Genomic DNA, 106,654 nt, shown 5'->3' with positions numbered 1-106,654 from the left:
CCGGAGCCCTGGCCGGAGAGCCGACCTCCAGGTCGGCTCGCGATAGTGGTGCACGCCGCGCTGTCGGTGTTGACCTGGAGGTCAACACTCCAGTCAAGGCGCCCGGCCGGAGCCCGGCCTGGCCTGGCCTGGCCTGGCCGGAGAGCCGACCTCCAGGTCGGCTCGCGATATCGGTGCATGCCGCGCTGTCGGTGTTGACCTGGAGGTCAACACTCCAGTCAAACACTCCAGTCAAACACGCCAGTCAAACACGCCAGTCAAACACGCCAGTCAAACACTCCAGTCAAACACTCCAGTCAAACACGCCAGTCAAACACGCCAGTCAAACACGCCAGTCAAAACCTCGGTCAGAACTCCAACGAAACCCCGGTTCTCAGGATCTTTCGATAGCGATTTCGATTTCGATTTCGATCCCGACGCACTTGGCCTAGGGGCCAGGAGCCCCTGGCACCTAGCACCTAGTCGCTAGCACCTTCCTCAAGGATCAACGTATCCCGGTAGGCATGCCACGTGGCATAGCCGAGCCAGGGCACGACGACGATGAGGCCGATGAAGTAGAGCCCGATGCCGATGCTGGTGAGCAGGAACAAGAGCGCCGCCCACACCAGCATGCTCGGCCAGTTCTCGCCGACGGCCCGCCAGCTCGCGAAGATGGCGTTGAACACATCCACGCGCTGATCCACCAGCATCGGCAACGCCAGCGCCACCATGCGGAACAGCACCAGCGCGAGCACCAGCGCAATGCCGCCGTAGATGAGCGCGAAGGGCCAGCTCTTGCCGAACATCACCGGTAACGGCCGCACTTGGCCGTAGGTGGGCGTCACCTCGCCGAAGAAGCCGCCGAAGGTCAGGTTCGACAGCATGATCCAGTTCAGGAACACCATGACCAGCAAGAGCCCGAGCAGCGCCAGGCTCGATGCATTGAGCGACAGAATCTTGACCACCGACTGGTCGTTGTTGGGCTCCTCGCGGCGCTTCGCCATCGCAATGAGGCCGACGGACAGGATCGGCGCGATGCTGAGAAAGCCGCCGAACAGGAAGGGCACCAGCACGAAGCTGCTGGCGCCGAAGGTGAGATACACCATCAGGAAGGCCAGCGCCGCGACACCGGCGCCGTAGGCGGCACTGACCCGCGGCATCGCAACAAGGTCGGCGAATCCGCGCGACAGCCAGGTCAGCGGACGCAGCATGCTCAGATGCGGGATGTGGTAGGCACGGTGCGGGGTCTGCGCCGTGGAGAGGTGGTAAGTGGTCATGGGCAACCTCCGGGTCTGGTGCTGGCGCGGGTGGCGAGCGCAGCGGCGCGTCACCCGCCGGGTATCCGAAGGTGAAGCAAGCGTTGAGCCAGATGGGAAGGGGCGAGGGCCGAGGGCCAAGCGAACCCTCCTCGGCCCTTGGCCCTCGGGTGTTGACTGGAGTGTTGACTGGAGTGTTGACTGGAGTGTTGACCTCCAGGTCAACACGGCGACAGAGCGGGGTGCGCTGGTGTCGCGAGGAGGAGCCGACCGGGAGGTCGGCTCTCCGGCCAGGCCAGGCCAGGCCAGGCCAGGCCAGGCTCCGGCTCGGCTGCCGGCGGGCTTTCGATAGCGATGGGCACGACTCGTCGGTCTAAGCGAAGCCTCGTTAGCCCCTAGCCCCTTCCTCCTAGCTCCTAGCCCCTTCCTCCTGGCTCGCCGCAGCGAATGGCGTCGGGGCTCAGCTCTAGCAGGCAGGGGCTCCAGCGCCCGGCGACTCGGCACTGGAGCTCCAGGCACCAACCGTCCGCCAGGCGCCCTAGCGCGAGGTCGCGGGCGGGGATGTGCAGCTCGCCGAGCAGCGTGCCGATGACGGCGCGGGCGTGCTCCGTGCTTCCGCCGCCGGGGTAGTCAGACCGGCCTATGGTCAGCTCGCGTCCGGTGCGCTCGGTTCGGGCCGAGGCAGGGACTGTTGGTTCGCCATCGTCTCAATTCCTGTGGGTGGGCATGGGATGGAATCCAGCGTGACGCAGCCGCCATGCCAGCGGCCGGGCGGCGCGCGCAAGCGCAGCGACGGTTGCAGGCACCCGCGCCGGGTGCGCATGCAGCCGGTCGCGCTGCCGGCGGGTCGCGATCAGGCTCGCGCCGACTGCGGCTGTCGGCTCCGCCGCGCGTTGCCACCGCCGGGCGACGCCCGGCGCCCGGAATCTTGACCCATCGGCCCGTGCTGCCTAAGTTCAAGCGCGGAATGCGTCCGGACGCTGCGGTTCCTGCTGCTGCCGCCGACCCCGGCTCCGGTCCGTCGCTGACAGCAGCACGAGCCCCCAGCCTCAAGCAAAAAAGCCCTCCATAAGCCGCTCCATAAGCCCCTCCATAAGCCCCTCCATGAGCATCATCGCTGGAACGCTCGTCGTCGGCAGCGGCTTCGCAGATCGTCTGGCGGAGGCGGCCGACGGTGCTGCCGCGACCCCGGCCCCGACCCCGCCCCCGACCTTCGGCTTCGATTGGGACCTGGTCTGCGATGTCATCCGGCGCGATGACGCCGGCCGGCAACTGCTCGGCGTCGGCGCCCTGGTGGAGTCCGGGGCAGACTTTCTGGGGCGTGTGCATCCGGCCGATCGAGACGCGCTGCACGCTGCCCTCGCCGCCACCACGGCCGCGGCACCCACCTACCGCGTGCGCTACCGCCTGAGGGTTGATCCCGGCGGTGAGCGCGTTGTCGAGGACCACGGCCGCGCGCGCTTCGATGCCGCCGGCGGGCGCATCGGCGCCAGCGTGATCAGTGCCGACATCACGGCGCAGGTGTGCGCCGACGCGGACAACGCCCGCCGGCTCGATCTGCTCGCCGAGGTCATGGACCGGCTGCCGGCCATGGTCATGGTCTACGACAGCGATTTCGCCAACCTGCGCGTCAATCGCAGCATGACGCGCGTCCTCGGCTGGAGCCGAAGCGACCTCGCGGACGCCGCCGACCCCCTCGCGCTGTGGTGGCCGCAGGCGGGCGAGCGCGCCCACGCCCGCACCGCGCTGCTGCGCGCCGGCGGCGGCTGGACGGACCTGCCAATGACCGACTGCGACGGTGCCCGGGTGGATGTCGTCTGGGCCAGCGCCGCGCTGCTCGACGGCCGCCGCGTGGCGGTGGGCATCGACGTGCGCGAGCAGCGCCGCACCGAGCGTCGCCTGGCGGAGATCGAGCAGCGCTTTCGCACCATGGCCGAAACGGTGCCGGACATCCTGTTCATCGCTGACCCCAAGGCCCGCGCCGAGTACCTGAACGAGCGCTTCTACAGCGTCACGGGGATGGTGTCCGGGGCCGGCCTCGGCCACGGCTGGATGGCGGTCCTGCACCCGGATGACCGTGAGGGCGTCTGTGCCGCCTGGGATGCGGCGGTCGTCGCCGATGCACCGCTGCGCATCCGCTACCGGCTGCGCTGTGTGGACGGTGTCTACCGCTGGTGGGAGGCCCGCGCGCGGCTGATGGCGGTGCCGTCGGCCGATCCTGACGCTGCCCCGGCCTGGTTCGGGGCGGCATCGGACATCGACGAGCTGGTGCGCGCGCAGCAGGCGCTCACCGACGCGGACCGCCAAAAGGACGACTTTCTGGCCATCCTCGGTCACGAGCTGCGCAACCCCATGGCGCCGCTGCAGCACGCGGTGGACCTAATGCGCCTGCTCAGCCCCGCCGATGCGAAGCTGCGCTGGAGCATCGATATGGTGGAGCGCCAGGCGCGGCAAATGGACCGCCTGCTGGACGATTTGCTCGATATCTCCCGCGTCGTCCGCGGCAAGCTCCGGCTGGCGCGCCGCGTCGTCGCCCTGAACGAGATCATCGAGCAGGCCATCGACGCTTCCCAGCCGGAGCTGGAGGCGCGCGGGCATCGGTTCGATATCGAGCTGCCGGACACGCCGGTCTACCTGGACGCGGACCCGGCGCGCCTCGCCCAGGTGTTGACCAACCTGCTCAATAACGCCGCAAAGTACACCCCAGCGGGTGGTCATGTGCGGCTGTCCGCGGAGGCGCAGCCGGGCACCGTGGTGCTGCGGGTCGCGGACAACGGCGACGGCATCGACGCGGAGCTGCGCACCAACCTCTTCCAGATCTTCACCCAGGGCCGGCATCGGCTGGAGCGCACCGGAGGCAGCAGCAGGTCCGGGCTGGGTCTCGGGCTCGCCATTGCGGCGCGGCTCGCGGAGCTGCACGGCGGGCGTATCGAGGTGGACAGCGCCGGGCCGGGGCGCGGCTCCACCTTCAGCCTGTTCCTGCCCAGTGTCGCGGCCCCGGCGGCGACGCCCAGGCGACGCAAGGCCCCTGCCCAGACGCCGCACGGGCTGCGCGTGCTGGTGGTGGATGACAACGCCGATGCGGCGGACGGCATGGCCATGCTGCTGTCCGCGCTCGGCCACGAGGTCCAGGTCTGCCGCAGCGGGCCCGAGGCCCTGGCTGCCGCACCGCGTTTTCGCCCGCGCGTGGTGCTGCTCGATCTGGGCATGGACGGCATGGACGGGTTCGAAACGGCACGCCGCTTGCGTTCACTCGAAAGCGCCGGTTGGCGGGATGCCTCCGGCACTGATGCCGCCTCGTCGTGTGCGGGATCAACAGGCGCGGAAGGCGGTCCTGCTGTTGAGACCCGGGACGTGGGTCATGTAGAGTCCCCTGCGGTCGGGCCGGCAGCGCCCGATATGAGTGGCTCAGCCGTGGACACAGGGCCTATGGGCGCACCGATGCTCCTGGCGGCGGTGTCCGGCTATGGTGACGCCCGGGTCCGTGAGCGCGGTCGCGCCGCCGGCTTCGACCGGCATTTCACGAAACCCGTGGGTCGACAGGCGCTGATGGAGCTCTTCTGCGAGGCCGCGCGCGGCGACAGGCCAAAGGAGGGCACAGCCGGCAACTGAGCATGGCGCCGAGCGGGCGGCGACGACGTACACCGAAGATACCTTTAATGACCCAGCGCACAGCAGGCGACGGACAATACACCCACCCCGGCGGCAGCGCGGGTGCGGGCGCGCCGAGCCCGGTGATCGAGCGCCTCGTGGACTTGGAGCGGCGTTCTCTCCTCGCCGAGCAGGCCCGGCAGCAGGCGCACTTGCTACGCACGCCGCTCAGCGTCATCGACCTGATCGCCGAGACCCTGCAGCTCGAAACCGACGATGCCACGCGGGGCGAGCGCCTGGCGCGCATCCAGGGCGCGGCGACGACGCTGACCACCAAGCTCTCGGACATGGTCCACGCCAACCGCTTCGGCGATGGCCCGGTGCGTCGCTGCGACGTGAGCGCCCTGGCGGCGGACATCGTCCGCGCGTTTGGCGGTGATGTGGTGGTTGGCAGCGACCACGGCGATATGGTGCCGGTGGAGCGGGGGAGCTTTGAGGCGGCGGTGGTGCACGTGCTCCGGCTCATCGGCGTTGGCACCGACTGCAACGGCGCCTGCAACCAGCGCCCGCAACTGCGGGTGGAGGCGCGCGACGGCATGCTGCTGCTGTCGCTGGCGGCCGTCGGCGATGCGCCCCCGGACGTACCGCGGGAGCGCGCGGACTTCAAGCTCATGGCCCAGGCCGCGGAACGCACCGCGCAGGACCACGGCGGCAGGCTGAGCCTAAAGCCCGCGAGCGCCGTCATCGAGCTGCCGCAGGCCGAGGCCGCTGACTAGATTCCTTTACGGCAACAAAAGCTTGCAGATGAATCAGGTTTCATGGCGACAAGGCGCTTGAAGGGCCGAGGGCCGAGGGCCAAGGGCCAAGGGAGCCCTCCCTCGGCCCTCGGCCCTTTGCGTCGGACTGGCGAGGCGCGTCGGGATCGGGGTCGGGATCGCTATCGCTATCGAAATCGAACCGGGTGCTACTCGATCCCGAGACCGATCCCGATCCCGATCCCGATCCCGATTTCGATATCGATGAGCATGGCTCGTCGAGCCTCGTTTAGGCAGCAACCCACGCTTTCGGCCCTCATCCCTCGGTCCTTGGCCCTTCCGTCATGTATTCTTGCGCACGGTTCGGCCACCGCAGGGGTATCGCGTCGATGATCACGGTGATTGGGTCCCTTAAAGGGGGCTCCGGGAAAAGCACGCTCACGTTCAACCTGGGCGTCTGGCTGGCCATGGCTGACATGGACGTCCAGCTCATCGACGCCGATCCCCAGGCGACGCTGCTCGACGTGACCGAGGTGCGGGCCGAGGAGGGCTTCCAGCCCAAGCTGCTGGTGCGCGATCGCAGCGCGTTGACGGCCGAGGGGCTCGCCGAGCACGAGGAGACGCTCATCGATATCGGCACCGCCGACATGGACGCCATGCGCACGGCGCTGTCGTTTTGCCAGCGGGTCGTGCTGCCGGTGCCGCCGTCGCAGGCTGATATCTGGTCGGCTCAGCGCTTCGCGCGCTTGGTGCGCTCGGTGGAGGCGCAGGGCGCGGCGCCGGAGATCATTGGCTTCATCAATCGCGGCGACACCCATCACGCGGTGCGCGAGACCAACGAGGCGGCGGCGGCGCTGGTGTCGCTGCCGGACGTGCGCTTCATCAAGCCGCGGCTGTCGCAGCGCACGGTGTTTCGACGCTCCTTCAGCGAGGGGCTCGCGGTGTTCGAGCTGGAGCCACGCGGCAAGGGTGCGAAGGAGTTCTATGCGCTGGCCGCGACGCTGTTCCCGCACCTCCTCAGTTGAGGGCGGTCCAGACAATGCCCGCCGCCGATACCGGGTAATCAACCATGGCCCTTGGGTCTTGTCATGGGAATTCCGAGCGCTTGTGTTAGTCTCTCAACCCTTACGCCTGTCAAGCGCTGAGGCGGTGGGTTCGACGAGCCCGCCTTCCGGGCGCCGCTGACGCATAACGACATTCCACTGAGGCAGATAAGGCGATGGCGCATTCCAACTCCGATTCCCGGCAGGGCGGCCCCGGCGGGGCGGGGCCTGGTCAGCAGTTCGGCCCGGGCGGAAACGCCGACGAGCGCCGCGCCCCGGGCATGCCGCCGGCCGATGCGAGCGACCCTCAGACCAACGCGTACGCCATGGATCGGCTGTCCCAGGCCTTCGAGAACAGTGCGCGGCGCTGGGAGCTCATCGTCTATCCGTCGCTGTTCGCGTTCATCATCCTCGCGGCCTACGGCTTCTACCTGGTGTTCAGCCTCGCCAAGGACGTGCACTACCTGGCCATCAGCGTCGATTCCAACATGACCGTGATGGCGAGCAACATGCAGTCCATCTCCGACAACATGGGCCAGATGAGCTCCAACGTGCGCACGATGGCCGTGGGCGTGGACTCCATGGCGCGTGACGTGAGCGTGCTGGAGCCGATGCTGACGACCATGCAGGGCATGGACCATTCCATGCAGTCCATGACCGTCACCACGGCGACCATGCGCGACGACCTCGGCGGCATGAATCGCAGCATCGGCCGGCCGATGCACTTCATGAACTCCTTCATGCCGTGGTGAGCAGGCCCTCGTGAGCAGGCCCTCGTGAGCAGGCCCTCGTGAGCAGGCCCGATCTGCTGAATCCGCTGACGGCTCTCACCCCCGCGCCCGAGTCGCTCGCGTCGACGGAGCCCATCCGCCTCGTCGTCGCCATCTCCTCGCGCGCGCTATTCGATCTGGACGAGTCCCACCGCGTCTTCATGGAGGAGGGCGTGGAGGCATACCACGCCTACCAAGTCGCGCGCGAGAACGAGGTGCTGGAGCCGGGCGTCGCCTTCTCGCTGGTGCAGAAGCTGTTGGCGCTCAATGGGCGCTTGGGCGAGGGCGGGCGGGTGGAGGTCATCTTGCTGTCGCGCAACAGCTCCGACACGGGGCTTCGGGTGTTTAACTCCATCCGACACCATGGGCTCGACATCACCCGCGCGGCCTTCTCGGGCGGCGCGAGCCCGTATCGCTACGTGGGTGCCTTCGGTGCGCATCTGTTCTTGTCCGCCGACCCGGACGACGTGCGCTGTGCGCTCGCCGCGGACTGTGCGGCGGCGACCCTGGTGCCCGCCCCGGCGCATGCGCGCGGGGCCGAGGATGGGCCGGTGCGCATCGCCTTCGACGGCGACGCCGTGCTGTTCTCCGACGAAGCCGAGCGGGTCTACCGCAGTGCCGGGCTTGCGGCGTTCAATGCCCAGGAGGTCGCGAGTGCGTCGGTGCCGCTGTCCGCGGGGCCGTTCAAGGGTTTTCTCGCGGCGTTACAGCGTATCCAGGCGCTGTTTCCGCCGCGGGATGCGCCGCTGCGCACCGCGCTGATCACGGCGCGCGGTGCGCCGTCGCATGAGCGCGTGATCCGCACGCTCCGGGACTGGGGTATCCGCATCGACGAGGCCTTGTTCCTGGGCGGGCTGCCGAAGGCCGGGTTTCTGGAGGCCTTCGACGCGGACATTTTCTTCGACGACCAGGAGAGCCACTGCGCCGATGCGCGCGGGCGCATCGCCACAGGGCATGTCCCGCACGGCATCGCGAACGGCGGTTGAGCCTACCCCGGACGGCCGCTGTGCCTTGCTAGCCCCTAGCCCCTAGCCCCTAGAAGTTTCGACGGGCCGTCCGACCGGCCAGGCGCGTCGGGATCGAAATCGAACCGAGTGCCAAGCGATCCCGATCCCGATCCCGATTTCGATAGCGATTTCGATTTCGATTTCGATGAGGCGAGGGCTGGAGAGCCGACCTCCCGGTCGGCTCGGCAGTCGCGACTCAGTATCCCGCTCTGTGGCCGTGTTGACCTGGAGGTCAACACTCCAGTCAATACTCCGGTCAACACTCCGGTCAACACTCCGGTCAACGCTCCAGTCAACGCTCCGGTCAACGCCCGTCAACTCCGCGCACGTTCGATTACGACCACGCACGCTTACGACAATGGCAGCGACGAAATCACGGTCTCGGGAGTTCGGCAGCGAAGCACTGCCCCTAGCTCCTAGCCCCTAGCCTCTAGCTCCTAGCTCCTAGCTCCTATCCCCGATGCTGGTCTGCGGCAGCTCGAGGGTCGTCTCCGCGGCCTGAATGTAGTCGCCCTGCACGTACTCGACGCCCGCGTCCCATAGCAGGTTCAGCGCGCGGGCGTCCTCGACGCCGGTGATGATGGTGCGCACGTTGCGCGCCTTGGCCAGCCGGACCAACTCCAGCAGGCGCACCTGCTTGTCCTTGTCGTGCGACAGCCCGTCCACCAGCGACGGCGCGAACTTGACGAAGTCCGGCCTGCCGACGCTGCCGCTGTCGTCGGCGTCCACCAGCCCGTGCTGGTTGACGCAGATGCGGCACTGGATGTCCTTGAGCCCGGCGGCCAGCGTCCCCCAGGCGTCGGATTGTCGCAGGGTTTCGCGCTCCTGCATCTGGAAGGTGACCCAGCTACCACGCAGGTCGAACTCCCGCAGCGCATCGCAGATCCAGATCAGCAGGCCCTCGTCGGCCACGATGTCCGCGGACAGGCTGACGAAGAAAGCGGCCTTCTCGCCGCGGCGCCGGCGTTGGGAGAGCAGCGTGAAGGCCTTGCGCATGACCCAGCGGTCGATGTCCGCCAGCCGGCCGGTGCCGGCGGCGGAGCGGATGATGTCGGCCGCGTTGGTGAAGGTGCCGTCGGGCCGACGCAGGCGCACGAGCACGCTGTAGTGTTCGCGGCTGTCGCCCATCAGGCTGACGATGGGCTGGAAGGCGAGCACGAAGCCCTCGCCCTCCAGCGCGGCCTGGATGCGGGCCGTGAGCCCATCCTCGACGATGACCTCACCCGTGGCGCCGCTCGTGGCGGTCGATCGGAGCTGCGGCGGGCCGCCGCGCGCGTACGCCTCGACGCTCACATCCGGCTCCAGCAGATCGAGCCCTTCGCTGGCGTCGGCGATGCTGCTGTCGGGGGCGTCGGCGAGGGTCCAGGACGCTGCCTGGGACAGCGACTGTCCGGCCAGCGCCGAGGGCGGCGGGCCCGCATCCGCGAGCGTGCGGTCGAGCAGGTCAGCCGCCGCACCGGCACCGGGCGTGACCTTGCCGAGCCCGACGCTCAGGCGCACCGGCGCGGGCGCTGCCGCGGCGGCTTCGAGCAGGCGGCGGCGCAGCGGTTGGAGCCCAGCCGCGTTGATGTCCTCGCTCAGCACGGCCAGGGCATCGTCGGCGACACGGAAGACCCGGCTGTCCGCCGGCGCCGCCGCGCCGAGCTGGTCATGGAGCGTGTGCATCAGGCTTGCCGCCGCGGCGAATCCCTGCTCTCGCCGCAGCCGCGCATAGTCGTCAACCACCACCAGCGCGAGCGCCGCGGTGCGCTCCACCGGGCTTGCATCATCGGCGAGGACGGCGAGGCGCTGCAGCAGCAGGCCGCGCTCATCGGTGCGGGCGGCGCTGTCATCCATGAGCCCCTCCGCGCGCGCCGCGCCGCGGCCCGTGGGCGTGAGCGTCACCGTCAGGCCCTGGCCGCCCTGGAGCGGCAGCAGCGTGGCCGTCACCTCGGCCGCGAAGGCCGGACCCTCCGCCGGGATAAAGGTCATGCTCTCGCGCGTGCTGTCGTCGACATCGAGCAGCAGCGCCCGGCCGAGCAAGGCCCGCAGCGACTTGGCCGACTCCGGTGCGGCGAAGTCCGCGAAGGGTCGCGGCACGCTTGCTGCCTCCGGCGGCAGCGCGAGCAAGGCCCGCAGCGCCGCGTTCAGGTACAGCACGTTGCCGTCACAGAGCAGCGCCAGCGGCGCCTCGACCCGGTCGGCGATGGCGCAGAGGGCGTCGGGTGCGCCGCCGAGGGCGGTGGTGCTCGATGGGCGTTCGGACTCAAGGGACATTGCGCTGGGGCGGACTCGCGGAGGTTCCGGGATGAATCGTTGTCGTCCTCGTAATGTCGGACGACGTGGCGAAACGACAGCGCGCAGAGACTTGGGCTCCGCTGCCGGGCCGCGGCGCTGCCGGGCTAGATTGCTTGACGGCGCCGGATGTTTGCAGAAGAGTCAAGTTTCAACGGGGCGTCGGACTGGCGAGGCGCGTCGCGTCGGGATCGCTATCGAAATCGAAATCGAAATCGAAATCGAAATCGAACCGAGTGCCACCCGATCCCGATCCCGTTCCCGTTCCCGATCCCGTTCCCGATAGCGACGAGCACGCCTCGTCGGTCTGAGGCGAAGCCTCGTTAGGACATTCCCCGAGGATTATCTACGGTAACCACCCACCGCGGAAACTGCGCAACGGTGCGTCAGAGGAGCGGCAGCTTGCACGGGGCCGCCGGGGTCTCCCGCACCAGCAGCGGCGTCAGGTAGCCGGGCAGACGCGCGCGCAGCCCCGCGGCGAGGCGCCGCGCCTCGGCGTCGGCGACGGCGAAGTGCGCCGCCCCGGCGACGCGGTCGAGCTGGTGCAGGTAGTAGGGCAGCACGCCGCAGTCGAACAGCCGCTCGCTGAGCTCGGCCAGCGTATCCACGCAATCGTTGACGCCGGCGAGCAGCACGCTCTGGTTCAGCACCGGCAGCCCGGCCGCGCGCAGCGCCGCGAGCCCCCGCGCGGCGGCGTCGCCGAGCTCGTTGGCGTGATTTGCGTGGATGACGACCAGGGTGCGCTGCGGCTGGTCCTCGAGGAGCCTGCACAGCGCCGGTGTCACGCGGCTCGGCAGCACCACGGGCAGGCGGGTATGGATGCGGATGCGCTTGAGGTGCGCAATCCCGGCGAGCCGCGCGAACAGGGCGCCGAGCGCCGCGTCGTCGAGCAGGAGCGGATCACCGCCGCTTAGGATCAGCTCGTGCACGTCTGCTGCCGCCGCCAGCTCGGCGAGCACGCCGTCCCGGGCGCCGCGGGCGGGTCCATCGGTGTACGGGAAATGCCGGCGGAAGCAGTAGCGGCAGTGCACGGCGCAGCCGCCGGTGGCCACGAGCAGCGCCCGGCCGGGGTACTTGCGCAGCAGGCCGGCCTCGGTGCGGGCAGCCTGCTCGGCGAGCGGGTCTGGGCCGAAGCCGGCCACGTCGGCGAGCTCGGCGGTCAGCGGCAGCACTTGGCGCAGCAGCGGGTCCGCGAGCTCCCCGGGGCGCATCAGCGCCGCGAAGCCGCGCGGCACCAGGAGCGGGAAGTCCGCCGTGCCGCCGAGCACGCCGGCGCGTGCCGTGAGCGGGATGTCGAGATAATCCAGCAGCGCGTCGGCGCGCGTGAAGGCGTCCTTCAGCTCGCGCTGCCAGGTCGCGACGCCGCCGTCGGCCGCGTGCGGGGCGCCGCCGACGCCGGCGCGCTCAACCATGCTCGTCGGACACCTCGCGCAGCCCCAGGGCGTACGCCGCCACCAGCAGCGCGCCGATGCTGAGCACCAGGATCAGCGTCGCCGTGTCGTAGAGGTCCGCGAGCAACCCGATGAGCCCGCCGAGCAGCATCATGACGCCGATGATGGTGTTGGACACCGCCACCATCGCGGCGCGGTTGTCGTTGCTCGCCATGTCCACGAGGTAGACCTTGCGGCCGATGCGAACGCCCGCGTGGGCGACGTTGACGAGCAGAAACAGCCCCGCCAGCGCATAGGTCAGCACCAGCGGCCCCGGCTCCAGCCGGGCGACGACCCAGGTGGCAATGCCGGTGACGCCGCCCAAGGCGGCGGCGAGCACCAGCACGAGCCGCGCCGAGCGGTCGCTGAACCGGCCCCAGAGCGGTGCGCTGACGGCGCTTGCAAGCCCGCTCGCGATGATCAGGAGCCCGAGCCCGGACAGCGCCGAGTCGGACGCACGCTGCAGCAGCAGCACGTAGAACGGCGGCACCAGCGCGAGGGTCAGGAGGCCGATGCGGGTCAGCAGGTAGCGGCGGAAGTCCGGGTCGGTGCGCAGCAGGTCGAGGCTCGCCAGCGCTTCGGTGAGCGCGTTGCCGCCGCCCGCGGTGGCGCCCGGCTGCTCGCGGATGGCCCCGAACACGAGCGCGCCGAGCACGAACATCAGCGCGCCGGCGCCGAGCAGCACGGCGTAGACCAGCCGCTCCGCGTCCGCGTCGGTTACGAAGCCGAGCCCGAGGCCGAGCGCCAGCGTCGCACCGCCGGCGATGCCCGCCGACCAGCCCATGAGGCGCCCGCGCCGGGACTTCGACACGGTCTTGCCGAGCACGTCCTTGGCCGACACCGAGCAGAGCCCGCGGGCGAGGCTCAGCACCACCAGCAGCGCAATGATGGTCCAGCCCGCCGCGGCGCCGCTCTGCGTCAGCGCCGCCAGCGCGATGGCGCCCAGTCCGAGCGCGCTCAACAGCGCGCCCAAGATCCACACGGGCTTGCGCAGCGGCATGCGCCGGATGTAGGCCGCCACCGCGAGCTGCGGCAGCAGCACGCCGGCCTCGCGAATCGGCACCAGCAGGCCAACGAGCACGGCCGGCGCACCCAGGGCGCCGAGCAGCCAGGGCAGCACGAGCTTGGCGCTGGAGAGGTCATCGGCGACCTTGCTCAGCAGGTTCGCGACCAGATAGGCGAAGAAGTTCCGCGGTTGCTCGTGGCAGGACTCCGGCGGGATATCCTTGCACACGCGGGCGTCCTCGTCGCCGGTGACGAGGTCGTACAACTGGCCGAGGGTGCCGGGCGGCGCAACCCGGGCAGGGCCGTCGATCGGCAAGAGGGTCTGATTCATAATGCGTTCGGAACCGCTGTGGTCCGCAGGGGTCGCAAGACAAATCGGTTCGGCGACTTGTCCCGGGGCGACCAACCTGCCATGTTTCTCCCGGCACGGGCCGGATGCCCGATGATTCGTCACTGACGCCGATGCGTCACTGTCGCCAAGATGCGGCACATCGCGCAACGGGAGAACGCAACCACTCGTGCGTGCGCGGGCCAGGATCGGCTTGCGCGTCCGCTTCGACGAGGAGATTGCCGTGGTCAAAGCAGAAGCGAGTATCGAGATCGAGCGGCCGCAGGATGCGGTCTATGCCTTCATCGCGGAGGAGTTCGCGCGCAACTATCCGCGCTGGTCGCCCGAGGTGAAGGAGCTGCGCATAGTGTCCAACGGGCCCATGCGCGTCGGCAGCATCGCCCGGCAGGTGCGCGTGGACCAGGGCCGGCGCACGGAGTCCACGTTCAAGATCACGCAGATGGAGCCGCGCAGCCGACTCACCTTTCAGGGCACGAGCGTTCCGTTCCTCGTGGATTATCGCTTCGATGCGGCGTCGCAGCATACCCGGCTCACGTTCACGTTTGAGCTGCGCCGGCTGGATCTGATGATGCGCCCGTTCGAGAAGCTGATCCGCATGGCGGTGCAGGACGGCGCCGAGCGCACGGTGCGCAACCTGAAGCGGCTGATTGAGGCCGAGTGCGCGCCGCCGGAGCAGCAGAGCGCCTGAGCCGGTGCCGCGGCGACTGACGCGGCCTGAGCCGCCCGCGGACCTGCATACAAACGCGCCGCGTGCCCGCGCCGGGCGCGCTGCCCAGATTGGCGACCACCTTTGGCGACCACCTTTGGCGACCACCTTAGACGGAGACCGCAATGAACTTCGTCGTCGAAAAAGACCCCGGCATGATCCCCAGCGTGCTGGCGGACATCTTGGACAACTGCGTCAACGGCGTGACACTGTCGGACCCGGATCTGCCGGACAACCCCATCGTTTTCGCCAACGCCGTGTTCGAGCGCATGACGGGCTACGGGCAGGACGAGATCCTCGGGCGCAACTGCCGCTTCCTGCAGGGCGATGACCGCGAGCAGCCGGGCCTGCAGGAGATCCGCGCCGCACTCGCCGAGCAGCGCCCCGTCGAGGTGACGCTGCGCAACTATCGCAAGGACGGCACGCGTTTCTACAACCGCCTCAGCATCCGGCCCCTGAAGGACCCCGACGGGCGCGTGATCTACTACCTCGGCGTGCAGTACGACGTCACCGAGCAGGTGGCGGCGCAGCAGGAGATCGCGCGGCTGACGCAGCTCCTGGGCCAGGGCTGAGGCGGCACGCGCCGGCTCAAGTGGGGCCGGCCGCGCCGCCGCCTGCCGCGAGGTTGGCGACGCGCTTCGGCACCGGGCACGCCGCCCAGGCGGCATCGGCAGGGCCGTAGAAGGCCTTGTCGAGCAGCTTGATCTCATCCGTCAGCGGCGCATCGAGGCGCAGCATGAGCTGCGAGAGGTTGCGCGGCGGCTGCTGCGGCCAGGCCAGGGCCGCCCAAGCGAGCAGCGCGGCGCGCGCGGCGGTGGCGTCGGCGCCGGCATAGGCGCGGCGTAGCGCCTCCAGCGCTGCTGCCGTGGCCTGCGATGGGCCGGCGGCGGGCGGGTCATGCGTCGGCGTCCCGGCCGGCGCCGGCACGGCTGCCCGTGCGCGGCGGCGCAGCAGCAGCCAGCCCGCGAGCGTCAGCAGCAACAGGCCGGCAGCGCCGCCGAGCAGCGGTATCCAGGGGAACGCGCCGTCGCGGGCGTCGCGGCCGTCGGGAGCGTCATCGGCGTCGGCGGCACTGCTCGCCGGCGCGGCCGGCGCGTCGTCCGCGGGCACCGGATCGATTCGGTCGCGCTCCCAGCGCGCGGCGGGGCGGCGGTCCGCCGAGGCGAAGGGCGCCACCGTCAGCGTCCAGTCCGGCAGCGCTGCCGTGCGCGCTGCGCCGGTCTCGGTATCCCACCAGTCGATGGACGGCCCCGGCAGCACATAGGCACCGGGGTCTTCCGTGCTCACCAGCACGCGCTCGGCACGGTAGCCGACGACGCCGTCCGGCGTGCGCTCGTTCCACAGCCGCGGCGGGTCGTCGCGGATGCGCAGCGGAAACGGGATGTCGAGCGGGAGCGGCGGCAGGTCCTCGGCCATCAGGCCCTCGGCGCGCAGCGTCAGCAGGCGCTCCATGCCCTGGCCCGGTGCGATGCGGACCTCCGTGGGGCCGGCCTCGGTGAGCGTCAGCGCCCGCGCGGGCAGCCAGGTGCCCGTGCGCCGCTGCGCCGGTGGGGGCTCGACCTCGATGGCCAGCGCCGGCGCCCGCTCCCGCACCGGCGCGCCACCGCCGACGGCCCAGGCATCGAAGCCGAGCCGGTCGATGACGAGGCGTCCCGGCGCCTGCGGGAACAGTGCGAACCGCTGCTCGAATACGTGCCGACCGTCCGCGTCCACCAGCCGCTGCTCGCCGAGCGGCAGCACCCGTGTATTGGCCGCCGCGGGCGGCGGCAGCCGGCCCTGCGGCGGGCCATCCGCCGAGCGCGCGCGCACGCTGAGCAGAAACTGCTGGCCGACGACGCCGACGCGCGGCGTGACGTCCGCGCTGACGCTGACCTCGATGGGCTCGGCGGGCGCCGACGCCGGCGCCGGTGCCGCGGCGCTCGGCGCCGGCAGCAGTCGGCCGTTCGGGGTCGTGGTGGCGGCGACGGTGAGCGGTAGCTCCGGGGAGGGCGCAGCGCCCAGCGCGAGCGACGGCACGCGCAGCTCGCCCGTGCGCTGCGGCAGCAAGGTCAGGATCAGCTCGTGCCGCTGGTGGCGGCGCCCGTTCACCGTGGCCTGGGTCTCGGCCCGGCGCTGTTCCAGCACGCGGAAGTCCGCGTCCAACGGGGTCAGATCGATGCGTGGCGGCAGCGGCGCTGCGCTGGTCAGGGTCAAGGTGACCGGCTGCCCGGCGGCGACGTTGTCCGCCGATAGCTCGGCCTCGACGGCCGCGCGCGCCGCGGCGCTGCCGAGCCCGAGCAGCAGGACCAACAGGCCGCGGACGAGCAGCACGCGGACCTCGGCGGCGGTGCCGCGGCGACAGCGACGCGCGACGCCCGCGGCGACGCTCATGGCGCGCGGCCGGTGTCCGCGGGCGAGCGCTCGGCCGCGGGCGGCTCCGGGCGGACGCCGCGCCCGAAGGCGGCGCGGTGGGCGTCGTCGTAGTCGGCCAGCGCGCGGTACACGTAGTCCGGCACGATGCGCGGCTCGAAGCGCGCAAAGCGCGTGCGCACGTGGTGCAGGTTGCGCAACAGCTTCATCTCGATGATGGCGCGGGCGAACTCGAGCCCGCGCGGGCCGCGATGGCGTTGCAGCCAGGCGATGAGCCTGCGGATGGGCTTCGGCGGCTTGCCCGGCGGCTTCGCGAGCATGCCGATGTAGCGCGGCACGCCGCGGGTGCGGTCGCCGGCGCTGTCGAGGTTGCCGATCTCCAGATCATCGCGCAGCAGATCCAGCAGCTCGGCGCCGCGGTCGGTGCGCACCAGCACCCACTGCCAGCCGAGCCGCGCGCCCATGTAGCCGATGGTGAGGTCGGCCAGGGTGTTGGCGTAGTCGAAGCAGGACAGGCACGCGGACGGGAAGATGCCGTCGAGCTTGTCCATCGGGAAGTCGATGTAGTTCAGGCGCTCGACGCTGCCGTCCGCGTGGCGCATGTGCAGGCTGAAGTCCTGCATAAACTCGTAGTGGACGATGGTGCTGGGGGAGCGCGAGACCTGCTCCAAGAAGAACGTCAGGTCCGGATAGGTGACGTTGTCGGAGCAGGGGATGCCGATGACGTCGAGCCGATCGAGCCCCAGGCTGTCCTCGGCGGCGCGCAGCATGTGCACCTGGCAACTGGTGGCGACCACGGCGAGGCGCTGGACGCCGGCCGCGCGCACCTCATCGAGCAGGCTCAGGTTGGGCGACAGGCAGGGCTTGTTGCCGGCGCAGGCGAAGACCTCTTCCGGGGTGCGTGCGAGCACCGGCCGCGGCGCGAAGCGGGTGCCGGGCGCCGTGGCGGCCATGAGCACCGCCTCCACGTCGCCGCGGGCGAGCAGCCGCGCCGCGAGGCTCGTGACCATGCCGGACCACTGCGCGCCGGCCACCGGCCGGCGCATGCGCGCGGCGAGCATCTGCCGGAACACGCCGAAGCGCAGCTCATCGCCGTCGCGGCGGTTGCGCCCGAACAGCCGCCGCTCGAGCTCCTCCGCCCGGTTGCGCACGAAGACGCAGGCGCGCGCCATGTCCGGCTTGAGCCAGCTATCGCAGAGGCCGCAGTCGCTGCAGAGGTTGGGGCGCCCGGCGAGGCGCTCGTCGCGGCTCAGCAGCGTCGTCTCCCGCAGCCCCTTGGAGGGTCCGCCGAGGGTCTCGGGTGCGGGCGCGGCGGCCGCGGTGGCGGCAGTGACGGAATCCTGCATGGTGGGCGGCTCGGCTGCGGGAGGGATCGATGCATGGCGCCTGCGTGCTGATTAGCGCCCGCAAGCTGGGCGCAGAGGCTAGCGCCGCGACCGCAGCGCGGCAAGGCGCCCGCGGCGCTAAGGCGCCGCGCGTTGCCGGGCGTCAATGGATCGCCGCGTGCCGACCTGGGGCGGTATGATCCCGGCATGCAAAACTCTGACGACAACCAAGACGGCCATGGCCACGAATCTCATGGCCAACAAGCTCATGGCCAACAAGCTCATGGCCAACATGCTCATGGCCAACATGCTCATGGCCAACATGCTCATGGCAACCGGCGCGTCATCGCCGTCGGCACCGGCGGCATCTACCTGCTGGAGGTGCTGGGGCTGCTGCTGATCACCATTGCCACCATCGTCGCCGGTGCGCAGGAGGTGCAGAGGATGGTCGCCGAGGCGCAGGTGACGCTCGGCGACCTGCTGCTGCTGTTCATTTATCTGGAAGTGCTGACCATGGTCGGCATCTATCTCAGCTCCGGTGCCCTGCCGGTGCGCATGCCGCTCTACATCGCCATCGTCGCCCTCGCCCGGCACCTGATCCTGGACATGAAGTCCATGAGCCAATGGACGCTCATCGCCACCGCCAGTGCAGTGCTGATCCTGGCACTTGCGGTGCTGGTGCTGCGCTACGGCCACGCGCGCTTTCCTTACGGCGCGAGCGAGGATGGGCGGGATATGCGCGACGGCTGACCCGTCCTCGGGGGCCGCTCGCCGCAGGTGAACCAAGGGCCAAGGGCCGAGGATGGCTCCCTTGGCCCTCGGCCCTCGGCCCTCGGCCCTCGGCCCTCGAAAGCGGCGTGTCATCGTGAAACTCGACCTTCCTGCGCACCCAGCGCGCGCCATCTGCCGGAAAACGCCAACCTGGCAGTGGACAGCCGACCGGATCATGGGTCACCCTCCCGTCGTTGACTCTGTCCCCTCCGGCACTGGCCGATATTTGTACAAGCTGTAGCAATGAGCCGGTGATCCGGTCATCCCTGATGTACGAGCGATTCGCGTTTCCGTCGATTAACCGCCGTCTGGTGCCGCATCCGCGACGAATGGTCCGGGAGCGCGCGCCGGTTCGCGTGGCGTTGCCCCGGTTGCGACACTGACGCCATGCGCCTGCGCGCGAAACTGGCGTTGGCGCTGGTGCCGCTCGTCGTGGCGCCGGTGGTCGCGCTCGGCTGGCTCACCTGGGTGTCGCTGCAGGGCAAGCTGGAGGGGCAGGCCGAGCGGGGCATGGCCGTGGCGCTGATGCTCGCGGACCAGGGCTTGTCGGACCTGGCCGATGGTGCCGCGGCGAGCGCCGAGCTGCTGGCCTCGGCGCCCGCGGTGCGCTCCGCCACCGGACCCGGGGGCGACACCTCCGCCGCGGTGCGGCTCTTCGATCGTTACCGGACGACCTATCCGGACTACCTCTCCATTCGGCTGCTCGATGGCGCAGGCGGGGTGCTGGCGCAGGCCGCTGCCATCGGCTTCCACGGTGACTCGCCCCTGGCCGACCCCTATGCGGCGGAGGTCGCGGCGCGTGCCGGGCCGGCCCCCTGCTTCGACATGGACGCCAACGCCGACCTGCTGCGCGTCTATCGCGCTGTGCAGGACCCGGATGCCGCGGCCACCGGTGCGGCCAGCAACGGGCATGTCGTTGCCCTGAGCGTCGCCCTGACGCCGCTCTACGCGCGCCTCGTGACCGAGCACCTTGGCTGGAGCGGCGCGCTGCTGCTGGTGCAGGCGGACGGTGAGGTGCTCTACGACAGCGGCCGGGCGCCGCTTGCGCCGCCGCCGTCGGTGTTGCGCGAGACGCTTGGCCACTTGGGCACGACCCTGACACCGCGGCGGCTCGGTTGGGGTGGCGAGCCCAGCCTCGTCATGGCCCGCGCGTTGCGGGAAGGGCTCACCGCTGTGGCGGTGCAACCGCTGCGGGGGCTGTCGCATCCGCTCGACACGCTGGCGGTGCAGACCGTGGCCATCAGCTTTTTTAGCGCCCTGCTGCTGGTGGCGGTGCTGTTCATCTGGCTGCGGCGGCTGGTGCTGCGACCGCTCAAGTCGCTGCGCAGCGCCGCGCGGGCCATCGGCACCGGCCGGCGCGTGCCGCCGGTCACGGTGCGCGGCGACGACGAGCTCGGCCTGCTCGGCGCCGAGCTACGCGAGATGGCCGAGCGGCTCGGCCAGTACAACGAGCAGATCGAGCAGCTCGCCTTCTACGATCAGCTCACCGGCCTGCCGAACCGCAACCTGATCCGCGACCTGCTGACGCAGCGCATGGGCGCCCCGCGGCGCGCCGACGAGGTCTTGGCGCTGCTCTTCGTCGATCTCGACAACTTCAAGCAGATCAACGACAACCTGGGCCACGCCGTGGGCGACCGGGTGCTGCAGACGGTCGCGGACCGGCTGCAGGCGCTGCTCGACAACGAGGGCTTGGAGCAGGGCGCCTTTCTCGCCCGCTTCGGCGGCGACGAGCTGCTCGCGACCATGGACCGGCTGCCGGACGCCAACGCCGCGGCCGATCTCGCCGCCCGGGTGCTGGCCGCCGCCGCGGAGCCGGTGGAGCTGCAGGAGGGCCGCTACGTCGTCACCGCGAGCGCCGGCATCGCGCTCTACCCGCAGGACGCGCAGGACCCCGACGGGCTCGTGCGCTGCGCGGACCTCGCCATGTACCGGGCCAAATCCGAGGGCCGCAACCTCTACCGGTTCTTCACGCCGGAGCTGAACATGCGCGCCTCCGAGCGCCTGGTCATCGAGCACCGGCTCCGGCACGCCCTGCAGGCCGAGCGCTTGACGCTGCAATACCAGCCCATCGTCGCGCTGGACACCGGCCGGCTGGTCGCCTGCGAGGCGCTGCTGCGCTGGCGCGACGACGAGCTCGGCCCCGTGTCGCCGGCGCGCTTCATCCCCATCGCCGAGGAGAGCGGCCTGATCCAGGACATCGGCCGCTGGGTGCTGGAAGCGGTCTGTGCACAGGTCGCCGACTGGCGCCGGCAGGGGCTGGCCCCGCGACCGGTGGCGGTCAACGTCTCCGCGGCGCACGTGCAGCGGGAGGCACTCGCGGGGCCGGTGGCGGGGCTGCTGGAGCGCTACCGGCTGGAGCCCGACGCCCTGCAACTGGAGATCACCGAATCCGTGCTGATGGACCTCACTCCCGCCAACAGCGCCCGCGTGCAGGCGCTGAGCGACCTGGGGCTCGCGATCCACATCGACGACTTCGGCACCGGCTATTCGTCGCTGAATTATCTGCGCCGCTTCGCCATCGACTGCATCAAGATCGACCGCTCCTTCGTCGCCAACCTCTGCACCCGCGATGAGGACCGCGCGCTGGCTACCGCCATGATCGCGATGGCCAAGGCGCTCGGCCTCGCCGTCGTCGCCGAAGGCATCGAAGAAGACGCCCAGCTCGCCGTGCTGCGCGACCTAGGCTGCGACTTCGGCCAGGGCTACCTGTTCGCCAAGCCCATGGACCCCACCGACTTCGCCCTCGTCCTGGAGCGCGCTGCCATCGCGCCGCTGCGCGCGGTGCCCGCGGAGGCGGAGGGCGAGGCGGCTGGTTGAAGGGCGCCGCGATTGCCTGATGGTGCGCGCTGGAGCAGACGCGCCGCTCGCGCGAAGGGCCGAGGGCCTAGGGCCAAGGCAGCGGCGTAGGGTGGAACAAGCGCAGCGGTTCCACCGAGCAACTGCACCGTCGCCCAAGCTGTGTAGGGCGGAACAACCGCAGCGGTTCCACCGACCGCCCTGCACCGTTACCCAAGACCTGGGAAGGCCGCCATGTCCGACGCACCCAACCCGCACTACCGCAACGACCTCTGGTCGCTGGACGACGACTTTGGCTTAGGCGCCGCCGGCGATCAGGTCGCGCGCATGGCGCTCCAGGTGGACCCGCCCTTCACCATCGGCGTCAACGGCAAGTGGGGCTGCGGCAAGACCAGCGTCATGCGCCGCGCGTTCGCTACCCTGGGCGGGCGGCCGATCCAGCAGGCGCTGCCGTTCGGGGAGCTGTCGAAGGAGGCCCACGGCGATCATTGGGCGCGTTGGAAGTACGACCACGAAGGTCGAAACCCCCGGCTTCCGTCCTGGCCGAAAGCAACGGCCGAGCAGACTTTGGGCATCTGGTACTCCCCGTGGCAGCATCAGAACGAGGCCAATCCGCTCATTCCGCTCATCCACGAGATCCGCGAGCAGTTCACGGTCTGGCTTAGCTTCAAAGAAGGCGCCAAGCAGCTCAACCGCCAAGCCGGACTTGCCGCCGCCAAGCTGCTGGAGCATCTTGCCGATGCCGCGCTATCGTTGGTCATGGAGCGTCCGGCGAAGCTCGCTCGCGGTCTGACAGATGCGGTGCGCGGCGGCTGGAAGGAGGGCGAGGACCGACTCGCCGCCCTCAGCGACGGTCAGCGCTTTCATCTGCTCTTCGAGGACGCGATCAACCAGCTCCTCAAGGCGCGCACCGATGCAGACGAGCTCGGCAGCGACGCCCGCCTCGTCGTCTTCGTCGATGACCTGGATCGCTGCGAGGGCGAGGTCATCGTCCGGCTATTGGAGATCATCAAGCTCTACCTCGGTACCAGCCGCTGTGTTTTCGTGCTCGGCCTCGACGACGGCGCCGTGATGGCCGCCCTGAAGCGCCACCGCAGCGACTCCGAGGAGGCCAACCGCGAGTACCTGGAGAAGCTGTTTCAGGCGACGCTGAGCGTGCCGCTGCCCTCGGCCCGCGGCGTCTGCGACGGCATCGTGCGGCAGTTTCGCCTGCACGGCATTCCTCGCGGCGCCGCGCCGGATGAGTTGCAACAGGCCCCCATCGACGCCGCCCGCGTCCAAATGGCCAAGGACATCGAGCGACTGCTGGAGCCCAACCCGCGCAAGATCAAGAACTTTACCAACAGCCTCTGCGCCGCCTGGGCCATGCACGACTGCGGCGGCTGGATGGGCGACGACGCCGATTTCCCGGCCGAGGCGCGACGCTTCGTGCTGCTGCATTACCTGCGACACTTTCACCGGCCGGTGTGGCGACTGCTGGAGCGGCAGCCGGAGGCCATTGACGTTTTGCGCGCCGTGCTTTCCCGTCAGGGGGCCACCGAGCCTGGCGGCGACGCGGTGCTGGAAACCGGGCTGCTGAAGGAGGTTTTCACGCGCGCTTTCAGTCATATCCTCGGCAGCATTGACCGAGACAACCTGCGCCACGGGAACGAATCGCTCGACGACGCCGTCCGCATCGCCAACGAGCGGCGGGATCGACGTCGTTCCGACGTCAACTTTCAGTCGCTGTTTGAGGAGTTGTACGAGACCGGGCGTACCATCGACCCGCGTCACATCTTCCTGCGCGTCGACATCGAACCGGCGGGGGACCTTCCGGACGGAACACAGCCCTCAGATGTTGATGCGGACGCTGGCGCCGCACCGCCGGCCGAGCATATCGACGCCGCCGCCGACCCGACCACCGACCCGATTCCAGACCACGACGACTGATCCGACACCGCGAGAGCGCCCATGAGCGACATCGCCGAAAAGAATGCCCGTGTCACCGCCCGCGGGGACTATGTGCGCTGGCTCGCCAAGCGCTTCGGCGGTCTGGACCTGCTCTTGACCTTGCAGGGCGAGGACCGCGTCAGCCTGCGCAAGGTCTACGTGCCGCTGCGCCTGGACACCGAGGACCGCACCGACGAATCCATGCCCGGCCCGGCCGAGGCCAAGGACGAGCCGCTGCCCGGCCGCGACGCCCTGGAGGTCATCGCCGAGCAGCCCTTCGTCGCCATCTCCGGGCGCCCCGGCAGCGGCAAGACCACGCTCATCCAGGCCATCATCGACGAGCTCGCCAGCGACCGCCCGAGCGACTTCCGCCGCCGCATCGTCGGCAACCGCGGCATCCTGCCCATCCCGCTGATCCTGCGGGACTATCAGGATGAGCTGGAGAAGGTCAGAACGCTCGACGACTTGCTCAACCTCTGGTGGAAGCGGGCGGAGCAGGAGGCGCGGGATAAGGGGTATCGGCTGGATATCGCCCGGTTGCGGGCGAGTTATGCGCCGAGCGGTGACGGAATGCCGCTGTTGCTGCTGTTCGACGGCATCGATGAGGCCGGCGGCCCGAGCATTCGCGCGCAACTGGCGCTTTGCGCCCAGGCCGGCCTGAATGCGGGGCATCGGGTGGTCTTCGCCGGGCGTCCGCAGGGCTTCTCTGAGCTTCGCCTTGACGAGGCCACCTACCGGCAGTTTCAGAGAACGGAAGCGCAGCAACTCGGCGGCGGCGCGATCCCGGGCGCGTTCATCGGCGCAATGATCGGCGGACCGGCCCTGGGGTTGCTTGGTGCCTTGTTCGGCGGCGCCGCGACGCAGCAGACGCGCGTTCAGCTCACATCCCAGGCACAGCCCATCGACGCCACGCTCCGGCACTTGCAGCCGTTCGGGCTCGCGCAGATCAAGACCTTTGTCGACCGTTTCTATCGGCTGCGGGATGAATGGCGCCTGGAGCGCGAGCAATTCATCCGGGATTTCGAGACGGCGCTGACGGATGCGAACCGGGCACATCTGCTGACGCTCGCCCGCCGTCCGCATTTCCTGACCTTGATGGCGCTGGTCCACGCCAATGACCGACGCATGCCCCACGGCCGCGCGGACCTGTACCGGCGCATCATCGACCTCTACCTGATTCGCCAGACCCAGCAGCGGCGGCTCCAATTCACCACCCGCGGCGAGCCGATGCCGCATTGGGATGAGCGAGAGGTACGCCGGGCGCTGGGCTATCTCGCGTGGCGAAGCCAGTTGAAGGGCGCGGAAGTCAAGGATGCCGCGAGTGAGCGGGACAAGCGCCAAGTGATCTGGAGCCGCGCCGAACTGGAGCAAGAGGTTTGTGGGCTGCTGGGCGGCACCAATCCGGACCTCGGCCGTTTCAGCGATCTCAAGCCGGACGATGCTTCGCGGCTGCTGGACTACTTTCTGCACCCGACCGGCTTGCTCGTCGACCCTGCCGAGGATCGCTTACAGTTCGCACACCTGAGCTTCCAGGAATACCTCTGCGCGGAGTACATCCACGGCCGGGCCAAGTCCCGCGGCAGCCGCCGCTTTCTCGATGCCATCCGGGAACTGTTGTATACGAACCTTGGTCTGCCAGGATGGGATGAGGTCGGACTATTGCTACTGTGTATTCACGCCGCCGAAGGGGCGCAGACCGACCCGAATGCCCACCTGGAGCTGCTGGCGGAGTTAGATCCTGCCGATCTGCCGCAGGCGACGCTCCTCGTTGCCGCGCTAACAGGAGAAGAGCTGGATTTTGCCGAGTGCGAGCGTATGCGCTGGTTGCCAGTCGTCATCGCCGCGGCGCTGGTGCAGCCTGAGGCTGACTTGGCGGCCCGTTTCGGTTCAGTTCCCGCTTGGGCGCAATCGGGGCCGGTGCTTCTCTACAAGTTGTTCGAATGCGAAGACCCTTTTGGATTGCTCGGCTCAACGCTTGCCGAGGCCTCGACAGGCAGCTTCATGGAATTGCAGTCTCAACTCGATGATTCACTTTCGAGTTCCGGTGCGCGTTGGCGAAATCCCATAGACGACGCTGGCTGGATAGTCGATGCATATGAAACTGAAGCGCAGGCATATTCGCTACTGGCGTTAGCGAACGCGACGGAGTGGCTGTGGAGTGAGGGAAACTTCCGAACAGCCTTCGCTAGTGAGAAGCCAGGAGCCCAATCATTGGTTTCTGATTGGCTGCGCAACCAGGCGGAAACGAATGGAATTCATGCATATTGCAGAAGATGGCAGGCGAGTTTAGATGCGCAATTGCCAGTATTGACGTGTGTCGGATACGAGCTGGAAGCAGCGATGCCGACCGGAATCGAATTGATTCAGTGGACTTGTCGCGCAACTCCGCTTGACGCTTGGGTGTTGCATGGCGAAAGCATTGGTGACTCCGCATCGGTTGGAAGCCGGCCGTCAATGAATCTCGGCCTCAATTCGCCGGAGTCGACGAGATCGCGCCTTGGGGTAGGTTTGTATCAAACCATAATTGTTGCTGAAGCACTCGCGGGTGGAGACGATTTCGGATTGTTTACTCTGCTACGATTGGCATGCTGGCTGTTCGCATCAATGCCTTCCGAGCATCAACCATCTATTTCTGTTCACCGCTCGTGGGATCGGTTGCGCTATCTTCTGCGAGAGGCCCGCAGATCGCGGCAGCGGTCCAACTCCTTGCTTCCGGCAATATACACATCCATTCATCGCGACTTGGGTAGCCTTAGTGCTCACTACTTGCCCAAGATCAGCGACGCGACACTATGCGAGTTAAAGGAAGCCTGCCGAACTAGAACGAGCGATTGGAAGATGTTCCTGGCTCGGAAAGTTGAAGCCTATGCATTGCGCATCGCCGCATTAGACTGGTTCAACGAACAAGCCGAAGACCCCGACCTGATGCGCCGTCGCGGCCTTCGCCCCGGCCAGCCCTTGCCCCCGGAATTCGGCCTCTTCGACGACACCGGCCGGCCCAATCCGCAGATGCCGCGCGCGGGCGTCGTGCGGCTGCGGGAGTGGGTGGACGACGACGACGCGGTGCTCGGCTGGTTCTTCCCGGAGGGGCTGTCGGCGGAGGATGACAAGGACCTGCGCGAGCAGTTGCACATCCTGCACCACTACGAGCGCCCGGACGGCGAGCGCGGCCAGCCCTGGTCGCCGAAGGCGGCGCTGGATGCGGTGCTGGCGGATTGGCCGGAGGACGAGCCCTTCCGCGAGGTCACGCTGGAGGCGGCGGAGCGGGACTTGATCGCCGCGCTGGATGCGGCGTTGCCGCCGGAGGAGTGATTGCGGCGCCGTTGTGGGCGCGTTGGCGGGCGGTGTTGGGACAGACCACGGTTTCCCTGATTAGCGGTCCCTGATTAGCGCCCAGCAGATCTTTCAGAAGCCGACACCGAACGAGCCTCAGCCCGGTGTCGTCATGCGCGCCCGCAGCGCGCGCGCCTGTTCCGCCAGTGTGGCGACGGTAGCGTCCTGCCATTGGTCGCCTCTCCATCGGGTGTAATCGAACGGCTCCCGATGCAAGGCCACGATAAAACGTTCGGCATCCACTGGGCCGAGTGCGGCAATCAGCGCCCGTACCCCGGCCAGTTTCAGCTCAGACTCGGTTTTCATCGTCATCCCCTTGCCAGTACCGGATGAAGTCGATCGGATCGGCAACGACGATGCGATCATCGCCGTGCATTCTGCGGATAAGCCTTAGATCCGTGGTCAACAGCCAGGTTGCTCCGGCTGTGATGGCGCTCGCGACATGTAGCGCGTCCATCGCCTTGACGCCGCGTTCGGCGATGCCCTCGGCGATGGCTTCGACCGCCGGGGTCGTAGGGACATCGACCCGCGCAAGATCGCGCCAGAGCGTGATCGCCTCGGCCCGCTCCGCGTCGGGATTGCCGGCATTCTCCAAGTCCAGCACCGCCGACCACGCGAGCCTCAGGTGTCCCTCCCGCACGCCGTGCTGCACCGCCAGCTTTGCCTCAGTCTGCAAGCGCACCAGCGTTTGAGACTGCTGATCGAAGGGCCGGTTGAAGCAGCAGATGTCCAGATAAACCAGCAAGCCAACATGTCCCCGATGGTCGAATCGACAAGCCGGCAGCATACTACAAGGGGCGTGGGCCGACCCGGGCGTGCTCTGGGGACAGTATCTGATACCTCATAGCCACGGCGGGTGTCCGCTGCCCGCTCGACTGGGGACCCCGGCCCGCGAGGCACCGGTGTCGGCTCTGGGTCGTCAGCCGACATTTGCGCCGTGAATGGTGGGCGTCCGCTCTGGGACCATCAGTGGACCTTCGCGGGCCGGGGCCGGTCGGTCGTGACAATATCGCTGCGGGTCGCGCTAGCGCTCCTCGCTGCTATCGAAGATCTCGAGCTTGCAGCTCGGTGCGCATGTCCTCGGGCACATCGTCCAGCGATGGCACCACGCCGTCGAGCATCGCGGTCAGCACTTCTTCAAGCGGTCGGTGCACCGCACGCGCCGCGCCGCCGACGCGTTCGGCGAGGGCGTCGGGCAGGTTGATCGTGATGGTCGTCATCCGCGGCTCCCGTGGTCTGGCGCTCGCCAGAAGGTCATCGGTCCGATGATAGCGGAGCCGAACCCTGTCGTCGCACTGGTGCGCGGAACCGAGCCCGAGGTACCGAGCGTTTGCCCCGCGCGGTTACCTCCGGGATCGTCGGGCTGCTCCGGCGTCCGCCGCGCGGATAGCGGACCGGCACGGATAGCGCCACACCGCCCTGGTCTCCCGGCAGTCGTTGATGGCCCTGTGGCTGGCGCCGTCCCACGCGAAGCCGACGTGCGCGGCGGCAACGTGCCGCTTTTGCCAGCGCCAACAACCGTGGCGATGGCGCAATCGCGCGCTGGTGGATGCTCAGGCGCACGTCGCTGGGGCGGAAACATGGCTCGCGTCCGCCGCCCCCGCCGCCCGCACCAGCCCCGCCCGCAGCGCGAGCCGATACAGCGCCGGGGCGAGCACGAGGCCGAGCGGCATGGAGAGCCCGACGCCGCCGGCGATGACGACGGCGAGCGGCGGCCAGAACGCCCCGCCGGAGAGCAGGATCAGCGGCATGAAGCCGCCGACGGTGGTGAGCGTGGTGGCGACGATGTGCCGGGTGGCGCCGATGACGGCGGCGGTGATGGCCGGCACGTCGCCGGCCGCGGCACTCGCATCGGCGCGGATCGCGGCGAGCACGACGATGCTGGCGTTGATGGCGACGCCGACGAGCCCGGCGCTGCCGAGGATGGGGTTGAAGCCGAGCGGCCAGCCCGCGAGCCACAGCGACAGCAGGCCGAGCCCCACCGACAGCACGCCGATGAGCGTGACGATGCCCGCCAGCGTGAAGCTGCGAAACGCCAGCACCAGCGTCGCGAGCATCAGCGCCCCGAGCAGCGGCGCGTAGGCCAGCAACAGGCCGATGGCCTCGCCTTGTTCCTCGCTGTCGCCGCCGAGCTCCAGCCGATAGCCGGGGGGCGGCGCGAAGCCTTGTTCGTCCAGCAGCCGGCGCAGCTCGGCTGTCACCTCGATGGGCAGCGCGTCCGGCGTCAGCCAGGCCTCGATGATGTTGACGCGCTCGCCGTTGCGGCGGGTGATGGCGGCGGTCTCGGGCGCGAGCCGCAGCCCGCCGAGCGCCGCCGCCGGGATCCACTCGCCCGGCGCCCGCGGCGAGACCAGCGGCAGCGTCGCGAGCGCGGCCGGATCATCGCGGTGGTCCAAGGCGTAGCGCACGCGCACCGGCAGGTCTTCGATGTCCTCCAGCACGCGCCCGCCGACGGCGCCCTCCAGCGCGCTGCGGTACTGCGCGGCGATGGCGCCCAGGCTCAGGCCCGCGAGGCCCGCGTCGCGCTCGTCCGCGGCGACGGCGAGCGTCTTCGCGTCCGGGCCGATGCTCGCCAGGCTCTCGGTGACCTCGGGCAGGCGATGCAGCGTGCGGCGCAGGTCGTCGCCCAAGCGCTTGAGCTCCGCCACGTCGGGCCCCGCCAGCCGCAGCACGATGGGCGCCGGCACCGGCGGACCCTGGCCGAAGCTTCTCACCACGATGCGCAGCCCCGGAAAGCGCTCCGGCAGCTCGCGCTGCAGCACGGCCACGAGCCGGCGCGCCTCCGCAGGGCTTGCCGCCTGCACCGTGCCGCGGGCATAAGCCGCGTTGCGGTCTTGGTTGCGGAGCTGGTTGTAGTAGACCGGCGGCGAGCTGCCGCCGGCGACCCAGAACACGCGCTCAACGTCGCCGGCGGCGCGGATGGCGCCTTCGAGCCGCAGCACCGCGGCGGCGGTGCTCGGGACGGACGCTTCCTCCGCCGCCCAGACCTGGATCTCGAACTGGTCCCGGTCGGCCGGCGGAAAGAACTGCAGCCCGAGCTGCCCGGCGGCGACGAAGCCGCCCACGGGCAGCACCAGGCACAGGGCCGCCGCGAGCAGCGGATGCCGAAGCGTGGTGGTCAACAGCGCGCGGTAGGCGCGGCCGAGCCGCCGGCTCGACACCCCGTGCTGCCAGAAGCCCCGGCCCCGCGGCGCGGCGGCGAGCCCGGCCAGCGCCGGGATCAGTGTCAGCGACAGCACGAAGGACGCCGCGAGCGCCAGGATCACGGCGACGGCGATGGGGCCGATGAAGTCGCCGACGTTGCCGGGCAGCAGAAAGATCGGCATGAAGCCGAGGATGGTGGTCAGCGTCGAGGCGGCCAGCGGCACGGCGAGGTGCTGCACGGACTCGGCCACCGCGGCGTCGGGCGCCGCGCCCGCGGCACGGCGCGTGCGCACGGCATCGGTCATGACGATGGCGTTGTCGATGAGGAGCCCGATCGCGATGATCATGCCGAAGATGCTCATCTGGTGGATCTCGACCCCGGCGAGGTCGAGCCCGAACAGCGTCAGCGCCGCCGACAGCGGCAGCGCCGCGCCGACGATGAAGGCGGCGCGGAGCCCCATGGTCAGCAGCACCACCAGCATCACCACCGCGGCGCCGGCGACGAGATTGGTGCCGAGCTCCGCCAGGCGCGCGCCGGTGTAGCGGTTCTGATCGAACAGCACCGCCATGCCGAGCCCGCCGCCGAGCCCCGCCGCGGCATCGGCCACCAGCGCGCGGGCGGACGCCGCCCAGGCGTCCAGGTGCACCGCGTCGCGGGTGCGCACGCCGAGCAGCACGGCGCGGCGCCCGTCCGCCCAGGCGATCTCGTGCGGCGGCTCGCGCACGCCGCGGCTCACGGTGGCGATGTCGCCGACGGCCACCAGGCCGTCGGCGGCGGCGATCAGCGGCACGGCGGCGACGCGCTGCACGGCGTCCAGCTCGCCGTCCACGGTGAGCCTGAGCTGCTGCGTGTCCGAGTGCAGGGCACCGGCCGGGTCCTTCGCGTCCGCGCCCGCGAGGCGCGCCGCCACGTCGTCGATGGTGAGCCCGAGTGCGGCCAGCTCGGCCGGGTCCACGTCGATGCGGATCTCCTCATCCGCGGCGCCGAAGCGCACCACCTGCTCGGTGCCGGGGAGGCTCTGCAGGCGCTCGGCGAGGCCGTCGGAGAGCCGCTCCAGGATGCCGAGCGGCGCCGGGCCGGTGCCGTCCCAGTGCACCGACACCACCAGCGAGTAGGCGACGCCGCCGCGCTTGGTGTCGAGCACCGGGCGGCCCGTGCCGGCGGGCAGCAGCGCCTCGGCGGCGGCGAGCTGGTCGCGCAGCTCGGCGAAGATGCGCTCGTTGTCGGCGGCGGTGACGGCGTCGTCGAGCTCCACCGAGAGCACCGACATGCCGCCGCTGGAGGTGGACTCGATGGTCTTGACCTCGGCCACCTCGCGCAGCGCGTCCTCGAGCTTCTTAGTCACCAGCGCCTCGACGCGCTCCGCCGTCGCACCCGGCACCACGGTCAGCACCGCCGCGTTGCGGGGCGTGATATGCGGGTCCTCGATACGCGGCAGGCTGTGCCAAGCCGACACGCCGGCGAGCAGCGCCAGCGCGATGGCGAGCACCAGCAGGTGCGGGTTGTGTAGCAGGCGCAGCGCCGGCGTGGTCATGTCAGCGGGCCTCGAAGGCGATCTCGGCCGCGCGTGCCCCGGTAACGCGCACCAATTGCCCCGGGACGACGCGGTGCAGCCCGGCCGTGACCACGGACTCCGCCGGCGCGATGGCGCCGGCGACGAAGGCGCGCGTGTCTTGCAGCTCCAACACCTGCACGGCCCGCGGCTCCAGCCGGTAGCTTGCCGTTGACGCGCCGGTGCCGGTGTCCAGCGCCGCCGGCATCGCCACGAGCAGGCGCCAGAGCCCGCGCTCGCCGGCGGTGAGCGCCGTCAGCGGCACCCACAGCCCGGCGGCTTGGCGGTGCTCGGGCAGCGACAGGCTGACCAGCGTGCCGGGGCGGGGCAGGGCGGCAGCGTTCGGCCCGGCCGCGGGCAGGGGGTCGAACAGGGCGTCCACGGTGCGGCTGGTGGCGGAGCGGCGCGGCAGCAGGGTGCGCAGCCGCGCCTCGATGCGCGCGTCGCCGAGCGAGAGCGCATAGACCTCGCCCGGCACCAGGCGGGCGCTCAGCCGATCGGCGACGCCGATGCGGATCTCCGGCGCGGCGCCGTCTTGGAGCTCCAGCACCGGCGTGCCGGCGCCGAGCACCTGGCCCTCGTCTGCGAGCCGCGCCGTGATGACCCCGGCGTAGGGCGCGACCAGCCGGCCCTTTGCGAGATCCACGTCGACGGTCGCGATGCGCGCCTCGGCGAGCCGCAGATTGGCCGCGGCAGCCCGCGCGCCCTCCACCGCCTCATCGAGTGCCTGGCGGGTCACGGCACCGTCCTTGACCGAGTCGCGAAAGCGCGCCGCCGTGGCCTCTGCTAGCGCGAGGTCCGCCTCGGCGCTCGCCCGCGCGGCCGTCAGCTCCGCGCGGCGGGCGGCGAGCGCGGCCGTGTCGAGCCGCGCCAGCGTCTCGCCCGCGGCCACCGCGTCGCCCTCGCGCACCAGCACCGCGGCCAGCAGACCCGGCTGCTCGAAGCCGAGCCGGCTCAGGCGCCGAGCCTCGACGCGGCCGGTGAAGGTGAGCGCGGAATCAAAGCCGGTCTCGATCTGCGCCGGCTGTACCGGCACGGCGATGGTCGGCGCGGCCGGGCTGTGGTCGCCGGGCGGCTCGGCGGCGTTGCCGGCCATGGCCGCGGCAAGACAAAGACAGAGGGCAGGGAGGCGCCTTGACGGCCGGATGAGGGTAGCTGAATCGAGTTTCATAACGACTCTGCGTTTCGGGAGCAAAAGGGCCGAGGGCCGAGGGCCGAGGGAGCCATACTTCGTACTTTTCGTACTTCGTGCGATGTCCCGGGTAAGCGGCTAGACTGGACCGCGTAGTGTGATATTAGTCGTCAAAAACTGGACCGTCCAGTATGAGATTTGTGAGCGGCACGACCATGACCGAAGCTTTCCGACGGACGGCGGCGGCAGGCGAGGGCTCGTGCGCGCGGCGCGCCGGCGTGCATGGATCGGAGGTGCGGCGGTGAGCGCGCCGGCGCGGCGCGGCCGGCCGAAGAGCGAGCAGAAGCGCGCGGCCATCCTTAAGGCGGCGAGCGCGCTGTTTCTGGAGCAGGGGCTTCAAGGCACGAGCATGGATCAGGTGGCGCGGACGGCCGGCGTGTCGAAGCAGACGCTCTATTCGCACTTTGACGGCAAGGAGGACCTGTTCCGAAGCTGCATCCGCGGCAAGGTCGAGCGCTACGGCTTCGACGGCGTCAGTGTCGGCGCCGGGCGCGACGCCGGCGTCGACGCGTCGAAATCGGCCCCGCCGGGCGCGGACGCACGGGCGGTGCTGCTGCACGTCGCCCGGGGCTTCATGGAGCTGATCTTCGACCCCGAGGTGGTCGCGATGCACCGGGTGGTCATGGCGGAGGCCGCTGCCCATCCGCGCATCGCGGCGCTGTTTTTCGAGAACGGGCCGGCGGCGGCGCAGCGCACCGTCGCCGCGGTGCTCGCGCTGTTGGTGGAGCAGGGCCGGCTGCGCCCGCACGACACCGGCGAGGCCGCCTGGCAACTCATGAACCTGTGCTTCGGCAGTTTCCATGTCCGCCTCCTGCTGCACCTGATCGACGCCGTGCCGGCGGACGCGCTCGAGCGGCATCTTGTGAGCGCGGTGGACGACTTCGTCCGCCTGCACGGTGCGGAGCGCCCGGCGGAGGCCGTATCATCGCAGCCATGAACAGACAACGCTCACATCCATCCGCCCGCCCGCCGGTTCCGGCACCACAGACGCTGCCAGACCGCCCGCCCATCGGCACGCGCGTGCTGGGCTGGTTTCTGATGTCCATGACCCTCGGGCTCGTGTCCTGCCAGTCCCTGTACGTGCTATGACCGAGGAACCCGACAGCAAACGGCCGGCCGCCGCGCCGACCCGTGAGCGCGACCTGGGCGCCCTGCTCGGCAAGGTCGCGGACTTGGACCTCAGGCTCGACCTGCCGGCCGTGCGCCGGACGTCCACCGCGGCCGCGCCCGTCCGGCGCGATGCGCCTAGGCGCGCCGCCGTTACCACCGGGGCCGCGCGACGGCGCCGGGTCGGCGTGTTCGGGCTCTGGTTCCTGTCCGCGCCGCTGCTGTTTGGCGCGGTCTTCGCGCTTGCCGCCGGCAGCTTCGAGGGCTTCCTCGGCGATGCGCTGGGCTGGGGCCTCATCGCGCTCGGTGCCGTGCTGACCCGCCGCAGCGGCGCGGCCGACGCCGAGGGCGCGCTGGTGCGGCGCTTCTCGCGCCGGTTCCAGCTGCCGCTCAAGAACCTGGGCGGGATCGCGGTGGCCGCCGGCGTCGCGGTGGCGGCCGTGCTCGGGGTCGGCCACTCGCTGCCCATCGGCATCGCGTTCGGCGGGCTCGCGGCGCTCGCGTTTCATTTCATCTACCGCTTCGACCCGCTGCTCGAAGGCGAGCGGCTTACCGCCGACGACCGCGAGTCGCGCCAAGTCGCGGAGGCGCTGGCCGACGCCGAGGAGCGGCTCATCACCATCGAGGGTGCCGCCCGCGCCGTCGGCAATCCGGAGCTGGAAGCCCGGCTCGCGCGCATTGCCGCCGAGGGGCGCGGCATCCTCGCGCAGATCGCCGAGCGCCCGTCGGACCTGCGCCGGGCCCGGCGTTTCCTGACCGTGTTTCTGGAGGGCGCCGAGCAGGTGACGGACGGCTACGTGCGCACCCACCGCCACAGCGACCATCCCGAGCTGACGCAGAACTTCCGCAGCGTGCTCGTCACCATCGAGGAGCAGTTCCGCCGCCAGCGCGAGCGCCTGCAACGCGCCGACGTGCTGGACCTGGATGTGCAGATCGAGGTGCTGAAGAAGCAGTTGGAGCAGGAGGGGATTCGGTAACGGGTCGCGAGCCTGACGCCCATTTCCCGCTCATCTCTGACCAAGAATTGACCCTGGCCAAGAATTGACTGGAAGCCAGCTTGAGGCGTTTTCCCGGTTCCGCCCGATTTTCGGCGCGATGCCCAATCAATCGGAATCAAGGCGTTGACTCAGCTATCTTAATAGCGAAGCAGTAATTGACCGGTATCGCGACTCCGGCAGTACGTCCTCAAGCATTGCAATGCCGGTCTTCTTGATCCATGTCAAAAGCTTTCTTTTGCTTGGAATCTGCGTATCTTGTGCTGCTTGCTCGGCGATACCCTTGAGAGGTTCTATCGATGCGTCGCGGCCCTCTGCGTAGGTACCGAGGTCAGAAATAAACATCAGCCTAAGCATCAATAATGACCAGCCGGCCAGCTCTAGTTGCCTTTCCGAGCTGCCCGCGGTCGAATATCGAAAATCCGAGGGAGTCGGATCAAACACCTCGGCTTCGACCAGACGCCGCCGCGTCCACCACAACAGATGTATTCCGCTTGTCCAGCTCCCGCCTCGTTCTACACATCGATTGGTGTATGCTCGTCCAAGGCTGAGCATTGCAATCTCAGAGCGGTAGGTGCTGAGCGACCTTAGTTGCGCGAGCGACTCGATCTTCGAGTCGTACTCGCCGTAGTCGGCAACGACGTCGCCAACTGAATCGTGGCGAAGAAACGACGTACTCCGCTCGATGTAACTGCTATCGGCTTGATCAGCGCGGTTATGGAACGTCACGACCTTGTCGTGGGGGAAATGTTGCCCGTGGTGATGGTGGAAAGCTTTCGAAGATTTCAGAAGCAGGTCTTTTCGAACGTGCCTTCCACATGTCGTTTGGTCGGGTCTTCGTAGCGTGACTCTGTGCTCCGAGCAATAGCCCATGCTTAGTCCGACAGATCCGTACTGAAGGCCATTGAACCAGCAATTGGCACATGAGGCTAATGTGTTTTGATTCATGATAATACGCTTACGAAAAGATATTATTGGCTACCTGCTGCAGTTGGTCGGGCGTAAGGTCGGCAAGGGAAGTAAAGTCTGCAAGGTGTTCCTGCCACTCTTCGACGTATTGCCGGGCGCGCAGCACCTCGAATGCGCTGGGCCACTCCGCGTCCCCTTTTCCGGTCCCTCTCAGTAGTTGAACGAGCTCCTTTCTTGATCGGTGCTTGACATCGAATGTTGGCCATTCCACTGGCCTGCCGATGTAGGTTTTTCCCCCGTGCCCAGCGAAGAAGTTGGCTGTGTCACGTTGCTCTGAGGCGGACAAATACGGTGTGGCTCTTCCGAAACCTTCAAGAAACAAGACATGTCACACGATTGATCTGCTTGCTGAAGGAACGGGACGGGATACTTCCGGGGCGCAATCACCTCGGTACACGGGGTCGCGCTTAAGTTTCCAGCTTTGGTCGGTCATTGCAGGATTGACAAAAAAAAGGTTTTGAAATCGTTCTGCCCCGGGGGATATCCGCTGAAGTTGCTGCGGCCAAACTGAGCTTCTACTTTCTGGGTGTCGGCGGACGCTACTGCTCCCGCGGCGCCGGCCGCGAGGCGGTGATTGCGCGCTTGAAACACCAATCCTTGATCGCCTTGATCTGCTCCACCATGGTCCGCGACAGCGGGATGGTGGCGACGATGTTGTTGACGACGTCGCGCTCGTTGAAGGGCCGGTCCTGCTGATAGGCATCAATGCGGGCGGACTTGACCGCCTGCTCGATCTCGGCGCCGCTCCATTCCTTGGTGCTGGCGGCGAGGTAGCCGAAATTGAAGTCCTTCGGGTCGCCGCCGTGGGTGACAATATGGATGCGGAAGATCTCCTTGCGCTCGTCCTTGTGCGGCAGGTCCAGAAAAAATAGCTGGTCGAAGCGGCCCTTGCGCATCAGCTCCGCCGGTAGCGCCTGGATGCGGTTGGCGGTGGCGGCGACGAACACGCGCTGGTCCTTCTCCTGCAGCCAGGTCAGGAAGCTCGAGAAGATATTCACATTACCGGCGTTGTGGCCACCACCGCCGCCGCCGCCGTGGTCGTCGTAGCCGAAGGCGTTCTCGATCTCGTCCACCCAGAGCACGATGGGCGAGACCTCTTCTGCCATGCGCGTCGCCTGCTCAAAGGCATACTCCGGGGTGCCGAAGCTGCCGGACAGCACCAGGCTCATGTCCATGCGCACCAAGGGGAGCTGCCAGGCGGCGGCGATGGCTTTGGCAGCCATACTCTTGCCGCAGCCCGACACGCCCATGAAGAGCACGCCGGAGGGCAGTGGGACGCCCGCCTCATAGGCCTCCTCGGAGAATAGATCGGCGCGCTTGAGGACCCATTCCTTGAGATTCTCCAGCCCGCCGATGTCGTCCAGGTTGCGCTGCGGCGGATAGAAGCGCAGGCAGCTCTCCTTGCGCAGGAGCTGGGACTTTTCTTCCTGAATCTCGCCGAGCGTCGCGTCGAGCTCCACGGTTTCGCCGCGGAAGATGCGTGCGGATAGGTGTCCGACCTCGTTCAGCGACAGCCCGCGCATGGCGGCGGCGAAGCGGTAGAGGTGATCCCGCGGCGTGTCGCCGACGTTCGGGGACTGCGAGAGGGTCTCGACGATTTCTTCCTCGGACGGCAGGTCCATGTCGATGAGGAACAGCTCCTTCTTCAGGATCTCCGGCAGGATGAGCTGCGGATGGCTCAGAAAGACATGGATATTGCGTTGCTTCAGCCGGTAGTAGAGGTCCCGCACCGCGCGCACCAGCGCCGGGTTGGCCTCGAACCAGACGGGGAGATCCTTCATCAAGTACAGGGCGGGGCGGTCCGACTCCGCGATGGCACGGAGCGCCGCGATGGGGTCGCGCAGGTCCGCCGCCGCATCGCTGCCCACCACGGGCGGGGCGCTGGTCGTCTCGTCCTCGGCGCTGGACATGAAGCCGTCGTTGGCGCTCCAGACGATGAGCTCGCCGTTGCCGCTGTAGTAGCTCTTCGCCACGGAGCGGAGCAGGCGCTCAATGCGCTCCTCCTCCCAGCCGAGCACGTAGAACAATGGGTAACGGGAGCGCAGCCCGCGCGAGATCTTCTGCACGGTCTTGCGGTTCAGGACGGCCATGGCTTCGCGGTCGAGGTCTTACTGGGGCGGCGGCGGACGGGTCAGCGTACGCCCGAGGCAACGGAGCGTCCAGCTTGTGGCGCAGGTCATCGCACGTGCCGGCGGGCTCGGGTATCGTAGCGCGCATCAGCAACCCGAGAGCGTGATGGAGTCGAGGATGGATCAGATCCGCGTAGCCGTGGCCGGTGCCGGCGGGCGCATGGGCCGCACCCTGGTGGGCGCCGTGCACCGTACCGAGGGCATGGCGGTGAGCGCCGCCACCGAGACGGGCGACAGCGGCCTTATCGGCGTCGATGCCGGCGAGGTGGCGGGCATCGGCAAGCTGGGCGTCGCGATTCGCCCGGACTTGGACGAGGTGCTCGGCGAGTTCGATGTGCTCATCGATTTCACGACGCCGGACGCGACCATGCACAACCTGTCGCTCTGCCGCGACGCGCGCTGCCGCAGCGTCATCGGCACGACGGGACTCGGCCCGGCGCAGCGCGAGGCCCTGAGCGAGGCGGCCATCGACATCGCGCTGGTCTATGCGCCGAACATGTCCGTTGGCGTGAACCTCTGCTTCAAGCTGCTGGACATGGCCGCGAAGGTCATGGGCGATGACGTGGACATCGAGATCATCGAGGCGCATCACCGCCACAAGGTCGATGCCCCCTCGGGCACGGCGCTGCGCATGGGCGAGATCGTCGCCGCCGCCCTCGGCCGCGACCTCAATGAGGTCGCCGTCTACGGCCGCCAGGGCCACACCGGCCCGCGCGAGCGCAGCACCATCGGCTTCGAGACCATCCGCGCCGGCGACACCGTCGGCGAGCACACGGTCTGGTTCGCCGCCGACGGCGAGCGCGTCGAGATCAGCCACCGCGCCAGCAGTCGCATGACCTTCGCCCGCGGCGCCGTGCGCGCGGCGGCATGGGTGGCCGGCAAGGAGCGCGGGCAATTCGATATGCAGGATGTGCTGGGGTTGCGGGAGCTGTGAAGCGAGCAAGTGTGCACGCTTGGCTCTGTGCACACGGCAGGCGATCGAGGTAGCCATGACCGCATCGACCCGTTACGACGAGGACGTTGCTGCCTGGGCTGAGGAGCAGGCCGCGCTGCTGCGCGCCGGGCAGCTCGACCGACTCGACCTCGTGAATCTGGCCGAGGAAATCGCCGACGTGGGCAAAAGCGAGCAACGGGAGCTGGCGAGCCGCATGGCGCTGCTCTTGGCACACCTCCTCAAATGGCAGTTTCAGCCCGAACGCCAAAGCAACAGTTGGCGGCGCACCATCAAGGAGCAGCGGCGCGCGCTGCGCTTCCACCTCGGCCAGGTGCCGAGCCTGAAACCCCGGCTTGCGGACCCGGACTGGCAGGGCGCCATCTGGGCCGATGCCGTGACCAAGGCCATCGACGAGACCGGTATGGGCGGCTTCCCGGAGAATTGCCCGTGGGGCGTCGAGGAGATCTTGGACGACGGGTTCATGCCGTCGTAGCGCGCACCGGTTCCAGTCACAACCACTCGAAGCTCTCGACGACGACCACGCCGCGGGCCTCGAGCTTCTCGCGGATATTCGGGCGCGCGAAATGCGTGACCAGCAGCGGGACGGTGGCCAGCCCGTAGGCGGTGCGGGCGAGCGCCTCGTGCGCGTGCAACTGCGCGAGCTTGTTGGTGTCCTCCAGGCGCAGCACCGATTCCCCGACGATGACCACGGGCTCTCCGTCGCGCTCCGCGTGGGCGAGGAAGTTGATCTCCTCGCCCTCTAGCGTGGTGCGCACGAAGCGGTCGGAGACCTTGATGCCGCGCCCTTCGAGGAGCTTGGGGAGCTGACGGTAGGCCTCGTTCTCCAACGCATAGGCGGTGCTGCGGGCCAGGCCACCGAGCTGACGGCGGGTGTCGGCCTCGGAACGGCTCAGAACACTGAGCTCCTGCTGGGTCTCGGCTTGGGCGAGGGCAAGCTGCTCCATGCCGGCCTCGGTGCGCCGCTGGGCCTCGGTGAGCGCGTCGATTCGGCCGGCGAGCCGCTCCACGCTGGCTTCGGTGCGCTGCTGGGCTTCGGCGAGCGCATCCATGCGGCCGGCGAGCCGCTCCACGCTGGCTTCGGTGCGCTGCTGGGCCTCGGCGAGCGCATCCATGCGGCCGGTGAGCCGCTCCACGCTGGCTTCGGTGCGCTGCTGGGCCTCGGTGAGCTGCTCCATTAGCGCCTCGGTGCGCTGCTGGGCGTCAGCGAGTGCATCCATGCGGCCGGCTAGCCGCTCCATGCGTGCTTCGGTGCGCTGCTGGGCCTCGGTGAGCTGCTCCATGCGCGCGTCGGCGTGCTGCTGGGCCTCGGCGAGCGCGTCCATGCGGTCGGCGAGCCGCGCCATGCTGGCCTCGGTGCGCGTCTGGGCCTCGGTGAGGGATGCGACTGCCGCGCGCAGGTCCGCGAAGTCGTCGCGGGTGACCGTGACGGCACGGTGCTGCTCGACTTCGTCGAGGATCGCCAGCAACACCTGCCGCAGCGCCGGATCGACGGTCTCGAGTTGCCGAATGAGGGCGACGCTGTAGGACATGGTTGCGGTTGGCAATGAATCGATCCCGGAAACCATATCACAGCGGCCATGACGCGGCGGCGATGATCGCAACCGTGCCCACCGCCATCGGCGTGAGATCCCAAACGACCCCGGTCAGCGTACCTCGTGGTGATTCACGTCGTAGCCGCAGTCCCGGTAGTACTTCCAGCGGCTGCGCCCGGCCTTGAGGATCAGCGGGTCCTGGTCCAGCGGCTCGCAGAGTCGCTCGAAACGGGCGAAGAACTCCGGCACCTCGGGGCTGAGGTTGATCAGCACCTGATCCTCTGCCGCCGGCTCGCCGTCGGTGCTGATGAGCACGGGCGTGAGCGCGGCGTCGGTCTCGCCGACCAGGCCGTGGGGCAGGAAGCTGTCCTCGCGCCAGGTCCAGAGCAGGCGGTCGATCTGGCGGGCGAGGCTAGCGTCCGGGCAGTGGATCAGCACCCGGCGGCCGTCGGCGTAGGCGCGCTCGGCGATGCGGCAGGCGAGGGTGAGCCGGTCGCCGGTCGCGCCGTCGGCGAGCACGTAGAAGTCGATGCGGGTCATGGCGTCCGGTGGCGGGCTGGCCTAACCGGTTGTCTCCACCCCGCTCTCGCGGATCAGAACCTCGGCGAGCAGCGGCACGGGGCGCCCGGTCGAGCCCTTCTCCTTGCCCGACACCCAGGCGGTGCCGGCGATGTCGAGATGCGCCCAGCGGTAGGCCTTGGTGAAGCGTGACAGGAAGCAGGCGGCGGTCACGGCGCCGGCGTCGCGCCCGCCGATGTTGGCCATGTCCGCGAAGTTGCTGTCGAGCTGCTGCTGATAGTCCTCCCACAGCGGCAGGCGCCAGACGCGGTCGTCGGCGGCGTCGCCGGCGTCGGCGAGCTCCTTCGCGAGCTTGTCGTCGGGCGTGAACAGCCCGGACGGGTGCTTGCCCAGCGCGACGATGCAGGCGCCGGTGAGCGTGGCCATGTCGAGCACCAGGGCGGGCTCGAAGCGCTCCACGTAGGTGAGCGCATCGCAGAGGATGAGCCGGCCCTCGGCGTCGGTGTTGAGGATCTCGATGGTCTGCCCGGACATGCTGGTGACCACGTCGCCGGGCTTGTTGGCGGCACCGTCCGGCAGGTTCTCGGATGCCGGCACGACGCCGATGAGATTGATGGGGAGCTGCATGCGCACCGCGGCGAGCACGGCACCGAAGACGCTGGCGCCGCCGGCCATGTCGTACTTCATCTCGTCCATGTCGGCGGCGGGCTTGATGGAGATGCCGCCGGCGTCGAAGGTGAGGCCCTTGCCGACGAGGACGATGGGCTTGGCTGCATCGTCGCCGCCTTGGTAGGTCATCTTGATCAGCTTCGCGGGCTCGCGGCTGCCGCGGCTGACGGACAGGAGCGAGCCCATGCCGAGCTCGCGCATGGCGTCCTCGTCCAGGATCTCTGTGCTCAGCGCCGTGTGCTCGTCGGCGAGCGCGAGCGCGCGCTCGGCGAGGTAGGTGGGCGTGCACAGGTTGCCCGGCAGGTTGCCGAGCTCGCGGGCCAGCGCCACGCCTTCTGCAATGCCCGCGGCGTGTGCGACCGCGCGCTCGGCGGCGTCGCGGGCCGGCTTGTCGACCCAGATGTCGAGCTCGGCGAGCAGCACCGGCGCGTCCTTCTTCGGCGCCTTGGTGCGCTCGTAGCGATAGGCGCTCTGCGCGGCCTTCAGCGCCGCGGCGCGCACGCCGAGGTAGTCGTCGGCCTCCTTCGGCAACGCGAGCAGCGCCTTGGCGACGCGGGCCTCGGCGAGCCGGCCGAAGGCCGTGCCGAGGGCCTTGATGAAGGCGGCGCGGTTGCATTCCTTGCGCTTGCCGAGGCCGAGCAGCAGCACCCGCTCGGCGGCGATGCCGGGGATGTCGTAGGCCATCAGCCAGCCCTTGCCGCCGTCGAGCTCGCCCTTGCCGAGCAGCGCCGTGACGGCGCCGTCGCTCGCGGCGTCCGCCGCCTCCGCGGGGCCTGACAGCTTGTGCTTGTCGAAGACGCCGAGGATCAGGCAGGGGGTCTTGGCCTTGGCGAGGTCGCCGCCGACGATCTTGAGATCCATGGTTCCTCCTGTGGGGCTCTGTTGAGCCGACTGCCGCCCGCGGCGGGGCGTGCCGCGGTCAGGCTGTGGTAAGTTCGCGCCGCCGAGTCTACCGGAACGGCAGCGAGTGCAGAATCGACCCATTTGCGGGGCGCCCGACCCCATCACCAGCTCAGGACCGGCGGCACAGCGCGCATGATGCTGCTTGATCGCTATCTGGCGCGCGCCGTCATCACCGGCACGGTGGTGACGCTCGCGGTGCTGTTGCCGCTGCTCGGGTTCTTTCTGCTCGCGGACGAGCTGAACGCGCTGGACGCGGGTGTGTACAGCTTCGGCGATGCGCTTTGGTTCGTGAGCTTGAGCCTGCCGCGCTATGCCTACCAGGTGTTTCCCATCGCCACGCTGATCGGTGCGCTGGTGGGCTTGGGTCAATTGGCCGCGGGCTCGGAGCTGGTGGCGATGCGCGCCGCCGGGGTGTCCATCGCGCGCATCGTGCTAGGCGCGATGCTGGGCGGACTGCTCCTGGCCATCGCTGCTGCGGCCATCGGCGAGCTGGTGGCGCCGCCGGCGGAGCAGCGGGCGCTGGCGCTGCGCCAGCTCGCGCAGCAAGGCGATGATGTGGCCATCACCAGTGCCGGGCTCTGGGCGCGGGACGGCGAGACCTTCGTGAACATCCGCGAGCTTAGACCCGGGGCCGATCTGCGGGAGATCTACATCTACGAGGTCAAGGGCACGGAGCTGGTTTCCTCCACTCGTGCGCAGAGCGCGACCTTTCGCGACGGTGGCTGGGTGCTGCAGGACATCGAGCGCAGCCTCATCAGCCGCGACGGCGTGCGCGTGGAGCGCCTGGCCGAGGCGGGCTGGTCGTCGCTGTTACGCCCGGAACTGCTCAAGGTGATCGTCGTAGAGCCGCAGGCGCTCTCGGTGTGGGGCCTGTACCGCTACATCCGCTTTATGCAGGGCAGCGGCCAGGATGCCGGCCGCTACGAGGTGGCGTTCTGGGGCAAGCTGGTGCAGCCGCTGCTGGTGCTGGCCATGATCTTCATCGCGATCCCGGTGCTCTTGGGCTCGGCGCGCAGCACCGGCACCGGCGTGAAGGTCTTCGTCGGCATCGTCATCGGCATCGCGTTCTATCTGGTGAGCCGAAGCTTTGCGTTCCTGTCGCTGCTGTTTGGGCTCGACCCGGCGGTGGCCGCCTTGGTGCCGCTGCTGCTGTTCGTCGGAGCGGCGCTGTTCGTGCTGCGGCGGGTGGGGTGAGGCGCTGCCTCAGGGTAGTGTGCGGACGCGGGCGATGAGCCGGTCCGCCGCGGTCTCGACGTCGGCAAGCGCGCGGCCCGCTCCGGCCGCATCGCCCGCCCGCGCGCTCGTCTCCAGCGCCGCGAGCCGTCGGCGCAGCGCCGGGACCCCGCAGTAGGCGGCGCCGCCGTTGATGTGGTGGGCCTGCGCGGTGGTGGCGGCGAGGTCGCCCGCGGCGTGGGCCTGGCGGAGCCGCGCCAGATCCGCCGGCAGGGCCGCGCAGAATCGCCGCAGCAGCGCGCGGGCGAGGGCCTCGTTGCCGCCGACGCTCGCGAGGGCGCCGGCCGGGTCCCAAACCGGGTCGTCATCGAGCGCTTGGTCTTGCATCGGCAGGTGGCCCTCGGCGGTCGCGGCAGTCACGAAACGGTCATCTCGGCGCCTGTCCCTGTCACGTCGGGCACTGGCGCCGACACCTTTGCGCCCTGCTGGCGCTGGTGCACAATGGCCCTTTGCAGCAAGGCGAGGAAGCACGCGCGATGGACTATCCAGGCATCGAGCATTTTGTCGGCAATACGCCGCTGGTGCGCCTGCAGCGGCTGCCCGGCGAGACCTCCAATGTGATTCTGGGCAAGCTGGAGGGCAACAACCCGGCCGGCTCCGTGAAGGACCGCGCGGCGCTCAGCATGATCGGCCACGCCGAGGCACGCGGCGCCATCCGCCCCGGCGACACGCTGATTGAGGCGACCAGCGGCAACACCGGCATTGCGCTGGCGATGGCCGCGGCCATCAAAGGGTACCGGATGCTGTTGATCATGCCGGAGAACATGAGCGTCGAGCGTCGCCAGGCCATGGCCGCCTACGGGGCCGAGCTTCGGCTCACGCCGCGGGAGGCGAGCATGGAGGGCGCCATCGATCTCGCGCGCGAGCTGGAGGCCCAAGGCGTGGGCTTTCGGCTGGATCAGTTCTCGAACGACGACAACCCGCTGGCGCATGCCGAGACCACGGGGCCGGAGATCTGGCGCGACACCGCAGGCTTGGTGACCCACTTCGTCAGCGCCATGGGCACCACCGGCACCATCATGGGCGTAAGCCGCTATCTGAAGGCGCAGAACCCGGCCGTGCAGATCGTCGGCGTGCAGCCGCAGGAGGGCTCCAGCATCCCCGGCATCCGCCGCTGGCCCGAGGCCTATCTGCCGAGGATCTACGACGCCTCGCGCGTGGACCGCATCATCGACGTGTCGCAGCAAGAGGCGGAGTCGACCATGCGCGCGATGGCGACACGCGAAGGCATCTTCGCCGGCGTGTCCTCAGGCGGCGCGATGGCGGCGGCGCTCAAGCTGTCGAAGAAGGTCGAGAACGCGGTCATCGTCAGCATCGTCTGCGACCGCGGCGACCGCTACCTGTCCACTGGCGTCTATCCGGCTTAGCCAGGCACGAGCACCTTGGGCAAGAAGCGCAAACCGCTGCCGACGGAGCCCGTCGCCGCGGACATCGAATCCCTGAGCCACGACGGGCGCGGCGTTTGTCATGTGGAGGGCAAGGCCGTCTTCGTGCCCGGCGCGCTGCCCGGCGAAAAGGTCCTGTTCCGCTACACCCGACGCGCGCGCCGGCATGACGAGGGCGTCGTCGAGCAGGTGCTGACTCCGGCCCCCGAGCGCGTCGCGCCGCGCTGTGCGCACTTCGGCGTCTGCGGCGGTTGCGCGCTGCAGCACATGGACCCGGCCGCGCAGGTGCACCTAAAGCAGGGGTTGCTGGCGGAGGCCCTCGCGCGCATCGGCAAGGTCGAGCCGCTGCGCTGGCTGCCGCCGTTGTCCGGGGAGCCCTGGGGCTACCGGCGCAAGGCGCGGCTCGGCGTGCGCTTCGTCGCCAAGAAGGGCAGGGTGCTGGTCGGTTTTCGCGAGCGGGGCTCGGCCTTCGTCGCCGATCTGGCGCGGTGCGACGTGCTGCGCCCCGAGATGGGGGAGCGGCTGCCGGCGCTGGCGGCGCTGGTCGAGTCGCTGTCCATCCGCGAGCGGGTTGCGCAGATCGAGGTGGCGCAGGGCGACGGCCCGACGGTGCTCATCTTCCGCGTGCTGGACCCGCCCACCGAGACCGACCGTGCGCGGCTCCTGGCCTTTGCCGCCGAGACGGGCCTGCACGTGTATCTGCAGCCGGGCGGCGCCGACAGCGTGGCCCCCCTCCCGGGCCAGGCTGTGCGCCTGAGCTACCGCCTGCCGGCGCATGGCGTCGAGATCGGCTTCGAGCCCTTCGACTTCACGCAGGTGAATCTGGAGCTGAACCGGCTCATGGTCGATCAGGCGCTCGAGCTGCTCGACCCGCAGCCGGACGAGCGCGTGCTCGACCTCTTCTGCGGCCTCGGCAACTTCACGCTGCCCATCGCCCGGCGGGCGGCGGCCGTGGTGGGCGTCGAGGGCGATGCCGGGCTGGTCCTGCGCGCGCGCCGCAACGCCGAGCAGAACGGCATCGGCAACGTCGACTTTCAACAGGCGGACCTCTATGGTGCACCGAGCGCCGCGGCACCCTGGCATCAGGAGCGCTTCGACAAGGCCCTGCTCGACCCGCCGCGCACCGGCGCCCGCGAGGTACTCGACGCCCTCGCCGCCACCAGCGTGCGCCGCATCGTCTACGTCTCCTGCTACCCGGCGACGCTCGCCCGCGACGCGGCGCACCTGGTGCACGCGCTCGGATTCCGGCTGGTGGCCGCCGGCGCGATGGACATGTTTCCGCACACGGCTCATCTGGAGTCGATGGCACTTTTGGAAAGGTAGGCCGAGGGCCGAGGGCCGAGGGCCGAGGCAGCGCTAGCGTCGGCTCCGCACTTCGCACTTCAAACTTCAAACTTCAAACTTCAAACTTCCCATCAATGCCCACCGAAATCGAACGCAAATTCCTGGTCGAAGGTGACGCCTGGCGCGACGCCGTCGAGTCCGAGACCCGCATCATGCAGGGCTATCTGGCCGAGAACCCGAGCAGCACCGTGCGTGTGCGCGTGGCCGGCGAGCGCGCCTTTCTGACCATCAAGGGCCCGATGCGCGGCCTGACCCGCAGCGAGTTCGAGTACGCGATTCCGCCGGACGACGCCGCCGCCATGCTCGCGGAGCTGGCCGTCTCGCCGCCCATCGAAAAGGTGCGCTACAAGGTCCGCCACGGCGCCCATGTCTGGGACCTCGACGTCTTCGCCGGCGCGAACGCGGGCCTCGTCATGGCCGAGGTCGAGCTCGCGAGCGAAGACGAGCCCTTCGACCGACCCGACTGGGCCGGCACCGAGGTAACCGACGACAAGCGCTACTACAACGTCAACTTGGCGCGCAACCCCTTCCGGCGCTGGTAAGGGACAAGGGCCAAGGCCCTTACTTTCTGCTTCTCCCTTTCAAACTTCACCCTTCACGCTTAAAACTTTCTGCTTCTCTTCTCCCTTTCAAACTTCACCCTTCACGCTTAAAACTTTCTGCTTCTCTTCTCCCTTTCAAACTTCACCCTTCACGCTTCACGCTTAAAACTTTCTGCTTCTCTTCTCCCTTTCAAACTTCACCCTTCACGCTTAAAACTTTCTGCTTCTCTTCTCCCTTTCAAACGTCACCCTTCACCCTTCAAACTGACTGCTTCTCTTTTCCCTTTCAAACTTCACCCTTCACCCTTCAAACTTTCTGCTTCTCTTTTCCCTTTCAAACTTCACCCTTCACCCTTCAAACTTTCTTCAATGCACCGCCGCCGCCTCCTTACCGGCTTCGCCGCGGCCCCCATCGCGGCGCTCGCCGGCTGTTCGCGACGTGATCCAAGCGCGGGTGGCGTGCTGCGCTTCGCCATCGCCAATGAGCCGCGCAATCTCGACCCGCGCCGGGCCACGGACGCGGTGTCGGAGCGCGTCAACCGGCTGCTGTACGCGCGGCTGGTGGAGTACGATGCGGCGAGCCGGCCCGTGCCCGGCATCGCGGACTTCGAGCAGCTTAGTCCCACGCGCTGGCGCTTTCGGCTGCGGGATAACATCGCACCCTTCAGTGACGGCAGCCCGGTGCGGGCCGCAGACGTGGCGGCGACCTATGCGTCGGTGCTGGACCCGGCCACCGCGTCGCATCACCGCGGCGTGCTGGCCGTGATCGCGCGGATCGATGTGTTGGACGATCGCAGCGTCGATTTCGAGCTGGAGGCGCCGGAGCCGCTCTTCCCCTATCACGCCGGTCTCGGCATCCAACCGGCGCGGCTGATCGGCAACGATCATGGCTTTCAGCGCGAGCCGGCGGGGAGCGGACCCTTGGTGCTCGCGCACTGGCCGGAGCCGGGCCGCATCGCCCTGCGGCGCCGGCGCGACGGGCAGGTGCTGGAGCTGGTGACCGTCAAGGACCCGAACGTGCGCATCATGAAGCTCCTGCGCGGCGAGGTGCAGATGCTGCAGAACGATCTGCCGCCGGAGCTGGTGGGCTATCTCGCGCGCCGGCCGGAGGTGCGGGTAGAGCGGGCCGGCGGCGTGAATTTTTCGTACCTCGGCTTCAACCTCGCGGACCCGGCGACCGGCGATCTTCGGGTCCGCCGGGCCGTTGCCCATGCCGTGGACCGCGGGGCGATTCTGCGCTGGCTGTTCCAGGGCAACGGCCGGCCCGCGGAGGCGCTGTTTCCGCCGGAGCACTGGGCCGGTGCCGCGGATCTGGCGGCGCACCGGTTCGACCCGGCGCTGGCCCGGCGGCTGCTGGCCGAGGCCGGCTATGGGCCGGCGCGGCCACTGGTGCTGAGCTTCAAGACGTCAAGCGATCCGTTCCGGCTGCGGTTTGCGACGGTGATCCAGGCCCAGCTCGCGCGTATCGGCGTCGAGGTGCGGGTGCAGAGCTTCGACTGGGGGACCTTCTTCGGCGACATCAAGGCCGGGCGCTTTCAGCTCTACAGCCTGACCTGGGTCGGCATCCGCAGCCCCGACATCTTTCGCTATGCCTTTCACAGCGGGGCGCTGCCGCCGGAGGGCGCCAACCGCGGTCGCTACGTCAGCAGCGACGCGGACGCGCTGATCGATGCCGCCGCTGCCGCCTCGGACCCGGCGCGGCAGGCGGCGCTGTATCGCGCGCTCCAGCACCTGCTGCACCAAGACCTGCCTTATCTGCCGCTGTGGTTCGAGGATCAGGTGCTCGCCACCCGCGACGGCGTCGCCGGCTATGCACTGGCGCCGGATGGTGCTTACGACGGGTTGGCGACGGTGGAGGTCGGCTAGCGACGGAAAGCGAGCCAGAGGGCCGAGGCAGGCTCCCTTGGCCCTCGGCCCTCGGCCCTTTTGCCGGCGCGGCATGCGGCCGCGCATCCAGCCGGGCCGCTACCAGCAGGGCGCCGTCACGCTGGAGAACATCCCCATCGCGTCCCAAGGCGTCGGCATCGGCATGCCGCCCCAGGGACCGCCGGCCTTGAGCCGGATCACGTACTCGGCCCATTGCAGCGGGCGCGGCATGCCGCCCGCGTGCGCCGCGGCGGCGTGCAGCTCGTTGAGGAAGGCGATGTCGCAGGGACGGTCCCCGGGCAGGCTCGCCGTGCACAGGTCATGGCGCATGCAGGCGGCATCGAAGGCATCCACCGGCGGCGGTGCGCCGTAGCTCGGGTGGTTAATGCCGCACCAGTTGCCGTAGAGCGGCATGCACTTGAAGGCGGCGGCGTCGCCCGCGGCGACGAGCAGGAGCAGGGCGGCGAGGGCGGTGGTCGGGTTCGGCTTCAATGGAAATCTCCTGGAAGGCGGTGCGCGCGGTTCAGTGGGCGTATGTGAGCTGATGCACAGTCGAGCGGGCATTGCCGGGTGACGCTTTGGGCATCCTGCGCGGGCCGCGGGTCGGCCGCGCACCCACCCATGTAAGGGGGAGGCACGGAATGTTCGAGACTACGCTGATGACGGCATTGCTCGTTGGGCTCGGCTTCGGCATCCTTGCCATCGGCGCGCTGCTGGCGCTCGTGGCCTGGCTCCGTCGACACCATCGGGCCGTGCCGGATGCTCCGGCGCTGTGGCGCGGCCGCGACTATGCGTGCCCCGGCTGCGGCGCGCCGATGGCGCCGGGCTGGGTCATGCTCGGGAAGGGGGCCATCTTCTCGGCACGCAGTCGCGGTCGGCCCGGGCTTTTCGCGCATATCGGCACGGCGCTCCCGAACACCATCAGCATGCATGTGCCGCCGGCCGCGAACATGGCCTGGCACTGTGCCGCGTGTCGGCTGCTGCTGCTGGACCACGGCAAGCTGGTGAGGGACTAACGCACCAGGTCGACCACGCGCCACTGCGGCCAATCGAGCCCGAGCACCAGGTGCGCGTCGGCACCGAGCGGGCCGATGCGCACGACGAACCGGTTCCAGGATTCGAAGAACGCGAAGTCCACGCCGTCGATGAGCAGCGCCGGGCGGCTCTCCGTGGTGCGTTCCGCGGCCTCGCGCAGCGTATCGCGGACCCATTCCAGCGTGATGGCCTGCTCGATGGCCGCGTCGCCGAGGCGCGGCAGGTTGGTGTTGAGCCAGACAATCACCTGATCGGCGCCCGGTGCGTCGCGTGGTTCGAATACGGGGAGGCCGGGCGCGAGGCGTGTGGCATAGCTGGCCTGGATCGCCGGCAGGTCGACGAACGGGGCAATCGCCTGGGGGTCGGCCTCGCGCACCGCGTCGTCGAGCTGGAACAAGCTGTAGTAGGGCCACATGCCGTAGCCGAGGAGTGCCAGCAGCACGAGGTATCCCAGAATGCGCAACATCGATCCTTACCCTGCCTCAGGCGGCAAAAACAGTACATTTTACGCTGGTGGCACGCCGGCGTCGGCGTGTTCCAGTACGGCTTCAACCGACAGGCGCGTTCGGTGCCGTCCGGTGGGCCGCGTATAATCTTTGGCCGTATCTTCCGGGGGCGACGATGGCAGGTCAACGCATAGCCCGATCCGCCCGTCGTCCCTTGCCCATCCGCGCTCGCATTGACACGAGACCCGCGCGAAGCGCCAGCCAATTTGCGTCCCCGGGGTTCTTTGTGTGAGTGCGGCAGCCACTGACGGCCTGCGGATCTACCTCGTGGGCGGCGCCGTGCGCGACCGGCTGTTGTGCCTGCCGGTGGATGAGCTCGACTATGTGGTCGTCGGCGCCAGCGCCGAGGAGATGCTGCGCCGCGGCTTCACCCAGGTAGGTAAGGACTTCCCCGTCTTTCTGCATCCGGAGACCAAGGATGAGTACGCGCTGGCGCGCACGGAGCGCAAGTCCGCCCCCGGCTATCACGGTTTCGTCGTGCACGCCGCACCCGACGTCACGCTGGAACAGGACCTCGCCCGCCGGGACCTCACCATCAACGCGCTGGCGGAGGATTGGGACGGGCGCATCATCGACCCCTTCGGCGGTGTCGCGGACCTGAAGGCGCGGGTGCTGCGGCATGTGTCGCCGGCCTTCGTCGAGGACCCCGTGCGCATCCTGCGTGTCGCCCGCTTCGCGGCGCGCTTTGCCGAGCTCGGCTTCCATGTCGCCGACGAGACCATGGCGCTGATGCGCGACATGGTCGCCGCGGGCGAGGTGGATGCGCTGGTGCCGGAGCGGGTCTGGCAGGAGATGGCCAAGGCGCTCAGCGAGTCGCGCCCGTCGCTGTTCTTCCTGGTGCTGCGCGAGTGTGGTGCCTTGGCGCGGCTGCTGCCGGAGCTGGACCGGCTGTTCGGCGTGCCGCAGCCCGCGCAGTGGCACCCGGAGATCGACACTGGCGTGCACGTCATGCTCGTGGTGGACACCGCGGCCAGGCTGTCGGACGCCGCCGAGGTGCGCTTCGCGGCCCTGTGCCACGATCTGGGCAAGGGCACGACGCCGCCCGAGACCTGGCCGCGGCACCATGGCCATGAGGAGCGCAGCGTCGATCTCGTCACGGCCGTGTGCGACCGCTTCCGCGTGCCGAAGCGTTTCTGCGAGCTGGCGCGCATCACCGCCCGCTACCATGGGCTCGTGCATCGCGCGGCGGAGCTGAGGTCCACGACGCTGCTCGCGATGTTTGAAGGCGTGGACCTGTTCCGCCGCCCCGGACGCCTGGAGCAGATGCTGCTCGCCTGCGAGGCGGACTACCGCGGGCGCCTCGGCCACGAGGAGCGCGCCTACCCCCAGGCCGAGCTGGTGCGCCGCTGTGCGCGGGCGGCGCGGGGCCTGGATCTCGGCAGCATTGCCGAGTCGGCCGCGGAGCCGCGGCGCATACCGGACGAGATCCGGCGCGCCCGCCTCGCCGCGATCGGTGCCGCCTGCCGTCGCGCCGGCCAGCCCGGCGCAGCAGACTGAGCTCGTGCGAGCGGCTTTACCATGAAAGTCGCGCGCAGCGCGCTCCTTAGGCGATTGCCGGAAAAAACGTACCGAATGGCGCAGGATTTTCGTCCGCCTTCAAGGAGCGGCAGCGAGTGCATAGTCGAACTATGCACCCGCTGCCGCGACGCAGAAGGCGGGCGAAAAGACAAGCCAGGCGGTATGTTTCTTGACAGAAATCGCCTTAGTCCCCCTCTCCCCCTGTGAGATGGCCGGTGTGCGGGAAACGGCCATGGCAAGCAGCGCCTTTCATCCTCCGGGGTGGCGCTGGTCGCCATGGTCGTTACCGCGACCCGGCTCCGCCGCCGGCAGCCGGATCAGAAAGCGCGCGCCGCTGTCCGCGGCCGGCACCAGCACCAGCTCGGCACCGACGGTGTGCAAGCCCTGCTGCGCGACGCTCAGCCCAAGCCCGGTGCCCTCGCCGGGCGGCTTAGTGGTGAAGAAGGGATCGAAGATGCGCCGGCGGATCGCGTCCGGCACCCCCGGGCCGCTGTCGCTAATGCTGAGCAAGACCCGTTGCGGCTCGCGCGTGATGGCGACGCGGATCTCGCGTGGGTCGCTGTCGCGCAGGGCTTGGATCGCGTTCAGCAGCAGGTTGAGGAGCGCCTGGTTCAGGACGTCGCGGTTGCTCATCACGTACACCGGCGCGCGCGGCAGCAGGTTGTCCAGCTTGATGCCGTTGGCCCTGAGCTCGCTGCCGACGAGGCTGGTGACATCGCGGACAACCTCGCTCAGATCCACCGTGCCCGTCGCCGCGTTGTCGTCGCGCGCGTAGCCGAGCACGCCGTCGACAATGCGCCCGATGCGGCGCACCTGCTCCTGGGCGCGCACGAGGTAGGGCGCGAGCATGGCGTCCGCCAAGTGGGCCTCGACGTGGGCGATGTAGTTCGACAGGCCCATCAGCGGGTTCTTGATCTCGTGCGCGATGCCGCCGACGAAGGTACCGAGCGCGGACAGCTTCTCCAACTGCATGGCCTTGTCACGGGTCTCGTCGAGCGTCTGCTGCATGCGCCGACGCTCGCCGATGTCCTCCAGCATGCCGACGGCGCCGAGCGCACGGCCGTCGCCGTCGCGCATGAGCGCCACGGTGAGGTGGCCCCAAACAATGCTGCCGTCCGGGCGCAGGTAGCGCTTGTCCATGCTGTAGCTGTCGAGGTCGCCGGCCCAGAGGGCTTGGTAGTGCGCGATATCGGTAGCGACGTCATCGGGGTGGGTGAGCCCAGCAAAGCTCTGCCGCGCCAAGGTGCTGGCGTCGCGGCCAAGCAACGTGCGCAGCGCCTGATTGCTGAGCGCGACATGGCCATCGCGGGATACCAGCGCCACCCCTATGGGGGCGTCCTCGAACAGCGCCCGGAAACGGGCCTCGCTGGTCGCGAGCCGCTGCAGCAGGGGGTCGGTAATGTGGAAGAACAGCGCCGCGCCGATGCCGGCGAGCAGCACGGCGATGCCCACCGCGATGGCGGCGGCACGCGCGAACGGCCGGCGGATCTCCGCCAGATCCACCTTTACCACGAGGCCCCAGCCCAGTTGGTCGAGCGGGGCGGTGGCGGCTAGCACGCGCCGGCCGGCGTAGTCGCGGCCGATCAGGACCCGCGACGCCCCGGACAGGGCCGCGCGCATCGGCTCGGCGAGATGCGATTGCCAGGGCACCGAAAGCGGCGTGTCCGCCGGCGCGTTGGCGTTCACCAGCAAGAGCTCGATCCGGTCCTCGACGCGATGGGCGAGCACGAGCTCGCCGCTCTCGCCGAGCCCGCCGAAGGCGCCCACGGCCTCGCGGATCTGCGCCAGCGTCGCCGCACCGGCGCCGGCCGGGAAGTCCTGCGAGAAGCGGCGGTCGAAGCGTCCCACCGCGCCGATAAGCCGGGCCTGACTGTGGGCGATGTCGGCGAGCAGGGCGCGCTGCTGCGTCATTGCGGCGTCGAGCAACAGGCCCAGCGCGGCGCCGGTGCCGCCGAGGGCGGCGGTGACCAGGATAAGCAACAGCGCCAGGCGCTCGCGACCGCCGAAGGCGTGGCCCGGCGCCGCTGCACCCCGCCGCCCGCCGCCGTGCTGCGGTGCAGGCCGTGTTGGCTCGTCGTGTTTCCCCGATTGGGATACTGGTACCATCTGTGCGCTTTTGTTCCGGCCACAGCCTTAGGAGCGGCCTATGTCAACGCCATTGTATGCAGCCAACCCGTCCGTTTGGCGAATGCGACCCCTTCGGAACCCTGATCGCCTGGCTCCTGATCCTGATCGGGGCCTATATCGCCCTCACCGGGCAGATCCCGTACCTATCCCAGCAACTGGTCAGCGTCGAGCTCCCCGCTTGGGCGAATCCGCGCTACGTCGGCTTGCTGCTCATCGCCTGGGGCGCCTTGCAGTTGCTCGGCTGGTGGGTCACCGCGCGCTTCGACCGGCTGGAGATCACCGCCCGCGAGCTGGTCTGGACCCACGGGTTTCTGAACAAGCAGTACACGGAGACGAACATGAGCTCCATCCGTACCACCCAGGTCAAGCAGTCGCTGCTGCAACGGTTTCTGAACGCGGGCGATGTCATGGTCTTCACCACCGGCGACGAGCCGGAGCTGGTCATCCGCGGGCTGCCGCGGCCGGGCGAGATCCGTGCGCTGATCAAACAGCAAAGCGGCGGCGAGTGACGTGATGCGGCCTTTGTTGCGTTGCTTCCGCCGCTCCGGCAGCCGGGCCAGCCCGGCCCTGGCATTGCTCGCGTGGGTCGCCGGCGCCGGTGACGCCGTCGCCGACACTGGTGCGCTCGATCGCGTCGGCGCCGCCAAGAGCATCACCGTCGCCTACGACCCGAACGCCTACCCGCTCTCGTTCAAGGACGCCGACGGCACGCCGCGCGGCTATTCGGTGGACCTGTGCCGGCGCATCGTCGCCGGCGTGCAGAAGACGCTCGGGCTGGAGGCCCTGGAGGTCGCCTGGATCGAGGGCAACACGCCGCGGCGCGTTGCCGCCGTCGCCAACGGCGAGGCGCAGATCGAGTGCGGCACCACCACCATGACCCTGGCCCGCCAGCGGCAGGTGGACTTCTCCAACGTCGTCTTCATCGAGTCTGGCGGCATCCTGACCCGCGCCGACAGCGGCATTCGGGCGCTGGAGGATCTCGGCGGCAAGAAGCTCGGTGTGATCCCGGAGACCACCACGGAGCGGCGGCTGCGACCGGTGCTGGAGGAGCGGCTCATCAACGCCCAGTTGGTGCCCATCCGCGACGCCCGCGACGGGCGCGAGCAGCTCGTGGCCGGCGAGCTGGATGCCTTGGCCGGCGACCGGCTGGTGCTGATCGGGCAGGTGGCGGAGGCGGGCCGGGCCGAGGACTTCGCCATCCTGGACGCGGACTTCTCGGTGGAGCCCTACGCCTTCTCGGTGCCGCGCAACGACGCGGATTTTCGCCTTGCCGTGAACACGGCGCTCGCGCAGGTCTATCGCACCCGCGAGGTGGACCGGATCTTCGAGCGCTGGTTTGGCGAGGACTCGGAGCCCACGACGCTGCTGGAGACCGTCTATTTCATCTACGGCTTCGCGGACTGAGCGGCAGGCCGAAGGCGCCGGGCCCCAGCGCTCCCCCACCGGCCGCGACGCCGAGGCGTCCGCGCCGCTGCTCGTGCTGCTCGGCGCGCCCGTGACGGCCGACGGGCGACCCGGCCCCGCGCTGGCCCGGCGACTGCGCTGCGCGCTCGAGCTGCTGCGAGCCCATCCGTGCGCCCTGCTGCTCGCCACCGGCGGGACACCGCCGCGGGCGCCGCACCACCGGCCCGAGGCCCTGGTGGCCGCCGACGCGCTGGCAGGTGCCGGTATCGCCCCCGCGCGCATCCTGGTGGAGACCTCCGCGCGCAACACCTGGCAGAACGCGGCGCACAGCGCCCGGCTGCTGCGCGGGCAAGGGCTTGAGCGGCGGCCGGTGTTGCTCGTCACCGATCCCTGGCATCTGCCCAGGGCCTTGCTCGCGTTCCGCGCCCATGGGATCAGCGCCCGCGGCGCCGGCTGCCGGGTCGCGCCCGCCGAGCGCCCGCCCGCGCTGCCGCGGCTGCTGCTGCACGAGGGCATCGGGCTCGTCGTCTATGCCCTGCGCTGGCTGCTGCGCGCCGCATGGCGCGCGCTCGCGCGCCGTGGCGATGCGTGAGGGGCCGGCATCGGATGCCCGCCGGGCGGCGTTGGTTGACCTTCAGGCGGTCCTGCGGCCCCACGGGCGGACCGGAGACGTTCATGTCCGCACGCTGAGCTGGCTGTCGCGGTTGGAGGCATTGGTCTGATCCCGGGGCTTTCGCGCAAATTGCCATCCTCAACTGAGGATGAAATCAGGCCAGCCTAAGCGCCGGCATGCAGGCTGATGATGTCGTCGATCTCATGCGGCGCGAAGACGACATCCCAGCACCACTCGCCGAAGCCGCCGGCCGCGTTGACCGCGGCCACCCATTCGGCCAGCGCGTCGCGCTTGGCCTGGTTCTGCGGGCTGTCCTCGCCCTTGATCTCCAGCGCGAGCGTCTTGCCGTTCCACAGCCTGATCAAAAAGTCCGGCAGGAAGCGCCGCCGCGAGCCGCCCCAGAGGTAATGGATCTGAAAGCCCAGGTGATCGTTCTTCGCATAGGCCAGCACCTCGTCCCGGGCCTCGAAAGTATTGGCCGTGTAGCCCTCCCAGGCGGAGTCTCCGACGACGTGGCTGATGTGGGACTTCGTCGCGCGCAGCGTGGGCTTGGATGTGTACCAGGTGCGCATCTGGCCGGTCATGCCGATGGGGCTGTCGGTCTTGATCATCACTCCGACCAGCGCGCGGGGCTGCTACGGAGCGCGGCGGCTGTAGGGCCGAGGGCCGAGGATGGCTCCCTCGGCCCGCGGCCCTCGGCCCTCGGCCCTTCCCCCAGGTGTCGTCGTACACTTGACTCATCTGCAAACTCTCAAACTGAGGTATGCCCGACAAGCGGGCTCGAGACCGCGCCGGGGCCGACTGGGAGCGCCGGCTTTCAGCCGGCTTCGCGTGCCGGGGGCTCGATGCCCCGGCGCGCGATCTGCGGCGCGGGAGCGGGGCGGTTGCCCATGCCGCGCGGCCGGCCGGACGAGCGCGCATGTGCTCTCTGATCGGCCAGGACGCCGCCGACGCGGCATCGAGCCGCGCCGGCGGCGAGCCGGCTGGAAAGCCGGCGATCCCGGTCCGCCGCGCTGGCGGCGAGCCGGCTGGAAAGCCGGCGATCCCAGCGCAGTAGTGTCCGCTGTGCGAACCGCTTGCGTGCGGCAGGCGATGTGGCCGGCACGATGATCGAGGCCGGGCTGTGGCGCTGATCATCAGGCCGGCCACCGCGCGCACAGCCCGCGGGGCGCCGTACGAAGGCCTTGCTTTCGGACGGAAGAGGCTTTCAATCCGTGCCCGTGCTGCGCTGGTAACGGGCAATCGCCCGCTCCAAGGCGGGCGCCAGCGGCGGCGGCTCGATCAGCGCCCGCGCGAACCGGAGCTGGTCCTCGCGGGACAAGCTGATCACATCCGCCTGTACGATTGTCTTCTCCGCGGCTTGGCGCGCTGCCGCGACCACGAAATCCGTCAACGAACGCCCCTCGATCTCCGCCGCCCGCTTGAGCAGGGCGAGAACGTCCGGACTGATCCGCGCCTCCAGCCTTGCGTACTTGCCCATCGTTGCCCCCTGACTCGAACCGACCTGTGTCGGTCCTCAAGCTACGGCAGCATGCCGCAGGTTACAAGCGGGGCAACAGCGCAGCACCCGAGACCGATAACGCCCAACCTCGGGTTCCGCCACGCTGACCTGGTTGACGCGTGTACCGAATGTTCGATCATGGGCTTGCGGCCGACGGCAGCTCGCTTTCCCGGGCGGCCGACTGAAGTCGGCGTACCCGGGGGCGGGCGGCCTCGGGACTTCCGCGGTCGCGCACCAGCCGTCGTGCACCTTGCAGGAGATCAGGCAGAAGTCTTGTCCTGGCATCGGGGGTCCGGCTGCATGCGCAGCGGGTAGGGCGTGGACGACGGCGGGGGGCGGACATGGCACTGGAGTCCAGCCTGGACCACGTGACCCAGGCCATCGGCACGCTGCCGGACACCGACGCGGCCACCCGCGCCGAGCTGGCCCGCCAGACGGCGGAGCTGTCCGCGCTGTTGCAGCAGGTGCCGCCGGCGCAGGCCGCGGAGGCCGAGGCGGTGGCCACCCTGACCGGCGAGCTGATCGACAAGGCCGGCGCGCAGCCGCGCAACCCGGCGCTGCTCGCGGCCAGCGCGGAGGCGCTGCTGAACAGCGCCCGCGGTCTGGCCGACAAGGTGGCGCCGGTGCTGAAGGTGGTGGAGCAGGTGATGGGGCTGCTGAAGCTGGGCTGATGGGCCGCCGGCACAGGATGTGCCCGGATGCAGCAGGAGCGTGAACCGTCGCGATGGCCCGCGGCATGGGCTGGCGCTTGAGCTGTGCCTGCACTGTGCATAGACTGTGCGCATTCCTGGATGCCCTTGGGGTTGCAACGCCATGGCCGCGCTGTTTGCAGACGTGCTCGAATCGACGCGGGAACCCGGGACCTCGCGCTTCTCGGCGGCGGGCGTCGCCGCCGTCCTCGGCCTGCAGCAGCAGGACATTGCCGAGCTGGCGGGGGTCCATCGCAACACCCTGCGCAGCCATCCGGAGTCGCCAAGACTGCAATCCGCGCTGCGGGATCTGATGCGGGTGTTATCGGCCGCCACGGCGGTGCAGCCGGACCCGGAACGCGCGATCTTTCTGGTCAAGAACGCACCCATTGCGGCGTTCCGCCACAAGACGCTGTTCCAACTGGTACAGGAAGGCCGAACCGAGGATGCGATCGGCTACCTGGAGTCGATCGGCGGCGGGTTCGTCGGTTGATCCTCTGCGATCTGCCCGCCGGCACCGACTGCGTAGTCAGGCCATCCTGGCCTGACCGAACCAGGGCTGGAAGCCCTGGCTACGCGCCCAGCGCGGTCGACTGGCCGGAACGGTGATGAAGGACGATTACGACAACGACCACGACAACGATAAGAGCGGATGTCGTCCTAGCCCGCCGTGTTGTCCGTGCCGAGCAGGATATCCACCCGCCGGTTTTGGCCGCGGCCGGCGGCGGTGGCGTTGTCGGCGATGGGCTCGGCGGCGCCGACACCCTCGATGCTGAGCCGCTCCGCCGGTACGCCGAGGTCGATCAGGGCATTGCGGACCGCTGCCGCTCGCTCGCCGGACAGCCGGACGTTGGTGGCGGCCTGGCCGGTGGCATCGGTATGCCCGCGGAGCTGCGCGCGCTGGCCCGGGTGGCGCTTCAGGAAGTCTGCGATGTCCGTCAGCGCCGCGTCGGCGGCGGCGGGCAGCTCGGCGCTGCCGGGCGCGAAGCCCAGCGCCGCGTCGTCCAGGCGGATCAGCACGCCCGCGGACGTGAAGCGGGCGCCGAGCCGGGCGTAGTCGCCGGTGAGCCCGGTGTAGCGCGCGGCGACCTCCGCCGCCTGCGCGGCGGCGGCGTCCGCCGCGGCGCGGGCCGCGGCGACGTCGCTCTCCAGCGCGTCGAGGCGCGAGCCTGCCTCGGCAAAGCCGACGGCCTGCTCCGCGAGATCATCCACCCGCGCACGGGTGGCGGCGAGCTCGGCCTCCAGTGCGGCCAGGGCCGCCGCTGCGGCCGCTTCGACGGCTGCGGGCTCTGCCGTGACCGCCGGTGGCGGCGGGGCCGTCTCGGCGGCCGGCGCCGCTGCCGCGGGCGTGGCCTCGGCCTTCGGCGCCTCGCGCGCGAGCCGCAGCTCGGCGCCGGGCAGCAGCACGTAGAGCAGGCCGAGGCCGCCCGCGAACAGCGTCGCGAGCAGGCCGAGGATGGCGGTGTTGCGCAGCCCCGTCTTCGCGCCGGTGCGGGCGGCGGCGGGGGCCGGATGGGTCTGGTTCGGGGTGTTCATGGTCGGTTCGACTCCGTGCTCGGTTGGGCGAGGGGCGTGCGCGCGGGGCTCACTCAGGCATGCAGATGCCGCGCGTGCCGACGGCGCGCACGGTCTGCACCAAGAGCAGCACGACGATGCCGGACAGCATGGTCAGCACGCCGAAGCCGAAGTACAGAAAGCCGACGTTGCCGGTAGTCTCCGCCATCAGCATGCTTGCGATGCTCATCGCCGCGAGCGGGAAGGAGTAGGCCCACCATGAAAGATAAAAGCGGATGCGCAGGAAGCGCGTCACCTGCGTCGTCAACATCAGCGTGAAAAAGAGCGCCGAGAAGTAGAGGAACTGCGCAAACACGTCCACGCCGCCGGTGAGCCGAACGTAGGCGATGAAACCTACGGCCGGCGGCGCGATGAGAATAAACAGCGTCGGCATCAGCCGCTCCGGCAGCGGCTGGTGGAACAGCACGCGGTTGAACACGATGGTGAGCAGCACCGGCCAGAGCAGGATGCCGATGCTGAAGAAGAACCAGGACGTGAGCTCGTAGCCGAGCGGCACGCCGGCGACCGGCACCAGCACGTTGCCCACGGCCGGGATGAACCAGGCGGGGTTCATGTGCAGGATCTGAAAGTGCTCGTGGTGAATCCATGAGTTGATGACGAAGAGCGTGAAGCCGAGCTGCAACGCGGCGCCGGTGATCCAGAGCCATTGGCTCGCCGCCGGCGCGGTATGCAGATAGACGATGGCCAACAGCAGCAAGCTGATGGCAATGGTAGGCATGAAATTGAGGCGCACCGGATGGCGCAGCTCCGCGCGCACCGCGCCCGGGTGCAGCAGAATCTTCGCGGCATAGATCAGCGCGAGCCCGGCGAAGAGCAGCGTCGTGGCGCCGATGAGCCAGGGCACGAACGGGAAATCCGCGCGGAGCACGGCCTCGGCCTTCTCCCAGGCGATGGTGAGCCCGGCGAAGCCCATCACCATCGCGAAGAAGGCGGCCGGGAAGTGCTCCAGCCGCTTGCCCGACTCGGCCGATGTCGGCGGCGCCTTGGCGGCGGCTGATTGCGGCATGTCGGCCGTTAGTGTTGCTTGCGTAGTCATATCGTCTCCGGGAGCGGAAGCCGTTGATGAGGCGGGCGACACCGGTGCCGGCCCGAATAGCGCAGCAGTCTAGTCAACGGGTCTGCAACGACGCATTGACAAATTTCGCAGCCGCGGCGTCGGTCTTCGGCGGTCGTCGACCGCGATATCCGCGTGCGGGACGAGGAAATTGCCGATGCGCAATTGCTGGAACATTAGAAATCGCTAATCTCCTTTCCTTCTGCGGTTGGCGGACCACCGCCGCATGCCGCGCACGGAAAGAGGCAATAGCGATGAAGCAGTTCTCCGCCGCCACGCCGCCCGAGCGCCGCCTTGGCCCGGCCGATGGCTCCATGTCGGCGCAGCCGGCCCAAGCGACGCCCCAAACGACGCCGCGTGCGCGCGGCGCCCGGGGCGGTCCGTGGCGCTGGCTCCTCGCGGCAGCCGGGGTGGTGCTGGTGCTGAACCTGACCCTGATGCTGTGGTGGGGATGGCAGCCGGACCCCTTCGACGTCGCCGAGGTGACGCGCGCCGAGCTCCAACAGAGCGGCGGCGAGGCGGTGCCGGGCACGGCCTTTACGGCGGCGACCATCGCCATCGGCGAGACCTTGCTGCACAAGCCCGGCGGCTTTTTGCACAACGATCGGCTGCCGCCGGGCGCGCTGATGAAGAACGGTCCGAGCTGGGAATGCGGCGGTGTGATGGCCATACGCGACGCCGTGCAGGCGCTGCGGGACGGTTTCAGCCGTGCGCAGTCCCAGTCCATCGAGAATCTGGACGTGAAGCGCGCGGACATGAGGTTTGCGATGGACCCGAAGGCCTGGGTGCTGCCCGCGGCGGAGGGCAGCTATCAGGAGGGCACCGAAGCGCTGCGTGCCTATTTTGCGGACTTGGCCAACGGTCGCGCGGTCTTTCATCCGCGCGCGGACAGCCTGGCGGACTACCTGCGCATGGTGGAGAAGCGGCTCGGCAACTTCGGCGTGCGCCTGGGCGCTGCGGTCGGTGGCGGATTGGCGCCCATCGGGATCGGCGAGGGGTCCGCAGCCGGCGCGGGTAACCCCGGCGGCGACCTGGAATCGCGGCGTGTGACCGAGGTGTTCTACTGCGCGCGCGGCTACGCCTGGTCGCTGCTGCACCTGATGCGCGCGGTGGAGCAGGACTTCGGCCCCATGCTCGCGGACAAGCACGCCGAGGCGCAGGTGGCACGGATCATTCAGGACCTGAGCGGCGCCATCAAGCGGCTGCGAAGCCCCGTGGTGCTGAACGGCAACGGCCTCGGCTTCTTCGCCAATCACTCCATGGTGGCGGCTTCCTACATTGCGCGCGTCAATGCGGCCATGATCGATCTGCGGCTGCTGATGGAGCAGGGCTGAGAGAGGCAAGGGCCGAGGGCCGAGGGCCGAGGGCCGAGGAGGGCACCTCGCTCCTGGCACTCGGCCCTTCGTTCAGATCTCGGCGACGACCTTGTCGTAGAAGGCGAGGAAGTCGTCCCGCTGCTCGCCCTCGCGCCATTCGATGGCCGCACGCGGGTGCTGATTGAGCGCACCGGTGAGGTTGTACGGCAGGAGCGGTCCCCACTCGATGTCGCGGCGCAGCGGCACGATGTGGTGCTGGATCACGTCGATGATGGGGCGCAGATCGAACTTCGGATTGCGCAGGAAGCCGAGCAACAGCTCCGTGTGGCAATTGCCGGCGCCGCGGCCGAAGCCGAACATGGTCGCATCCACGCGGTTGCAGCCGAGGATGATGGCCTCGATGGTGTTCGCGAACGCGAGCTGCATGTTGTTGTGGGCGTGGATGCCGATCTCTTTGCCGGTGCCTTCCAGCGCCTGGGTGTACGTGCGGTAGAGCTTGTCCACCTGCTCGCGGTAGAGGTGGCCGAAGCTGTCGACGATGACCATGGTGCTGGCCGGCGTCTCGGCGACGGCGGCGAGCACGGTGTCGATCTCGTCATCGGCGAGGGTCGACACCGACATCAGGTTGGCCGTGGTCTCGTAGCCGAGCTCCGCCGCGTGGCGGATCATGGCCACCGCCTCCGAGAGCTGATGGGCGTAGAAGGCGACGCGGATCATGCTGAGCGGGCTGTCCGCCGCCGGCACGATGTCCGTCTGCCAGTCGGACTTGCCGGCGTCGGCCATGGCCGCGAGCTTGAGCCCGGTGCGCTCGGCGTCGTGGTCGCCGACGACGCGCTTAAGGTCCGCCTCGTCGCAGTGACGCCAGGGGCCGAACTTGCCGGCCGGGAAGGTCTTCTTCGAGTTCTTGTAGCCGATTTCCATATAGTCGATGCCGGCCTTGACGCAGGCATCGTAGACGGCGCGGACGAACTCGTCGCTGAACTGGTGCGAATTCACCAGGCCGCCGTCGCGCACGGTGCAGTCGAGCACCTTGAGCTCCGGCCGGTAAGTGATCCAGGGTGCCTTGTCGTCCGGCTTGGTCTCGGGCATGGGCTCGTCTCCGCGTGAAGTTGGCCCGGCATTGTGCGCCGATCGGGCGACCCGGACATTGGCGTTTGTCAGGTTTGGCGGCGATGCGGCGGGCGGGCGATGACCGCGACGCCGAGCAGGCGCAAGGCGTCCGCGTGCTCAGTCCGTCCTTCACCCTTCACCCTTCACCCTTCAAACTTCACCCTTCAAACTTCACCCTTCACCCTTCACCCTTCAAACCTCACCCTTCCCGCTTCAAACTTCACCCTTCAAACCTTCACTCATCCCGCCCCATCTTCTGCTTCAGCAGGTCGCCGAAGGTGCCCATGCGGTCGTCGGGCTCCGGGGCCTCGTCGCGGCGCCCGCGGCGACCGCCGCCCTTGCCGCGCTGCTCTTGCGCGTAGTAGTCCTCTGCTTCCGGGGCGCTGGTCTCGGCGGCCATGGACAGGCCGATGCGCTTGCGGTCGGGCTCCACCTTGAGCACCGTCACCTGCACCTGCTGGCCGGTGCGCAGCACCTCATCCGGGTGGTTCAGGCGGCGGCCGGCACCGAGCTCGGAGATGTGGATCATGCCCTCGATGCCGGGCTCCAGCTCGATGAAGGCGCCGAAGGGCTGCGTGCGCGTCACGCGCCCATCGAGGCGGGTGCCGGGGCGGTAGCGGTTGGTCACGTCGGACCAGGGGTCCTTCGCCAGCGCGCGGATGGACAGTGCGATCTTCTGCGGGCGCTTCGGGTTGCCGGTGTCCTCGATGCGCAGCACCAGCACCTCGATCTCCTGGCCAAGGGTCAGGATCTCCTCGGGGTGATTGATGCGGGCCAGCGACATCTCGCTGATGTGCACCATGCCCTCGACGCCGCCCAAATCCACGAAGGCGCCGAACTCCTTGATGCCGACGACCCGGCCGTTCATGACGGCGCCTTCCTTGAGGTTGTCTTTCAGCGCGTCGGCCTGCGCGGCGCGTTCTTCTTCGAGCAGAGCGCGGCGCGACACCACCATGTTCAGCCGCTTGCCGGCCTCGAGCTTGGTGATGCGGAAGGCGTGGCGCTCGCCGACGAGCGTGGACAGGTCCTCGATGAAGCGGATGTCCGCCTGCGAGGCGGGGCAGAACGCGCGGTGCCCCGCGATCTGTACGTCCAGCCCGCCCTTGGTGGTGCCGGAGAAGGTGCCCTCGACGGGCAGGCCCTGGCGGTACGCCGCCTCCAGCTCGTCGGCGCCGTGCAGGCTCTTGCCGTGCTTGCCACCGAGGGCGATGGCGCCGGTTTCGGGGTCGATGCTCGCGATGACCGCCTCCAGCTCGTCGCCCACGGCGACGCTGAGGTTGCCTTCCTTGTCCTTGAGGTTGGCGATGTCCATGGTGCCCTCGGCCTTTCCGCCCAAGTCCACGAACACCTGCTCCTCGCCGACGGCGATCACTTGCCCCTTGACCCGGTCACCGGGCTTTGGCCGCTCGGCCACGGCCTGCTCGGTCTTTTCCAGCTCCCGCAACAGGGCCTCGAACTCACTCTCGTCTGTCATGCTCATCTTGGCCTGTCTCGGGGGCCGGGCTTGGGGAAGTTGCTTGGCGCCTGTTTCATGGGCGCTAATGGTGATGGTCGGCGTGCCCGCAGGCGGTGCCGACGTGGGGACCGCCGCGCTCGGCGAGCTCTGCGCGGTAGTCGATGAAATCTGTGAGGTGTGCCACCAGGCGCTCCGTGAGGTCCGCGTCGCTCAGCGCGTGCCCGCCGCCGGCCTGCGCGATGGCGAGGTCGGGGGCGACCATCTCCAGCACGATGTAGGCGAGCAGCCCCTCGGCGATGAGCTGCGCGGTCTGTGCGCGCCAGTCCGGCTGCGCGGCCTCAAGCGCGGCACGCGCGCCGGCGTCGAGCCGTTCGGTCTGCTCGGCGACCCAGGCTGCGAGGAGGCGGTGTTGCTCTGGCCCCGGGAGGGGAACGGCGCTGGCAGGAGGCATGGACATCGGGACTGGCGTTGACGAGCGGTGAGCCTCGCCCGGCGGACTCGGTGAGGCAATGGCTTCCGGCGGATTCTAACCATCGCGGGCCGCAGGGGCTACCGCGCGTGTGTGACGGCATGACCAGGATAATCCTTATCTCGGCGTCGGTGGCTTCGCCAGGCGACAGCCGTTCGTCGGCTGCACGCCCGCCGGCATCTGGTGCAGCGCCTCCAGCAGAGCAGCCTATAGTGCGCGCTATAGTGCGCGCTATAGTGCGCGTTTTAGTGCGTGTTGTAGTGCGCGTTGTAGTGCGCGTCAGCGGCCCGGCGCCAGCGCCGCACGAAAGCCGCGGATGGCGGCAGAGGTGGTGGGCTCGGCGATGAAGCGGGTGAGGAGGGCCAGGTCGAGCCCCGGCAGCACCTCGCTTCGGGCCACGGTCTCGTAGCGCCCGCCGCGCAGGCAGTAGGGCTGGAGCTTGCCCTTCTGCCAGTACCAGACCTCCCGGACGCCGAGCTGGCGGTAGATGTCGAGCTTGTCGATGCGCCCGGCGGTCCAGACCACATCAATGACCAAGTGCGGGCGCTCTGCATCGTCGGTGCCGAAGATCCAGCATTCGTCCGGCTCCGCGCCGCGCTCGCGGGGCTCGTCCTTCAGCGTCCAGGCGCCGTATGTGGAAAACTCGATGCCGCGCTCGGCGCAGTAGGTCTCGACCAAGCGGCCGATCACGGACTTGATGCCTTCATGGGTTTGCGACGGGCTCAAGATCTCGACGGTTCCTTCCAGGTAAGAGATACGGGGCGCGGAGTGGTCGCCGCGCATGTCGAGCAGACGCTCATAGTCGTCCCAGGTCAGGCCGGACAGAAACACCACGTGGTCTTCCCGCGGCGTGTCGTCGTAAGTCGCGTAATAGGTCGTGTAGTCGGCGATGGCGTGCATCGGGATCATTTCTCGGCGAATGGCTGCCGATAGCTTAGCCCGGATTCCCCCGCGCGGGGCGTGGTCGATGCCGCCGCGCCGACTGATCGGCGGCTGCGCCGGGTCATGGTGGCACTATGGGCCATAGTGTAGATGAACATGAAGGGCCGAGGGCCGAGGGTCGAGGGCCGAGGGCGGAGGGCAGAGGGCAGGGCGGGCCGAGGGCCGAGGAGCGCTCCCTTGGCCCTCGGCCCTCGGCCCTTCCCCCACATCTGCACGCATCCGGCACCGTCAGGCCGGCAAGCTGCTCAAAAAATTGGCTGAATCAATCAAGTACAGGTATATTAGCGAAATCTAATGTTTTGCGGACCGACACCGACATGAACCATCGACACATCTTTACGGCGCTGCTGCCGGGGCTCGCCTTGTTGTTCGGCACGCAGGGCGCCGTCGCCGCGGAGGCGGCAGCCGTGCAGGCCGCCTCGTTCCCCACCGCCGAAGTCACCCACCGCACCGTGCCGCGGGAGTACCGCCTCGACGGCGTCGTCGAGGCGGTGAACCGCACCACCGTCTCGGCCCAGACCCAGGGCCAAGTGGAAGAGATCCTCTACGACGTAGACGATTTCGTGAACAAGGGCGACGTGATCGCGCGGCTGCGCGACACCGAGCACCGCGCCCGTGTCGCGCAGGCCGCCGCGGAGCTGAAGTCCGCGACGGCGCAGCGCGTGCGCGCCACCGACGAATACGCCCGCGTCGAGGGCCTGTTCAAGAAGAAGAACGCCTCCGCCTCCGAGATGGACAACGCGGAGGCCGAGCTGGCCAGCGCCGAGGCCCGGCTCGATGCCGCCCAGGCCGCGCTGGAGCAGGCGCAGGAGCAGCTCAAGTACACCGAGATCCGCGCGCCGTACTCCGGCCTGGTCACGAACCGCCACATGCAGCTCGGCGAGATCGCGAGCCCCGGCCAGCCGGTGATGAGCGGCATCTCGCTGGAGGAGCTGCGCGTGACCGTGGACGTGCCGCAGAGCGTGGTGTCCGCCGTGCGCGAGATCGGCGAGGTGAACGTCTATCTGCCGGGCGACGAGGTGGTGCAGCCGGCGCGCATCACCGTCTTCCCCTTCGCGGACTTAGGCTCCAACACCTTCCAGGTGCGGCTCGACCTGTCCGGGCAGGTTGCGGACCTGTTCCCCGGCATGTTCGTCAAGACCGGCATCATCACCGGCAAGAAGGAGGAGCTGACGGTGCCGACCGAGGCCGTGGTCTATCGCTCCGAGGTGACCGGCGTGTATGTGCTGGACCCCGACGGCGACGTGCACCTGCGCCAGATCCGCGTCGGGCGCAACTTAGGCGATGCGCTGGTGGTGCTGTCGGGCTTGAGCCCCGGCGAGACCGTCGCGCTCGACCCCATTGCCGCCGGCGTCGCGTTGAAGGCGCAGGCAACGGCGCTGGTGCAGGGTGGCCGCGATGGCTGAGCTTGACCGCATCGAAGCCGCCGGCGGGAGCAGCGCCGGCGCGGGCAGCGGCGCCGGGCTCGGCCTCTCCGGGCGCATCGCCGCGCGCTTTCAGAACACCGAGATCACGCCGCTGCTGGCCGTGGTCGGGCTACTGCTCGGGCTGTTCGCCATTCTGGTGACGCCGCGCGAGGAAGAGCCGCAGATCAACGTCACCTTCGCCGACGTATTCATCCCCTATCCGGGTGCGTCGGCGAGCGAGGTGGAGCATCTCATTGCCGGCCCCGCCGAGCAGGTGCTCTCCGAGATCAAGGGCGTCGAGCACATCTACAGCGTGTCGCGCCCCGGCATGGCCATCATCACCGTGCAGTTCACGGTGGGCGAGGATCGCACGGAAGCCATCGTGCGGCTGCACAGCAAGGTCATGTCCAACCAGGACTGGCTGCCGCCGAACCTCGGCGTCGGCGCGCCCCTGATCAAGCCCAAGGGTATCGACGACGTGCCTATCCTGAGCGCGACGCTGTGGTCGAAGGACCCGGCGGTGGGTGCCTACGAGCTGGGCCAGGTCGCGCACGCCATCGAGCAGGAGATCAAGCGCGTGGACGGCACGCGCGATGTCTACACCATCGGCGTGCCGGAGCAGGTGGTGCGCGTGGTGCTCGACCCGCAGGCGCTCGCCGCCCACGGCATCGACATCACCGACCTGCGCCGGGCGCTGCAGGCGAGCAACCGCATCCGCGACGACATCGGCATCGTCGCCGACAACACCGAGGTGCTGGTGCAGGCCGGCACCTTCCTCACCAACCCCGATGAGATCGGCGCGCTGGTGGTGGGCCTGCACGGCGGGCGGCCGGTGTACCTGCGCGACGTCGCCGGCATCGAGCGCGGCCCGCAGGTGCCGGACAGCTACGTCTGGATGGGTATGGGGCCGGGCGCCCGGCACGCCGTCGGCGCCGATGCGCCCGTCGCGGGCACCGACTGCGCGCTCGCCATGGGCTGCGCGACGCCCGCGGTGACCATCGCCGTGGCCAAGCAGGAGGGCGAGAACGCCGTGGACATCGCCGAGCGCGTGGTGGCGCGCTTTGGCCAGCTCCAGGGCACCTTCATCCCCGACGGTGTGGAGGTCAGCATCACCCGCAACTACGGCGAGACCGCCGACTACAAGGCGCAAAAGCTCATCACCAAGCTCGCCTTCGCGACGCTGTCGGTGGTGGTGCTGGTGCTGTTCGCCATCGGCTGGCGCGAATCGCTCATTGTCGGCGCCGCGGTCATCGTCACGCTGGCGCTGACGCTGTTCGCGAGCTGGGCCTGGGGCTTCACGCTGAACCGCGTGTCGTTGTTCGCGCTCATCTTCTCCATCGGCATCCTGGTGGATGACGCCATCGTCGTGGTGGAGAACATCCACCGGCACATGGCGCTGTGGCCGAAGAAAAAGCTCCTGGACCTGATGCCGGGCGCCGTGGACGAGGTGGGCAGCCCGACGATACTCGCCACCTTCACCGTCATCGCCGCGCTGCTGCCCATGGCCTTCGTCACCGGGTTGATGGGGCCGTACATGAGCCCGATCCCCATCAACGCCTCCATGGGCATGCTGATCTCCCTGGTGGTGGCCTTTGTCTTCACGCCCTGGATGAGCAACCTGCTGCTCGGCAAGCGCCACGACGCGGCGGCGCTGGCCGGCGACGGACATGCGCATGCGGGCCACGGCCATGCCGATGGCCACACAGGGCAGGGCGGCGGCGGCTTCATGAACGGGCTGTTCAACCGGCTCATCGGGCCGTTTCTGATCGGCAAGCGCGGCATCCTCAATCGCTGGCTGCTGCTCGCGGGCATCCTGCTGCTGATCGCCGGCTCCGTGCTGCTCGCCGTCAACCGCGTCGTCATCCTGAAGATGCTGCCCTTCGACAACAAGAGCGAATTCCAGGTCGTGCTGGACATGCCGGAGGGCACCAGCCTGGAGCAGACCGCCCGCGTGCTCGCCGAGATGGGCGAATTCTTAAGCACCGTGCCGGAGGTGGCCGACTATCAGGTCTATGCCGGCACCGCCGCGCCCATCAACTTCAACGGCCTGGTGCGCCAGTATTACCTGCGCGAGGCGGCGCACCTGGGCGACATCCAGGTCAACCTGGTGGACCATTATCACCGCGACGACAAGAGCCACAAGATCGCGCTGCGGCTGCGCGAGCCCTTGCAGGAGATCGCCCGCCAATACGACGGCAACGCCAAGCTGGTGGAGATCCCGCCCGGCCCGCCGGTGCTCGCACCCCTGGTCGCGGAGGTCTACGGCATCGACTACGCGGGCCAGATCGACATCGCCAAGCAGGTGCGCGCCGTGTTCGCCGACACCGCGGACATCGTCGATATCGACGACTCCGTGGAATACCCGGCGAAGAAGTTCCTCATCGTCGTAGACCGCGCCAAGGCCGCGCGCTTAGGCGTCGAGCAGGCCAGCGTCGCCCAGGCGCTCGGCACCGTGCTCGCCGGCGAGGACATGAGCTTCCTGCACGGGGCGAACGTGAAATATGCCGTGCCCATCCGCGTCGAATACGACGCCGCCGACAAGGCCGACCTGGAGCAGGTGCTGGCGCTGCGGGTGCGCTCCATGGGCGGACAGTTGGTGCCCTTATCCGAGATCGTCGAGGTCATCGACAGCACCCGCGAGCACAGCATCTACCACAAGGACCTGCTGCCCGTGGTCTACGTGGTCGGCGACATGGCCGGCAAGACCGACAGCCCGCTCTATGGCCTGTTCGACATCGCAGGCAAGCTCACCGACGACCTGAGGCTCACCCAGTGGTACTTGCAGCCGCCGGAGAACCCCTACGAGTTCAGCGTCAAGTGGGACGGCGAATGGCAGATCACCTATGAAACCTTCCGCGACATGGGGCTCGCCTACGGCATCGGGCTGCTGCTGATCTACCTGCTCGTCGTCGCGCAGTTCCGCAGTTACCTGGTCCCGCTGGTTATCATGGCGCCGATCCCGCTCACCCTCATCGGCATCATGCCGGGGCATGCGCTGCTCGGTGCGCAATTCACCGCCACCAGCATGATCGGCATGATCGCGCTCGCCGGCATCATCGTGCGCAACTCCATCCTGCTGGTGGACTTCATCAACCAGCAGGTGCGCGAAGGCAGCAGCCTGGAGCACGCCGTGATCGACTCCGCGGTCGTGCGCGCCAAGCCCATCGCGCTCACCGCACTTGCGGCCATGGCGGGCGCGGTGTTCATCCTCGACGACCCGATCTTCTCCGGGCTCGCCGTGTCGCTGCTGTTCGGCCTCTTCGTCTCCACCGTGCTGACGCTGGTGGTGATTCCGGTGGTCTACTACGGGGTGATGAGGAAGCGGGTGGAGTGGATTAGGACGGCGACGGGGTGAGGTTGCGGTGGTGCCGGCATCCTGCCGGCACCGGCGGGAGTCTCGGCTGAGCCGGGATGGCGCCGACGGGACACCGGCGCGCCGCCCGTCGAGATCAGCGGCGAGCCGGTGCTCGCGGCTCGCCGGCTTGACGCTCTCTGCGCGACTCTCGACACTGTCGAGACATCTAGCGGGACAGTTCCGCAGCCGAAGGTTACGCTGCTGCCTGAGCCCTCTCACCGACTGGAGCCCCCCATGGCGAACCGAGCGATTGATGTTCTGCGAGCCAGAGCCTTCGAACTGCCGGTCAACGAGCGGGCAGCGCTCGCCCATGACCTCCTGGCCAGTCTCGATGATCCCGCCGACGTCGATGCATCAGAAGCATGGGACACAGAGATTCTGCGGCGCCTCGACCAACTCGATGACGGCACGGCAGCCCTTGTCGACCGGGCAGAACTGCGCCGACGGATACGCAACCGGATCGAGAGTCCTTGAAGCGCTCGGTCAAGGTTCTCGATGCCGCGGCCGAGGAGGCAGCAGAAGCCGCGGCATGGTACGAGCGCCAGCGCGAGGGACTCGGCATCGAATTCTTAAAGGCCGTCGACGCCGCGCTGGACCTTCTTGAAGGCGAGATCGTGCCGTTGACACCTCTGCCGGGCTTCGCCGGCAAGCGCGGGGCAAAGCGCCTTGTACTGAATCGATTTCCGTACTCCGTCATCGTCCGCGAGCAAGCTTCCGAGTTTATCGTGGTCGCTTTCGCGCACCAGTCCAGGCGCCCGGGGTACTGGCGGAATCGGGTGAGGACATAACGACCAGGCAAACCCCTTCTGATCGGCATTACAGCAGCGCCAAGCCCGTTTACGGAGACCGTCGCGATCCGCGGCGCCGCCAGACATAGGAGGCTCCTGTTGGGCCTCCTCGCCTCCACCGTGCTGACGCTCGTCGTCATCCCGGTGGTCTACTACGGGGTGATGAGGAAGCGCGTGGAGTGGATTAGGACGGCGACGGGGTGAGGTTGCGGTGGTGCCGGCATCCTGCCGGCAGCGCGCACCAAGGCGGCCCGCGGGCCGCCTTTTTCGTGGGGCAGCCTCAGCGCTCGGCTCCACGGGGGTGCAGCAGACGGGGCACTGCTGGTCAGGGAAAAGCCCGGCGAACGTCGCACGCCTCTTGACATGCGGCAAGTTTGATGGGGCTCGGGGTTTGCCTGATGGGGTTGTGGAGGGTAGTCTTGGCAGCGGTAGCGGATGGCACCGCCTTAGGCTCGTCCTTGGCACCGGCAGGCTACGAGACTTGGGCGGACGACGTGAGCACGGGGCATCCGCCCTTTACGAATCTTCGGCGTTGGTGCGTCCTTACGTCCCGCTCCTGCTCGGCGGAAGCAGCACGCCGGGGATTGTCTGAGAACGGGTTCTCGGAGCCGCGGAGATAAGTAAACTGTCCCCGGAATTCGGGTAATTCCATTTAGTAGACGGTCACCGTAATTCCAAAGCGCTTATGGCTCTGAATTCCGATATCCGCAACCGCATCGAACAAATACGGCGGGATTACGAAGCGGCCGCCTCAGTCGGTGCTGTTGTCGACAATTTCATCGCGCAGTTTGTCTCTGATTACTCAGACGAGTTCGCCTTCATTCTCGAACTTATCCAGAATGCGGTGGATAGCGCCCCGGACGGCCGCCGAATCGACATCAAATTCAATCTTCTTAACGACCGGGAAGGCTGGGTGTTGGTGGTGTCCAACAACGGATTGCCTTTCGATATTTGTGACGTCGAACGCTTGTGCGGTATGAACCAGAAACGAAAAGCCGTTGGGAAAATTGGCTACAAGGGCCTGGGTTTCAAAACGGTTATAGGAATCACCGACAACCCGCGTATCTTCTCCAGGGAGTGCAGGTTTGAATTCAATAAAGCTTGGCATGAAGACCACGAGCACCTTTGGGTCGCCATTCCTCATTGGATCGACGACGAGAATACACCCCCGTACCTGCCGCCGATAGAAAACTGGGTTTCCTTCGTGTTGCCGTTGCGCGCTGACGTAGACATTGAAGCGCTATCGCAAGCAATCGACGGTTTAGCTAACCATAACGGCATGGCGTCGCTGCTTTTCTTGAGAGAGCTTGCATCCATCAATGTCAAAAACGAATATTCTGGGCATTCTGTGTCCCTACGCAAAGACATCGATCCGGCCAGCCCCCTAATCTGCAATTTGGTACGGGCACCCCTTAGCACAGAAACGGAAGCCGGAAACGTGCTAGGCAAGTGGATAGTTACGCATTTCCCATCGAAATGGAAGATGGGCGATCCTATTGCAATAACTGACGGTGCAATCGAGGAATACACGCGGAAGAGAGGTAGCGCCCCTAACTGTACTGCAGCCCTCTTGTCATCTCGACCCCTGATTTCGCTGGCCTTCCGTATTGTGCTTGACGGTACTGGGTCCGTAGTTTTCCAACCTAATAGGGGCGGCACGGTGTCGGCGTTTTTTCCCGTGCACAAAGACGACGACAGCGGGCTGCCGTTTGCGGTACACGCCGATTTTCTGACTACACAGAATCGTGAGCGCCTTCTGCCTGGCAGCGCATGGAACCGGTGGATATTTGAAAACTTGCCGTTAGCCATCGGCTCCGCGATGCAGGAGTTCCGGGAAAATCCGCAGTGGAGACAACTTCTCTATGAAGCCATGCCGATGGCGAATGAGGGGCGCGGTGAGTTCCATGCCGTAACGGAAGAATTGTGCAGGATGCTCCGCTCGACGCGGTTAGTCTTGGTCGACGGGAACAATCTCTCCGACTGGTGCCGTCCCGCGCAGGTAGTATGGCCCGAATCCGACGCTCTGAGAGCATTGATCGCGGGAGCCGATGGCGCATTCCTTACAGAAGGAAAATTCCTGGTCTCGGGTTTGATTAAAAGCAATCATGAGAATAAGGATCGGCCACGAAACTTCCTCTGCGGGAAAACGGGAATGCAGGTTGAGGTTCTTAATCGTCGTCGTTTGCTGGATTTGATGACCAGTGAAGGCTGGATGGACCACAAAGCGACCGACATCGATTGGCTGGAAAAGCTCTTTGAGTATATTTCCGATGGCTCTGGAATAACCAATACCTGGATCCAAAAGATGGGAGGGGTACGGTTTCTGCCGACTACCGCTGAGGGAATACTCGCTCGTATCGCTGAAGTGTTCGTGCCGAGCCCAAGCGTGCCCAGTCCCGCCGCGACCATTATCATTAACGAGCGGCTTGCACGTGAGCCTGTTGTCAGGCAGTTTCTAGTCAAACGCTTGCGAATTCCTGAAGGGCCGGAAGCATTCGTTAAGTCTATCATCTCGAGAGCGGCGGGTTCCTCATGGGACGAGGTTCGGTTATTGAAAACATACTTTTCAGAGGTGGGAGAGTCCACGCTATTGGAAGCGTCTGTGTACGAGAAGCTCACGAGTTGGATTCGGCTTCAGGGAAGTGACGGAACGTTTCTGCCAATTCGGGAGCTGCACCTGCCCATTGATCGCGATACGGGAACCGAACGGCCCGCGGGCGTGCCGGTTTTCGTTCCGGAAGACGGCGACCGCGAGTCTTGGCTTAGGTTCTTCGCCTGGTTGGGCGTTCGGGAGTTTTCCGAAGTTGCTTTACCTCCTGTTATCGAAGAAGGCAAAGGACCGCCGCACGTTGACATCGGTGATTTAAGGGTCCCCTCCGCGGGTGGGCAGCAGGGTGCGGAACTGGCGGTGGAACGGTCGCCAGCGCCTCCCATCGATTCGCCGCCCTTGGTGGTTTCCCCGCCTGAAGTCCCGACCGTCGGTCCGCCAAACGTAAGCCCCCCGATACAACCGCTGGAGGATGTCGGACGTGCTGGTGAGCAGGTTGCCTTTGACTACGTTCGAGATCGACTGTTTGAACGTTATGCGGGGCTATCTCCAATGCTGCAGAAGGATGATCCGGGCCATTTTTGCATCACCCCGGGGGACAGACGGTTAGCCGAGGGCTTTTGGGGGAATGGAAGTGATGAACGACAGAAGTGTCAGTCGGATTGGGGAGAACACTACGACTTCTGGGTGCGGATAGAAGATCAAGACCACTACTACGAAGTCAAGACAACGGAAAACGGCTCGGACGTAACAGAAGGGAACGCTGGGAATATATAGGGGACGTACCACGAATTTTTCGTGGGCGGTCAGGCGCAGATGCCCAGCATGTCACGTGGGCCAGAGCCAAACCATTTTCGATCAAAGTATTCATGGCCAGCAGCGCGGGAGGCCGCTCGACGCCCTTACTGTCAGCGACGAGTCCTAAGGGTCAGACGACGAATACCTGAGCGCTCGGTATCGGGGAGTATGCTCAATCCCGCGTGGATGTCAGCAACAGGTTTTCGAATGGAGCGTGCTGCTTCCACCGATAAGTCCGAAAATCTCGGACATCCGTCGATAAGATGCGCCCGTGGCCCAGGTGCTCGGCGAGCAGCACCAGCGAGGCATCGGCAAAATCCATTGGGAGGTCGGCGTATTTTGCCATCAGCTCGTCAAGTCGGGCGGCGTGAGCGGTGGTGACTTCGAAAACATCGAACGCGCCGGCTCGGAATTGCTGAGCAAAGCGCAGTTGCGATGGAACGCCGCCCCGAGCAAGCAGCAGGTGGCAGGTTTCGGCCATGACCGCGCAGGTGGTGATGAGGCGTTCCTGCTGTGCTGCGATGTCTGCGATGCGCTGCTTCGCCAGCGCGTGATGGCGGTCGCGCGGGAGGGCCAGCGCGAGCCATAGGCCGGTGTCAGCGATGATCATGCTTGGCGCCGAGGATGGTGGTTAGCTCCGACTTCCAGGTCTCGGAAAGGTCCACACGATCGCTGTTGGCGGAACCGATAAAGTCCGAGCCGAGCAGCGCGAGCAACGGGTTCTCCGGGCGGTCAGTCGGGTCCACATCGGTTTGTCCCCCCTCCGGTGCCGTGGGCTTGGCCTGGATCAGCGCGCGCAGGCCGAGCTCCACCAGTTCGCGGTCTGACATCGGGCCGCTGACTTCGCGGGCCTGATGGAGGAGGGCATCATCGACGGTGACCTGACTGGACATGGGTTCAGCTCCGATCGGTGAGGCGGTGCCCGGGAGTGCGTTCGCTCCGTTGCCACGCTATTCCAGGCACTTGCGGCTTAGACAGATGGCGCGTGCGTGATGCTAGCAGAGGAACGCGCTGCTTCGGAGGGTGGGGTCCACTTAAGTGGTCGGGCGGGACTAGGCGGGGCGCATCATCGGGCCGGTACTCGTAGGCGCTGAGGTAAGGCTGGCCGCCTGCTTGGATCTCGGCTAGCAGATAGCCGAAGTCGGCGCAGGTCAGGCCGGTGACGAGGCAGGCGAGGCGCAGCGGGACGGGCTGCCGTGGCAGGCCGAGTGCTTCCTCTTCGATGCGCAGCGTCGGGACTGGCAACGGCGGGCGCCGCGAGCTGTGGCGGTTACTGGCGGAGGTTACCGGAGCACGCCTTCGAGGCTGTCTTCCGTCAGGACGCGGCCGGACCAGCGCAGCAGGGTGTCGGGGTCTGCCTGTTGGACACGTTGGCGCATGGCATCGGGAACGGCGCCGAATTTCTGCTCAAGCTGGAACAGCAGCATGGTGGCTTCGCCTAGCTGGATACCGATCTTCGTGCCGATCTTCGTGCCTTCTTCTCGCATGCGGGTGGTCAACGACTGCATGGTCTTGGTCTCCTCGGGATAGTCGCGTTGGTACCGTTGGCGCTCTGCGTCGGTCAGATCAGCGTAGATATCGACGAAATCGGCATATTTCAGCCGTTTCTCCGGGTCGGGCTCCAACTGCACCAGGCCGCGCAGCCCGCGTGGGGCGGAACGCGATAGCGGTTACGCCAACCGCGGACGAGCTCGACGCTGACCGCGCATTCCGACGCATGCTTCGATCTGGCGACGCTTCGATGGGCGGGGGCTGGCGGATCGCCCTATCGGGCATCCGCCCTACAGTGTTCTCCCTCGCGACACCGCTCCAGCGGTGTCGCGCCTCTCCGGCGCTCTGCGCCTTGTCGAAGCCCGGAAGTCTCCGGAAATCTCCTGCCACCCGTTGCTTCGTCGGCGATGTGCAGGGTCGGGATCGACATCTGCCAAGCCCGCTGTCGGCTGTTACCGCAGCACGTCTTCGAGGCTGTCTTCGGTGAGAACCCGGCCGGACCAGCGGAGCAGGGTGTCCGGATCGGCTCGCTCGATGCGTTGGCGGATCTCGGTGCCGATCGTGCCGAACTTCTGCTCCAACAGATACATCACGATGTTGGCCTCGCCAAGCTGGATGCCGATCTGCTTGCCTTCTTCTCGCATGCGGGTGGTCAACGACTGCATGGTCTTGGTCTCCTCGGGATAGTCGCGTTCGTACTGCTCGCGCTCGGCGTCGGTCAGGTTGGCGTAGATATCGACAAAGTCGGCATATTTCAGCCGCTTCTCGGGGTCAGGCTCCAACTGCACGAGCCCGCGCAGCGCCAAGGCGTAGACGGCGACGCGCTCGTTTGGAGCGTAGCGCATGTTGGGCAGGTTGAGCCGGGCGACGATGTTGTCGCTGTCGCGCCAGTTCTGCCACGGCAGATCGGCCAGGGCGCAGGCGAGGTAGCGGAAGGCGAGGTAGCGGTGGCGGTCGCCGCCGAGTATCAGCTCCTCTGGCCGCTGACCTTGGCGCAGGAAGATGGCCACCGGGACCACCCGATCCGTCTTGAACAGGTCCGAGAGGTCCAGGCAGTAGTGCGCCAGGCGGTGGATCGAGAACTTGGACGCGTCCGTCTCCTCCTCCAGCACGAACAGCAGGGCCTCGCGGCGGCCGTCCGGCCACTCGATGAGCAGCGGCGTGTCCAGCTCGCGGAAGCGATCACCCAGCCGGTCTTTGAGCTGCTCCTCGCGGATGGGGATGATGCGGACACGGTGGTCCACGTCCGCGGCCTCGGCGGCGGCGAAGAACTGCACCGCTTGCTGCGGGTAGTCGATGATCAGGTTCTTGAAGTTCTGGTCGTGGCTCATCGGGGTCCTTGCGTTTTCGGCGCGACGCGGGGAACGAGTATAGGAGCGACGGACGGGGGAAAACAGGCTGGCGTGACGCTGAAGGCGCAGGCAACGGCGCTGGTGCAGGGTGGCCGCGATGGCTGAGCTTGACCGCATCGAAGTCGCTGGCGGGAGCACCGCCGGCGGTGGCAGCGGCGCTGGGCTCGGCCTCTCCGGGCGCATCGCCGCGCGCTTTCAGAACACCGAGATCACGCCGCTGCTGGCCGTGGTCGGGCTGCTGCTCGGGCTGTTCGCCATTTTGGTGACGCCGCGCGAGGAAGAGCCGCAGATCAACGTCACCTTCGCCGACGTATTCATCCCCTATCCGGGTGCGTCGGCGAGCGAGGTGGAGCATCTCATTGCCGGCCCCGCCGAGCAGGTGCTCTCCGAGATCAAGGGCGTCGAGCACATCTACAGCGTGTCGCGCCCCGGCATGGCCATCGTGTCGGTGCAGTTTCGCGTGGGGGAGGACCGCACCGATGCCATCGTGCCGGCCGGCCTCGGCGGTCCAAGGCGGATGGCGTCGGTGTATCCTCAAAGCGGTAGGCTTGGCATCCGCGACTTGGGTCGGCGCCCAAGCGCACCCAATTACCACACGCCGGGTCGGCGACCTCATCACGGGAGTGGGTTATGCGCAAACAGACGATTCAGTACGACTCGCCGCTTGATGCGCTGGTGGCAGTCGCGAAGCGCCTGGCGCGCTATGAGGCGGACGCCGGCATCGAGTCCGAGGAGTTCTTCGCCCGCTACACCCGTGGCGAAGCCGGAGACGCCGAACGGGACGTGGAGTGGGCCAACGACTACCGCCATTTCCTGGCTCTGCGGGCCGACTTGGACGCCCGCCTGCATGAAGCTGCATAGCCAATTGGCAGGCTATCTGATCGGCATCGAAGCAGCGCTCGGGGCATTGCGCGGTGCCGATATCGAATTGTACGTCGAGGAAGCACTGACGCCGCGCCGAGCCAATCTGCGCATTCGTATCCGTTTCGCCGATGGGCGTATCCTCGCGATCAATGAGGCCGTGGTAGTCAACGACGACACACTGGTCCACCTCGATTACCGCTATCACTGCCAACGACCGGACAACACACTGTTGTTTCGCTACGACAGCACACCCCACTTCCCGGATCTGCCCGGGTTTCCGGAGCACAAGCATCTGCCCGGCAAAGTCGTTTCCTCGGCGCGGCCGTCACTCCAACAGGTCTTGGTCGAGGCCGGTGAGGCTACAGCCGGGACTGATCCGCGACCGGAGCGGCTCGCGCGGCTGTTCGCCCTGTTGGACAGCGCACCGCTGCCGGACGGCTTCCTTCAGGAGCGGCAGAACCCGCCGCAGGTGCCCCGCGACCCTTTCGAAGACTGGTCGTGATGACGACTCGCTTCCTCGTCGACACGGACATCGCGAGTTTCTTCTTGAAGCAGCGCTTCCCCGCGCTCGACAGGCGCATGCGGCCGGCTATGTTTGCGATGATCGCCAGCCTGCCCAGGGGCAAGCCCTGGTGGTTGCGGGTGTTGATCTGCCTCAAATCCGACAGGGGCGAGGCTTCTCCTGACCGTGTTGTGGCGCAGACTCTTGACAACGCGCACCACACGGAGGATGCCGAGCTTGATGCGGCACGGGGGCGAGGGGCGGGGAGGTGGGCGACACGGCCAGTGGGCTGGCGCGCAACGCTGGGCGTGCGGCCGGAACGCATCCGCGATCGGCCATCGGCAACGGTCTCTCCGGGCCGCGGAGATAAGTACACTGTCCCCGGAGCTCCCGGAGCACCGCCCCCTGAGTACTGCCACGGCGGAAGTCGACGGCCAGTTGCGGACGCCCGGGGCAGGGCGACGCAGCACTCGCAGACATCCAGTACCACCTATACGTTCTGGAGAAGGTCAAGAAGGAGCGCTCGCTCACCCCATAAGACGTGACTGAACGCGTGCGGCAATGGCTCGACGACGAGTCTGGTCGCCCCAAGCCGCGGACGACTTGGAAGACATTACCGCTGCTGTCGCGCGACGCCGCTGCAGGACACTTAACCGCAGGGCAGCAGCCCGAGAGAACGATGACGATGCAGACCCAAACGTTCAAACAAGCCGCCCACGCGCTCGTCGATATCCTGCCCGATGACGCGTCATGGCGCGAGCTCGCCTATCTCGCCGCGCTGCGCGCCTCGATCGAGCAGGGTCTGTCCGAGGCCAATGCCCGTGAGTTGATCACACAGGACGACATCGAGCGCGAATTCCGCTATCCCGGGTGACGCGCGTCTATTTGGACGCCGGAGGCGCGCGCCAAGCTGCGCGGCATTCGAGACTACATTGCGCAGGATAACCCCAACGCCGCCAGTGCCCTTGTCACAAGGCTGCTGCGCCGCACGCGGCAACTTCAGATCGCGCCGCGCAGCGGGCGGCAGGTGCCTGAAGGGGTGTTGTCTGGCCCGCCTCTCCCGAGCGAGCGCCATCGTTCCCGCCAATCCCGCCTGCCACGTCAACGACACCGATCCGCATCTTGCGTACAATACGGAACATCCGAATCGCGAGGACGTCCTCCATGCTCACTGTCAGCTCCGCCGAGTTTCAACGCAACTTCGGGCGCTACCAGGACGCGGCCCTCACCGAACCGGTTGCTGTCACCCGCAACGGCCGCGAACGCCTGGTGGTCTTGTCAGCCGAGGAGTACCGGCGCCTGAAACGGCGCGACCGCGAGGTATTGGGCCTCGAGGATTTCACCGAGGCGGACCTTGAGGCTATCCGCGCCGCCGAGCCGCCCCCGGAGGCGGCCGCCTTCGACGACGAAACCCGCGCTTAAGCCGGTGGCCCTTCCCGAGCCGGTCCCCGGCCTGGTCGTTCGCTACGCCTACTTGTGGCACGAGGAGTACCGGCGCGGCCAGGAGGAAGGGCTCAAAGACCGACCGTGCGCCGTCGTCGTGGTTACGGCAGACGAGCCAGGGCGGCGGATCGTGACGGTGCTCCCCGTCACCCACACGCCCCCGAACGATCCGGGCCTCGCTGTCGAGATTCCCGCCGCGACCAAGCGCCGCCTGGGTCTGGACGATGCGCGCTCTTGGATCGTGCTGAGCGAAGCCAACCGTTTCGCCTGGCCGGGGCCGGACTTGCGCCCGACCTCACCGGGCGACCCCTCCGGCGTGGCTTACGGTCTGCTGCCGCGCGCGCTCTTCAAGGAAGTCACCGCCAAGCTGGCCGAGGCGATCGCGGCGCGGGCGGCGCGCGTCGTACTGCGCACCGAGTAAGGGAGCGCCGCCAGCAATCCGTTCGTTGTCCGGGTCAGGACGCTTGGCGCCATACCGGCGAGGGGCGTGCACTGGGCTTCTGACATTTGTTCGCCGGCGCTCGAGTATCCGCCGCTGCTGATCGTCGCGGACATCGACCGCATCATCATCCATACCGCGTTCACGGGGATGGTCCCAGAGGTCCATGTCCTGGCGCTGAACGACCTGCTGGACGCGGGCAAGCGCAAGGTCTTGAAGTGAGCGAAAAAAGGGGTCAGAGCGAAAAAAGGGGTCAGAGCCCTTTACGGAAAAGAGCGAAAAAAGGGGTCAGAGCGAAAAAAGAAAAAAGGGGTCAGAGCCCTTTACGGAAAAGGGCTCTGACCCTTTATCGGGAGCCGCACAGCTTCTGCTCGCGAAGGCACGGGGCGCTGGTCTAAGCTGGAATCAGCAAGCCGGAGGACTACCCGCGATTCGCGCAACAGCGAAGGTCCACAGGACCGACACGCACCAAACGCTGGAGCTCCCGGACGGATTCGAGCTGTCCGCGGACAAGGTGTGGGTGCGCCGGGACGATCTGTCCGGCGACATCATCCTGACGCCGAAGCCATCGCGACCACAGTCTGAGCGGTTGGCGAGGCTGTTCGCATTGCTGGACACGGCGCCGTTGCCCGAAGAGCTCCTTCGGGAACGGCAGAACCCGCCGCGGGTTCCGCGTGACCCGTTCGACGATGGGCCACTCTGAGTGATGTTCGGGAGGTGTGGCGCTATGCTGCACTGCAAGCTTGCCGGGCCCAACAACTGAGTCGGCGCGGCTGGGCACCCACCTGACACCTGGAGAGCCGACCATGAGCACAGCCAAGGCCGAAGTCGAAGGCCTGTTGCGGACACTTCCCGACGACGCGAGCCTGGAAGACATCCAGTATCACCTGTACGTTCTGGAGAAGGTCAAAAAAGGAGAGGAGCGCGCCGCTGAGGAAGGCACGTTGTCGCAGGAGGACGTGATGGCACGGATGCGGCAATGGCTCGACGACTAATCTGGTCGCCAGAAGCGGCGGACGACTTGGAGGATATCACCGCCTTTATCGCGCGCGACTCCCCCTCATACGCCCGCGCCGTCGCCAGGAAGGTTCTGGCAACGACGCGATCGATCCAGCAGTTTCCCGACATCGGCCGCGTTGTTCCGGAATTGAACAACCAATCGGTGCGGGAACGATTCGTCTATAGCTACCGCGTCATCTACAAGATCGAGCCGAAGCGCGTGCTTGTCGTCGCGATTTTGCACGGGAAGCGGTTGATCGGCGAGCTTGGGGACCGCGTGCCCTGACGTGCGCTGGCCATCGCTTCAAGCATCACCGAAGCGTGGAGGCCGAGGCGTACGCCGCCCGGTTTACCATGAAAGTCGCGCGTAGCGCGCTCCTTAGTCTCCCTCTCCCTCTGGGAGAGGGCCGGGGTGAGGGAAGCGGCCATGGCGAGCAGCGCCTTTCATCCTCCCGGGTGGCGCTGGTCGCCATGGCCGTTAGCAACTCTCCGTTCTTGGTACCAGCCCAGCCTTCCTGCGCCACGCTGCTGACGACGTGGCCTGCCAATAGACCGGCCAAGCGTCTCGGCAGGTCCTCATCAAGCAGGATGCGCATCGGTCAACAGCGACGCCTTTGCTTCTTCGAGCACCGCGACAGCTTGTTCTCTGTTGACCGAGGGAAAGTCGAGCAGGAAGGTCTCCAGGGGATCGCCAGCCTCGAGGTGATCGAACAGCGTGCGCACCGGAACTCGCGTTCCGGCGAACACCGGGGTTCCACCCTGTGCCTGCGGATCGACGGTGATCAACCGGGGCGTCATGGCGGGCCTCCACATGGGTCGGTCGTGATTGCGAAATGCCACATCCGTTAAGCGCTGAGAAGTATTGGCGCGGCTCCAACGGCGCAGATCTGCCGGCAGCAAGAGCGGCGTTGTCCTGGCCGCGGCCATCGGAGTGTGATCCAGGCGCAGGGCCGGCGCAACGGCAGCCGCGCCGTTTCGCCGGCGGTCCGGTAGCGGAAGGCGAGGTAGCGGTGGCGGTCGCCGCCGAGGATCAGCTCCTCGGGGCGCTAGCCTTGGCGCAGGAAGATGGCCACTGGGACCACCCGGTCGGAACTGAACAACTCCGCGAGGTCCAGGCAGTAGTGCGCCAAGCGGAGGATCGAGAAGTTGGAGGTGTCCGACTCTCCTTCTGCACCAGCAGCACGGCCTCGCGGCGGCCGTCGGGCCATTCGACCAGCAGCGGCACGTCCAGCTCCCGAAACCGATCGCCAAGCCGTGCCTTCCATTGCTCCTCGCGGATCGGGATGATGCGCACGCGCTTGTCCACATGCGCGGCCTCGGCAGCGGCGAAGAACTGCACCGCATCGTGAGGGTAGTCGACGATATCCACACGGTCAGGCTCGACACGGCCTCGGACCCCGGGGAGTATCCGTGCCGCTCGCCAGAGCGCGACACGGATTGTTGCCTGCCGGCGGGACAAAACCGTCGGCACTCACCAACCAAAATTTTCGGGGCTCAACACCTTCAGGGTCGGCTTCACCCGTTACCTTTGCACCTCGCCTGCGCATCAGCCGAAGCATCGACGCGCCTGTTACCAGTCACGCCGCAAGGCTCGATACTGGGCTCGCGGCTCACGATTACCCAGGCGGGACTCGCACCCGCTAGAACACGCGGCCTTGCCAGGCCGCACTGTCCCCGTTTCTCCTTGTCCCCGTTTCTCCTTCTCCCTAAAAACGTGGTCTGTCCCCGTTTCTCCCCTCGGTCAGGCTCGACACGGCCTCGGACCCCGGGGAGTATCCGTGCCGCTCGCCAGAGCGCGACACGGATTGTTGCCTGCCGGCGGGACAAAACCGTCGGCACTCACCAACCAAAATTTTCGGGGCTCAACACCTTCAGGGTCGGCTTCACCCGTTACCTTTGCACCTCGCCTGCGCATCAGCCGAAGCATCGACGCGCCTGTTACCAGTCACGCCGCAAGGCTCGATACTGGGCTCGCGGCTCACGATTACCCAGGCGGGACTCGCACCCGCTAGAACACGCGGCCTTGCCAGGCCGCACTGTCCCCGTTTCTCCCCTTTCTCCCTAAAAACGTGGTCTGTCCCCGTTTCTCCTTCTCCCTAAAAACGTGGTCTGTCCCCGTTTCTCCTGCGCGCTGCCTTCCTGACCGATGCTCGACGGCACCATCGCCTCATAGAGCGCGCGCAAATCGGCGGCGATCTGCTCCGTCAAGCCCGGTTGGATGCCGCGCTCGGCCCCGCCGTTGCGCTGCTGGGCGGCGACGACCAGCGCTTCGAGATCTCCCTGCACCTGCGCCGCTCCGATGACGTCGTCTGCGCCGGTTGTGTAGCCGGTGCCGCGCATCAACAGCAGCGCGGACTCGTAGGCATGCACGGCGGCGTTGACCGTCGCGTGCGTGTGCCAGAGCGTCTGCGCGAGCGCGCGCTGCTCGAGGCCGCGCGGGACGATGAGCTTGAGCTTGATGGCGCGGGTGGGCATGAATTCTCCGCGCCTACGCGGCGCGCTCCAGTTCGCTGATCAGCTGTTTCGCCCGGCTCGTGCCGATGTCCTGTAGGAGGTGTCGGAAGTGTTCCGGGCTCCTCCCGTTCGCGAGGAACTCGCGATGCAGAACCTCGACGGCACTATCACCGAGCGAAACGAACTCCGCTCTGATCCTACGCTTCACGCTAGCGAACTCGCCAACAAACTTATCGAGATCTGAATCTGCCTCCTGTTTCGCCAAATACGCCATCTGCTCCTTGCCGAAATCCTCTTTTGGATAATCGCCCGTGGCTATTTGCGTGAGGATCATTGCATCTTCGTCTCCGTAACAACGGCCCACCATCATCGCGTCCTGGCAGTCGTATACTTTTCTTGTGAGTTCCTCTCCCTTCTGTTCCAGTCTCTGATAGCAATCGAACAAGACCGCAGCGGCTTTCATGTCGTAGCTTCGTGCCAGCGCGACGATCGCGATATGAAAAGCCGAACTTTGCACATCAAGGTCGCGTACTTTACCCTCTAGGTGTTCGAATACTATTGTTCCTAGTGGCGCGCCAGTCTTCGACAAGAGCCGGATGCAGTTACCTAGTGCGTCTCCAATGTACTCGACTTCTTGCTTGTAGGCCTGCACCGTCGTTGGGCTCGATTCCGCGTCTGGGAAAGCCAGCGCAGCTATTCGACCCTTTACGGCGTGCAACGTTTCATGGGCCAGTTTCCCAGGCGGGTCCGCGACCTCCGATAGCAGTGAAATTGCCAGGACTGGATCTCTAGCTCGAACGCGCTTGATCATCAAGCTGGGCTGCTTTGCCATCCCGCACCAGAAGTGCAACACGTTTGCGAGCCCGGTTCCCGCACGTAGATAATGCTCGTAAAGGCCTTCTTCGTTTTGAAGGAAGTAGCGGGCAGCGAAATAATCGCGCAGATACCTGTTGGAGAATGCGTAGTAAGCTCCATCCTCGAAGCTTTCCAAGAATCGAGCTGCGCAGAGCTCGTCGCGGATCGCACAAGCGAACGCCGTCTCGCAGTTAAGTGCTTTTCGGATAGCGTCCTCCACCTCTCGGAATTCCTTTGTTCCTGGAGCCGGCGTTCCGTCCGCGTAGAAGAGCGAGGCCAGCGCCATAAGTGCTTCGATCTTATGATGAGATCTTATCTCGCGGTAGCGATCATCTGATAGCGCAGGCTGTTCCAATCTGGTTTCGGCCGCATACGAAGCGAAAGCCTGCCAGCTCTTGAGCGGAGCTAGCGTGCTGTCGCTGCGGTGCATTTCTAATAGGCGGTCAAGTAACAGGGGTATGCGCATAAGCTTGGCGATCTTGCGGCAGTCGAGGATAAACTCCTCAACTTCAGCTTGTTGCTGTGCAGAGTTCGCAGATGCGCGGATGAGCTGCTCTACTTGGCGATCGTCGAGTTCTCGCAGCTCGACGACCCGCAACTGTTGCAGGAGCGGCATCGTACGGGACGATCTATCAACGTGCTCAGCCGCAACGGCAATGATCAACCCACCGCTTTGATGCGTAGTCTCCATTCCCTCAGTAAGACGACTCGACAGCAGTCTGCGCTGGCTATCAGTAAGCTGGTCGACGTTGTCAATAAGCAACAGAAAACCGGCTTGAGTTCGGACGGTTTGAAGCAGTCTTTTCGTTATGTAGAATCCGACATCCTTAAAACGCTCGATGATCGCTTCATCTAGGCCGTGCTCACAGATGAACCGCGGATCGAGGCGAATCGGTATCGGGTGCGAATCTCCCCACCATGCAGAGTCTCTGGCACATCTCCGTTCTAAATATTCAAGCAAGGTAGACTTTCCGAAACCGCTATCTCCCAAGATCACGCAACACCTGTGTTGCTTTAGCGCTTCGAGTGCCTTGTATCGCGTGGTCTCGCCGAAGCGCTCCGCTCCTAAGCTTTGACGAACGAAAGCGAAAGGGTCTACAAACGCCAGCGCCGTATTGTCTGCAAGCTGCTTGCGGTAATCTGGGACGATGTGGTCTGCTTTGCCCATCAGCAGTTTGTACGTGACCCAGAGTCTCTGCTTCGGTCCAGAGTTAAACCACTTCCAGCGCTTGACGGTATGGAATGTGAGCGAAATAAAAAATTGTATCACCGTGTAGCATACCGAGATGACAACGACTATATTCCAAAGTACGTCGGACATGCGCTAGATCCGTTTGAGAGAATGATGCCCTAGCGGGACCCGTTGGCAGGAACAAGAACTGTAGGGTGGGACCCTATGTTCCCCCCGCGCATCCGATGTCTCATCCGGCTTGCGGTCGCCATCTGCTCGGCGAACGCCTGTTTGGCCTGGACCACGGGGCCGTCGATCGGGTGTTCGCCCTTGACCTCGACGACGACCTGGGCGCCGTCTCGCTCTTGGAACAGGAAGTCCGCCTGCCGCGCATCCAACCGATCCCCGTTCACGCCCCGCCCTCCTGTGTGAAATACTCCGCCGTCGTCTCCAGAAAGCTCGGGCTGAGCGCGCCGGCGATGCCGAGCTTGCGGATGCCTTCGACCTTCTCCATGAGCGTGGAGAAGGGCAGGAAGCCGCAGACGGTGTTGAGCGGCTTGGCGCGCAGGGTGAAGGTCGGGCGGTTGATCTCCTTCTCGACCTTGTCGCGGCGCTGGTCGGGGGCGACGATTGCCCGTGTCTGCCATGGCGTGCGGCTCCGTTCAGTCCCGGTCCGGCATGGGTGCTACTCCAGCCAGCGGCCCTTGTCGGTGTCGAAGCGCTGCGGGGCGGGTGCTTCGTAGTCGGTGGTGCCGGTCGCGAGGCCGTCTTGGAACTGCACGGTCAGGCTGCGGTAGTTGCCGTTCGCGTCGTAACCGCGATAGCCCCAGGAGCTGTAGCCGTTGCTGCCGCGATAGGTCGAGTCGGGCGCGCCGAGGGCGTCTTCGACCTCTGCCGGGGTCATCCCCGGCAGCACTTGGCGGCTGACCTTGGCGTTCCAGATCTCGGTACTGCTCGGCCGCTTCACCCGCTCGGGCTCGCGCAGCGCGCGTTCCAGCCGCGCGCGCTCGCGGCGCTCGCCGTCGGCCTGCTGCTGCGTCTCGATGCGGCGCACCTGATTGCTGACCGACCAGTAGTCGTCCGCCGGTGCCGTGCCGGCGCCGGGCGCGGGCTCGACCTCGACGCGCTGCGCCGTGTCCGCGCCCGGACACGCCGTTTGCCGATAGGTGACCTCGCCGGCCGCGTCCACGCACTTGTTGAGGCCGTGGGCGGGGCCGACGAGGGCGAGCGCGGCGAGGGCCGCGGGGAGGTGGGCTGTGCGCATGGTGGTCCCTGTTCCGTCCGTTGGTTGGCAGTGCGACCGGGTGCCGGCTGTCCCCCGACTTGCCGCTTCGGTCGCAATCTGCGGTACATTAAGAGTACACATGCAGCATTGATGAGGGAAGCCCCGATCATGCCGACGACAAGGACCGAGACCTTGACCTGCCGCCTCGCGCCGGAGGTGAAGGCGGCGCTGCGGGCGGCCGCGGCGCGCGAGCATCGGAGCCTGGCGAACATGCTGGAGGTGATGGTGCTGCGGTACGCGCGCGCGGAGCGGAGTGCCGACAACGGGGCATCGCGCCGGCGCTAACCCGATGCGCTTGGCCATGCGCGCGGTACAGCACAGCCGCGGTAAAGCCGCCGCGCGGCGCGGTTGCGCCGGGAGACGGCCGTTGGCCATGAGGACCCATCAACGCGAGAGCTGCCGGTCTCCAGGCGGTGCCGGGGGGCGCGCGCCGCAGGTCTCGCCGCTGCTTGTCGGCGAGCGTCGCCCGGCCGGAGGAAGGTCATGAATCAGGAGCATGCGGCGCTGCTGGCACACATCGCGCCCGGCAAGCCCTCCGTGACGACGCTGCAGCAACTGGCGTCGCATCTCTGGGAGGCCGCCAACATCCTGCGCGGCAGCCCGGTGGACCGCACCGACTGGAAGAGCTACATCCTGCCGCTGCTCTTCTTCAAGCGCATCTGCGATGTCTGGGATGAAGAAGAGGCCGACATGGTCGCGCGCTATGGCGAGGCCTTCGCCGACGAGCACCGCTTCCAGATCCCGGAAGGCTGCCACTGGCGCGACGTGCGCGAGACCGCCGCCAACGTCGGCGCGCGCCTGGTCAACGCGATGCGCGGCATCGAGCGCGCCAATCAGGAGCACCTCTACGGCGTCTTCGGCGACACGCCCTGGACCAACAAGGACCGCCTGCCCGACGACCTGCTGAAGGACCTCCTCGAGCACTTCTCCGCGCTGCCGCTCGGCAACGCCATGGTGCAGAGCGACGTCATCGGCGACGCCTACGAATACCTGATCAAGAAGTTCGCCGACACCACCAACAAAAAGGCCGGCGAGTTCTACACCCCGCGCAGCGTCGTGCGGCTGATGGTCGAGCTGCTGGACCCGCAGGAGGGCGAGAGCATCTACGACCCCGCCTGCGGCACCGGCGGCATGCTGCTGGCCTGCGTGGAGCATGTGCGGGAGGCGGGCGGCGACCCGCGCACCTTCTTCGGCCGGCTGTACGGGCAGGAGAAGAACCTCACCACCTCGTCCGTCGCGCGCATGAACCTGCTGCTGCACGGCGTCGAGGACTTCCAGATCGAGCGCGGCGACACGCTCCGCAACCCGGTGTTCGCCGACCCGGCCACCGGCGGCCTCGCGACCTTCGACATCGTAATCGCCAATCCGCCGTTCTCGCTCGAAAAGTGGGGCCGGGAGGTCTGGGAGAGCGACCCTTGGGGCCGCGCCTTCGCCGGCCTGCCGACGGACAGCTCCGGCGACTTCGCGTGGGTGCAGCACATGGTCAAGTCCATGGCCCCGCGCAGCGGCGCCATGGCCGTGGTGCTGCCGCAGGGGGCGCTGTTCCGCGGCGGCGTCGAGGGCAAGATCCGCCGGCATCTGCTGGAGCACGACCACATCGAGGCCGTCATCGGCCTCGCGCCGAACCTCTTCTACGGCACCGGGCTCGCCGCCTGCATCCTGGTGCTGCGCGCCAAGAAACAGCCCGAGACCGCCCGGCGCGTGCTCATCTGCGACGCCTCCGCGCTGTTCCGCAAGGACCGGGCCCAGAACCACCTGGAGCCCGCCCACGCCGAGCGCATCAATGGCTGGTACCACGCCTTCGAAGACGTCGAAGACCACTGCCGCGTGGTCGGCCTCGACGAGATCGAGCAGGAGGGCTGGACGCTCAACATCTCCCGCTACGTGCTGCCGCCTGTCGGCCGCGACATCCCGCCGCTGCCCGAGGCCATCGTCGACTTCAAGGCTGCGCTGGAGCGAGTGCGGGAGGCGGAGGAGGCGTTGCGGCGGGAGATGGTTGAAGGTGGGTGGCTTGAGGATTCAACGCAATGAATGACTACGGCATGAAGCTCTGGGGGCAGGGCGCGCGTTCCAATGTGCAACAGTTCTTTTACGACCTGCCGCTGAATCTCTTCAAGCGCGACGACGATGGCTTAGTGTTTGCCAGCATCGCCCGTCAGACCGAAGATGGTCCCGAGTCCTGCTTCTTTGTCATAAGGCAAGAATCGCTACTGTTAGCACTGGAAGCGGTCGCCGGCGCGAAATTGTTTGTCTCTGGAGAGGACGCTTGGCTGTCAATGCCCTTAAGCTTCGATGTGACCGCTGTTCTAACGGAACCTCATGGCGATTTTGTGCCATTCGTTGTCAAAGAGATTCACTTATCGAAGTCTCAAGGTCTACCGGCAAGAGACCATTGCTTTGATGACGTCGATTACGAGCTCGGAGAAGAGGACGAGGACGAGGACGACGACGAATGGGACGATCAGTACTTTCCGATCGCGATCGAGTACATGCCCGTTATAGACCGCCTCGCAGCTTCTTGCTCCAAGTTACTGAAGCGGCCAGGAATCGATCCGCAGACGATTAGCGATATCGCAAAACTACAGTATGCCCTATCCCGCCTCCCGATGGTCACGGATGGTATCGAGATCGATGTCCTGCTGAAGTCCGTCCTTGATGAAGAGGGCAGTTGGAGCGGTCCATCTCTGTACATCAGCGGTTCGAACTTTCGCCTGTCATATGCGGGATACATCCGCGGTCCCTATGGTGGAGACAGTGATTGCAGCACGATCTACGAGTGCGAGCGCTCGGGCTTCCGCAGCGACCTTGGCGGGTCGGCTGCGGGTGTGATTCAACTGTTGACAGAATGGATAGATCGCTGGGAGGCCGACTGCACAGACCTTGGGGTCGAATTCAGCATCACCAACGACGAAGAAGAATTCGACTGGGATCAAGACGAGGACGACGACGCCTGGGAACGCATGCCGACCAACTATGGCTGACCATCTCACCCTCCCCCAACTCGAATCCTACCTCTGGGGCGCTGCCGTCATCCTGCGCGGGCTGATCGACGCCGGCGACTACAAGCAGTTCATCTTCCCGCTGGTGTTCTACAAGCGGCTGTCGGATGTCTGGGACGAGGACTATGCGGCGGCGCTCGCGAGCTACGACGGCAACGCCGAGCTGGCCCGGGCCGAGGCCGACGAGCGCTTCGTCATCCCCACCGGGACGCACTTCAACGACGTGCGGCAGCAGCCGAAGGACATCGGCCGCCACCTGCAGACGGCCATGCGCGCCATCGAGGCGGCCAATCCGGGCCGCTTCGACGGCATCTTCGGCGACGCCCCCTGGACCAACCGGGAGCGGCTGCCGGACGCCACGCTCAAGAACCTGCTGGAGCACGTCGCGACGCAGACGCTCAGCATCGCCAACGTGCCCGAGGACACGCTCGGCGACGCCTACGAGTACCTCATCGGCCGCTTCGCCGACGACGGCGGCCACACGGCGCAGGAGTTCTACACCAACCGCACCGTGGTGCATGTGATGACGCAGATGCTCCGGCCCCAAGCCGGCGAGCGCATCTACGACCCCACCTGCGGCACCGGCGGCATGTTGATCGCCGCCCTCGCGGAGGTGAAGCGCCGCGGCGGCGAGCACCGCACGCTCGGCCTGTTCGGGCAGGAGCGCAACCACATGACCGCCTCCATCGCGCGAATGAACCTGGTGTTGCACGGGGTCGAGGACTTCCACATCGCCCGCGGCGATACCCTGGAGGCGCCGCACTTCACCGCGCAGGACCGGCTCGCTAGCTTCGACGTGGTGCTGGCCAATCCGCCGTACTCCATCAAGCGCTGGAACCGCGACGCTTGGGCTGCCGATGCCTGGGGCCGCAACAGCCTCGGCACCCCGCCCCAGGGCCGCGCCGACTACGCCTTCTTCCAGCACATCCTTTCAAGCCTGGACCCGCACAGCGGCCGCTGCGCCATCCTGTTCCCCCACGGCGTGCTGTTCCGCCGCGAAGAGGAGGCCATGCGCCGCAAGCTCATCGAGTCCGACCGCCTCGACTGCGTGCTGGGCCTGGGGCCGAACCTCTTCTTCAACTCGCCGATGGAGGCCTGCGTCGTCATCTGCCGCGCGCAGAAGCCGCCGGAGCGCCAGGGCCGCGTGCTCTTCATCGACGCGGTGAACGAGATCGCCCGCGAGCGCGCCTACAGCTTTCTCAAGCCGGAGCATCAGCAGCGCATCGCGGACGCCTACCACGCCTTCACCGACCAGCCCGGCTTCTGTCGCGTTGCGAGCCTTGAGCAGATCGCCGGCAACGGGCACAGCCTCTCCATCCCGCTCTACGTCAAGCGGAGCTTGATCCGATCAGGGGCCGACACCGGCAAGCCCGCCGACCAGCGCAGCCTGCGCGAGGTCTGGGACGACTGGGAGCAGGACGGCCGCGCCTTTTGGCAGCAGATGGATGCGCTGGTCAAAACCCTGGACGGTCTGATCGCCGATCAGCCAGACTCAACGACGAAACACCAATAACCAACCAGGAGACCCCGATGTCCGTTGACAAAGTCGTGATCGGCGAATCTGGCGAGATCGTTCTGCCGTCAAGGATTCGCTCCGCGCTGCGTCTCCAGGCCGGCTGCGAGTTGTTGATCGAGCGGACCGGCGCGGGTGTCCTGCTCAGGCCGACAACGACAGGGAGCGGTGTGCGCCTTGAAGACCTGCGGGGTTTTCTGAAGACCGAAGGTCCGGCCGTGCCCCTCGAAGAGCTCTGCAAGCCGGTCGACTACAGCGCGGATTGGCCAGATCCAGAGTCAGCGCCAGAGCCGGAGCCGGAGCCCAAGGACAAGTGATCGCCTTCGATACGAACATGCTCGTGCGGCTCCTGGTGGATGACCATCCCGGGCAAGCCGCCCTCGCCCAGCGGCTGCTGGCCGACAACACGGCGTTAATACCGCGAACCGTCGTTCTGGAGACCGAATGGGTCCTGCGCTCGGTCTACAAGCTGCCCCGCGAGCGCATGGCGGCCTTCTTTCGCCTGCTGCGACAAAGCGAGAACGCTGTGGTCGAGGACCATGGAGTCGTCGAGCGTGCGCTGGCGTGGTACGAGCAAGGCGCCGACTTCGCCGACGCGCTCCATCTCGCCGCCTGCGACGGCGCCGAGATGCAGACCTTTGATGACCGCTTCTGCAAGCAGGCGCGTGAGAAGGGGCAGACGCCGGCGATCAAGGTGTGGAAGGCATGAAGCCGGGGTGGCGGCGGGTGAAGTTCGGCGATGTGGTGCGGCTCAACAAGGAGACGAGCAAAGACCCCTTGGCCGACGGGCTCGACCGCTACGTGGGCCTGGAGCACATCGAGCCCGGCGACTTGCGCATCCGCTCCTGGGGCGACATCGCCGACGGGACCACCTTCACCAACCGCTTCCGGCCAGGGCAGGTGCTGTTCGGCAAGCGCCGCGCGTACCAGCGCAAGGTCGCGGTCGCCGACTTCGGCGGCGTCTGCTCAGGCGACATCTACGTCTTCGAGCCGAAAGACCCCGGCGTGCTGCTGCCGGAGCTGCTGCCGTTCATTTGCCAGACCGATGCGTTCTTCGACTACGCCGTTGGCACGTCGGCAGGGTCGCTGTCGCCGCGGACGAACTGGAAGAGCCTTGCGGAGTACGAGTTCGTTCTACCTTCAATGGAAGCGCAAGAACGTGTAGCGAGGATGCTTGCCATTGCTCTTAACGCATACGAATCTCATGCCGAAGCAGCAAGAAAGGCGCACACTGCGATTTATTCTTATCTTCATAATAGATTCTATCTCGCTTCCCTTGCTGATTCCTCGCTCTATCCGTGGCAGCCTATGGGGAGCGTGCTTTCACTATTAAAAGACGGCGACCACTATCCTCCAAAAGGGAGTTCGCCTGATGGACCTATGCTGTTAAGCGTTAGCCACATAAGCGAAGACGCTCTGCATTTCGGACCAGACGAACGTCGAATACCCTGGAAGCACTTTTACAAACTACACGAGAAATGGTCAATTCGCCCCGGAGATTCACTCTTATGCGTTATTGGGGCCACGCTTGGAAAAGTAGCGCGCGTACCGGCCGGAATGCCACCGTTCACATTTCAACGCATGGTCGCTGTATTGCGTGCCAATCAACAGATTATCGAGCAAGACTACCTACACCTTTACCTCCAATCGAGCGAATTTCAGCGGCGATGCTGGTCTGTCTCGCGCAGCACCGCGCAACCAGCAATATATCTTCAGGATATCGCTAGACTCCCCGTCCCCATAGCACCGAAGGATACTCAGAAAGAGGTGGTTGGGGTCGTCAAAGAACTCCGTGGCGCACGAGAAATCGCACGCGCTAGATCCGTGGATAGCTATGAGGTTATGCGCTGCATCATTTCGGAAGCAATGTCATGACCTTCACCGAATCCAACACCATCGAAGCCTACCTCCGCAATCTGCTCACCGGCGGCATTACCGACCAGCCCGTCGCCCCGGTCGGCCTCGCCCAGCAGGGCCTCGGCTGGCACTTTCTGCCCGGCGCGGCCCTCGGCCGCCAACCGCAGGAGGTCTTTCATTGGCTCGCCGGCAACTCGAACCGACACGACGAGCTTCCAGTGAAGCGCTACTGCGAAACACGCGAAAGGCGCGAAAGCAAAGGCGCCGACGGGGCGGCTGGTCCTTTTCGTGTATTTCGCGTGTTTCGTAGTTGCAAAGAACGAGTCCCGCGCTACGGCAGCTCATCCCCCGCCTCCGGCTCCCGGTCCGGACTCGCGGCGAGCCAGGCCTCGAAGTCCGCCGGGTCGCCGCGCTCGCGGCGCTCGCGGAAATATGCCTCCGTCTTCAGCGCAGAGACCTTCTCGGCGATGGCGGTGACGAAGAATTGGTTCATGGACACGTTCTCCTCCTCGGCCACCTTGCGGGCGTAGGCGAACAGGGATTCGGGGACGCGCAATGCGTAATTGGCCATCAGGATTGCCCCTCTTGCAGTTGTCGCAGCAGCTCGCGCGGGTGCACCAGCGCAAGGCCGAATCGCGCCGCCGCGGTGAAGTCGCCGGTGTTGAACGTGGCCAGCCGGTCGGCGCGGCCATTCAGGGCCGTCTCCAGCACCATGTCGTCCGCCGGATCGCGGGCGCGCGGGCGCCACAGGTAGTACAGATCCACCGGCTCGCAGCACAGACACAGGGCGTCCAGGAAGGCATCGGTCATCGCCACCGTCCGCCCGCCAACGGCCAGGTGCTCGGGTCGCTTCAGCGCGGCCTCGGACTCCAGCAGCAGCGGCACCGACGCGAGTGCGGTGAAGCGCCCTTCCCGCAGCATCCGCAGCAGCGCGAAAGACGCCCCGCGGCTACTGCGGGAAGCGGCCACCAGGACGTTGGTGTCCAGCACCACGCGAAGCCTTTTCATATTGCAGATGATATGCCGCACGGGGGCGAGTCAAGATGACCTTCACCGAATCCACCACCGTCGAGGCCTACCTGCGGGACCTGCTCTGCGGCAACAACGCGAGCGCCAACCCGCTGAACCTCCAGGACGCGCGCGGCAGCTACGGCATCGCCGCCAAGGGCGCCGGCTGGACCTACCTGCCGGCGGCGGCGCTGCCGCGCGAGCCGCAGGAGGTCTTCTGCGAGCCCCTGGTCCGCGACGCGCTGATCCGGCTCAACCCCTGCATCGCGGCGCAGCCCGAACGAGCCGACGAGGTGCTGTACAAGCTCCGCGCCATCGTGCTGTCGGTGCGCTCGGACGGGCTGAGGACTGGTCTCATCAGGGCCAACGAGGAATTCACCGCCTGGCTGCGGGGCGAGCGCAGCATGCCGTTCGGCAAGGACGGCGAGCATGTGACGGTGCGCTTGGTGGACTTCGAGGACCTGTCGCGCAACCAGTACGTGGTCACCACCCAATACAGCTTCCGCGCCGGCCCGGCGGAGCGCCGCGCGGACCTGGTGCTGCTGGTCAACGGGCTGCCGCTGGTGCTGATCGAGGCCAAGACCCCGGTGCGCCCGTCGGTGAGCTGGGTGGACGGCGCCATCCAGGTGCAGGAGTACGAGCGCTTCGTGCCGGAGCTGTTCGCCTGCAACGTGTTCAGCGTCGCCAGCGAGGGCAAGGAGCTGCGCTACGGCTCCATCCACATGCCGGTGCAACTGTGGGGTCCCTGGCGGGATAACGAGGACGCCGCGCCCGGTGGGCTGTCGGACCTGCAACGGGCGGTGTCTGGGCTGCTGGCGCCCGAGACCCTGCTCGACATCCTGGCCAACTTCACGCTGTTCGCCACCGACAAGAAGCAGCGCCGGCTCAAGGTGGTGTGCCGCTACCAGCAGTTCGAGGCGGCCAACCGCATCGTCGCGCGCGTGGTGGCGGGCTACCCGAAGAAGGGCCTGATCTGGCACTTCCAGGGCTCCGGCAAATCGCTGCTGATGGTGTTCGCGGCGCAGAAGCTGCGCATGCACCCGAAGCTCAAGAACCCGACCGTGCTGATCGTGGTGGACCGCATCGATCTGGATGCGCAGATCAGCGCCACCTTCCACGGCGCCGACATTCCGAACCTGGTGAAGGCGGAGAAGCGCTCGTCGCTGAAGACCCTGCTCAAGCAGGACACGCGCAAGATCATCATCACCACCATCTTCAAGTTCGGCGAGGAGACGCCGCGGCAGAGCGTCGCGCGGCTGCTGCGGCAGATCCCGGAGCTGTATCGCCAGGGGCAGGTTGATGCCGCCGGCGTCGAGCTCGGCGTCGCCTGGCGCGCCGCGGCGCGGGTGGACGACGCCAGCAAGCGCGAGGCATTGCAGGCCGAGCTGAGCGCGCTGGCCGCGGGGCTCGGGCTGGCGCTGCCGGCGGCCGCTGCCGGCACAGAGGCCGGCGCCGAGGCCGCGGCGGGCGCGGACGACAGCGCGCCGGCCGAGACGGACGACGATGCCGCGGTGTTGGACTCGCCGGTGCTGAACGACCGCCACAACATCATCGCCCTGGTGGACGAGGCGCACCGCACGCAGGAGGGCGACCTCGGCATGCAGATGCGCGCCGCGCTGCCGAACGCCTTCCTGTTCGGCCTCACCGGCACCCCCATCAACAAGCGCGACCGCAACACCTTCTATGCCTTCGGCGCGCCGGAGGACGCCAACGGCTATCTGAGCCACTACGGCTTCGAGGACAGCATCCGCGACGGCGCCACGCTGCCGCTGCATTTCGAGCCGCGGCTGGTGGACCTGCGCATCGACAAGGCCGCCGTCGACCAGGCCTACGCCAACCTCACCGGCGGCCTGTCCGACCTTGACCGCGACAACCTCGCCAAGACCGCCGCCAACATGGCCGTGCTGGTGAAGGCGCCCAAGCGCATCACCGCCATCTGCGACGACATCGCCAAGCACTTTCAGGCCAAGGTGGCGCCGAACGGCTTCAAGGCGATGGTGGTCACCTTCGACCAGGAATGCTGCCTGCTCTACAAGGCCGAGCTGGACCGGCTGCTGCCGGACGGCATCGAGACCGACGTCGTCATCTCGGTGCAGGGCAAGGAGAAGGATGACGCCCGCTATGCCCCGTACAAGCGCGACCGCGACGCCGAAGAGGCCCTGCTGGACCGCTTCCGCGACCCGAACGACCCGCTCGCGATCCTGGTGGTCACCGCCAAGCTGCTGACCGGCTTCGACGCGCCCATCCTCCAGGCCATGTACCTGGACAAGCCGCTGCGCGATCACACCCTGCTGCAGGCCATCACCCGCACCAACCGCACCTACAGCGGCAGCCAGACCGCCAGCAAGAGCCACGGCCTGATCGTGGACTACCTCGGCGTGTTCGACGACGTGGCCAAGGCGCTCGCGTTCGACGAGGCCAGCTTGCAGCGGGTGGCGAGCAACATCGCCGCGCTGAAGGCGCTGTTGCCCGGGGCGGTGCAGAAGTGCCTGGCCTACTTCGCCGGGGTGGACCGCAGCCTGAGCGGCTACGACGGCCTCATCGCCGCGCAGGACTGCCTGCCGGACAACAGCGCCCGCGACGCCTTCGCGGCCGATATGAGCGTGCTCGGCCGGCTCTGGGAGGCGATCTCACCGGACCCGCTGCTGCAACCCTTCGAGGCCGACTACCGCTGGCTGGCGCAGGTGTACGAGAGCCTCAAGCCCTCCACCGGCCACGGCGCGCTGCTCTGGCACGTGCTCGGCGCCAAGACCGTGGCGCTGATCCACGACAACGTGACGGTCGGCACCATCCGCGACGATCTCGACGAGCTGGTGTTCGACGCCGACGTGGTGGAGGCCATCCTGGACGCGCCGGACCGCCAGAATAAGACCAAGGAGGTCGAGATCAAGATCGCCGCGCGCCTGCGCAAGCACCTCGGCAACCCGCGCTTCAAGCCCCTGTCCGAGCGGCTGGAGCGGCTGCGCGAGCGCCACGAGTCCGGCCAGATGCACAGCGTCCAGTTCCTGAAGGAGCTGTTGCAACTGGCCGGCGACCTGGTCGCCGCGGAGAAGGAGACCCCGCCGGAAGAAGACGAGGACCGCGGCAAGGCGGCCCTGACCGCGCTGTTCGAGGAGGTCCGCAACCCCGACACGCCGGTGATCGTCGAGCGCGTGGTCGCCGACATCGACGAGATCGTGCGCATGGTCCGCTTCCCCGGCTGGCAGCAGACCAGCGCCGGCGAGCGCGAGGTGAAGAAGGCGCTCCGCAACACGCTGTTCAAGTACAAGCTGCACAGCGATCAGGAGCTGTTCGACAAGGCTTATGGGTATGTTCGGCAGTATTACTGAGCCGGATCAAGCGTGCGCTGACGCGTCATCGCGCGAGGAGTCTTCCAGATGCATGAGCTGACCGATCGCGCGGCCGAAGAAGAATTCCGCGTCGCCGTCACCAAGGATGTCCTCGCCGACATCATTATCAATTTCCTGGGCCAGCGGGAACGGTTGTCCTTTCGCAAGAAGGCCTACTTCGTACTCGATCTCAACGATCTGCGGCAGTTCCATCTGCTGCTGGACGCCAAGGTCAGCAAAGAGGTGAACATGCGCCTGGAGTTCTTCCAGGCCGCGATCACCTATGACGACGACACGACGCGGACGCTGACGTCGCTGGAGAGTCTCGACAGTTACCACGAGACCCGCATCTCGCGCCGCCACCATCACCCCCTCCGCCGGCGTCAGCCCGGGCACCGGCACGCCTCTCTCCGCCATCCCGTAGAAGTCGCGCACCAGCGCGGCGGTGTGCGCGTCGCTGCCGCCCATGAGGCCGCCGAGGACGCGGCCGTCGGGCAGGAAGAGCCCGGCGCCGGAGCTGCCGGCGTGGGTCTCGCCCGTCGCCCAGCGCACGCCGAGGTAGTGCGCGGCGGCGGGGTCGTAGTGCTCGGCGCAGTAGTCGAAGCGCTCGCAGTTGCTGGTGCCGGTGACGCTGCCGAGGGCGATCTGCTGCGCCGTGCCGCGGGGGTGGTGCAGGCTGGCGACGGCGGTGCCGGGGGCGGGCTGCTCGGTGGCGAGGGGGACGGCGGCGGCGCGCAGGCGCAGGCGCAGCCAGGCGGTGTCGGTGGACTTGGCGAGCTGCACCAGGTCGGTGCCGCCGGGCTGTGCTGCGCCTGTGGGCGCGCACCGGCCGCCGCCAGCACCTGCTGCGTGGCCTGTGCCGAGCGCAAGCGCGCCAGCGAAGCCGCGCGCCGGGCGCGCCTGCGCCGGGATCGGCTCTGCCTGGACTGCGGTCGAGTGCCCACAGCGAGCGGCTCTTATCGCTGTCCGAGCTGCCTGGAACGGCAGCGCCGGCGGGTCGCGGAGCCTCGGTTTCGGCGCAGTGCGTCACACCGAGCGTCACACCAAGTTGAAGCGGAGTCTCGGAACCTGCGCTAAGCGACTGAATTGATTGGTGGAGCAGAGGGGGATCGAACCCCTGACCTCCGCATTGCGAACGCGGCGCTCTCCCAGCTGAGCTACTGCCCCGAGACGGTGTGGGCGCAATGGCCGGACCTGGGTGGCCGGCCGACCCCAAGCCGCGCAGTTTAGCACCGCCTGGGATTTTGACAATGCGCGGGGCGGCGCCACTTGACGGGTAACGCCGGCGCTGTGCCGCCGTCTTGTCTTATCCGGCCGGAGTCTCGTCGTGCTCGATTCCAAACCCCTGCTGATCGGCATGGACTTTCCCGTGCTCACCCGCCGCCGCCTTGCCACAGTGCAGGTGAACCTGGGCTATCGCTGCAATCAGTCCTGCGTGCACTGTCACGTTGACGCAGGCCCGAAACGGCGCGAGGAGATGAGCACAGAGACCATGGAGCAGGTGCTGGCGTTCGTCGCTCGCAGCGGCGCCGGGACGCTCGACATCACCGGCGGTGCGCCGGAGCTCAACGCCGTGTTCCGTCCGCTGGTGGAGCGCGCCCGCGCGCTCGGCGTGCATGTGATGGACCGCTGCAACCTGACCATTCTGGAGGAGCGGGGGCAGGAGCCCTTGGCCGGCTTCCTGGCCGAGCATCGCGTTGAGGTGATCGCGTCGCTGCCGTGCTGGTTGGGCGAGAACGTGGACGACCAGCGCGGCAAGGGGGTGTTCGATGCCAGCATCCGCGGCCTCAAGCGGCTCAACGCGCTCGGTTACGGCGCCGAGGAGACGGGGTTGGTGCTGAACCTGGTCTATAACCCCGTTGATGCGGTGCTGCCGCCGCCGCAGTGCGCGCTGGAGGTGGATTACAAGCGCGAGCTCGCCGCACGCTATGGCATCCGCTTCAACCGGCTCTTGTCGCTCACGAATATGCCCATCCGCCGTTTCGGTGGCTGGCTCCTGTCCACGGGGCGCTTCGATGGCTACATGCGGCTGCTGCGCGAGGCCCACCGGGACGAGAATCTGGACGCGGTCATGTGTCGGGACCTCATTAGCATCGACTGGCAGGGGTATCTGTACGACTGCGATTTCAACCAGATGCTCGGTCTGCCCCTCGGCGCCGATGGTGGGGCCCGCCGCCATATCGGCGAGCTGGCGGACGCGGCCGACCTCACCGGCGCCGGCATTGCCGTGGCCGGGCACTGCTATGGCTGCACCGCCGGGCAGGGCAGCAGTTGCGGTGGTGCGCTCGGCTGATTGCGCGCTCGTGATGCACTGCGCCGCGGGATTGCGGACGCCCGTGAGCGCGGGCGGCGGCCTGCGCTTGCCCGCGGCGCGCATTTTGGTGTTCGCGAAGGCCCCGGTGGCGGGGGCCTGCAAGACGCGGCTGATCCCGGCGCTCGGGGCCGAGGGCGCCGCCGCGCTGCATCGCGAGCTCGTCATCGACACGCTCGCGCGGCTCGAGCCGGCGCGCATCGCCCCGCTGGAGCTCTGGTGCGCGCCGGATACCGGGCATCCGCTGTTCGGGGCCTTGGCCGCGCGCTTCGGCATCTCGCTGCACGTGCAGCCGGCGGGAGACCTCGGCGCGCGGCTCTTGGCGGCGGCGCAGGATGCGCTGACGCGGGCCGGGGCCGTCGTGCTCATCGGTTGCGACTGCCCGGGGCTCGGGCCGGCGCAGGTGGCCGCTGCGTTGGCGGCGCTGGACGGGGTTGCCGGGGCGGACGCCGTGCTGGGGCCGGCCGACGATGGCGGTTATGTGCTGCTCGGGCTCAAGCGCGCCGAGCCCGCCCTGTTCACGGACGTGCCCTGGGGCGGGGAGCGCGTGGCTGCCGTGACGCGTGAGCGCATGGCCGCGCTCGGCTGGCGCTGGACGGAGCTACCGACGCTCGCGGACTTGGATCGGCCGGAGGATCTCGGCAAGCTCAAGCGTCTGCCGCGGCCGATGGTGCCGTAGCGCTCGCCCGGCGGCATCAAGCCGGCAGGCGGATCGGCTCCTTGCGCTCCGGATTCGCGCGGAAGAGCACGGCGATGTTGCCGATGCGCTGCACCAGCGCGGCGCCCGTCTCCTCGACAATGGTGCGCACCTGGGCGTCGCGCATGTCGCGGTCACCGCCGTTGACGCGCACCTTGATGAGCTCGTGGTGATTCAGCGCCAGCTCGATCTCGGCGAGTACCGGCTCCGTGAGCCCGGCGGCGCCGAGCAGCACGACGGGCTTGAGCGCATGCGCGCGCGCCATCAGCGCGCGTTTGGCGGGGTTGCCGAGGGCCTGGGGCGGGCTCTGGGACCCGGTCTGGAGCTTGGCGTTGCTCATACGTCGGCGGCGGTCGCGGGGTTGGGATTGACGAGGATGCGCCCGTGCGTGCGCCCGGCGAGCATGCGCGCGAAGACCTCCGGCAGCGCCTCTAGCGTGACCTCGCCGCCGAGCAGGCGCTCCGGTTCATCGACACGCCAGTCCGTCGCCAGATGCTGCCACAGCGTGCCGCGCAGCGGCTGCGGGATGTGCACCGAGTCGCAGCCGAGCAGGGCGACACCGCGCAGGATGAAGGGCAGCACGCTGGTGTGGAGCTCGATGCCGCCGGCGTTGCCGATGCTCGCGATATTGCCGTAGGGCACCACGGTGCGGGTGATGCGCGCGAGCATGTCGCCGCCGACGTTGTCCACGGCGCCGCCCCAGACGCCCTTCTCCAGCGGGCGGTCGCCGCCGGGCAGCGCGTCGCGGCCGAGGATCTGCGTGGCGCCGAGCGCCTTCAGCCAGTCGTGCAGCTCGGGCTTGCCGGAGACGGCAGCGACCTCAAAGCCGAGCTTCGCGAGGATGGCAATGGCGATGGCGCCGACGCCGCCGCTCGCGCCCGTTACCAGGATCGGGCCCAGGTCCGGGCGCTGCTCGTTCTGCAGCAGCCGATGCACCGCCAGCGCCGCGGTGAAGCCCGCGGTGCCGAGCAGCATCGCGGTGCGCGTGTCGAGGCCGGGCGGCAGCTTCACCAGCCAGTCGCCGGGCACGCAGAGGTACTGTGCATAGCCGCCGTCGTGGTCGAAGGCCATGCCGTGGCCGGTGGCGACTACGGCGTCGCCGGGCGCGAAGTCCGCGTGCTCCGAGCGCTCGACGATGCCCGCCGCATCGATGCCGCCGGTGATGGGAAAGGACCTGATGACCTTGCCCTTGCCGGTGGCGCCTAGGGCGTCCTTGTAGTTGACGCTCGCGTAGTCCACGCGCAGCAGGACTTGCTCATGCCCTGGGTCATGCGCCGGGCTGGCGGCAGGCTCGGGTGCGGCGATGGTCTCGACGCCGACGCGGTGTCCGGCGTCGTCATGGTGGATACGAAAGGCCTGTTGTGTCGGCATCGGCTCCCCCTGGATCTTGGCTCGGCCGGCGTTTGGTGCCGACGGTGCGGCAGTATGCCGGATCAGTTGCGCCTCCTTGGCGCGTGCGGGGCTTCCGTGCGGGGCTTACGTGCGGGGCTTAGCGGTGCAGCACGAGCTCAAGTACGAACTTGGAGCCGAAGTAAGCGAGGATCAGCAGCATGAAGCCGCCCAAGGTCCAGTGAATGGCCTTCTGGCCGCGCCAGCCGCGGGCGCGCCGGCCGAGCAGCAGGCCGCCGAAGACCATCCACGCCAGCACCGACAGCACGGTCTTGTGCACCAGGTGCTGCGCGAACATGTTGTCCAGGAACGCGAAGCCGGAGGCCAGCGCGAGCGTCAGCAGCACGAAGCCGACGCCGATCATCTCGAACAGCATCGCCTCCATGGTCATCAGCGGCGGCAGCGAGCGGATGAAGGTGTTCGGCTTGCGTGCCCTGAGATAGTTGTCCTGCACCGCGAGCAGCACCGCCTGCACGGCGGCGAGCGTGAGCAGGCTGTAGGCGAGCATGGACAAGAGCACATGCAGCTTGAGTATCCAGCTCGCGTCCGCGCTCATGAAGCCGACGCTGGGGAAGATGAGGTCCAAGAGCACCGTCAGCGCCGCGAGCGGCAGGATGACGAGCCCGAGGTTTTCGACGGGCTTGCTTAGGCTGGAGATCAGCAGCGACGCGACGACGGTCCAGGATGCGAGCGACAGCGCGTTGAAGAACGCGAGGTTGAGTCCGGCGTGGCTGAAGATGGCGTGGTACAGGAGCCAGGTGTGCAGCACGAGCCCGACGAAGCCGAGCGCGAGGGTCGCCTGCCGTAGCAGGACGGTTGAATCCACGTTGCGATTGAACATGCGCCAGCCGATCAGGCTCGCGCTGCCGAGGTACGAGGCGATGCTGACGAGGGCAAAGGGCGCGGTATTCATGGCGGCGGATGATCGCACAACTGCGCGGGGCCCGGAACGCGGTTGCGCAATCACGGGCGCGTGTCTGGGCTGTTCTTTGCCGGCGGCTTGATTTAGGTTAACGACTCGGCAGGCCGGCGCGCGCACCGTCTCGCGGGCGGGCGCATGGCCGCATCCTCAACACCCTCAGAACTTACCCGAGTTTCCGGTCCCTAGAAGCATCATGTTCGACAGTCTCCAGGAACGCTTCGGCGACGTGCTCAAGGGCCTGCGCGGCCAGGCGCGGCTCACCGAGGACAACATCAAGGACACGCTGCGCGAAGTGCGCATGGCCTTGCTTGAGGCCGACGTGGCCTTGCCGGTGGTGCGCGGCTTCGTGGAGCGCGTGCGCGAGCGCGCCCTCGGCGCCGACGTGACGCGCAGCCTGACGCCCGGGCAGGTGCTGATCAAGATCGTCAACGACGAGCTGACCATGCTGATGGGCGAGGCCAACGAGGGCCTCGCGCTCAACGTGCAGCCGCCCGCGGTGATCCTCATGGCGGGCCTGCAGGGCTCCGGCAAGACCACCACCAGCGGCAAGCTGGCGCGCTTTCTGAAAGAGCGCCAGAACAAGAAGGTCATGGTGGTGAGCTGCGACGTGTACCGCCCCGCGGCCATCGAGCAGTTACGCACCGTCGCGGCCGAGGTGGGCGTGGATTGCTTCCCGAGCAGCGCGGACCAGTCGCCCATCGCCATCGCGCAGGGCGCCGTCGCCGCCGCGAGGAAACAGTTCAAGGACGTGCTCATCGTCGACACGGCGGGCCGCCTCGCCATCGATGCGGCCATGATGGCCGAGATCCAGGCGCTGCATGCGTCGCTGTCGCCGGCGGAGACGCTGTTCGTCGTGGACAGCATGACGGGCCAGGATGCGGCCAAGACGGCCAAGGCCTTCCACGACGCGCTGCCGCTCACGGGCGTGATCCTGACCAAGGCGGACGGCGACGCCCGCGGCGGTGCGGCGCTGTCCATCCGCGAGATCACCGGCAAGCCCATCAAGTTCCTCGGCACCGGCGAGCGGAGCACGGCGCTGGAGCCCTTCCATCCGGACCGCATCGCCTCGCGCATCCTCGGCATGGGCGACGTCGTGTCGTTGGTGGAGGAGGTGCAGCAGAAGGTCGACCGCCACGAGGCCGAGAAGCTCGCGAAGAAAATCCAGAAGGGCAAGGGCTTCGACTTGTCGGACTTTCGCGACCAGATCAAGCAGATGACCAAGCTCGGCGGCATCGCCAGCCTGATGGACAAGCTTCCGGGCATGGGCCAGGTGCCGGAGCACATGAAGAACCAGATCAACGACAAGGAGTTCGTCAAGCTCATCGCCATCGTCGATTCCATGACGCCGATGGAGCGCGCCCATCCGCAGATCATCAAGGGCAGCCGGCGCAAGCGCATCGCCATGGGCTCCGGCACCCAGGTGCAGGATGTGAACAAGCTCCTGAAGCAGTTCACGCAGATGCAGAAGATGATGAAGAAGATGAAGGGCGGCAACATGGCGAAGATGATGCGCCAGATGCAGGGCCGCCTGCCGCCCGGCATGGGCGGCCCCGGCGGCTTCGGCGGCCCCGGCGGCGGGCTGCCGCCCGGGGGCTTCCCGCCCGGCGGCGGCTTTCCGATGTGATGCCGCGCCCGACGCCTTCGCAGCGCTGATCTGCGTCCCCGCCCGTGGGCTGGCGCGCCGAGCTGTATCTGCGCTGTGAGCAGCGCGCCGGCCCCGCGGGCGCGCCGCGGACGGTGCTCGCCCGCAAGCACCAGCTCGGGCCGCTGACGCTGCAGCGGGCCTTCCATCCGGAGGGCGCGCCCTGTCACCTTTATCCGCTGCATCCGCCGGGCGGCGTCGTCGGCGGTGATGCGCTGGATATCCGCATCGACATCGCCGCTGGCGCCCATGCCGTCGTCACCACGCCAGGTGCCGCCAAGTTCTACCGCAGCGCCGGCGAGCTCGCGCGGCAGGAGCAGCGGCTCGGCGTCGCACCGGACGGGGTGCTGGAGTGGTTCCCGCAGCCGGCCATCCTGTTCCCGGGGGCGCGGGTCACGAGCCTGACCGAGATCGCGCTCTGCGACGACGCCCGCGTGATCGGCTGGGAGATCCTGAGCCTGGGCCGGCCCGTGATCGGCGAGCGTTTCGTGCAGGGGGCGTTGGATGCGACGCTGCGGGTCTCCCGCAACGGCAGCCCGCTGCTGCTGGACCGCCTGCGCGTGGACGGCCCCCAAGATCTGGACCGGCCGAGCGGGCTCACGGGCCACGCCGTCTCTGCCACCTTCGTTGCGAGCGGCGCCGGGGCCGGCGATCTGGAGGCGGCGCTGGCGGTGCTCGCCGGGGCGCCCGGCCTGCTCGCCGGCGTGACGCTGCAGGGCGATCTCCTGGTCGCCCGCGCGCTCGCCGATACAACGGAGCCGGCACAGCGGGTATTCTGCGCACTCTGGACGGCGTTGCGCCCGCGGCTGATTGGCCGCGACGCGCTGCCGCCGCGGATCTGGGCGACCTGAGACCGCGCGCCGCTCGTTGGCGGCGGTCTGCGCCGCTGTTTACACATTGAGGTAGGACGCGATGGACCTGACACCGCGAGAGAAAGACAAGCTGCTGCTGTTCACGGCCGGGCTCCTGGCGGAGCGCCGCCGGGCGCGCGGGCTCAAGCTCAACTATCCGGAGGCGGTGGCGCTGATTAGCTGCGCGATCCTCGAGGGCGCGCGCGACGGGCGCACCGTCGCCGAGCTGATGGACTTCGGCCGCACGCTCTTGACCCGCGACGACGTCATGGACGGCGTGCCGGAGCTGATCCCGGACGTGCAGGTGGAGGCGACCTTTCCGGACGGCACCAAGCTCGTGACTGTGCATGATCCCATTGTATGAGG

The 106,654-nt window shown here is 67.7% G+C and carries 100 protein-coding genes, 1 tRNA gene and 2 pseudogenes; 58 read left to right on the top strand and 45 right to left on the bottom strand.

Annotated features, from left to right (window positions below):
• Positions 1-458: 458 nt before the first annotated feature.
• Complete coding sequence (locus ML01_RS14300) at positions 459-1,256, bottom strand: DUF2189 domain-containing protein (protein ID WP_058556069.1); 798 nt, start codon at positions 1,254-1,256, stop codon at positions 459-461.
• Positions 1,257-2,339: 1,083 nt separating this feature from the next.
• On the opposite strand from ML01_RS14300, the gene ML01_RS14295 reads away from it, so the two are divergent.
• From ML01_RS14295 to ML01_RS14275, 5 genes are all read left to right on the top strand, one after another.
• Positions 2,340-4,847, top strand: a complete 2,508-nt coding sequence (locus ML01_RS14295) for an ATP-binding protein (protein WP_058556068.1) — start codon at positions 2,340-2,342, stop codon at positions 4,845-4,847.
• A 47-nt stretch (positions 4,848-4,894) separates the two neighbouring features.
• Positions 4,895-5,602 carry a HAMP domain-containing histidine kinase gene (locus tag ML01_RS14290; RefSeq protein ID WP_058556067.1) on the top strand — a complete coding sequence of 236 codons (708 nt, stop codon included), beginning with the start codon at positions 4,895-4,897 and terminating at the stop codon, positions 5,600-5,602.
• Between the two features lie 368 nt (positions 5,603-5,970).
• A complete protein-coding gene (locus tag ML01_RS14285) occupies positions 5,971-6,606 on the top strand; it encodes an AAA family ATPase (RefSeq protein WP_058556066.1) in 636 nt (211 codons plus the stop codon).
• A 299-nt stretch (positions 6,607-6,905) separates the two neighbouring features.
• Positions 6,906-7,376, top strand: coding sequence for a hypothetical protein (locus ML01_RS14280; protein ID WP_058556084.1), 471 nt, complete (start codon positions 6,906-6,908; stop codon positions 7,374-7,376).
• Between the two features lie 65 nt (positions 7,377-7,441).
• On the top strand, positions 7,442-8,380 hold the full coding sequence (locus tag ML01_RS14275) for a 5'-nucleotidase (RefSeq protein ID WP_058556083.1): 939 nt from the start codon (positions 7,442-7,444) through the stop codon (positions 8,378-8,380).
• Positions 8,381-8,845: 465 nt separating this feature from the next.
• On the opposite strand, the gene ML01_RS14270 is transcribed toward ML01_RS14275, so the two are convergent.
• From ML01_RS14270 to ML01_RS14260, 3 genes are all read right to left on the bottom strand, one after another.
• The gene (locus ML01_RS14270; protein WP_058556065.1) at positions 8,846-10,657 is read right to left on the bottom strand and encodes an EAL domain-containing protein; all 1,812 of its coding nucleotides are present in this window, start codon (positions 10,655-10,657) and stop codon (positions 8,846-8,848) included.
• Between the two features lie 404 nt (positions 10,658-11,061).
• A complete protein-coding gene (epmB, locus tag ML01_RS14265; RefSeq protein WP_058556064.1) occupies positions 11,062-12,087 on the bottom strand; it encodes an EF-P beta-lysylation protein EpmB in 1,026 nt (341 codons plus the stop codon).
• On the bottom strand, positions 12,080-13,441 hold the full coding sequence (locus tag ML01_RS14260; RefSeq protein ID WP_058556063.1) for an MFS transporter: 1,362 nt from the start codon (positions 13,439-13,441) through the stop codon (positions 12,080-12,082). Before ML01_RS14260 ends, epmB begins: the two co-directional genes overlap by 8 nt.
• A gap of 241 nt (positions 13,442-13,682) precedes the next feature.
• Here ML01_RS14260 and ML01_RS14255 point away from each other — a divergent pair, with 241 nt between their 5' ends.
• On the top strand, positions 13,683-14,147 hold the full coding sequence (locus ML01_RS14255; protein WP_058556082.1) for an SRPBCC family protein: 465 nt from the start codon (positions 13,683-13,685) through the stop codon (positions 14,145-14,147).
• Between the two features lie 143 nt (positions 14,148-14,290).
• Complete coding sequence (locus ML01_RS14250; protein ID WP_058556062.1) at positions 14,291-14,737, top strand: PAS domain-containing protein; 447 nt, start codon at positions 14,291-14,293, stop codon at positions 14,735-14,737.
• Between the two features lie 16 nt (positions 14,738-14,753).
• Here ML01_RS14250 and ML01_RS14245 read toward each other — a convergent pair whose 3' ends face one another.
• A complete protein-coding gene (locus tag ML01_RS14245; RefSeq protein ID WP_058556061.1) occupies positions 14,754-16,535 on the bottom strand; it encodes a BatD family protein in 1,782 nt (593 codons plus the stop codon).
• Positions 16,532-17,860: a Coenzyme F420 hydrogenase/dehydrogenase, beta subunit C-terminal domain gene (locus ML01_RS14240; RefSeq protein WP_082674286.1), complete on the bottom strand. Its 1,329-nt coding sequence runs from the start codon at positions 17,858-17,860 to the stop codon at positions 16,532-16,534. The genes ML01_RS14245 and ML01_RS14240 overlap by 4 nt, the downstream gene beginning before the upstream one ends.
• Positions 17,861-18,184: 324 nt before the next feature.
• Here ML01_RS14240 and ML01_RS30210 point away from each other — a divergent pair, with 324 nt between their 5' ends.
• The 4 genes from ML01_RS30210 (at position 18,185) to ML01_RS14220 (ending at position 26,647) form a co-directional block, all read left to right on the top strand.
• Positions 18,185-18,589 (top strand): phosphate-starvation-inducible protein PsiE, encoded by a 405-nt coding sequence (locus ML01_RS30210; RefSeq protein WP_058556080.1) that lies wholly within the window; start codon positions 18,185-18,187, stop codon positions 18,587-18,589.
• A gap of 408 nt (positions 18,590-18,997) precedes the next feature.
• Complete coding sequence (locus ML01_RS14230) at positions 18,998-21,427, top strand: bifunctional diguanylate cyclase/phosphodiesterase (protein ID WP_058556060.1); 2,430 nt, start codon at positions 18,998-19,000, stop codon at positions 21,425-21,427.
• 213 nt (positions 21,428-21,640) lie between these two features.
• Positions 21,641-23,335: a P-loop NTPase fold protein gene (locus ML01_RS14225; RefSeq protein ID WP_058556059.1), complete on the top strand. Its 1,695-nt coding sequence runs from the start codon at positions 21,641-21,643 to the stop codon at positions 23,333-23,335.
• A gap of 21 nt (positions 23,336-23,356) precedes the next feature.
• Positions 23,357-26,647 (top strand): NACHT domain-containing NTPase, encoded by a 3,291-nt coding sequence (locus tag ML01_RS14220; protein ID WP_058556058.1) that lies wholly within the window; start codon positions 23,357-23,359, stop codon positions 26,645-26,647.
• A 117-nt stretch (positions 26,648-26,764) separates the two neighbouring features.
• On the opposite strand, the gene ML01_RS27375 is transcribed toward ML01_RS14220, so the two are convergent.
• The 5 genes from ML01_RS27375 to ML01_RS14200 all read right to left on the bottom strand — a co-directional run bounded on the left by ML01_RS27375 (position 26,765) and on the right by ML01_RS14200 (position 32,461).
• Entirely contained in the window at positions 26,765-26,974 is a 210-nt protein-coding gene (locus ML01_RS27375) for a hypothetical protein (RefSeq protein WP_082674284.1), read from the bottom strand.
• Complete coding sequence (locus tag ML01_RS14215) at positions 26,958-27,413, bottom strand: PIN domain-containing protein (protein ID WP_058556057.1); 456 nt, start codon at positions 27,411-27,413, stop codon at positions 26,958-26,960. Before ML01_RS14215 ends, ML01_RS27375 begins: the two co-directional genes overlap by 17 nt.
• A gap of 295 nt (positions 27,414-27,708) precedes the next feature.
• The gene (locus tag ML01_RS14210) at positions 27,709-27,888 is read right to left on the bottom strand and encodes a hypothetical protein (protein ID WP_058556056.1); all 180 of its coding nucleotides are present in this window, start codon (positions 27,886-27,888) and stop codon (positions 27,709-27,711) included.
• 333 nt (positions 27,889-28,221) lie between these two features.
• Entirely contained in the window at positions 28,222-31,347 is a 3,126-nt protein-coding gene (locus ML01_RS14205) for an efflux RND transporter permease subunit (protein WP_058556055.1), read from the bottom strand.
• Position 31,348: 1 nt separating this feature from the next.
• The gene (locus tag ML01_RS14200) at positions 31,349-32,461 is read right to left on the bottom strand and encodes an efflux RND transporter periplasmic adaptor subunit (RefSeq protein ID WP_058556054.1); all 1,113 of its coding nucleotides are present in this window, start codon (positions 32,459-32,461) and stop codon (positions 31,349-31,351) included.
• Positions 32,462-32,798: 337 nt separating this feature from the next.
• Here ML01_RS14200 and ML01_RS14195 point away from each other — a divergent pair, with 337 nt between their 5' ends.
• Genes ML01_RS14195 through ML01_RS14190 form a run of 3 tightly spaced genes read left to right on the top strand, consistent with a single transcriptional unit; the run spans position 32,799 to position 34,641 of the window.
• The gene (locus ML01_RS14195; protein WP_058556053.1) at positions 32,799-33,494 is read left to right on the top strand and encodes a TetR/AcrR family transcriptional regulator; all 696 of its coding nucleotides are present in this window, start codon (positions 32,799-32,801) and stop codon (positions 33,492-33,494) included.
• Complete coding sequence (locus ML01_RS29980) at positions 33,491-33,646, top strand: hypothetical protein (protein ID WP_173865177.1); 156 nt, start codon at positions 33,491-33,493, stop codon at positions 33,644-33,646. Before ML01_RS14195 ends, ML01_RS29980 begins: the two co-directional genes overlap by 4 nt.
• Complete coding sequence (locus ML01_RS14190; RefSeq protein ID WP_082674281.1) at positions 33,643-34,641, top strand: 5-bromo-4-chloroindolyl phosphate hydrolysis family protein; 999 nt, start codon at positions 33,643-33,645, stop codon at positions 34,639-34,641. Before ML01_RS29980 ends, ML01_RS14190 begins: the two co-directional genes overlap by 4 nt.
• Before the next feature lie 153 nt (positions 34,642-34,794).
• Here the strand turns inward: ML01_RS14190 and ML01_RS28785 are convergent, their stop codons facing one another.
• Positions 34,795-35,388, bottom strand: coding sequence for a hypothetical protein (locus ML01_RS28785; protein WP_156427728.1), 594 nt, complete (start codon positions 35,386-35,388; stop codon positions 34,795-34,797).
• 779 nt (positions 35,389-36,167) lie between these two features.
• Positions 36,168-37,718, bottom strand: a complete 1,551-nt coding sequence (locus ML01_RS14185; protein WP_058556052.1) for an AAA family ATPase — start codon at positions 37,716-37,718, stop codon at positions 36,168-36,170.
• A gap of 157 nt (positions 37,719-37,875) precedes the next feature.
• Between ML01_RS14185 and dapB the strand changes: the two genes are divergently transcribed.
• Together dapB and ML01_RS14175 are read left to right on the top strand one after the other, a co-directional pair.
• Complete coding sequence (dapB, locus tag ML01_RS14180; RefSeq protein ID WP_058556051.1) at positions 37,876-38,691, top strand: 4-hydroxy-tetrahydrodipicolinate reductase; 816 nt, start codon at positions 37,876-37,878, stop codon at positions 38,689-38,691.
• A 55-nt stretch (positions 38,692-38,746) separates the two neighbouring features.
• Entirely contained in the window at positions 38,747-39,184 is a 438-nt protein-coding gene (locus tag ML01_RS14175; protein WP_058556050.1) for a DUF29 domain-containing protein, read from the top strand.
• A 16-nt stretch (positions 39,185-39,200) separates the two neighbouring features.
• Here the strand turns inward: ML01_RS14175 and ML01_RS14170 are convergent, their stop codons facing one another.
• The 3 genes from ML01_RS14170 to ML01_RS14160 all read right to left on the bottom strand — a co-directional run bounded on the left by ML01_RS14170 (position 39,201) and on the right by ML01_RS14160 (position 42,293).
• A complete protein-coding gene (locus ML01_RS14170; RefSeq protein ID WP_058556049.1) occupies positions 39,201-40,241 on the bottom strand; it encodes a hypothetical protein in 1,041 nt (346 codons plus the stop codon).
• Positions 40,242-40,355: 114 nt separating this feature from the next.
• Entirely contained in the window at positions 40,356-40,784 is a 429-nt protein-coding gene (locus tag ML01_RS14165) for a DNA polymerase III subunit chi (protein ID WP_058556048.1), read from the bottom strand.
• 21 nt (positions 40,785-40,805) lie between these two features.
• Entirely contained in the window at positions 40,806-42,293 is a 1,488-nt protein-coding gene (locus ML01_RS14160) for a leucyl aminopeptidase (RefSeq protein ID WP_058556047.1), read from the bottom strand.
• Positions 42,294-42,467: 174 nt separating this feature from the next.
• On the opposite strand from ML01_RS14160, the gene lptG reads away from it, so the two are divergent.
• The gene (lptG, locus tag ML01_RS14155; RefSeq protein WP_058556046.1) at positions 42,468-43,529 is read left to right on the top strand and encodes an LPS export ABC transporter permease LptG; all 1,062 of its coding nucleotides are present in this window, start codon (positions 42,468-42,470) and stop codon (positions 43,527-43,529) included.
• Positions 43,530-43,538: 9 nt separating this feature from the next.
• Here lptG and ML01_RS14150 read toward each other — a convergent pair whose 3' ends face one another.
• A complete protein-coding gene (locus tag ML01_RS14150) occupies positions 43,539-43,928 on the bottom strand; it encodes an Hpt domain-containing protein (protein WP_058556045.1) in 390 nt (129 codons plus the stop codon).
• Between the two features lie 116 nt (positions 43,929-44,044).
• Between ML01_RS14150 and cysM the strand changes: the two genes are divergently transcribed.
• From cysM to ML01_RS14130, 4 genes are all read left to right on the top strand, one after another.
• A complete protein-coding gene (cysM, locus tag ML01_RS14145) occupies positions 44,045-44,935 on the top strand; it encodes a cysteine synthase CysM (RefSeq protein WP_058556044.1) in 891 nt (296 codons plus the stop codon).
• Positions 44,936-44,950: 15 nt separating this feature from the next.
• Positions 44,951-46,276, top strand: coding sequence for a 23S rRNA (uracil(1939)-C(5))-methyltransferase RlmD (rlmD, locus tag ML01_RS14140; protein ID WP_058556043.1), 1,326 nt, complete (start codon positions 44,951-44,953; stop codon positions 46,274-46,276).
• A gap of 95 nt (positions 46,277-46,371) precedes the next feature.
• Positions 46,372-46,839 carry a CYTH domain-containing protein gene (locus ML01_RS14135; RefSeq protein ID WP_058556042.1) on the top strand — a complete coding sequence of 156 codons (468 nt, stop codon included), beginning with the start codon at positions 46,372-46,374 and terminating at the stop codon, positions 46,837-46,839.
• A gap of 369 nt (positions 46,840-47,208) precedes the next feature.
• Positions 47,209-48,705 (top strand): ABC transporter substrate-binding protein, encoded by a 1,497-nt coding sequence (locus ML01_RS14130; protein ID WP_058556041.1) that lies wholly within the window; start codon positions 47,209-47,211, stop codon positions 48,703-48,705.
• A 99-nt stretch (positions 48,706-48,804) separates the two neighbouring features.
• Here ML01_RS14130 and ML01_RS14125 read toward each other — a convergent pair whose 3' ends face one another.
• The gene (locus tag ML01_RS14125; protein WP_058556040.1) at positions 48,805-49,197 is read right to left on the bottom strand and encodes a hypothetical protein; all 393 of its coding nucleotides are present in this window, start codon (positions 49,195-49,197) and stop codon (positions 48,805-48,807) included.
• Positions 49,198-49,346: 149 nt separating this feature from the next.
• On the opposite strand from ML01_RS14125, the gene ML01_RS14120 reads away from it, so the two are divergent.
• Complete coding sequence (locus tag ML01_RS14120) at positions 49,347-49,721, top strand: PF20097 family protein (protein ID WP_058556039.1); 375 nt, start codon at positions 49,347-49,349, stop codon at positions 49,719-49,721.
• Here the strand turns inward: ML01_RS14120 and ML01_RS14115 are convergent.
• Entirely contained in the window at positions 49,718-50,206 is a 489-nt protein-coding gene (locus tag ML01_RS14115; RefSeq protein WP_058556038.1) for a DUF2939 domain-containing protein, read from the bottom strand. The genes ML01_RS14120 and ML01_RS14115 overlap by 4 nt on opposite strands.
• A 292-nt stretch (positions 50,207-50,498) precedes the next feature.
• Here ML01_RS14115 and ML01_RS14110 point away from each other — a divergent pair, with 292 nt between their 5' ends.
• Positions 50,499-51,743, top strand: a complete 1,245-nt coding sequence (locus ML01_RS14110; protein ID WP_058556078.1) for a multifunctional CCA addition/repair protein — start codon at positions 50,499-50,501, stop codon at positions 51,741-51,743.
• Between the two features lie 270 nt (positions 51,744-52,013).
• Here the strand turns inward: ML01_RS14110 and ML01_RS14105 are convergent, their stop codons facing one another.
• Positions 52,014-53,870: a sensor histidine kinase gene (locus tag ML01_RS14105; RefSeq protein WP_156427726.1), complete on the bottom strand. Its 1,857-nt coding sequence runs from the start codon at positions 53,868-53,870 to the stop codon at positions 52,014-52,016.
• 56 nt (positions 53,871-53,926) lie between these two features.
• Between ML01_RS14105 and ML01_RS14100 the strand changes: the two genes are divergently transcribed.
• From ML01_RS14100 to ML01_RS14090, 3 genes are all read left to right on the top strand, one after another.
• Entirely contained in the window at positions 53,927-54,400 is a 474-nt protein-coding gene (locus ML01_RS14100) for a PH domain-containing protein (protein WP_058556036.1), read from the top strand.
• Positions 54,401-54,404: 4 nt separating this feature from the next.
• On the top strand, positions 54,405-55,295 hold the full coding sequence (locus tag ML01_RS14095; protein WP_156427725.1) for an amino acid ABC transporter substrate-binding protein: 891 nt from the start codon (positions 54,405-54,407) through the stop codon (positions 55,293-55,295).
• Positions 55,296-55,368: 73 nt separating this feature from the next.
• Entirely contained in the window at positions 55,369-55,887 is a 519-nt protein-coding gene (locus ML01_RS14090) for a YdcF family protein (RefSeq protein ID WP_058556034.1), read from the top strand.
• A gap of 185 nt (positions 55,888-56,072) precedes the next feature.
• On the opposite strand, the gene ML01_RS14085 is transcribed toward ML01_RS14090, so the two are convergent.
• Entirely contained in the window at positions 56,073-56,519 is a 447-nt protein-coding gene (locus ML01_RS14085; RefSeq protein ID WP_058556033.1) for a hypothetical protein, read from the bottom strand.
• Positions 56,520-56,827: 308 nt separating this feature from the next.
• Here ML01_RS14085 and ML01_RS28780 point away from each other — a divergent pair, with 308 nt between their 5' ends.
• Positions 56,828-56,965, top strand: a complete 138-nt coding sequence (locus ML01_RS28780; RefSeq protein ID WP_156427724.1) for a hypothetical protein — start codon at positions 56,828-56,830, stop codon at positions 56,963-56,965.
• Positions 56,966-57,115: 150 nt separating this feature from the next.
• Here ML01_RS28780 and ML01_RS14080 read toward each other — a convergent pair whose 3' ends face one another.
• Positions 57,116-57,388: a DUF1778 domain-containing protein gene (locus ML01_RS14080; protein WP_058556032.1), complete on the bottom strand. Its 273-nt coding sequence runs from the start codon at positions 57,386-57,388 to the stop codon at positions 57,116-57,118.
• Between the two features lie 362 nt (positions 57,389-57,750).
• Here ML01_RS14080 and ML01_RS14075 point away from each other — a divergent pair, with 362 nt between their 5' ends.
• Both ML01_RS14075 and ML01_RS14070 read left to right on the top strand, forming a co-directional pair.
• Positions 57,751-58,080: a hypothetical protein gene (locus ML01_RS14075; RefSeq protein ID WP_058556031.1), complete on the top strand. Its 330-nt coding sequence runs from the start codon at positions 57,751-57,753 to the stop codon at positions 58,078-58,080.
• Positions 58,081-58,222: 142 nt separating this feature from the next.
• Positions 58,223-58,591 carry a hypothetical protein gene (locus ML01_RS14070; RefSeq protein ID WP_058556030.1) on the top strand — a complete coding sequence of 123 codons (369 nt, stop codon included), beginning with the start codon at positions 58,223-58,225 and terminating at the stop codon, positions 58,589-58,591.
• Positions 58,592-58,758: 167 nt separating this feature from the next.
• Here ML01_RS14070 and ML01_RS14065 read toward each other — a convergent pair whose 3' ends face one another.
• Positions 58,759-59,634, bottom strand: a complete 876-nt coding sequence (locus ML01_RS14065) for an OmpA family protein (RefSeq protein WP_058556029.1) — start codon at positions 59,632-59,634, stop codon at positions 58,759-58,761.
• A gap of 49 nt (positions 59,635-59,683) precedes the next feature.
• The gene (locus ML01_RS14060) at positions 59,684-60,679 is read right to left on the bottom strand and encodes an SLAC1 anion channel family protein (RefSeq protein ID WP_058556028.1); all 996 of its coding nucleotides are present in this window, start codon (positions 60,677-60,679) and stop codon (positions 59,684-59,686) included.
• Between the two features lie 302 nt (positions 60,680-60,981).
• Here ML01_RS14060 and ML01_RS14055 point away from each other — a divergent pair, with 302 nt between their 5' ends.
• A complete protein-coding gene (locus tag ML01_RS14055) occupies positions 60,982-62,061 on the top strand; it encodes a DUF2333 family protein (RefSeq protein WP_058556027.1) in 1,080 nt (359 codons plus the stop codon).
• A 72-nt stretch (positions 62,062-62,133) separates the two neighbouring features.
• Here the strand turns inward: ML01_RS14055 and ML01_RS14050 are convergent, their stop codons facing one another.
• The 4 genes from ML01_RS14050 to ML01_RS14035 all read right to left on the bottom strand — a co-directional run bounded on the left by ML01_RS14050 (position 62,134) and on the right by ML01_RS14035 (position 65,978).
• On the bottom strand, positions 62,134-63,132 hold the full coding sequence (locus tag ML01_RS14050) for an aldolase catalytic domain-containing protein (RefSeq protein WP_058556026.1): 999 nt from the start codon (positions 63,130-63,132) through the stop codon (positions 62,134-62,136).
• A 256-nt stretch (positions 63,133-63,388) separates the two neighbouring features.
• Complete coding sequence (locus ML01_RS14045) at positions 63,389-64,633, bottom strand: 30S ribosomal protein S1 (protein ID WP_254045256.1); 1,245 nt, start codon at positions 64,631-64,633, stop codon at positions 63,389-63,391.
• 58 nt (positions 64,634-64,691) lie between these two features.
• A complete protein-coding gene (locus ML01_RS14040; protein ID WP_162268025.1) occupies positions 64,692-65,060 on the bottom strand; it encodes a hypothetical protein in 369 nt (122 codons plus the stop codon).
• 297 nt (positions 65,061-65,357) lie between these two features.
• Positions 65,358-65,978, bottom strand: a complete 621-nt coding sequence (locus tag ML01_RS14035; protein ID WP_058556076.1) for a Uma2 family endonuclease — start codon at positions 65,976-65,978, stop codon at positions 65,358-65,360.
• 359 nt (positions 65,979-66,337) lie between these two features.
• On the opposite strand from ML01_RS14035, the gene ML01_RS14030 reads away from it, so the two are divergent.
• The 5 genes from ML01_RS14030 to ML01_RS28775 all read left to right on the top strand — a co-directional run bounded on the left by ML01_RS14030 (position 66,338) and on the right by ML01_RS28775 (position 74,894).
• Positions 66,338-67,426, top strand: coding sequence for an efflux RND transporter periplasmic adaptor subunit (locus ML01_RS14030; protein WP_082674289.1), 1,089 nt, complete (start codon positions 66,338-66,340; stop codon positions 67,424-67,426).
• Positions 67,419-70,781, top strand: a complete 3,363-nt coding sequence (locus ML01_RS14025) for an efflux RND transporter permease subunit (protein WP_082674288.1) — start codon at positions 67,419-67,421, stop codon at positions 70,779-70,781. The genes ML01_RS14030 and ML01_RS14025 overlap by 8 nt, the downstream gene beginning before the upstream one ends.
• Before the next feature lie 234 nt (positions 70,782-71,015).
• Positions 71,016-71,255 (top strand): addiction module protein, encoded by a 240-nt coding sequence (locus tag ML01_RS27365; protein WP_082674278.1) that lies wholly within the window; start codon positions 71,016-71,018, stop codon positions 71,253-71,255.
• On the top strand, positions 71,252-71,569 hold the full coding sequence (locus tag ML01_RS14020) for a hypothetical protein (protein WP_058556024.1): 318 nt from the start codon (positions 71,252-71,254) through the stop codon (positions 71,567-71,569). The genes ML01_RS27365 and ML01_RS14020 overlap by 4 nt, the downstream gene beginning before the upstream one ends.
• 685 nt (positions 71,570-72,254) lie before the next feature.
• Entirely contained in the window at positions 72,255-74,894 is a 2,640-nt protein-coding gene (locus ML01_RS28775; RefSeq protein ID WP_156427723.1) for an ATP-binding protein, read from the top strand.
• 193 nt (positions 74,895-75,087) lie between these two features.
• Here the strand turns inward: ML01_RS28775 and ML01_RS14015 are convergent, their stop codons facing one another.
• The 4 genes from ML01_RS14015 to ML01_RS14000 form a co-directional block, all read right to left on the bottom strand.
• Positions 75,088-75,525 (bottom strand): type II toxin-antitoxin system VapC family toxin, encoded by a 438-nt coding sequence (locus tag ML01_RS14015; protein ID WP_058556023.1) that lies wholly within the window; start codon positions 75,523-75,525, stop codon positions 75,088-75,090.
• Positions 75,512-75,808, bottom strand: a complete 297-nt coding sequence (locus ML01_RS14010; protein ID WP_058556022.1) for a type II toxin-antitoxin system VapB family antitoxin — start codon at positions 75,806-75,808, stop codon at positions 75,512-75,514. The genes ML01_RS14015 and ML01_RS14010 overlap by 14 nt, the downstream gene beginning before the upstream one ends.
• A 390-nt stretch (positions 75,809-76,198) precedes the next feature.
• Positions 76,199-76,546, bottom strand: a complete 348-nt coding sequence (locus ML01_RS14005) for a hypothetical protein (RefSeq protein WP_058556021.1) — start codon at positions 76,544-76,546, stop codon at positions 76,199-76,201.
• 312 nt (positions 76,547-76,858) lie between these two features.
• A complete protein-coding gene (locus ML01_RS14000; protein WP_058556020.1) occupies positions 76,859-77,737 on the bottom strand; it encodes a hypothetical protein in 879 nt (292 codons plus the stop codon).
• 118 nt (positions 77,738-77,855) lie between these two features.
• Here ML01_RS14000 and ML01_RS27360 point away from each other — a divergent pair.
• The 10 genes and pseudogenes from ML01_RS27360 to ML01_RS13965 form a co-directional block, all read left to right on the top strand.
• Positions 77,856-78,248: pseudogene (locus tag ML01_RS27360) on the top strand (efflux RND transporter permease subunit); the annotation flags it as partial.
• 140 nt (positions 78,249-78,388) lie between these two features.
• On the top strand, positions 78,389-78,619 hold the full coding sequence (gene tumA / locus ML01_RS31380) for an antitoxin TumA (protein ID WP_058556019.1): 231 nt from the start codon (positions 78,389-78,391) through the stop codon (positions 78,617-78,619).
• Positions 78,606-79,124 carry a toxin TumE gene (gene tumE, locus ML01_RS30630; protein ID WP_254045257.1) on the top strand — a complete coding sequence of 173 codons (519 nt, stop codon included), beginning with the start codon at positions 78,606-78,608 and terminating at the stop codon, positions 79,122-79,124. The genes tumA and tumE overlap by 14 nt, the downstream gene beginning before the upstream one ends.
• A 679-nt stretch (positions 79,125-79,803) precedes the next feature.
• Entirely contained in the window at positions 79,804-79,998 is a 195-nt protein-coding gene (locus tag ML01_RS13985) for a hypothetical protein (protein ID WP_216819183.1), read from the top strand.
• Positions 79,999-80,007: 9 nt separating this feature from the next.
• Positions 80,008-80,154, top strand: a pseudogene (locus ML01_RS31375) (type II toxin-antitoxin system RelE/ParE family toxin); the annotation flags it as partial.
• Between the two features lie 134 nt (positions 80,155-80,288).
• Positions 80,289-80,546 (top strand): type II toxin-antitoxin system Phd/YefM family antitoxin, encoded by a 258-nt coding sequence (locus ML01_RS13980; protein WP_058556018.1) that lies wholly within the window; start codon positions 80,289-80,291, stop codon positions 80,544-80,546.
• Between the two features lie 4 nt (positions 80,547-80,550).
• Positions 80,551-80,988 (top strand): type II toxin-antitoxin system PemK/MazF family toxin, encoded by a 438-nt coding sequence (locus tag ML01_RS13975; protein ID WP_058556017.1) that lies wholly within the window; start codon positions 80,551-80,553, stop codon positions 80,986-80,988.
• Positions 80,989-81,054: 66 nt separating this feature from the next.
• Positions 81,055-81,228 (top strand): hypothetical protein, encoded by a 174-nt coding sequence (locus ML01_RS28770; RefSeq protein ID WP_156427722.1) that lies wholly within the window; start codon positions 81,055-81,057, stop codon positions 81,226-81,228.
• A gap of 584 nt (positions 81,229-81,812) precedes the next feature.
• Positions 81,813-82,001, top strand: a complete 189-nt coding sequence (locus ML01_RS13970) for a hypothetical protein (RefSeq protein ID WP_058556016.1) — start codon at positions 81,813-81,815, stop codon at positions 81,999-82,001.
• Between the two features lie 26 nt (positions 82,002-82,027).
• A complete protein-coding gene (locus ML01_RS13965; RefSeq protein WP_254045255.1) occupies positions 82,028-82,291 on the top strand; it encodes a type II toxin-antitoxin system RelE/ParE family toxin in 264 nt (87 codons plus the stop codon).
• A 293-nt stretch (positions 82,292-82,584) separates the two neighbouring features.
• Here ML01_RS13965 and ML01_RS13960 read toward each other — a convergent pair whose 3' ends face one another.
• From ML01_RS13960 to ML01_RS13940, 5 genes are all read right to left on the bottom strand, one after another.
• Positions 82,585-82,803: a DUF433 domain-containing protein gene (locus ML01_RS13960; protein WP_082674275.1), complete on the bottom strand. Its 219-nt coding sequence runs from the start codon at positions 82,801-82,803 to the stop codon at positions 82,585-82,587.
• Between the two features lie 232 nt (positions 82,804-83,035).
• Positions 83,036-83,374: a hypothetical protein gene (locus tag ML01_RS27345; RefSeq protein ID WP_216819182.1), complete on the bottom strand. Its 339-nt coding sequence runs from the start codon at positions 83,372-83,374 to the stop codon at positions 83,036-83,038.
• Positions 83,375-84,066: 692 nt separating this feature from the next.
• Entirely contained in the window at positions 84,067-84,480 is a 414-nt protein-coding gene (locus tag ML01_RS13955) for a hypothetical protein (RefSeq protein ID WP_058556013.1), read from the bottom strand.
• Between the two features lie 13 nt (positions 84,481-84,493).
• Positions 84,494-86,635 (bottom strand): NACHT domain-containing NTPase, encoded by a 2,142-nt coding sequence (locus ML01_RS13950; RefSeq protein WP_156427721.1) that lies wholly within the window; start codon positions 86,633-86,635, stop codon positions 84,494-84,496.
• 535 nt (positions 86,636-87,170) lie between these two features.
• Positions 87,171-87,749 carry a DUF4124 domain-containing protein gene (locus ML01_RS13940; RefSeq protein ID WP_058556010.1) on the bottom strand — a complete coding sequence of 193 codons (579 nt, stop codon included), beginning with the start codon at positions 87,747-87,749 and terminating at the stop codon, positions 87,171-87,173.
• 129 nt (positions 87,750-87,878) lie between these two features.
• On the opposite strand from ML01_RS13940, the gene ML01_RS29975 reads away from it, so the two are divergent.
• The 7 genes from ML01_RS29975 to ML01_RS27330 all read left to right on the top strand — a co-directional run bounded on the left by ML01_RS29975 (position 87,879) and on the right by ML01_RS27330 (position 94,157).
• On the top strand, positions 87,879-88,055 hold the full coding sequence (locus tag ML01_RS29975; RefSeq protein ID WP_173865176.1) for a hypothetical protein: 177 nt from the start codon (positions 87,879-87,881) through the stop codon (positions 88,053-88,055).
• Positions 88,056-88,253: 198 nt separating this feature from the next.
• Positions 88,254-89,801: a class I SAM-dependent DNA methyltransferase gene (locus tag ML01_RS13935; RefSeq protein WP_058556009.1), complete on the top strand. Its 1,548-nt coding sequence runs from the start codon at positions 88,254-88,256 to the stop codon at positions 89,799-89,801.
• Positions 89,798-90,751, top strand: a complete 954-nt coding sequence (locus tag ML01_RS13930; RefSeq protein ID WP_058556008.1) for a hypothetical protein — start codon at positions 89,798-89,800, stop codon at positions 90,749-90,751. The genes ML01_RS13935 and ML01_RS13930 overlap by 4 nt, the downstream gene beginning before the upstream one ends.
• Positions 90,744-92,282 (top strand): class I SAM-dependent DNA methyltransferase, encoded by a 1,539-nt coding sequence (locus ML01_RS13925; RefSeq protein ID WP_058556007.1) that lies wholly within the window; start codon positions 90,744-90,746, stop codon positions 92,280-92,282. The genes ML01_RS13930 and ML01_RS13925 overlap by 8 nt, the downstream gene beginning before the upstream one ends.
• A 17-nt stretch (positions 92,283-92,299) precedes the next feature.
• The gene (locus tag ML01_RS13920; protein ID WP_058556006.1) at positions 92,300-92,599 is read left to right on the top strand and encodes an AbrB/MazE/SpoVT family DNA-binding domain-containing protein; all 300 of its coding nucleotides are present in this window, start codon (positions 92,300-92,302) and stop codon (positions 92,597-92,599) included.
• Positions 92,596-92,991 (top strand): type II toxin-antitoxin system VapC family toxin, encoded by a 396-nt coding sequence (locus ML01_RS13915; RefSeq protein WP_058556005.1) that lies wholly within the window; start codon positions 92,596-92,598, stop codon positions 92,989-92,991. The genes ML01_RS13920 and ML01_RS13915 overlap by 4 nt, the downstream gene beginning before the upstream one ends.
• Positions 92,988-94,157: a restriction endonuclease subunit S gene (locus ML01_RS27330; protein ID WP_082674274.1), complete on the top strand. Its 1,170-nt coding sequence runs from the start codon at positions 92,988-92,990 to the stop codon at positions 94,155-94,157. Before ML01_RS13915 ends, ML01_RS27330 begins: the two co-directional genes overlap by 4 nt.
• Here ML01_RS27330 and ML01_RS28765 read toward each other — a convergent pair.
• The 3 genes from ML01_RS28765 to ML01_RS13895 all read right to left on the bottom strand — a co-directional run bounded on the left by ML01_RS28765 (position 94,115) and on the right by ML01_RS13895 (position 95,147).
• Positions 94,115-94,318 (bottom strand): hypothetical protein, encoded by a 204-nt coding sequence (locus ML01_RS28765; RefSeq protein WP_058556003.1) that lies wholly within the window; start codon positions 94,316-94,318, stop codon positions 94,115-94,117. The genes ML01_RS27330 and ML01_RS28765 overlap by 43 nt on opposite strands.
• 152 nt (positions 94,319-94,470) lie before the next feature.
• Complete coding sequence (locus ML01_RS13900) at positions 94,471-94,710, bottom strand: hypothetical protein (protein WP_058556002.1); 240 nt, start codon at positions 94,708-94,710, stop codon at positions 94,471-94,473.
• Positions 94,710-95,147, bottom strand: coding sequence for a putative toxin-antitoxin system toxin component, PIN family (locus tag ML01_RS13895; RefSeq protein WP_058556001.1), 438 nt, complete (start codon positions 95,145-95,147; stop codon positions 94,710-94,712). The genes ML01_RS13900 and ML01_RS13895 overlap by 1 nt, the downstream gene beginning before the upstream one ends.
• A gap of 35 nt (positions 95,148-95,182) precedes the next feature.
• Here ML01_RS13895 and ML01_RS27325 point away from each other — a divergent pair, with 35 nt between their 5' ends.
• The gene (locus ML01_RS27325) at positions 95,183-98,476 is read left to right on the top strand and encodes a type I restriction endonuclease subunit R (protein ID WP_082674273.1); all 3,294 of its coding nucleotides are present in this window, start codon (positions 95,183-95,185) and stop codon (positions 98,474-98,476) included.
• A gap of 6 nt (positions 98,477-98,482) precedes the next feature.
• Here the strand turns inward: ML01_RS27325 and ML01_RS13885 are convergent, their stop codons facing one another.
• Together ML01_RS13885 and ML01_RS13880 are read right to left on the bottom strand one after the other, a co-directional pair.
• Entirely contained in the window at positions 98,483-99,259 is a 777-nt protein-coding gene (locus ML01_RS13885; RefSeq protein WP_058556000.1) for a trypsin-like peptidase domain-containing protein, read from the bottom strand.
• A 308-nt stretch (positions 99,260-99,567) separates the two neighbouring features.
• Positions 99,568-99,643, bottom strand: a tRNA-Ala gene (locus ML01_RS13880).
• A 160-nt stretch (positions 99,644-99,803) separates the two neighbouring features.
• Here ML01_RS13880 and arsS point away from each other — a divergent pair.
• Positions 99,804-100,769, top strand: coding sequence for an arsenosugar biosynthesis radical SAM (seleno)protein ArsS (gene arsS, locus ML01_RS13875; protein ID WP_173865175.1), 966 nt, complete (start codon positions 99,804-99,806; stop codon positions 100,767-100,769).
• Between the two features lie 43 nt (positions 100,770-100,812).
• Positions 100,813-101,466, top strand: a complete 654-nt coding sequence (locus tag ML01_RS13870) for a TIGR04282 family arsenosugar biosynthesis glycosyltransferase (RefSeq protein ID WP_254045254.1) — start codon at positions 100,813-100,815, stop codon at positions 101,464-101,466.
• A 16-nt stretch (positions 101,467-101,482) separates the two neighbouring features.
• Here the strand turns inward: ML01_RS13870 and yhbY are convergent, their stop codons facing one another.
• The 3 genes from yhbY to ML01_RS13855 form a co-directional block, all read right to left on the bottom strand.
• Positions 101,483-101,824: a ribosome assembly RNA-binding protein YhbY gene (gene yhbY, locus ML01_RS13865; RefSeq protein ID WP_082674271.1), complete on the bottom strand. Its 342-nt coding sequence runs from the start codon at positions 101,822-101,824 to the stop codon at positions 101,483-101,485.
• Entirely contained in the window at positions 101,821-102,855 is a 1,035-nt protein-coding gene (locus ML01_RS13860; protein WP_058555999.1) for a YhdH/YhfP family quinone oxidoreductase, read from the bottom strand. Before ML01_RS13860 ends, yhbY begins: the two co-directional genes overlap by 4 nt.
• A gap of 118 nt (positions 102,856-102,973) precedes the next feature.
• Positions 102,974-103,786 (bottom strand): inner membrane protein YpjD, encoded by an 813-nt coding sequence (locus tag ML01_RS13855; protein WP_058555998.1) that lies wholly within the window; start codon positions 103,784-103,786, stop codon positions 102,974-102,976.
• A gap of 202 nt (positions 103,787-103,988) precedes the next feature.
• Between ML01_RS13855 and ffh the strand changes: the two genes are divergently transcribed.
• The 3 genes from ffh to ureA all read left to right on the top strand — a co-directional run bounded on the left by ffh (position 103,989) and on the right by ureA (position 106,652).
• Positions 103,989-105,419: a signal recognition particle protein gene (gene ffh / locus ML01_RS13850; protein ID WP_058555997.1), complete on the top strand. Its 1,431-nt coding sequence runs from the start codon at positions 103,989-103,991 to the stop codon at positions 105,417-105,419.
• A 44-nt stretch (positions 105,420-105,463) separates the two neighbouring features.
• Entirely contained in the window at positions 105,464-106,288 is an 825-nt protein-coding gene (locus ML01_RS13845) for an urease accessory protein UreD (protein WP_058555996.1), read from the top strand.
• Between the two features lie 61 nt (positions 106,289-106,349).
• Positions 106,350-106,652, top strand: coding sequence for an urease subunit gamma (gene ureA / locus ML01_RS13840; RefSeq protein ID WP_058555995.1), 303 nt, complete (start codon positions 106,350-106,352; stop codon positions 106,650-106,652).
• Positions 106,653-106,654: the final 2 nt, after the last annotated feature.

Source organism: Thiohalocapsa sp. ML1 (assembly GCF_001469165.1).
Taxonomy (GTDB): Bacteria; Pseudomonadota; Gammaproteobacteria; order Chromatiales; family Chromatiaceae; genus Thiohalocapsa.
Note: the sequence above shows the minus strand (reverse complement) of the source record. Positions and strands in the feature narration are given on the sequence as shown.

Coding starts and splice junctions, on each gene's coding strand:
- ML01_RS14010 (WP_058556022.1), bottom strand. CDS start 75,808: ATGTCCAGTCAGGTCACCGTCGATGATGCCCTCCTCCATCAGGCCCGC.
- ML01_RS27365 (WP_082674278.1), top strand. CDS start 71,016: ATGGCGAACCGAGCGATTGATGTTCTGCGAGCCAGAGCCTTCGAACTG.
- ML01_RS14245 (WP_058556061.1), bottom strand. CDS start 16,535: ATGAGCGTCGCCGCGGGCGTCGCGCGTCGCTGTCGCCGCGGCACCGCC.
- ureA (WP_058555995.1), top strand. CDS start 106,350: ATGGACCTGACACCGCGAGAGAAAGACAAGCTGCTGCTGTTCACGGCC.
- ML01_RS14085 (WP_058556033.1), bottom strand. CDS start 56,519: ATGATCAAGACCGACAGCCCCATCGGCATGACCGGCCAGATGCGCACC.
- ML01_RS28765 (WP_058556003.1), bottom strand. CDS start 94,318: ATGAAAGACCTCCTGCGGTTGGCGGCCGAGGGCCGCGCCGGGCAGAAA.
- ML01_RS14170 (WP_058556049.1), bottom strand. CDS start 40,241: ATGTCCTACAGCGTCGCCCTCATTCGGCAACTCGAGACCGTCGATCCG.
- ML01_RS14045 (WP_254045256.1), bottom strand. CDS start 64,633: ATGAGCATGACAGACGAGAGTGAGTTCGAGGCCCTGTTGCGGGAGCTG.
- ML01_RS13895 (WP_058556001.1), bottom strand. CDS start 95,147: ATGAAAAGGCTTCGCGTGGTGCTGGACACCAACGTCCTGGTGGCCGCT.
- ML01_RS13950 (WP_156427721.1), bottom strand. CDS start 86,635: ATGTCCGACGTACTTTGGAATATAGTCGTTGTCATCTCGGTATGCTAC.
- ML01_RS14065 (WP_058556029.1), bottom strand. CDS start 59,634: ATGAACACCCCGAACCAGACCCATCCGGCCCCCGCCGCCGCCCGCACC.
- ML01_RS14115 (WP_058556038.1), bottom strand. CDS start 50,206: ATGTTGCGCATTCTGGGATACCTCGTGCTGCTGGCACTCCTCGGCTAC.
- ML01_RS29980 (WP_173865177.1), top strand. CDS start 33,491: ATGAACAGACAACGCTCACATCCATCCGCCCGCCCGCCGGTTCCGGCA.
- lptG (WP_058556046.1), top strand. CDS start 42,468: ATGATGCTGCTTGATCGCTATCTGGCGCGCGCCGTCATCACCGGCACG.
- ML01_RS13860 (WP_058555999.1), bottom strand. CDS start 102,855: ATGCCGACACAACAGGCCTTTCGTATCCACCATGACGACGCCGGACAC.
- ML01_RS27330 (WP_082674274.1), top strand. CDS start 92,988: ATGAAGCCGGGGTGGCGGCGGGTGAAGTTCGGCGATGTGGTGCGGCTC.
- ML01_RS14230 (WP_058556060.1), top strand. CDS start 18,998: ATGCGCCTGCGCGCGAAACTGGCGTTGGCGCTGGTGCCGCTCGTCGTG.
- ML01_RS27325 (WP_082674273.1), top strand. CDS start 95,183: ATGACCTTCACCGAATCCACCACCGTCGAGGCCTACCTGCGGGACCTG.
- ML01_RS14050 (WP_058556026.1), bottom strand. CDS start 63,132: ATGCCCGAGACCAAGCCGGACGACAAGGCACCCTGGATCACTTACCGG.
- ML01_RS14025 (WP_082674288.1), top strand. CDS start 67,419: ATGGCTGAGCTTGACCGCATCGAAGCCGCCGGCGGGAGCAGCGCCGGC.
- ML01_RS14075 (WP_058556031.1), top strand. CDS start 57,751: ATGGCACTGGAGTCCAGCCTGGACCACGTGACCCAGGCCATCGGCACG.
- ML01_RS28780 (WP_156427724.1), top strand. CDS start 56,828: ATGTGCTCTCTGATCGGCCAGGACGCCGCCGACGCGGCATCGAGCCGC.
- ML01_RS13920 (WP_058556006.1), top strand. CDS start 92,300: ATGTCCGTTGACAAAGTCGTGATCGGCGAATCTGGCGAGATCGTTCTG.
- ML01_RS14295 (WP_058556068.1), top strand. CDS start 2,340: ATGAGCATCATCGCTGGAACGCTCGTCGTCGGCAGCGGCTTCGCAGAT.
- yhbY (WP_082674271.1), bottom strand. CDS start 101,824: ATGAGCAACGCCAAGCTCCAGACCGGGTCCCAGAGCCCGCCCCAGGCC.
- ML01_RS14210 (WP_058556056.1), bottom strand. CDS start 27,888: ATGACGACCATCACGATCAACCTGCCCGACGCCCTCGCCGAACGCGTC.
- ML01_RS14135 (WP_058556042.1), top strand. CDS start 46,372: ATGCCCACCGAAATCGAACGCAAATTCCTGGTCGAAGGTGACGCCTGG.
- ML01_RS14225 (WP_058556059.1), top strand. CDS start 21,641: ATGTCCGACGCACCCAACCCGCACTACCGCAACGACCTCTGGTCGCTG.
- ML01_RS14105 (WP_156427726.1), bottom strand. CDS start 53,870: ATGGTACCAGTATCCCAATCGGGGAAACACGACGAGCCAACACGGCCT.
- ML01_RS14200 (WP_058556054.1), bottom strand. CDS start 32,461: ATGGCCGGCAACGCCGCCGAGCCGCCCGGCGACCACAGCCCGGCCGCG.
- ML01_RS13930 (WP_058556008.1), top strand. CDS start 89,798: ATGAATGACTACGGCATGAAGCTCTGGGGGCAGGGCGCGCGTTCCAAT.
- ML01_RS14035 (WP_058556076.1), bottom strand. CDS start 65,978: ATGCACGCCATCGCCGACTACACGACCTATTACGCGACTTACGACGAC.
- ML01_RS14300 (WP_058556069.1), bottom strand. CDS start 1,256: ATGACCACTTACCACCTCTCCACGGCGCAGACCCCGCACCGTGCCTAC.
- ML01_RS14205 (WP_058556055.1), bottom strand. CDS start 31,347: ATGACCACGCCGGCGCTGCGCCTGCTACACAACCCGCACCTGCTGGTG.
- ML01_RS29975 (WP_173865176.1), top strand. CDS start 87,879: ATGCCGACGACAAGGACCGAGACCTTGACCTGCCGCCTCGCGCCGGAG.
- ML01_RS14015 (WP_058556023.1), bottom strand. CDS start 75,525: ATGATCATCGCTGACACCGGCCTATGGCTCGCGCTGGCCCTCCCGCGC.
- ML01_RS14270 (WP_058556065.1), bottom strand. CDS start 10,657: ATGTCCCTTGAGTCCGAACGCCCATCGAGCACCACCGCCCTCGGCGGC.
- dapB (WP_058556051.1), top strand. CDS start 37,876: ATGGATCAGATCCGCGTAGCCGTGGCCGGTGCCGGCGGGCGCATGGGC.
- tumA (WP_058556019.1), top strand. CDS start 78,389: ATGCGCAAACAGACGATTCAGTACGACTCGCCGCTTGATGCGCTGGTG.
- ML01_RS13940 (WP_058556010.1), bottom strand. CDS start 87,749: ATGCGCACAGCCCACCTCCCCGCGGCCCTCGCCGCGCTCGCCCTCGTC.
- tumE (WP_254045257.1), top strand. CDS start 78,606: ATGAAGCTGCATAGCCAATTGGCAGGCTATCTGATCGGCATCGAAGCA.
- ML01_RS14100 (WP_058556036.1), top strand. CDS start 53,927: ATGCAGCCAACCCGTCCGTTTGGCGAATGCGACCCCTTCGGAACCCTG.
- ML01_RS13900 (WP_058556002.1), bottom strand. CDS start 94,710: ATGGCCAATTACGCATTGCGCGTCCCCGAATCCCTGTTCGCCTACGCC.
- ML01_RS14000 (WP_058556020.1), bottom strand. CDS start 77,737: ATGAGCCACGACCAGAACTTCAAGAACCTGATCATCGACTACCCGCAG.
- ML01_RS14095 (WP_156427725.1), top strand. CDS start 54,405: ATGCGGCCTTTGTTGCGTTGCTTCCGCCGCTCCGGCAGCCGGGCCAGC.
- ML01_RS13985 (WP_216819183.1), top strand. CDS start 79,804: ATGACGATGCAGACCCAAACGTTCAAACAAGCCGCCCACGCGCTCGTC.
- ML01_RS14060 (WP_058556028.1), bottom strand. CDS start 60,679: ATGCCGCAATCAGCCGCCGCCAAGGCGCCGCCGACATCGGCCGAGTCG.
- ML01_RS14240 (WP_082674286.1), bottom strand. CDS start 17,860: ATGCAGGATTCCGTCACTGCCGCCACCGCGGCCGCCGCGCCCGCACCC.
- ML01_RS14175 (WP_058556050.1), top strand. CDS start 38,747: ATGACCGCATCGACCCGTTACGACGAGGACGTTGCTGCCTGGGCTGAG.
- ML01_RS14055 (WP_058556027.1), top strand. CDS start 60,982: ATGAAGCAGTTCTCCGCCGCCACGCCGCCCGAGCGCCGCCTTGGCCCG.
- ML01_RS14120 (WP_058556039.1), top strand. CDS start 49,347: ATGTTCGAGACTACGCTGATGACGGCATTGCTCGTTGGGCTCGGCTTC.
- ML01_RS14190 (WP_082674281.1), top strand. CDS start 33,643: ATGACCGAGGAACCCGACAGCAAACGGCCGGCCGCCGCGCCGACCCGT.
- ML01_RS14280 (WP_058556084.1), top strand. CDS start 6,906: ATGCCGCCGGCCGATGCGAGCGACCCTCAGACCAACGCGTACGCCATG.
- epmB (WP_058556064.1), bottom strand. CDS start 12,087: ATGGTTGAGCGCGCCGGCGTCGGCGGCGCCCCGCACGCGGCCGACGGC.
- ML01_RS14165 (WP_058556048.1), bottom strand. CDS start 40,784: ATGACCCGCATCGACTTCTACGTGCTCGCCGACGGCGCGACCGGCGAC.
- ML01_RS13970 (WP_058556016.1), top strand. CDS start 81,813: ATGAGCACAGCCAAGGCCGAAGTCGAAGGCCTGTTGCGGACACTTCCC.
- ML01_RS14250 (WP_058556062.1), top strand. CDS start 14,291: ATGAACTTCGTCGTCGAAAAAGACCCCGGCATGATCCCCAGCGTGCTG.
- ML01_RS14040 (WP_162268025.1), bottom strand. CDS start 65,060: ATGCCTCCTGCCAGCGCCGTTCCCCTCCCGGGGCCAGAGCAACACCGC.
- ML01_RS13925 (WP_058556007.1), top strand. CDS start 90,744: ATGGCTGACCATCTCACCCTCCCCCAACTCGAATCCTACCTCTGGGGC.
- ML01_RS14290 (WP_058556067.1), top strand. CDS start 4,895: ATGACCCAGCGCACAGCAGGCGACGGACAATACACCCACCCCGGCGGC.
- ML01_RS13980 (WP_058556018.1), top strand. CDS start 80,289: ATGCTCACTGTCAGCTCCGCCGAGTTTCAACGCAACTTCGGGCGCTAC.
- ffh (WP_058555997.1), top strand. CDS start 103,989: ATGTTCGACAGTCTCCAGGAACGCTTCGGCGACGTGCTCAAGGGCCTG.
- ML01_RS14160 (WP_058556047.1), bottom strand. CDS start 42,293: ATGGATCTCAAGATCGTCGGCGGCGACCTCGCCAAGGCCAAGACCCCC.
- ML01_RS14220 (WP_058556058.1), top strand. CDS start 23,357: ATGAGCGACATCGCCGAAAAGAATGCCCGTGTCACCGCCCGCGGGGAC.
- ML01_RS14070 (WP_058556030.1), top strand. CDS start 58,223: ATGGCCGCGCTGTTTGCAGACGTGCTCGAATCGACGCGGGAACCCGGG.
- ML01_RS14080 (WP_058556032.1), bottom strand. CDS start 57,388: ATGGGCAAGTACGCAAGGCTGGAGGCGCGGATCAGTCCGGACGTTCTC.
- ML01_RS14130 (WP_058556041.1), top strand. CDS start 47,209: ATGCACCGCCGCCGCCTCCTTACCGGCTTCGCCGCGGCCCCCATCGCG.
- cysM (WP_058556044.1), top strand. CDS start 44,045: ATGGACTATCCAGGCATCGAGCATTTTGTCGGCAATACGCCGCTGGTG.
- ML01_RS14185 (WP_058556052.1), bottom strand. CDS start 37,718: ATGGCCGTCCTGAACCGCAAGACCGTGCAGAAGATCTCGCGCGGGCTG.
- ML01_RS14260 (WP_058556063.1), bottom strand. CDS start 13,441: ATGAATCAGACCCTCTTGCCGATCGACGGCCCTGCCCGGGTTGCGCCG.
- ML01_RS13935 (WP_058556009.1), top strand. CDS start 88,254: ATGAATCAGGAGCATGCGGCGCTGCTGGCACACATCGCGCCCGGCAAG.
- ML01_RS13955 (WP_058556013.1), bottom strand. CDS start 84,480: ATGCCCACCCGCGCCATCAAGCTCAAGCTCATCGTCCCGCGCGGCCTC.
- ML01_RS28775 (WP_156427723.1), top strand. CDS start 72,255: ATGGCTCTGAATTCCGATATCCGCAACCGCATCGAACAAATACGGCGG.
- ML01_RS13960 (WP_082674275.1), bottom strand. CDS start 82,803: ATGACGCCCCGGTTGATCACCGTCGATCCGCAGGCACAGGGTGGAACC.
- ML01_RS13855 (WP_058555998.1), bottom strand. CDS start 103,786: ATGAATACCGCGCCCTTTGCCCTCGTCAGCATCGCCTCGTACCTCGGC.
- ML01_RS14030 (WP_082674289.1), top strand. CDS start 66,338: ATGAACCATCGACACATCTTTACGGCGCTGCTGCCGGGGCTCGCCTTG.
- ML01_RS27375 (WP_082674284.1), bottom strand. CDS start 26,974: ATGAAAACCGAGTCTGAGCTGAAACTGGCCGGGGTACGGGCGCTGATT.
- ML01_RS14285 (WP_058556066.1), top strand. CDS start 5,971: ATGATCACGGTGATTGGGTCCCTTAAAGGGGGCTCCGGGAAAAGCACG.